Here is a 109,566-nt window from a genome sequence, read left to right as displayed (position 1 = left end):
GAGAGCCTCTCCTTCGCCCGACACAATAGCATCGCCGATGAAGTCGTTGAAGTAACGGCCGGCATAGGCGCTGGCCGGCCCGGCCGGACTTGCCGGAGAGGGCGGCGCGGCATAGGTGGCCTTGGCCGCCGCAATCGCAGGGCCGAACATGCCTGCATAGATATCATCCCATGCCTTTACCTTGTCCTTCCCCAGCGTTCCGTCGAAGACGAGATCGGCGAAGCTGTCGGACAGTCCCTCCGGCACGCCTGTCGGAAAGGCGTTGGCGATGACGACGATGCCAAGCTTCTCCTCGGGAAAGAGCATCACCAGACTGCGTGCGCCGGCGCTGAAGGCGCCCGCATGACCCCAGATCGGCCCGTGCCGGCCGAATTCGACATTCCAGCCGAGGCCATAGAATGCCTCGCCTCCGGAGACGGGGTTCTTGCCGCGAACCATCAAGGGAATATGTGTCTGGTCCAGCGCATCCGCGGTAATGAGTCTCTTGCCGGCATAGACCCCGTTGCCGAGCACAAGGCGCATCCATTGCGAGAGATCGCGTGCGGTGGAACTGACGCCGCCTGCTGGCGCCTGCGCATCCGGATAGCGCTGGACCTTCGCTGCCCAGGCGCCATCGATTTTGACGTGGAGTTCGGCACGATTGGCGTGCTTGATGAAGTCCGAATGACGCGAAGTGGTCGAGGCCATTCCAAGCGGGCGGTAGAGCTTCTCTTCGGCGACCTCTTCCCATGATTTGCCTGTCGGCTTCGCGGCCGCGACGGCACCCTCGGTCAGTCCGAAATTACTGTAGGAATAGCCGGCACGAAAGCTCGATGACGGCGACACGAACCGCAGGCGGCGCAGGATCTCCGCGCGGTCATAGCCGATGTCCTCGAGGTCGTCGCCGGCGGTGCCGGGAAGCCCGCTGCGGTGCGCAAACAGGTCGCGGACCGTGAGTTCGCTGGTCGGATAGGGCTGTGCGAGCCGGAAAGCCGGATCGAGGTCGGCGATCTTGGAATCCCACGAAGCAATCCCGTCGCTGACCAGCGCCGCCACGACGGTGGCGGAGACCGGTTTGGAGAGCGAGGCTATCTGGAAGACCGTGTCCGCATCGACGATCTCTGGTTTTCCGGCTTCGCGATGGCCGAACCCCCTGAGGAAGATCACCTCGTCGCCATGCACGACGCCGATGGCCAGACCGGGCACGCTACCATCCGCGACGACGCCTTCGGCGAGTAACTTGAGCTTCGCAAGGGCCGCGGCGATCCTGTCGGGTGGGATGGTATCGGCCGACGCCGCTTTCGGCAAAAGCACCATGATTGCGATGAAGGCCAACATCCTCCAACGGAGGTGGTTCCGGTTTGTGAATACCCGCATGCTCGGCCCCCTCCGCTTCACCGGCGTGCACTATCGCAGGCCGACGCAGGGAAGGCCAGCCTCACGCTCGACCCGCAATCCATTGACGGATGTCCGCTTCACACCAGTCGAAATTCAGACAGCCGCGCCTGAGCTAGGATGCAGCGCGCAGGCGGAGGCGCCGCCTGCTGACGCGGGCCTTCTCCGCCACCGCGGCGGTGATCTCGACCACGCCGTCTTCACGCGGTCTGGCGTTGGTGACCTTGTGGAGCCGCTCGTAGGGCAACAGTTCCTTGACCCGGGCTTGAAGCGACGCGACTTCGGCTCGCAGATCCTCGCATTCCTGCCTCTGGACGTCGAACTGTATCTGTTCGGAAGCCTGCTGCAGGGAAAGCTGCGAAAAATTCGCGCTGACCGCGGAAAGGTTCATCTTGTCGTTTTCGCTCTCCTTCATGAGAGCGGACAATTTTTGCTCGACAATTTGCTTTTCCGCCACCGCGTCGCTCGCTTGAGCCTTGAGCCTGGCGATCTCGCTGGCGGCTTCGCTGCTCTGGTTGGAGGCGGCCTCCAGTCGCGATCGGAGATCCTCGATTTCAGAGCGCAAGCCGGTCATCTCCGCGACACCGCGTGCAAGCTCAGCTTGCCTGTCACCGTCCCTGATGCGGGCCGCTTCCGTCATTTCCGATAGCTTCGCCTGCGCCATATCGAGCGATTTCTGCAGCCGCATCTCCTCTTTCTCGCTCTTGCCAAGCGCGGCCAGCAGTTCCGAAACCTGGGCGGCGTCATTGGCATGGACAGTCGAGAGTTCGTCCAGCCTGTGCCGGGCCTCGGCCTCCCGTTTCAGCGCCTTATCGAGGTCGATTGACAGGCTGACATGTTTCTCCCGCAGCGTCTCGTTCTCGCGCGAGCGTCTGTTGGCCTCGACGGCTCTGGCCGAGAGCGTTTTGACAAGCTCGCCGAACTCGGCCTCGCGTTTTGCGCTCGCATTGCCTGCCACGACGAGTTCCAGCCTTGCCGCAGCCAGCGCGCCGCGAAGTGCTTCCTTGTCCTCGACCAGGCTCGCCTCGTGCTGCTGCAGGGCCTCGATAGCGCTGTCGCGCTCGCGCTGCTTTCTGGTTGCTTCGTGGAGCTGTTCGGACAGCACTCTTTGTTGCGCGGTCAGGCCGGTATTTGCCAGCTCCAATTCGTTGGCGCGAAGAATGTCGCCGTGGAGGAGTTTCAGGAATTCGCCCGTCAGATGATGCGAGGTCGCGATCTCCGACAGTTTCGCGTTGATTTCCCCCAGATACTCCTGCGCGTCGTGAAAAAGCCCATCGACCGCACTTAAGGCAGCCAGCCGGGTTTGCGTATGGGGGGTCAGCCGTCGTGCGGTCTCGAAGGCATCCGCATTGGCCTCAAGTTGCGAGCTGTCATCCGTTGCCGCGAGATTCTCATCCGACACCGTCTCATCCGGCACGGTGACGTCGTTCAACGGCGACTGATCGTCCACGTTGAGACATTCGCTAAACGCATCCGCCAAATCGGTTTCGAGCTCCTTGAACGCCCTCTCCACAGTCTCGGCACGCTTGATCAAACCTTTGAAATTCATGACCGAATATCCCTCTCGTGCAGCGCCGTTACGGAGCGGACTTTCAACACTTGACCCTCGCCTCCCCCGGATGCGGGTTCATCTCCTGACATGCGCTCTGGCCGACGCACGCTAGGGACAGGCTTGGCCACTGTCCTCGTGTGTTTGAATGACGCAAAGCCGTGTTCTGCCGCGCACCATACCCGAGCCGTTGGCGCCGCTCGCAAAATGCCCACTCATTTCACCCGAAACGGATATGAAGCGGCGCAAGCATGAGGATCGCCTGGTGACTGTTGTAAGGATCGGGCGAGCGCCTCGGTGCTCTGCAGCAGCTACAAGTCACACTCGGACGAGGCGCGTTACGGCCGGGAGGCCTGACCTAATAAATGATTGTGTTGAATACGTTTCGCTGATTAGCTGCTGTGCATTGACCAGGGACAAGACCGATAAATGTTGTCCCGGGAGGACCGCGATGCCGGTGCTTGAGGTTCGCCACGTCTCCAAGAATTTCGGGGCTATCCAGGCCCTGACTGACGTCAGCTTCCAGGTGGAGCGAGGCGAAGTCGTTGGTCTGATGGGGGACAACGGGGCCGGCAAATCGACGATAGTCAAGACCGTGGCCGGGAATTTTCCTCCGAGCGACGGCGAAATTGTAGTCGAGGGCGAGGTTTGCCACTTCCACCAACCCATCCAGGCCCGCGCCAAGGGGATCGAAGTCGTTTATCAGGACCTGGCGCTCGCCGATAATTTGACAGCCGCGCAGAACGTCTTTCTGGGCCGCGAGATCAAGAAAGGCTTCTGGCCGATCAGGATTCTTGACAAGCAGGCAATGATCGACCGCTCGGCAGCGCTGTTCAAGGAACTCAAATCGGAAACCCGGCCGCGCGACCTTGTCAGGAAGATGTCGGGTGGGCAGCGCCAAGCGGTCGCCATCGCGCGGACCCGGCTTTCGAACGCCAAGCTGGTGTTGATGGATGAACCGACGGCCGCCATTTCCGTACGCCAGGTGGCGGAAGTGCTTGAATTGATCCGACGCCTCAAAGCGCAAGGGGTAGGCGTCATGTTGATCAGCCACCGCATGCCTGACGTTTTCGCTGTCGCAGATCGAATCATCGTGCTCAGGCGAGGCTCGAAGGTTGCTGACAAGGACGCCGGCAACACCTCGCCCGAGGAAATCACCGGACTGATAACGGGGGCCATCCGTGGCGAATAGTGCTCGGGAGTCAGTTAGTGTTAGGGAGTCAGTCGGGGAAACCGGCCGGCCGGCCATGTCGGACTTCGTCTCGACCAACGAAAAAACGGCTCTCCAACGTGTGCTTTCGAGTCAGCCCTTCTGGGTGATGATCGCGCTCATCGCTCTCGTCATTTTGATGACAGCCATGGAACCGAGCTTCGGCACCTCCGAAAACGTCGCCAATGTGACGCGCAACTTCGCACCTTTCGGCATCATGGCCCTCGGCATGACGATCGTGATCATCACCGGTGGCATCGATCTGTCGGTCGGCTCGATCATGGGCCTCGTGGTCATCGTCGCCGGTCTGTTCCTCACTTGGCATTATCCCTGGTACGTCGCCTTCGCCATGGGCCTTTTCTCCGGTCTAGCCTGCGGCGCGGTCAACGGATTCTTTGTCGCCTATGTCGGGATGCCGTCCTTTGTGGTCACCCTCGGCATGCTGTCCGTCGCGCGCTCGCTGGCGGTCGTATTCTCGGCCAACCAGATGTTCTACCAGTTCGGGCCCGATGCTCCGATCGTGAAGGCGATCGGTCAGGCGAAATGGCCGCGGCATGGACCCGAGGATTGGGCACCGCACTGGATACCAGAACTGTCATCGCAGTTCTGGACCATGGTGATCCTGGCCCTGATTGTCGGATTCGTGTTCAATTTTACTGCCTGGGCGCGGCATCTCTTCGCCATCGGCGGAAATGAGGAGGCGGCACGGCTCACCGGCGTTCCGGTCAATTGGATTAAATTCCAGGCCTATCTTTTCTCGGCTTTCACTGCCTCGCTCGCCTCGCTCCTGCTCCTCGGCTACAACGGCTCGGCCATCAATGCCATGGGCCAAGGCTATGAGCTGCGCGTTATCGCTGCGACAGTCATTGGCGGCGCCAGCCTCATGGGCGGCGCCGGCACGGCCTTCGGTGCGATCATCGGTTCGGCCTTTCTCGAGGTGATCAGGAATGCGCTGCTGATGGCCGGCATCGATTCAAACTGGCAGGGTGCCTTCGTCGGCGCCTTCATCGTTCTTGCGGTTCTCTTGGGCATGCAAACCGGCGGCAAATCGATTCTCGCCGCGTCGCTGGCAGTCTTGATGCCCAAAAAACGCCGCTAGAAACCCGCCGGCGGGAGGCCCGCGGGATCACACCAAGGAGGAGAACGTCACATGAAAAAACATCTGCTCACGGCCGCCGTCGCGCTTGGCGCAATGGTGCTCGCCGTTTCCGGCGCCCAGGCGAAATACACCTTCGCCCTCGTGCCGAAGAACATGAACAATCCTTTCTTCGACCAGGCACGCGACGGCTGCAAGAAGGCCGAAGCCGAATCCAATGGCGCTGTGGAGTGCATGTATATCGGTCCCGGCGAACATGGCGGTGGCGACGAGCAGGTGCAGATCGTGCAGGACCTCGTGGCCAAGAAGGTGGACGGCATCGCCGTGTCGCCATCGAACGCCGCGGCGATGGCGGTTGCGCTGCAGGCCGCCAAGGAAGCCGGCATCCCGGTCCTCACCTGGGACTCCGATCTCCTGCCCGAAAACAAGGATCTGCGCGTTGCCTATATCGGCACGCACAATTATGAGATCGGCGAGAACCTCGCCAAGCTTGTCATGCAGATCAAGCCTAAAGGCGGCACGATCTGCATCCAGTCCGGCGGCGCCGCGGCGGCCAACCACAACGAGCGCATGCAAGGCATTCGCGATACGCTTTCGGGCACCAAATCGGCGGCCTCGCCCGGGGATCGGCTGACGGGCCAGAACGGCTGGACCGAAATCGAAGGCTGTCCGCTCTACACCAACGATGATTTCCCGCTTTCGGTGCAACAGTTCGAGGATATCATGGCGAAAAACCCGAACCTCGACGCATTCGTCCCAACCGGTGGCTTCCCGCAGTTCATCCCTGATGCCAACCGCGCCGCGGTCGGACCGTACAAGGACAAGATCGCCTCGAAGGCCCTGGCCCTTGTCGTTGCCGACACGCTTCCGGTACAGATCGACCAGATGAAGGAAGGTTTCTCCCTTGGCCAGGTCGGCCAGCGGCCGTTCGAGATGGGCTACAAGACGATGATGGCGCTGAAGGACATGAAGGAAGGCAAGGCTCCGCCGGCCGACCCGACCTACACGGGCCTCGATGTCTGCACTCCGGAGACAGCCGACACCTGCGTCGCCAAATAGTGCTTTTGGGCGGGAGGAAACTCCCGCCCTTTTCATAGGGGATCTCAATGCCGGAATTGTTCTCGCTCAAGGGCCGTGTCGCGTTGGTCACGGGTGCCTCGCGTGGTCTTGGTTTTGCCATGGCCAAGGCACTTGCGGAAAACGGCGCGACGGTGATCGTCAATGCCCGCGACATGGCCGCCCTTTCCGTAGCGGCCGAAAGGATCGGTGCAGAAGCCCTGCCGTTCGACGTCACCGACGCGGCGATCTCAAGGGCGTCGCTCGAAGGAATCGTCGAACGCCACGGCCGCCTCGACATTCTGGTCAACAACGCCGGCATCCAGCATCGTAAACCGCTGGTCGAATGGGAGGACGAGGATTTCGACCATGTGGTTGCCGTCAATCTGTCGGCTTGCTTCCGCATGATGCGCGACGCGGTGCGCCTGATGCTGCCAAACAAGTTCGGGCGCATAATAAACACCGGATCGGTCGCAGCGATCCTTGGCCGTCCCACCATTCACGCCTATGTGGCGGCAAAGGCGGGCCTGCACGGGCTGACACGCTCCACTGCTGCTGAGCTGGGCCGTCACGGCATCACCGTCAACGCGATCGCCCCCGGCTATTTCGCCACCGAGCTCAACACCGCACTTATGCGCGACGAGGCCTTCACCAAATGGGTCGAGGCACGAACCCCCGCGGGCCGCTGGGCCCAGCCTGAGGAGCTCGGCGGAGCCGTGGTGTTTCTCGCCTCCGACGCTGCCGGTTACGTCAACGGGCACGTGCTGGCGGTTGACGGCGGGCTATCGGTTTCCCTGTAACCGGCAAACTGCGTTGAGGAATTTCAACCGGGCGACACTGTGCCGGCAGGGTGTGTCTGCTAGCTAGCCGCTTGAAATGACGAGTTGCTGCATCTGCTGCTGGCCCGGGTCCTCTACGCGGACGCCCACGCCAGACGATTGGATGACGCGCCGTATTGCAGCCGCCGACTTTCGATTCGCAACGGGTTATTTCGACGTCTGGCGGCATCGGTGCTTGATGCCGCCAATATTTCATTCCACACACCGGTCACGATGACGGACGAGATACGGGATCAGCGCCAGGTATTCAGGTGGGCCTTGCCTGCCTCCGCGGTCCTGCATTTGCTCGCCGCCGCGCTTCTTTTGTCCGCACTGCCGGTGTCGCCCCCGCAACCGCAGAAGGAGCAGGCCATCGGGGTGGATCTGGTGCCACCGCCCAAACCATCGGAGAAAGCCAAACCTCCGCCTCCCGCGAAACCGGCCAAGCCCGAAAAGCCGCCGGAAGCAAAGATCGAGACGCCGGCGCATCCGGAAGCCGACCCTCAGAGGCCCGTCTTCCAATTCGGCGAGAAGGACGCTGGTCCTCGCAAGTCTCTGGACGGCAACAGTGCGGAGGATGGTTCGCAGTCACCGGCGGCGCCGCAAGATCCGGATAAACAGGAGCTTGCGCAGCCAACTGCCGTGACAGCGGCCGAAGGGAAGGACCAGGCTGCGCAGCCGGCCGCGGCCCAGCCGCCGAACCCAAACTCGACCGGTGTCGCCAAAGCCCAAAGGCCCTTGAAGCTTCAGGAAGCGAAGAGATTGTTCTCGAAAACAGCAACCGGTGATCCGGTAGCGACAACCGCCATGAGAAATGTGCCGCGCGCCGTGCGGATCGGTCAGCTCTGCAACACGGAGCTCGCACAGCAATTGGTGCACGCGTCGCCCCCCTATTTCCCAGACAGCTTGCTTGAGTATCGACTGAAGGCCGGCACGGTCATGAACGTCGCCAGTGCGCCGTTCCCTGCAAACGGGCAGTGGTACGATCTGAGTTTTCGCTGCGAGGTCGATCCGGACGCGACGAAAGTCGTGTCGTTTGCCTTTCGTGTTGGAAATCCGGTGCCGCGCAGCGAATGGAAGCGCCGCGGGTTGCCCGCCGAATAGGGGGTCGAGGCCACGGAGGCTGGCTGTCCGGCGCCATCAAATCCGGCCGGCGATGTCTTCGCGCGCCCCGGGTGACCGAACCAACACACGCCAAAAGTGGCTTTCGTCAGCGGCCGCCGAAGTCTAGCATACGGCTTTGGGAGGAGGGTTCGATGACTTCAAGTTTCAACGTTCACCATGCTGCCGGCTATGAGCAGCTCATGGGCCGCTGGAGCCAAAGGCTCGCGCCGCTGTTCATCGGCTTCGCGGGCCTTAAGGACGGCGAAACGATCCTCGACGTCGGTTGCGGCACCGGCAGCCTGACCTTCGCGCTCGTCAAGGCCGCTGACCTCAGTGAGGTGGCCGCGATCGACTTTTCGGCCGTTTTCGTCGAGGAGGCAATCCGGCGCAACACCGATCCGCGGATAAAAATCCGCCAGGCGGATGCCTGTGCCCTGCCTCTTGAGGACGGCGCGTTCGACCGTGCCTTGGCGCTGCTCGTGCTCCATTTCGTGCCCGAAGCCGGCAAGGCAGTCGCCGAGATGCGTCGCGTCGTGCGGCCGGGCGGTGTGGTCGCGGCGACGGTATGGGACCATCTCGGCGGCATGCCGGGGATGCGCATGATGATCGACACGGTGGCGGTGCTCAGCGAAGGCGGACGCCAGCTGCGCGCCCGCTATTGCACCCAGCCGATGATGCAGCCGGGTGAAATGAAACGGACCTTTGTCGAGCAGGGTCTCCGCGACGTTACGGAGACCGAGTTGATGATCCGCATGGACTATCAAAACTTCGACGATTACTGGGCGCCGATAGCCGCCGGCGAAGGGCCGCTCGGCAAGTATGTAGCCACGCTCGACGCGGAAGAGCGGGCGCGCACCGACGCCGCCATGCGCGACGCCTACGAGGCCGGCCGGCCCGACGGCCCGAGGTCCTTTGCCAATGTCGCCTGGGCCTGCCGCGGCGTCGTTGCCTGACATTGGCGCTAATGCATGCCGCGCAAAAGTGGGCAGCGGTTTTGCGGTAACGACATGCATAACAAAGAACCTAAAGCGCGTCGCATGAGGCCGATCGAACGCGATGCGCTTTAGCCGATCCCGTAGACCAGCCCGACGCGGCCGTCCGACAGCTGTTCGACCTTGCGCAGTTCGAGCCCACGACGATTTTTCGCCGTCCCAAACAGCGGCTTTCCTTCACCGGCGAGCAGGGGATAGACGATCAGCCTGAGTTCATCGACCAGCCCGGCATCGATAAGGCTCGCGGTAATTCGGGCGCCGCCCATAAGGTAGATGTCCTTGCCGGGCTGCTGCTTGAGGGCAGCAATGTCCTCAAAATTCCGTACGAAGCGCGTCTTTGGCCAGGCCGCCGAAGTCATTGTGTTCGACAGCACATAATGCGGGGTCTGCGCGGCGAAACGGGCCCATTCGAGCTCGGCCGGCTTCGGCAATTTGCCGGTCATCGGCAGCGGCTTGTCGGGCTCGTTCTGGATGGCGCTCCAGTAGCGCTCGTAGCCGGCATACATGACGCTGCCAAGCAGGCAGGCGTCGATTTGCGGCGTCAGGCCGTATTCGTCCGACCACGCGTCGACCCAATCGGCGTAACCCTCTGGGCCCTCCATTTTGCCGTCGACGGAAATTTTCATTCCAGTGATCAATTTACGCATGACTTCCTCCATCAGGCTTGCGGGATGCAAGCACGTTTCATCAGTTCATCGTTGCTTCGTGTGACTGGCGGCGACCTCAGGGATGGCCGCCGCGAGTTACATCAGGCCGGCAGGCGGCGGTCGTATTCTTCCCGCAGGCGGCTCCAGCCGTCCCAGAACGAGGTCGGTGTCTTGCCCGCCAGGCGGGCGGCCAGCAGGTCGAGGTGTATGTGCCAGCCGGCAGTGATGTTGAGCTGGATTGCACGTTCCGGCAGGCGCCGATGGACGACGGTGAGCAGCACATCGCTACCCTTCGCCTCCAGCAGGAAGGAGACGCCGCCGGTATTTCCCCAGGTGATGGAAAGCTTGCGCGGCGGATCGAGTTCGGTGATCCGGCCCTCCATCCGGTGCTCTTCGGGAAAGCCCGCGGGGCGCTGGCCAGGCGGGTCGGTCAGCTCGTCGTTACGCCAGACGAACTCGAACGAGCTGCCCGCCTTCATTTCCATCTGGCCCGCGGCCATCCATTGCCGGCGCAGGTCACTCTCGGTGAGATAGGCCCAGATGCGCTCGATGGGGCCGGGCAAAAGGCGCTGGATGGTGAACGTGGCGGGCTCGCTCAGCTCGCCATAGGCATCGATGGTTCTCATCTGATTCATTGCTCGTCTCCTTCTTTCGGGTTGGGCGATTTCCTGGGCTCATTCTGGGCTTTGCGTGCGTCCTCTTCGCGAAGAAGGCGTTCGAGAACATCGAGACGCCCCGTCCAGAAGCGCTCGTAGAAGCTGAGCCACTGATGGGCGCTGGCCAGCGGTCCGGGGGCTAGTCGGCACAGATGCGTGCGGCCCCTCACCTCTCGACGAATAAGTCCTGCATTCTCCAGCGCCTTGATGTGCTTGGAGGCGGCCGCGAGCGACATCGCGAAGGGTTCCGCCAGCTGGCTGACCGTTTTCTCGCCATCGGCGAGATCGCGAAGCATGTGCCGCCGGGTGGCGTCACCAAGGGCGTGAAAAACCGCGTCCATCTGGGGTGTCTCTAATTCAACCATGTAGTTGAATATAGACGCACGCTTTGAGATAGTCAACCGTTCGGTTGAATAATTGGGGGAAAACCCTGCTATGGCAGATTCAGCAGAATTTCAGAAATCTTCCGGTACGCGCCCGTTCTTTGGCTTCATTGTTCTCAAGAAAGAACCGGATGAGGTCGACCATGTCACTGAATGAGAACACGCGCCAAGCCGCCCGGCAAGAACTCCTGGAATTTGCATCCACCGTCATGGCTGCGTCGCCTTGTGCGCCCATGCCTGGAACAATGTTCGAAATGCTGGAGATCATGGCCATGGAGAGGCGGATGACTTCCAGCCAAAGTAAAGGCGAACCAAATTCTTCTGATCCCTTGACGTCCGCGCCGATTGAGACCCCAATCAGGCTGCGTTTGGTCGAGCTGGTCAGATCGGCATTCAATGTCGCGAGAAAACCCAGGGAACGTACCACTGGCACTTGGCAGTTGCGAGCTTGATCTTGCCCGCGGGCTGCTGCTGCGCGACGGGAAACCTGTTGCACTGCGTTCCAAGGCGTTTGATCTGTTGACCTATCTCAGCAGGAATGTCGGGCGTGTCGCGACCAAGTCGGAACTGATGTCCGCGGTGTGGCCCGATGTCTTCGTAACCGAGGACTCACTGACGCAGGCGGTCAGGGAGTTGCGAAAGGCGCTGAACGACGAAAGCCAAACCATTATCCGCACGGTCGCCAAACGCGGCTACATCCTCTCTCGTCTCGAAGCGCCAAAGCAAGAGCGCGCTGGACAGCCGAGCGTTGCGGTGCTGCGTTTCACCAATGAAGGTGCGCCGGAAGACACCCCTCTGGTGGACGGCTTTGCCGAAGACATCGTCAACGCGTTGGCTCGCTTCGGAACGGTCGTCGTGCTGGCGCGCAATTCCGGCTTTGCATTCGTCTCGGATTCGGCTTCCGATTGGCGTGCCGTTGGCGCCAGCCTTGGCGCAACCTATCTGGTCCGCGGCAGGGCGACTACTCGCGCAGACGGGATGCGGGTCACTGTCAGTCTCACTGCCGCCTCGACGGGTGGAGTCTTGTGGAGCGATACCTTTTCTGCGTCTGGCGGCCAGATCTTCGACATGCAGGAAGAAATCGCTCGCCGTGTGGTGAACCGGCTGGTCGCTCGGCTCGACGACGCAGGTGTCAAGCAGGCAACCCCAAAGCCTCCCGACAGTTTGGCTGCATACGAGCTTCTGCTGCGCGGACTGGCCCGTCTGCGCGGTTATAATGATGATGACAACGAGGCTGCGCGCGGTCTTTTCCAGGCTGCGGTCGACAAAGACCCGGCCTATGCACTGGCGCATTCCTACGTCGCGCTCGCCGATCTCATTATCGGTGGCTATGCCGAGGCATCCCCGGCATTGCTTGGTTCGGTGATCCACCGCGCGGAGTGTGCGGCGACCTTGGCGCCGGAAGAGCCACGCTGCCATCGCGTACTCGCCCAGGCTTTCATCTCGGCCCGTCAGTTCGATGCGGCTGAACATCACCTTCAACGCGCGCTCGACCTCAATCCATATGACGCCGATACGATTGCGCAAATGGGGTTCTTGCTGACGATGAGAGGCAGGCCTCTTGAAGCACTCGCGGCGGTTGACAATGCGATACGGATCAACCCGATCCATCCAGACTGGTACCACTACGATCGCGCCATCGCGCTATACTCAGTCGGAGATTACAAGGCCGCGATTGTCAGCATGTCCAAGGTCCCCTCGAAGACGCCCTGGCGACTTACAAGGCTGGCGGGGTGCCACGCGCAACTCGGCGACCTGGAGGAAGCTCAGCGCATCATGGCAGAGGTCAAGCGGATAGCGCCTGACTATTCGCCACTGGAGTTTGCGCAAACCGGGATTGCCTTCGAACATGCGAGCGACGTTGAACACCTCGTTGCCGGCGTCGCCAAAGCACTTGCGGCTTATGAGGCCGGCCTGGTCGGCGGCCTGCCCGGACATCGTGAGTAGCACCGCACTTATCGCGAAGGGCTGACGAGCCTTCCGGATTGGAGGATTACCTGCTTCTCGTCAGGTAACCACAAATGGCAACTGCAACCGGGAAGCGGAAGCTTCACTTGCCTTCGAAGAAAGTATGAATCGAGACTTCCAGCTTTTCGATAAGCTGAGGGTTGTGGCAACTGCCAGCCCAGATCAGGGCGTTTAGCCTCATCTCTTTGTTGATAAAGCTCACTTTCCCAGAATCCAGCAGGTATTCCGCGATCTCGTAGTGCCGCCCCTTGATAGCCTCGATGAGCGCGTTGTTTCTCCCCGTCTTGTCGGTCAGTTTTATTTCCGCGCCATTCTCCACGAGCAACTTGACGACTTCGAGATGCCCGTTCTTCGCCGCCTCGATAAGAGCCGTTCTGCCGTAGTAGTCAGCTCGCGCGTTGATCTCTATTTGGGGGTGTCTCACGAGGACTGAGATACACGCGTAATGTCCCTTGGCGGACGCAAGGCTCAAGGGCGTGCTCTTCCACTTGTTTCTGGAATTCACGTCGATTTCCGGGTCTTCGATCAGCACCTCGACCACCGCTGTGCGGTCATTGAGGGCTGAAAGGTGAAGTGCAGACCAGCCGCCGTCGTCCGACTGATTGATGTCGGCGCCAGCCGCCAATTCCGATCGAACCGCCTCCGCATCGCCTTTTTCTGCCGCGACCAGCAGGGGAGACCAGTCTCTTGCCCCTTCGGCTTCCAAGCTGTTGGTCAACGCAGTCGCCTCCTCGGATAGTCGGCAGAATACCACAGAATCCGCGATAGTGGGGTCGTCCTGTGTAGGGTTCTCTGGCGCCCGTGGGTCACAGAGCGCTGTCGGCCCGAAACGGAGGATCAGCGCTTCACGTCCGTCTCCTCACATTCTCCTGATATCGACTGGCTTTCGCGGCCATCCAGACTAGATAGAGCCTGCGCCGGGCGGAACGATGCAGAAGGACCTGAACATGCCTGAACAGATTACCCTGAATAGACCTGAACAAATCAGATTGAACGACGGCTCCGCCATTCCGCAAATCGGCCTCGGCGTGTGGCAGGTCGATCCAGCCATCACCGCCAAGGTGGTGCGCTGCGGAATCGAGGCCGGCTACAGACTGATCGATACCGCCGAAGGCTATCGGAACGAAGAAGGTGTCGGGCAGGCAATCCGCTCGGCCGGCGTGCCGAGAAGCGAGTTGTTCATCACCTCGAAACTGCGCAACGGCGCGCATCAGCGCGACGCCGCCTTGCGCGCCTTCGACGAGACGATGAGCAAGCTCGGCATCGAGCAGATCGACCTGTTCCTGATCCATTGGCCGGTGCCCAGCCAGGACAGATATGTCGAGGCCTGGAAGACGCTTATCGAACTCAGGCAATCAGGCCGGATCAAGTCGATCGGCGTTTCGAACTTCAACCACGACCATCTCGAACGGATCATCGGCGAGACCGGCGTCACGCCGACCGTCAACCAGATCGAGCTCCACCCCCGCTTCCAGCAGCGTGACAGACGCGAATTCCATGACAGGCACAACATCCGCATCGAGAGCTGGAGCCCGCTGGGCAGCGGCCGGCTGTTGAGCGATCCGACGCTTGAAGGCATTGCCAGGAAACACGGCAAGTCGGTGGCGCAGACGATCGTCAGGTGGCACCTTCAGGAAGGGCTGATTGTCATTCCAAAGTCGATCCACCAGGATCGGATCGCCGCCAATTTCGATGTCTTCGATTTCGAGTTGGAAGCGAAGGACCTCGAGCTTATCCGGTGCATGGATTCGCCCGACGGCCGCACCGGCCCGAACCCCGCCACGGCCGCATTCCTGTTCTGAGGGCCGACCGGGACGTTGGCATTCCTTCACACCCCCCTCTGTCCTGCCGGACATCTCCCCCTCAAGGGGGGAGATCGGCAGCTTCAATAGCCGCGCCCTTCTTGCAGCGTCGGAGATTAGCGAAGGCCGCGATGCGGGCCAATTTCCCCCCTTGAGGGGGAGATGTCCGGCAGGACAGAGGGGGGAGATGTCCGGCAGGACAGAGGGGGGTGCTGTCCCGCCAGCGATCAAGACTACCCTTCTCGCTAGCCTCATATCCCCGAGCCATCCACCAGCGGCACATCTTCCCCTTCCCAGGGGCTCGGCATCGATCCCTTGCTGAGATTGGCCGACGGCAGCGGCATCCAGCACTTCAGTTCGGGTTCGGCATATTCGACGATGCGTCCTGGCGACGAATCGGAAGCGCGCCAGCCTTCGCTGCCGAACTGATCGGCGCGGGCCCAGTAAGCCATGTCGACCTCGGCCGGCCCCTGCTCGGATGGCCGAACCGTGACAAGGATTCTGCTGCCGTCCCTTGGCGCGCTCGACATGTGGCGCCACTGAGCGGGCTCGTCCATTGCATTTCCTCCTGCGATCTTCGCCTCGCACGGATAGTCGCTTCGCGTTCGGAAGCGGTCAACCCGAACTTTTTTGCCTGAGACAAAACCCCTGCCCCGTCGTCGCGGAACAAGTCATGGCGCGCCGGGTTTGGGCAAGTTGTTGAAGGAAGCAAAATGAGACCAGCGCCGCGACCGATCCTTATCATTGTTGCATGGCAGCCCGCGCCTTTCGTTCGCAACCCGGTCCGGTCGCAATGAGGCAGGCCGGTTCCGATCGTTCCATCCCACCTGAGGAGAGGAAAGGCGGCATAGGCCGAGCGCTCGGCCTCGGCCTGATAACAGGGGCGGCCGACGACGATTGCTCCGCGATAGGCACCTACGCCAGTGCCGGCGCCCGATTCGGACCCGACCTGCTTTGGACGGCTCCGGTGACGTTGCCGATGATGTATGTGGTCGTCTACCTGTCGTCGAAGCTCGGCCAGGTATCCGGGCGGGGATTGTTCCACGTCATCAAGGACTTCTATCCACGGTGGCTGCTTTGGTCCGTGCTTTTGGGGGTGCTCATTGGAAACACCATTGAGGCCGCGGCGGATCTTGGTGGAATGGCGGCCGCGATCAACATGTTCGTACCGCTTCCCATTCCGCTGATCGTGCTGTTCGTGGCCGCCCTCATCTTCGCCCTCCAAGTCTTCGGCTCCTATACTTTGATCCGTAACATCTTTCGCTGGCTGGCGCTGGCGCTGCTCGCTTATGTCGGTGCCGCCATTCTGGCCAAGCCGGACGCCGCGGCGGTGCTGCGCGGAACGCTGCTTCCCAAGATCGAATTCAACCGTGAGTTCCTGTCGATCCTGGTCGCCATCATCGGCACTACGCTGTCCGCCTATCTCTACACGTGGCAGTCCAATGAGGAGGTCGAGGAGGAGATTGCCCAGGGGCGAACGACGCTCAGCCAAAGGAAGGGCGCCACCGACAGCGAACTCCGTCGCTCTCGCCGGGACATCCTCATCGGCATGATGTTTTCAAATCTCATCATGTATTTCATCATCCTGTCGACGGGTGCTACGCTCTACAAGGCGGGCCACCACGATATCGACACGGCTGCACAAGCCGCGGAGGCGCTGCGCCCGCTCGCTGGCCAGGCCGCAAGCGTTCTGTTCGCCGCAGGCGTGATCGGCGTCGGTTTCCTCGCGGTTCCTGTCATGACCACCGGCGCTGCCTATGATGTTGCACAAGCCATCGGCTGGAAAAACAGCCTGCACGCCCGGGCTCGAGAGGCACCCAAATTTTATCTCGCCATCGGCTTTTTTACGGCGATCGCCGCTGGCCTTAACTTCCTCGGCTTCAATCCGATGAAGGCGCTGGTCTGGTCCGGCATTGTTCAGGGCTTCTCGACGCCGCCTTTGCTGCTGCTCATCATGCTGATGACGAACAGCCGCAGGATCATGGGCGACCAGGTGAACAGCCGGAGCACCAACATACTCGGTTGGACAACGACCGCCGCCATCTTCTCGGCGACGATCGGCCTGGTTGCAACCTGGTTCATGTGATCGGGCGGAAGCAAAGGGACGCCGCCGGTTGGATTACCCGTTCCCGCTTACGGACTGTCCCAGCTTTGCCGATCTTGGAAACTCCACAACGTCTCCGCGTGGCCGCTTGTATTGCGCTGCGACAATTGCATCGATCAAGAGATCCAGAGCCGCACGAGCCGTGCGGCTCGTCTCGTCGTCGCCGCTCAAATAATGGCAGGCTCGTTCAAGATGGAGGTGTGCGGCGGCAAAGTCGCTTGTCATCGGCTTCTCCCTGTTGTCCGCCGGCAGGCAAGATGACCGCCCCGATTTACCCAAAAGCAAATATCCACAGCCGGATTTGAATCAAATTGGACTGACTCGCTGCATGCCCGCGGGACAAGGTGCTGGCAGGCCTTTGCATCGCTGGTCGATGCGCTGCGCCGGTGCAGTACGCCGCGTTGAATGAACCAATTGCGGGCGATGTGCCGCAAACTCAGTTCGCTCATCGCCCTGCTTTTGAAATTTTCTCGCTCTTTTAATTCTACAAACTCTCTAGACTTAAAGTAGATCGCTAGACCCAAGATCTTAAAACAGAGCGCTTGAGAGGGAGCCAGGAATGTCGAAGAAGCTCGTTGTGGGGCTGTCGGGCAACTTGACCCGGCCATCGAAGACCAAGGCGTTCGTCGGCCACATTGTCGGGCAGGCCGCCGAAAGCATCGGCGCGGCCTCGGCCGTCTTCGACATCGAGGATCTTGGCGCGTCCCTGCCGCGGGCAAGGCGCCTCGGCGACCTCGACCCGGCGGCGCGCAATATCGTCGAACGGCTGCTGGGCGCCGATATCCTGGTGGCCGGCTCGCCGACTTTCAAAGGCAGCTATACCGGGCTTTTCAAGCATTTCTTCGACCTGCTCGATCCGTCATCGCTGAGGGGCAAGCCCGTCATCCTCGCCGCGACCGGCGGCGGCGAGCGCCATTCGCTGATCGTCGAGCACCAGCTGCGGCCGCTGTTCGGCTTCTTCGAGGCGCTGACCGTGCCGACCGCGATCTACGCCTCCGACAAGGATTTTGCCAATGGCGTGCTGGTATCGGAAGCCATCCACGCCCGCGCCCGGCAAGCGGTCGCCGAGGCATGCCGGGTAACCGGAGTGCCCTACGGCGTCGGCCTTGCCGCCTGAACGCACCACTGACCCGAGATCCCCTTTCCGATCCATCCAGGAGCACGCCGCGATGACAAGATCCACCAAATCCAGGCAAATCAAACTGGGCGCTTTCCTGCCCGGCGGCGGACAGCATATCGCCGCCTGGCGTCACCCCGAGGCGCCGGTCGATGGCGCCACCAATTTCGAGTTCCACAAGCAGCTTGCCCTGACCGCCGAACGCGGCCTGTTCGACGCCTATTTCCTCGCCGACAATCTGACGGTCGGGCTCGGCGCCCGCGAAGGCGGCAATGCCAAGATCGCCGGCTTCGAGCCGGTGACGCTGTTTGCAGCGCTGGCGCCGCTCACCACGCATCTCGGTTTCATCGCCACCGCCTCGACCACCTATGAGGAGCCCTATACGCTCGCCCGCAAGTTCGCCTCGCTCGACCTTCTGTCGAATGGCCGCGCCGGCTGGAACGTCGTCACCTCGGCCGGCGACGAAACCGCGCGCAATTTCAATCGTGAGACGCAGCCTGCCCACGCCGAGCGCTATGCCCGAGCGCATGAGCATGTCGAGACGGTCAAGGCGCTGTGGGACAGCTGGGAGGACGATGCCTTCGTCCGCGACAAGAAATCGGGGCGCTTCTACGATAAGGACAAGCTCCACGACATCGACCACAAGGGCGCGCATTTCAGCGTCAAAGGGCCGCTCAACGTGCCGCGCCCGGTGCAGGGGCACCCGGTGGTGGTGCAGGCGGGGCAATCGGAGGACGGCCGCAAGCTCGCCGCCCACTCGGCGGAAGTCATCTTCACCGCCCATCAGAACCTAGCGTCGGCGCAGGAATTCTATCGCGATATCAAGGCCCGCGTGACGGCCGTCGGCCGCGATCCCGAGCAGGTGCTGATCATGCCGGGCGTAGCACCCTTCGTCGGCCGCACCGAAGAAGAAGCGCGCGCCAAATACCAGCAGCTGAACGATCTCATCTTGCCGGAGGACGGCGTCGCCCTGCTCAACGGGCTGGCCGGCCAGACGCTCGACATCAGGGGCTATCCGCTCGACGGACCGCTACCGCCGAGCAAGGAAACCGAAGGCATGAAGAGCCGCCAGGCGCTGATCCGCCAGATTGCCGACGAGCACAACTTTACCATCCGCCAGCTCTATCAATGGGTGGCGACGGCGCGCGGCCATTACACCGTCATCGGCAGTGCAGTGCAGGTCGCCGACCAGCTGGAGGAATGGTTCGGCAACGAAGCCGCCGACGGCTTCAACATCCTGCCGCCCTGGCTGCCCGGCGGGCTCGACGACTTCGTCGAGCTGGTTATCCCCGAACTGCAGCGCCGCGGCCTTTTCCGCACGGCCTATGAAGGCAGGACGCTGCGCGAGAACCTCGGCCTCAGGCGGCCTGAAAACCCGTGGACCGCCGCTCGCTCGGCCGTGCTGGCTGCCGAATAGTCCCGAGAAGCCCGATACTTTCCAAGCAAGAGGCAAGACGATGACTTTGCAGCACATCGAACAGGCCGCCAGCCTCGGCACGCGTGACAGCACGACAAGCCTCGGCTCGGACTTCCTGCGCCTCGGCGGCCGGGCGGGAATTCGCTTCCTGTCGCGCTACGGCGTCCTCATTGCTTTCCTCGCAATCTGGCAAGTGTCGAGCAGCGCCGGCTGGGTCAACACGGCCGTGCTGCCGCCGATCGACATGATTGTCGCGGCACTTTGGAAGGGGCTGGCCGGCGGCACTCTGCTCGGCGACATCGCCATCAGCCTGCAGCGCGCCGGTCTCGCCTTCGCGGCCGCCGTGCTGGTCGCCATCCCGCTTGGCCTGTTCATGGGCCAGGTGCGCGCCGTCGAAACCGCCCTCGATCCGATCCTGCAGGTTTTCCGCCAGACCTCGGCGCTGGCGCTCTATCCGGTGTTCATCCTGCTGCTTGGGCTCGGCGAAGCCTCCAAGGTGTTCGTCATCTTCTGGGCGACGCTGTTCCCGCTGCTGCTCAACACCATCGGCGGCGTCAAGCAAGTCGATCCGAAACTGCTGGAGATGGCCCGCGTCTATGGTGCCAGGCAGCTCACCGTGTTCCGCCGCGTTGTGCTGCCCGGCGCCGTGCCCTCGATCTTCGTTGGGCTGAGGCTCAGCGCCACCACGGCGCTGCTGCTTTTGATCGCCTCCGAAATGATCGGCGCCAACAAGGGCATCGGCTTTCAGGTGATGAACGCGCAGTACAACTTCCAGATTCCGCTGATGTTTGCCGCAATCGTCATCCTCGCCGGCCTCGGCCTGATCGCCAACCAGGCGCTCGTCAGCCTGCAGCGGCGACTCTGCCGCTGGAGCAATGCCGTCGACTGACCTCCCCTTTCGCCATCGACCAGACCCAAGCCAACCAGGAAAGACCCGCACCATGAAAATCACCCGCCGTTCCCTGCTTGCCGGCGCGCCGTTCGCCGCCGGCCTTCTCGCCGCCGGCCTGCCGCGCTTCGCTTTTGCCGAAGCGGCACCCGTCAAGTTCCGCTCCCTCGCCAGCCGTGGCAGCATCTCTCCGCATGAGCTGGCCGGCGAGCTCGGCTATTTCAAAGGCCTCGGTATCGAGGTCGAGAATGTCGGCTACTCCGGCGGCGGCCCGGAATCATTGTTTGCGCTCGCCTCCGGCAGCGTCGATATTGGCTCGGCTGCAACCGCCGCCGTGATCAACTCGATCTCCGGCGGCAACGACTTCGTCGCCGTCTATCCGAGCAACGGCATCAACAGCAAGGTGCGAAGCGTCTTCTACGTGCTGGACGACAGCCCGATCAAATCGATCGCCGACATCGCCGGCAAGACCATCGCCGTCAACACGCTCGGGGCCCATCTCGACTACACCGTGCGCGAGGCGCTGCACAGCGTCGGCCTGTCGCCGGATGCCGCCAATCTCGTCGTCGTGCCCGGACCGCAGCTCGAGCAGACCTTGCGCTCCCGCCAGGTCGACATCGCGGCGCTGGGCTACTGGCAGGCGACGTTTGCCGGCGCGCTGGTCGACAATGGCGGCGTGCGTGGCGTGTTCAACGACACGGACGTGCTGGGCGAGCTGGCCGGCGGCTTCGTCGTGCTCAGGCGCGACTTCATCGCCGCCCATCCCGACGCCGCCCGCAATTTCGTCGAGCAATCGGCGCGCGCCTCCGACTGGTCGCTGCAGAACCCCGACGAAGCGCGCAAGGTGCTGGCAAACATCCTCGACAAGCGCGGCGAAAACGGCGAGCTGGCGCGCTACTGGACCGGCTTCGGGCTGCGCCAGGGGGCCAAGGCGACGGACCGCGACATCGACTTCTGGGTCAGCGTGCTCGAGCGCGACGGCCGGCTGCCAAAGGGTAAGCTGAAGGCAGCGGACATCCTCTACCGGCCCGGCGAAACCAAGACCAACTGACAAGGCCAACCGGCAAGGCAATCAGCTGGGAGACGAGCCCGATGAGCAGCACAAGCGGCGGTGAGGTCAGCATACGCGACCTGTCCAAATCGTTCAGCATCGGCGGGCGATCGCTTGCAGTGCTGAGGACCCTCAATCTCGACATCCGCTCGGGCGAATGCCTGGTCATCGTCGGCGCCAGCGGATCGGGCAAGACTACGCTGCTGCGCATCCTGGCCGGACTGGAGGCGGCCGACAGCGGCGGCGTCGCCATCGACGGCAAGCCGGTGCACGGCGTCGGTGCCGAGCGCGCGGTGATCTTCCAGGAACCGCGCCTGCTGCCCTGGCTGACGGTGCTCGGCAATGTCGCCTTCGGCCTCGAAGTGCGCGGCATGCCGAAGGCCGAGGCCGAGGAACGGGCGCGCTTCTATATCGCGCTCGTCGGCCTCGCCGAATTCAGTGATGCTTACCCAAGGCAGCTGTCGGGCGGCATGGCGCAGCGCGTCGGCATCGCCCGCGCCTTGACCGTGCAGCCCGAAATCCTGCTGCTCGACGAGCCGCTGGGCGCGCTCGACGCGATGACCAAGATCGGCATGCAGGAGGAACTGGCGCGCATCTGGAGCGAGGAGAACGTCACCATGGTGATGGTGACCCACGACCTCGAGGAAGCGATCTACCTCGCCGACAGGGTGCTGATCCTGCCCAAGGAGAAAGGCGGCGCGGCGCGGCTGATCGACATCGACCTGCCCCGCCCGCGCGAGCGCAGCGAAAGCCGCTTCGTGCGCTACCGCGAAGAACTGCTGCGCGAATTCGGCCTGCACTGAAAGCCTAAAAGGCCTTAGGTTCCTCGCCCCGCAAAGCGGGGAGAGGTGTCTCGGCGAAGCCGAGACGGAGAGGGGCCTTCCTTTTTGAAAGCCCCTGCCCCGCGCTCCTTCCTGGAACCGGATTCCCCGCCCTGCATTTCCTTAACCGGGAGGCGAAGGAGCGCGGCATGAAAGCTTTGTTCGCAATCTTTGGCGGCTTCGTCCTGACGCTCGCCGTATTCGCCAGCGGTCTCGCCTTCGCCACCTGGCTATTGATAGCCAAGCCGGTACGGCCGGCCGTCCCCGTCTCCAGCGAACTGTGGACCAAGGACCCGCGCCCGGTAAACCAGGCCTCGCAACGCCTCGAGCGCCTTCCCGCTCGCGCGGTCCCCGTTCGCACCTCGGAAGTTGATCGCAGCTCGAAACCCGCCGACACCGCCGCAGCTTCGATCCCCGACACCACCGCCACCGGCTCTATCCAGCCACCAGCGGAAGAGCAGCAAGCGCTGCCCGCCGCTCATGTCGAATGGTGCGCCAGCCGCTATCGCTCCTACCGGCCGGACGACAACCGCTACACATCCTACAGCGGACAACAGCGCCCCTGCATCTCGCCCTATCTCAACGCCGGCGATGACGGCAGCTATGTCGAGGCGAGCGATACGTCGTCGGTGGAGGGCTACGCGCCATCGGATGAACCCGGCGCCGCCGAGCTCTCATCCGACCACGTGCAATACTGCTTCAGCCGCTACCGGTCATATCGACCGGAAGACAATAGCTATCAGCCGTATTCCGGCGGGCCGCGTCGGCAGTGCCAGTAGCAGGGCGCTGGGCGGCGGGCTAGCGGACCGAAGGGCATGGTGTCTTGTGCGATCCCACGCTCGAGCGGCTAACCAACGATCACGCAAATTTTTTTGGATCGTTCGGATCGGCGCGGCGTTCATCCGACAGGCAAAGGAGGAATCAAGATGGGCGACCAACGGGACGACAAGATTCGTGAGCGCGCATACCAGATCTGGGAACGCGAAGGCGGGATCCATGGCGATCCCGAGCGGCACTGGCACCGGGCCGAGGCCGAGATCGACAGGGAGGCAGCCCTGCCGTTGACGGCAGGCGATGCCCTGCCGGAAACCCGCGAGGTCGCGAGCTCCGACGTCTTGACGGTGGAGGCCCTCGCGGTTCGCACCGGCATATCGGGCGAACAGGCGCAGGAGCTGATCGACAGGCTGGGCAACGACAGGGCGGCGATCGAGCAAGCCGCGCGCAACCTCAAGGGGACGCGGCGGCCCTAGCCAAGGAGAGACAGATGATCAGAAAACTCAAAGACGGAAAATACCGCCTCTATTCGCGCAAGAAGGATGAAAAGACCGGCAAGCGCCGCAATCTCGGGACGTTTGACAGCCGCGAGGCTGCGGAAAAGCACGAACGCGAGGTGCAGTATTTCAAGAGGCATTGAGGGGCGTGCCGTCGCTTGCCAGGCAGCCGCGCCGGACGCCTGGCGGAACCTGAATTCCAGCCCTCACAAGCCGTCGCGAAGCCGCTACCGCTCCTACAGGCCAAGCGACGACCACTACACATCCTACAGCGGACAACAGCGCCCCTGCATCTCGCCCTATCTCGATGCCGGCGGTGCCCCGCAAAGGAAACGTTCGCCAATTGGGTCACGAATGCCAGCTTGCGCTCAGAATGATTGTCGTATGGTGCAGCATTGCCTGATCCTGAAAGCGGATCATCGCAGTACAATCGCTTCAAATCGGATAGCTGCTATTTGATCGCCGCGAGTGACTTCCCTCGACGCTGATAAGTTGGCAAGGTCATGATCTCGCCGCGCGAGATAATGGTTCGGGGCACTTATTGGGGGAAGATATGGCCACAAACTCTGAAGCTGCCGAGCCGCCATTTGAAACTGCGGTGCCGCTGACCAACGGGTCTTCATTGCAGCTCCCGGTTTCAACTGCTGCCCCGCTTTTCGTCGTCGGCCCCAATGGCGCCGGTAAGTCTGGTTTAATGCTTTCGCTCTATCGGAAGAATTTTGCGAGAGCTGTCCGCGTCGCCGCACATCGGCAGACTTGGATGGAAACCAACTCGGTGCCGTTTTCACCGCAAAGCAAGATCCAGACCGAGACTAACACGAAGAATCAGGATGCTCAGCCTGAAGCTCGCTGGCGCGAATACGATCCGGCCTCACGGAGTGGCTTGATTATCGCTGACCTTATCGATGCGGATAACAACCTCTCTCGGAACATCCGAGCGGCCGTCAAATCTGGTAAGAGCGCCGAAGCAGCTCAGTTGGCGGACGAATTACCTCCACTTGAGACAATCAACGAGCTTTTGGTCGGATCGGGCATTCCAATCGCCATGACGATCGAACCGAATAGCACGATCGTCGCCAGAAAACGTGAGGGCCCGCCTTATAGCATCGCGGCCCTATCTGATGGCGAACGGGCCGCGCTGCTGATCGCGGGCGTGGTACTAACGGCCAAGAAAGGCTCGCTGATCCTTGTCGACGAGCCCGAGAGGCACTTGCACGCATCAATCGTCACACCATTGCTTCTACAGCTCTTCGCAAAGCGTCCGGATTGCACGTTTGTAGTGTCTACTCATGAGTTGAGTTTGCCCGTCAGTTGCCGCACCGCCAGAACCGTGTTGGTGCGCGACTCCAAGACCGTCAATGACGATGTTGGAAATTGGGACTTGGATGTTCTTGAGCCGGGCATTGGGATCGATGATCCGACCAAAGAGGCTATCATTGGCTCACGCCGCAAGATGCTCTTCATTGAAGGAAGCGCGGACAGCTTAGACAAACCGCTTTACGAAATCCTGTTTCCCGGTGTGTCGATCTTTCCAAGAGCGACTTGCAGCGACGTTGAGCACGCCGTTACCAGTGTTCGTGACACCAGTGCAATTGCGTGGATTCAAGCTTACGGAATAGTCGATCAGGACCAGCTCACTTCAGATAAGAAAATAGCCCTTGAGGCAAAGGGCGTCTTCGCACTTGCCGTCTATTCAGTTGAAGCTCTCTACTACAACCCGACCATCGTGGAGTTGATCGCGAAGCGACAGTGCACGGTCATAGAAGGCGATCCTAGTCAGATGATCGTCAAGGCGTGGACCGATCTTCTTGCCGCGATAGCGTCCAACGCGGATCGCCTTGCTGCTCGCATGACAGAGCAAGCCGTCAAGGACCAAATTAGTCTTGAGATGCCCGACTGGAAGAAAATTCAGGCAGGACAGAACGTCAGTATCGCTGTGGATTCGCAGGCCCATTACCAAGCAGAGAAGGCGCGTTTGCAGGGCTGGATCATCTCTAAGGACGTTGACAAGATTATCGCTCGCTATCCAATCCGAGAGACGGCTGCCTTAACTGTGATCGTGAGTGCTCTGCAGTTCAAAAGCCGTAGCCAATATGAGGCGGCTGTTCGCAAGCTGGTTATAGACGATGTTGTGATAAGGAGCATGTTGGCCGAGCATTTCGGTGGGCTTCCCGCTGCTATGACGTAACTAGTCGGCAAGTCTTCTTGAGGATCGGCTCGGGCAAGATAGGGTGAAGGTCGATGCCCTCGGACTTTTTGATCGGCCGAGGAGCGGCGGCTGTCCAATCTCTCCTGAGAGCTGCCGATCCGCTTCAACCAAAATGCGATATATGGCATTTGCTCGGAAAGGTAGGCTCTTGGCGCTAAGCCGACCTTCGAACGGCACGATTGAACACGCGTCCTGCTACCGTCATCTCTGAGCGCTTAGCGCGTCGCTCGGCGTGGTGACGACAGGGCATCCAGCCGCTCCTGCAAGTGCCCGTTGAGCACGATCAGGTGGCGCCTTGCCCCAAACTCATCGACGCTACTCATTGCCGTAGTCTGGCTCATCGAGCGTGCCGACCTCGATCCCGAAGAAGTCGGCCGGATCACTGTCATCGGTCTCGACTACCTGATCAGCCAAATCCGCGAACCCCAGTTCCTTAGTTCCGTCCAAATCGAGGCCGCAGACCTTGCAGCTAAACTTTCGCGGCGACCAGATTCCATCGACGAAAATGGTATTCTCAACTATCTCAGCGGGCCGGTCAGCAATGTGCCTAAGATGGAGCAGACCTTGGCTTTCACACGCGGGGCACCCAGTCGCCTTTACTGCAGTTCCATTGGTGTAGCGTGCCCATGTCACGCCAGATTCGTCGGCCTTTCGACGATCAGACAGTTCCTCAATACGAAGTCCGGCTATAGATTTCTTGCAAGCCTGTATCCGATCAAGAACCTCCTTTCTAACTTTGGCAGACTGTTCAGCTGTAACTTCATTGGCATCTTTCGCGTGCTCCTTGCCTAATAATTCGTCCAAATCTCGACCCATAAACTCTGTCAGGATCTTCGTAACGCGGTAGAAATCGGGTACCCATTTACCCGATTTGAAATCTTGGAAAGCGTCTTCGCCGGTGTGAAGTTCCCGATTTCTCTGTTCCGCAAGGATGAGGCAAGTACGCACGTCCTCCTCTGTAAAGCCCGGCACTAACTTGCCGAGCCGCTTGAAGACGGTATTCGACATGATGGTTTTCGGATCGCTCGTGGGAACTCCGAACGCGTAGAGGATCGCTTCGCCTTCGCTGCGAGGGTCGGCTATCAGGACGGGATGGATCTGGGAAAGCGCTGCCTTTCCTAACAGTTCTAGCGCGAAAGACGCCAAGAGTGGAAATAGTGGACTCTTGCGGTCGGACTCCATTGCCTGCCTGCCATAAACTCCCGCCTTTGCCCACAACGTGTCAGTGGTCCACTCCTGCATGATGCCAAGCCTCCAATCGAACCAGCTCGCGGTTTTCACCCCCGCCTTTGGCGTATCCCCGCGAGTGCGTACAATTCCAGTTGTCAATCAATAGCGCAGATTTTGGCTTCCATTTATGTGGTGACTCGACCCTTGGAACGAGCTTCTTGATGATCTGTAGGCATGCCCATGCTTCTCCGTTTTCGGGCTCCAAGAAATCCGTATCCCACCGGTGAATGAGATGTTTTCCAACTGCAGTCATCCCGCCAACGACAAAGGCCATGCCTCTGACCCTCAGATGCCACTGGCTGCGAGCGTGTATGTCTTGCATCTTCTTTGGCAGATCGATGATTCGAGTAACGTTGGTAGGCGTCTCGTAGGATTGCTGGGTTTCGTTGATCAGAATGATTAGCCGAGGTGGAAATGGTCTAAAGGCGAAGTCACTGTGATGTGGAAAGCTGTTTACACCATGTCGCGCGGATAGTGTGTTGGCTCTTGCTTCCTCGGCGTTTTTCATGGCGAGGTCCGTGGAGGTCACTAGCCCGATACGCTGACGTAGTGCACGTTCTAATAGCGGCTTAGAACCGTCCGGAAAATCGACCGCTACGAAGCCGCCTCTAAGCGCTGCTTCTATGGCGTCCCGAAAACTTTTGACTGCGTCACTCTCAGCCATTTCAACCTATGAGATAAGTGCACTTTGGAGCCAAGAAATGCCCGCTGTTCGTGCCTTGTTATGTAGCGTACACGAAGTTGCTCGACATCTGGGCCACAGGGATTTGGGTCAGAGTGGATTCTGGAGAATTGTCCTGGTCGCAACCAGAAACCACTGTCAACGATGAAAAGTAAAGTGGTTTTCAAATTAGGTCGATTGGCAGCACTGGTCTTATTGGAACCATCAAACGACAAAAAAAGAGAGGGCGAAACGGCTTGCGCCAAGACCAGAGACGCTTCGCCAGCTGTTCCTGCATTCAGGAAATCTTTGCGCCTTTCCTGGGTGCAATCGGCTAATGATGAACGAGGTCGGCAAGTTTGTTGGCCAAGTCTGTCATATCGAGGGAGCTGAAGAGGGAGGCGAACGCTTTCGGGAGGACATGAGCAACGAGGAACGGCGTTCTGCGGCCAATCTCCTGCTGCTTTGCTATGATCACCATGTCGAGACCGACGATGTCATCGCTTATCCTGCAAAGCGGATGCGGCAGATCAAGATCGACCACGAAAAGCGCTTCGCTTCACCCGACAGGGCAATGCTGGCAGAGATGACCGATTGGACTCGCGCTGACGCCGCGACCTTCCCGGTGAATCTTCTTGCGCTTAATCGCGCCTGTGGATGGAATTTCAACCCACCGCATCCAGCCGCTCCTGCAGATACCCGTTCAGCACGATCATCTCCTTGAGCGCCTTCACCGCATCGCCCTTGTGCTGGGCAATGAACTGGTCGGCGACGGCCTGAAGGGCGGCCTCCTGGCGGCTGTCCAGTGTCACGATGTGGTCCACGGTGGGGCCTCCGAGCGTTCCTGTTGAAATTGAACAAAACGGGAACAAAAATGTCAAGAGCGAATTGACTTGGCGAGGAATGCCTTCCTATTTGTCAGTAGGCGGGGCGGTTGCTCACAAATCGAGGAGAGCCGCGATGGGCAGACGAAAAAGCCGGTTCGACAGGCTGTCGGCGAGGGATGCGGAGGCGATCATCAGGGACGCTTTGAGCCTGCGCCGGACGGTGCTGTCGTCGCAGCTGCATCTCAAGGCGCATGGCGAGCTGTTCTGGCAGCTTTGCGGGCTTGTCGAGAAATTGCACGAGGTGCTGGCCAGCGTCGCGGAGAAGGAGCCCGATTACCGGATGGCGGAGCTTGGCCTGCTTCCCCTCCCCGAGGATTACTCGACCCGGAAATGAGCCATGGCCGGGCCGATGGACAGCGTTGGACGTGCCGCCAAGGCCAACATGCTGCTTATCGTGGAGTGCGGCCACTGCTACCACGTCGGGCGCTTCAGGGCGAATGACGTGGCCCAGGTGGTGGGCTGGAACAAGCCGCTGGAAGCGATCAGGTTCAGGTGCAAGCGATGCAGCCGCAAGGACACGACGGTGAAGACGCAGTTCATCGACCAGGATCATCCGCCCAAGGGCTACATCTGGGTGCTGCAGAAATTCAAGCGCTAAAACAAGGAGCCTTGCGCCGGCGCCTGCTGCGGAAATTTGATCTGTGTCGCCGGTTTTTCGACGATCACCAGCGCGTCATCGGGCGCCGTGCGCTGCAGGTGTCTTGTCTCCGACCATGGCGCCGTCAGCCAGGTCTCGGTTTCTTCCGGCGTGGTCAGGATCACCGGCATTGCCTTTTCGTGGATCGGCGCGATCAGCGCGTTGGGCCTGGTCGTCATGAAGCCATAGACCTGGTGCTCGGCGGGGCCGTCCTTGACCTTGCGAATGCCCTGCCAGCGCGTCCACAGGCCGGCAAAGAAGAACAGCGGGCGGTCCTCGCCGAGTGCAAACCAGAAGTTGCGCTGAATGCCGGTCTCGGGGTCCTTGTCGCCGGGCGTCGGGCTGGGCTCGGCGAAGCTGGTGACGGGCACCACGCAGCGGTTCTCGATGCCGAGATATTGCTGCCAATGGCCGTATTGCGGATTGCGGATATTGGTGGTGCCGTAGTCGGCCTTGCCCTTGACCCGCTCCAGTGGCGTCGGCATGCCCCACAGCAGATTGGCCAATTCGCGTTCGCCGTCCGGCGCGTTGCGCACCACCGGGCCGGGCTGGTTGGGATAGATGTCGATGGAGGGTTCGAGATTGCCGAGGATGTCACGCAGGGCGCGGGTCCACTGGCGGATGGCCTGCTGGCTGGTCGTGATATTGTAAAGATTGCACATTTCAGGCCGTTCCCGGATGCTCAGGCATCTTGTTGGAAACGGCCCGGAATTTCCAGCGCTGTCCGTTGGGTTGCTGACACGGCAGGCCGTGTCAGCAATGGTTTTGTGAGACCTACCGCGCCGATTGTCTCATAGCTTGTGCGGCGACTGCCGCCAGAAAAGCCCTCGCCGCGGCATCGCAGGCCGCTCGAGACGGGCCTTTGGCGAAAAGAAGAAGCTCGGCGGCTCGAATGTTGAGCCCGTGCTTCCTTGCGAATGTGGCTAGATCGTAAGGCTTGTTGTCGTAAGGCTGGTCGTCATAGTCGATCGTCAGATCGTAGTTTTCTTTCATTTTCTTCCTCCCGTTAGCGATCTCCCCCTCCAGTCGCTAACGCAAAATTAACGTCGATGGCGGCGGGCGAGTCCACCAATCAGAGATTGTGTAAAAAACGTACGAGCTCGGATGCTCGCCCTCGCAACGGGGCCGCGAGCAATCGCCGCGGACCGGACCGGTCGAAAGAGCCGATTATGATGGCAACGTTGGAAAAGGCTGCCACGGCCTGGTGCCACGGGGTGTCCGCGACGCCTACCGTGCCTAATGGCAGTCATTTTCATCTTCCAGGCCCGGTCCGCAAAGCCGGCCTCGTCGGGTTCGGCTAGAGAATAAATCCGGCTAATAACACCGTAAGGAGCAGTGACAGCGGAACGGCCGCAAGACACCAGATCTCCAACGTGTTGTTTTGCAGCGGGTCCATCGTCAGCCTCACTTTTTGGTTCGTCATTGTGACACTAACGGTTGGTCGGAGGTAGGGGTTCCAAGCGACGCCGTTCATAGAGCGCTGCCTGTGCTGTATATTAGCAACAGCTTGACGACCGCTGAGCCCCTAACGCTTGGGACAGCTTCATTTGGCGCCGGATTGGATGCGTATTCCGCAGGAATGCAAGCGCCCCTCCGCAGCAGCCGTGCGGCGATCGATCGCCGCCCTTGATCAGCGCCGAGCCGATCATGCCCCGGAACCCAATGCCTGCGTCGACCTCCGGCCGAAGTTTCGCTACCACCGAGCCGATCCGATGTTCACTCACAGCCAGCGATGCCCGTTAATAGGACCTAAGTCTGACCTGCCTGCGCAATGGTCTCGTGTACAGCCGGCGCCGGGAACAACTGCGGCCGTCTTCAGTTGATGGCGTCATCTCCTCGAGGAGAAATCGGCGCAGAATCAGTCCCTTCATGCGCTGATTAGGGTCTGCCTGCCATTGCTGGATTTGGCGGGCGGACCCTTGGTTCTGTACGCTCCAGATCGAAAGCGGGTAAGCTCGGGATCACTCATCATCCCAGAAATCCTTTAGTGAGGGCGGAGGTCTTCCTTGCCCCTGAGATGCTTGACCTGGCTTGACATCCGAAAAGGACGACCTCCCAGCGGCCGCACGCAGCGGGGTCGCCCTCAGCCCTCCAGCGCCTCGTGCTGGTAAAGCTCGTCCATGCTGAGCGTCGCAAGCGCGGCGAAAGGTGCCTGCTTCTTCACGCGGCCGTTGCTCAGGATCACCACGTCGTCGCAGAACGAGATGGTGCTGCGATGATGGCTGATGACGATGGTGGTGCGGCGGCCGGCCCGCGACTTGAGCGTCTCGACGATCGCCGCTTCCGACAGCCCGTCCACTGCATTGGTGGCTTCGTCGAGGATGAGGATATCGGGATCGCGCACCAGGGCCCTGGCCAGCGCGATCCGCTGCCGCTGGCCCGCCGAGAGATTGACGCCCCGGTAGCCGACGACGGTCCTGTAGCCCTGCGGCAGCTGCTCGATGAAATCATGCGCTTCGGCCAGTTTTGCCGCGCGCTCGGCGTCGTCGGCCGAGGCCGCGTCCTGGCCGTAGATGATGTTGTCGAAAATGGTGCCGTCGACCAGCTCCAACTCCTGGCTGGCGAGCGCGATGTGCTTTCGCCATTGGCTGGGGTCGATACGGTCGAGCGGCAATCCATCGACGAGGATCCTGCCGCTGTCCGGTTCGACGAAGCGGCACAGGAGATTGACGATCGTTGTCTTACCGGCGCCCGAGCGGCCGATCAGCGCCGTCGAGCGGCCGCTGCGGAGGTCGAAACTCGCCGCATGCAGCACCACCGCGCGCTGTTCCGAACCGGAATAGGTAAAGGTGACGTCCTCGAACTTGATGCCCTGGCTGAGCCCGGGGAACGCCGCGTCACCTTGCGGCGGCGCGGGCTTGTCGGACGGGTCCAGCATCCACGTCACCTCTTCCAGCGACCCGCTCAGGCCTTGCAGCTGGCTCCAGGCCATTTGCAACGACCGCATATAGGGCTGCAGCCGGTAGAGCAGGATGACGAAGGCGACGATCAGCGGGAAGCTGACATCGGCGAACCAGGCGCCGATCACCACCGCCAGGAACAGCATGGCGTGCAGAACTTCGGTCAGCGGCGGCAATGCTCCCTGACGCGTCAAAAGCACGAACGCCGCCCGGCGCACTGCATCCGATGCACGGTCGAATGCCGCCTTCTCGCGTTGCTCCTGGCCAAAAATGCGGATCAGCCGCCCGGCATGCACCAGATGCAGCATCTGCGATGCGAGCTGGCTGTTGCGGGAGGCGACGCTGCGGCTCGGCGCCTTCAGATTTGCCGACAGCATGGCGTGCGCGACCTGCACCAGCGCCAGCCCCAGCGTGACCAGCAACGTCATCTGCCACGATAGAAGCAGCAGGAAGGTCAGGAGGATGATTGCGGCCGACGCGTTAACGATTGCCCCAAGCGTGATCTGGATGGCATCCGAGGCCCGCCAGGATTCGTTGGAGATGATGTTGAGCAGCCGTCCAGGGCTTTGCTGCAGGAAGAACGGGTAGCCTACCCTAAGCAACTGCTCCGACAGCGCGCTGCGGATCGAATGGCTGGCCTTGCCATAGATGAAGGTGGTCAGCAGCGTGTTGGCGAAGGCGAACAGATTCTTCAGAACGATCGAGCCGAGGATGGCGACCGATATGACGATCAGCCGGTCGCGCTCGCTCAGGCTCGCTCCGACATGCTGGAAGACGGCGGAAAAGCCGGCCATGCCGGTCTGCCCCTGCCCCATGATTATGTTCAGCAACGGGATGATCAGGCCGATACCAAAACCTTCGAGCGCGGCGCTGAGCAGCCCGAGCACCACCACGGCCGGAAGCAGGCGCAACTGCTTTTGCCCGAGCGCGCGGCGCAGCATCGGCAGGCTGGGCGGCATCAGTCGCATGATAGCGGATCACCTCGCCTCGGCATTTGCCTGTTGCTCCTGTCGCACTTCCGTTGTCTTTGGCGATTTCGCCAGCAAAAGCACCGCGAACTTGGCCGCGCCGAGCAGATTCATGCCGATGATCGGCCAGTGCGACAGCTTGAGTTCGCGGTCGAACAGCGGGCCTTTCCTCAGTTCGCGTAAGGCCGCCCTCATAGACCAGTAGAAATGGCGAAGCAGCCACGGCGCGTACCGGATATGTTTCAGGCAAAGCCCGCCATTGCCCATGCTGTAGTCGCGATGCAGCTTTTCGATGGCTTTGCGGTCGCGCCGGCCGTGATGGTGATAGATGGTCATGTCGGGCACATATTCGACCGGAATCCCAAGCAGCACCGCCCGCACCAGATAGTCCGTATCCTCCGCCGAGCGCAGCGGGCCGCCGGCGCCGAAGCGTTCGTCGAAACGGCCGATGCGGGCGGCAACATCGCGGTGCATCGTCATGTTGCAGCCGAGTACGAAGCCGCCGGGATGGACATCCGGCGTAAGCCGCGCGCGCACCGGCGACCGCTTGATCGTGAACGGCAGGTCGCGGAGATCGCCGATCTCGACGCGGCCGCCACGGATGACCCGTTCGCCGGCCGCATAGTGCCGCTGCAGATCGCGCAGATAATCCTTGTGGACCGCACAATCATCGTCGACGAAGACCAGCACGCGGCCCCGCGCCCGCTCCAGCCCGGCATTGCGGGCGGCCGCCAGTCCAGGTCGTGGTTCGCGAATAGCCGTGAACGGAATGTCCGAAAGTTCGGCGATGCTGGCCAGCCGTTTGGCCGTGCTGTCGGTCGAGCCGTTGTCGACAACCACCAGTTCGGCAGAGAAGGCAGGGTAGGCGCGGCACGCGGCCTGGATCGACTTTATGCAAGGCTCGAGCACGCTGACACGGTCGCGTGTGCAGACGATGAAGCTGACCGCCGGCGCCGGTCCTTGCTGCGGCTGCGGCGACATGGCCGCCGGCACCGTCGAGCGGCCGCGCTGCTGGAGCTGGTGCGATTTGACGAACATGCGTTGCTAGCTCAACTCAGGGGAAGGCAAAACCGCCGCGGCCGGCACGGACTGCAGATACCGCGACAGGGCATCCACCTGCCTGGTGACCGACATCGAGGCGAGACTGAAGCGCGGCGCGAAGGCACCGGTGCGAAACACGTACTGCTCGCGGCGCCGGATGAGCTTCCATTTCGCCGTCCGTGTCAGGAATTCGTGCATCAGCAGCGGCTGTCTTTCCCCCGATATCAACTGATAGAGGAAATAGAACAGGTTCAGCGTGCCAGCCTGGTAGCTCGGCCTCGTCTCGGCCGGCAGCCCGGCAATCCTTTCTTCCAGCGCAAGGATCCATTCGGCGGCACGGCGAACCGTGCCCATCGACAGGACCTCACCGATGTCGCGGAGGCCTTGCGTCCCTTGTGCGAGCCCTTCGCGCTCTAGGTTCTCGGCGACGATCTTCAAATGCGTCCTGCGCATTTCGCGCTTGTGCCTGTTGGTCACGCTGTCGTCATGGATACGATAGGCGATCAGACTTTCGGGGATCATGGCCGCCGGGTAGCGGTCGGTCAGCCGCCTGAACAGGTCGAAATCCTCGGCATGCTTGTAGCTCGTGTCATAATATAGAACGTCTTCTTCTATGACATTCCTGTTGTATACCACCGTGGAATGCATGAAGATCGTGAAGAACATCGACAATATCCGCAGGCTATTGTCCTGGAATATCGGATCGGGCGACCCCCTGACGACGCGGTTGCCGAGCAAGGTGTCGAAGCCTGCACCGCACAGCGCAAGGTCAGGCTGCTGGTTAAACAGCGCGACCTGTCGCGACAGGCGCCGGGGATAGGCGATGTCGTCGGCATCCATCCTGGCGACCAGATCGCCGCGGGCCACCGCCAAGCCTTCATTGAGCGTTGCGATCAGGCCACGGTTTTCGCGTGAGATGATCGAGATGCGGCTGTCGGCCTGGCGATATTTCTGCAGGATCTGCAGCGAGTTGTCCGTCGAGCCGTCATTGATGGCGATGACCTCCACACGCTCGTAATCCTGCCGCAGGACGCTGCCCAGCGCGGCGGCGAGGTAAGGTCCCGCATTGTAGATCGGCAGCAGAACTGACACCAAGGGAGCAGCCATGATCAGCTCCGATCGGTTCGTTGCAGCTTGCGTGGCAAGCGTGATGCGCCATCAAGCGGCTTGCCCAGATACGCTCCAGCCGCGAGCCATCCGGCATTGGTCGTGTCGATGCCTGCCGGGAAGCCGGCGCGGTCTCTCCGGGCAACATAGGGGAAGTGGCGTTTGAGGCTGTTGAGCGGCATCTCGAAAAGCAGCCACGAGACCGAGGCCAGCATGAGCGTCGCCGTTCCCGCCACCAGGAACCGTCCCGGCCCTTGTTCCGAGACGTTGAGCGGGATCCAGGGCTGCGACTTGACGACCAACGCCAGCACTATCGGATGGTAGAGATAGACGCCGTAGCTGATGCGGCCAAGGCCAAGCAGCGGCGGCAGTTCGAGACCTTTTCCGATATAGCCGCCAACGCCTGTCGAACAGCTTGCAACGATGACCACCAGCGGTACGAGAGGCAGGATCTGCAACAGCAGCCAGAGGCCCCATTCCTGCACCGGATTTGCCGGCGCCGGCGCAAACCACTGCAGAACGAAAAACGCCACCGCGAGCCCCGGCCAGCCAGCTCGAAGCCATTGCGGCAAGCCGGCAGCTCTTGACCGATAGGCGGCAAGCAGCGCACCGGACGCCAATGCGTCCATTGACGCCGGCGGCAGCAGGTCGCGTGCCAAACCGGGCGTTCCAGCGATCGGCCAATAAAACCGATAGGCCAGCGACAGCACGATAACGCCAATGCAGATCGATTCCAGGCGCCGGCGCGGCGCCAGCAGGACGATCAGCGGCCAGGCGATGTAGAACTGCTCCTCGATGCTCAGGCTCCAGAAATGGCAGAGCAGCCAGGGCGTCCATTCATTCTGCGCTGCGTACCAGAAATTCGACAGATAGAGCGCATGCCAGACCAGCGATCCTCTGGACTGCTCCAGGTCCACCAGCCAGACAAAACCCAGCACGGCGAAATAGGGCGGGAATATCCGCAGCGCTCGCCTGATATAGAAGGATTTCAGCGCCGGTCCGGTTTCGAATTCGGCGGCCGCTCTGGCTTCCAGCAGCAGTCGCGTGATCAGAAAGCCGCTCAGCACGAAGAACAGACGCACGCCGATATGGCCCCAGAACGAGGACCCGCCGACCGCGAAGAAGTGGGCGTACAGCACCATCGTCACGGCGATGGCCCTCAGCGCGTCCAATTGGGTGTCGCGCGCATTTCCCATTAGCGGCGTACGCCGGCGGGACGGCGAAACTGCCAATCGGTCAACATGGCGGCGTCGTTCACGGCGCATTTCCAATCGGAAGCGCCCCCCTCACGCAGAATAGGGCCACCATTGTGCAACGCAACACAAAAAGTTGACACATTTGAAACAGGAACGTGAGGCGCGGCTAATAGAGGCTCAAAAACTGCAGGAAACAGCCTGAATTGTCCATTTCTGACGGTTTTTGGCGCCCTACCTTGGCCTGCCGATATCAGTGTCGAATGTGCTGCGATGCAGCAAGCTTGCCGTCATCACGGAACGCGTGAAGCTCATCCGTTCGATCGCCGCCAGCGGCACCGGCGTCATCCTCGTCACACACGATCTCTCCACGGTGCGGGCGCTGGCCGACAGGATCGTGGTTCTCAGCCTTGGACGCGTGGCCTATGACGGATCCGCCAGGCACCTTAGCGCCGACCAGCTGTGGAGCCTCATGGCGAGCGGCGCCCCCTCGCGTCCGCCGGGCAGTAGAAGGCGTGGACCCGCTTCGCGGCACCCACTCACACGCAAGCTTCCCGCCTCTGAGCTACGCCTCCTTGCTGGCATTCGCGAGCCCCACTGTGCGACGCTCCGGGAGCCCCATTCCGACGAGTGCACCGGCGAGCGAGAACAGGGCGGAGACGTCGATTGCCGAGGTGAAACCATCGCTGAAGGCATGTGTAGACGCGAAGCTTCCGGTCCCGGCGAACACCGCACCGGCGATCGCGATCCCCGACACACCGCCCAGAAAGCGGAATGTGTTGAATGTGCCGGCAGCCTTACCGACTTCCGGCCGCGCGACCGCATTGAGAACCGCATTCTGCGCGGCAGGCATGGCCATCGATACGCCGGCACCGGTAATGATCAGCGGGGCGACTAGCTGGATATAGGGCAGATCAGGTGCTGCGATCTGCGCCAGCCAAGCCATTCCGGCTGCCTGCAGGATCAATCCGGCCACGACAAGCCAGCGCTCGCCGACGCGATTGATCAGGCTGCCGGCGATCGGTGCAACTACAAAAAGCGTGGCGGTCCAGGGCAGCAATCCCATGCCGGCGCCGAGCGGCCCACGGCTCTGGGAAAACTGCAGAAACTGCGGCAACAGGAATACGAGGCCGTACATGGCGGCGCAGAGCAGGAAGTTCGCACCTACGCCCGAGGAGAATGCGCGCGCCCGAAAGAACCGCAAAGGCAGCATGGGCTCACGGGTACGCAACTGCCAAAGGACGAATGCGATGGCGAGAAGCAGCCCGGCCGCCAGCGCCGTCAGCACTTCAGAGCTGCTCCAGCCCACGATGTTGCCGCGCATCAGACCCCAGACCACTCCAAATGCCGCCGCAGTTACCAGCACGACGCCGAGGACATCGATTGCCGTGCCCGGCCCGTGGCTCTCCGGAATCCGACGCATCACCAGCGGGATGAGAACGATGCCGACCGGAACATTGAGCCAGAAGATCCAGTGCCAGGAGAGGCCTTCGGAGATCGCACCGCCCGCCATCGGACCGATGATCAGGGCCAGGCCGGTGATGCTGCTGAATATCCCCAGCGCCTTGCCTCGTTCCTCCGGAGGAAAGGCGACGCTCAGAAGCGCCATTGCCAACGGCATGACCATTGCGGCACCCGCGCCCTGAACCGCGCGGGCGGCGATCAGCAATCCGGCATTTCCAGCGAGCGCGCAGGCAACGGACGCTGCGACGAACAGCGCCAATCCGGCGATGAAGATGCGGCGTCGGCCAAACCTGTCACCGAGCGCCGCCCCGGTCATGAGCAGGACGGCAAAGCTCAAATTATAGGCGTTCATCGTCCATTGCAGCGTCTCCAGCGAGGCATCGAGTTCGACCCGCATCGTACTCAATGCGGTCGCGACGACCATCGCGTCGAGAACGACCATCAAGGAGCCTATCGACGTGAGGGCGAGAACCCAGACCTTCGTTGATGCCGCACTTTGCTTGCTCATGATTATGGCGCCTCCGGCTCGAACAGAGAGCCCGCCAGGTTCGCGGGCCCACGCTGCAGAGACGCGGAGGCATCACCAAAGGATTCCAGCCAAAGAAAGTTTTTTCGACCGAATCCTTTTGCCATCGTCGAGCGTCTATAGGACGCTGCGCCCGATGGCGGGCGCCTCTGCCTGGGAGATATGCATGAAATCGACCCTTGTGCGATGACCGGATCCGCACCCGGCACGCCAGAAGGACGGGAGCCATTTGACCGGCTGCTCGGCGAATTGCGGCCGAAACTGCACCGTTATTGCGCCCGCATGACCGGTTCGGTGATCGATGCCGAGGATGTCGTCCAAGAAGCTACGGTCAAGGCGCTCGAGGCGTTCCCCGGGACCGGGCCGATAGCCAATGTCGAGGGCTGGCTGTTCCGCATCGCGCACAATGCAGCGCTCGACCACCTACGCCGTCGCGCCAGGGTGGATGCCGCGCATGCCATCGAGGATATCAACATGATACCTGACCCCGGCATGTCGGCCGAGGGTCGACACACTGCAGCCGCAAGCCTGCAGACCTTCATGCGCCTGCCCGCGGCGCAGCGTAGCAGCGTCATCCTCATGGATGTGCTCGGCTATACGATCGAAGAAATCGGCAACATTATCGACAGCAGCGTTCCGGCGGTGAAAGCCGCACTGCATCGCGGCCGTCTGCGCCTGCGCGAGGTCGCCGGCGAGCCTGACGATAGGCCAGTGCCGTTGTTGGCCGAGCCCGAGCGGGCGCGTCTGGCAGCCTATGTAGAGCGGTTCAACGCCCGCGACTTCGATGCGATCCGCGACATGCTGGCCGAGGACGTGCGGCTTGACCTCGTCAACCGGCTCCGGGCGAGCGGCCGCACGAAAGTGGGCCGGTACTTCCACAATTACGCGGGTATCCACGATTGGCGGCTGCTTCCAGGCGTGGTCGATCGGCGCCCAGCCATTCTGGTGATCGACCCGGACGACTCGGCCGGAGGGCCAAAATACTTTATCCTGCTGGAATGGGCGGGCGACAGATTGGCGAGAATTCGCGATTTCCGCTATGCGCGCTACACGCTTGATGGCGCCGAGGTGGTGGCCCTGCAAGCATAGCAATTCTCTTTCAGAATATCGAACCGAGCACGGGCCAGCCCGCTTCCTTGGAAACGCACCAGCTATTTTGGATCGCGGCCGCTTGTCATCCAAGCGGCCGCCCTTTTCCGCCGATCCAGCTTTAAGCCGGTTGCAACTCCCTGCGCGGCAGCGGCGGGAAGGCGATCGCAATCGCCATCGCGCCAAGCCCGACAAGAGCCGAGCCGATGAACAGCCAGGAATAGCTGGCATAGGCATCGAACACCATGCCGCCGGCGAGCGGGCCGAAAGCCATGCCGAGGCTGGACAGCATGGTTACGGCACCGAACACCGTGCCGAGGATGCGCTGGCCGAAATATTCGCGCGCCAGCACCGCATAGAGCGGCATGACACCGCCATAGGTGGCGCCGAAGATGACGGCGAGTGTGTAGAATTGACCAAGCTCACTAACCGCCAGATAGGCGGCGATGACCACGGCCTGTATGGCCAGCCCGGTGATCAGCACCGGCTTGACGCCCAGCCGATCGGCAAGCACGCCGTAAAGCAGCCGGCCACCCAGCCCTGCCAGGCCCTCGATGCTGTAGATGCTGACCGCCGCCATCGGCGCTATGCCGCACAGCATTGCATAGCTCACCATGTGGAAGATCGGCCCGGAATGCGCTGCGCAGCAGGCAAAGAAGGTCAGTCCCAACACGATGAATTGCGGCGAGCGCAGCGCCTGCGGAACCGTCATGCTGGCACCCCCGGCGGCAACGCTTGGGGCAGCGCCGTCGGCAGCGGGCTTGGGCGGCTGGCGCACCAGAAGCGCGGCCGGCAGTAGCAGCACCCACGCCGTGATGCCGATGTCGAACATTGCGGTGCGCCAGTCGTAGGCCGAAATCAGCCAGCGGGCGAAGGGCGAGATGGTCATTGGCGCCACGCCCATGCCGGCCGAGACCAGCGAGACCGCAAGGCTGCGGTTCGTGTCGAACCAGGCGGAGGTCAGCGCGATCATCGGCGCGAAGAAGGCGCTTGCCGCGAGGCCGACGAGCACGCCGTAGGCCAACTGGAAAACGAGCAGCGAACCGGTGCGGCTGGCCAGGACCAGCGCCAGGCCGAGCAGCACGGCGCCGGTCAGGACGACGATGCGGGCGCCGAAGCGGTCGTAAATGGCGCCCCAGGCGAAGCCGCCGAGGCCCATCACCAGGAAGTTCAGCGTCATCGCGCTCGATATGCCGGCGCGCGACCATTGTGTGTCGAGCGCCATCGGTTCGAGGAAGATCGCCAGCGAGAACATCGCCCCGAGGGCGACACAGGTCATCAGCGCGCCAGCCGCGACGATAACCCAACGATAGGGAAGGCTCATTTCAATTTTCTCCCATGCCGGAAGCGTTGATACGGCACGACCTTTTCGAGCTTCGCCGAGCCGCTTGCGTCCGAAGGACGTTGGACAACTTTTGAATCCGACAATCTGGTTGCATTTTTTATCCAGTCAGGAAATTGCGCCGCTCAATTGTTCCATTCCATTGACCGTGCATCGTCCTGAGCTAGATTTCCAGCCTGGCGATCAGGAGCTATCGGGCATGGAACTTCATCGCGGCCGTCTCATCGACCACATCCAGTTGGTGGTCAGGGATCTTTCGGCCAGCCGGCGCTTTTACGAGGCGGTTCTCAACGTGCTCGGCGTACCGATCGGTGGCGCCGGCAATTATTATTTCTGGGCCGACGAGCTGTTCATCTCCAGCCCCGACAGCCCGGCAGCCCAGGGAAAGCTGACCGGCCGCCATCACCTTGCCTTCCAGGCAAAGGACCGTGCGATGGTCGATGCCTTCTACAAGGCCGGGCTTGAGGCCGGCGGCACCGACAATGGTGCGCCGGGCGAGCGGCAGCACTATCACCCTGGTTACTATGCCGCCTTCCTGCTCGACCCCGACGGCAACAACATCGAGGCCGTCCATCACGGCCCGGCCAACCGCAGCGCCGAGTCAGTGAAGATCACGTTCTGATGATCGGGTGATGGGGGCAAGAATCTTGCTTGCGACGGCGTCGGATCGGGTGCGGAGGTCATTCCGCCCCGCCCTATCGCGTCAGTGCCGCCATTTGGCCCGCCAGGAAGTCGACGAACAGCCGCGCCCGGACCGGCAACTGCCGCCCGTAGGCATGGACGATGTGCACCGGCATGGTCGGCATCGCCACCTCGGGCAGGATGCGGACCAGGCGGCCCCCGTCGAGATCGTCCTGCACCGCAAACCGCATCAGATGCGCGATGCCGGCGCCGGCAAGTGCCGCATTGCGGATGGCACCGCCGTCGTCGGTATCTAACCGCCCAACCGGCACGATCACCGTACCGTCGGCAAAGGCGATGGGATAGGGCCGGCCAGCCATCTGGTAACGGATGAAGTCATGGTTCGCCAGATCCTCGACCGATGCCGGACGGCCGCGCCGCTCGACATAGGCCGGCGAGGCCACCAGCACGATCGGCAGATTGGCGATCTTGCGCGCGACGAGCCCGGTGTCTGAGAGCGGCCCCATGCGCACAGCAACGTCATAGCCTTCGCGGATCAGGTCGGCGTGGCGGTCGGTGACGCTGAGCTCGAGTTTTACTTCGCCATGCTGCGCAAGGAACGCCTGCGCCCATGCGGCGATCAGGCCGCGCCCAAGTTCGACCGGCGCTGTTACGCGCAGCAGGCCGCGCGCCGTATCGGCCATCTGGACAATGTCCTCGGCATCATCCAGTGCCCTGAGCAGCGGCGCCACCCGCTCGTAATAGGCGAGGCCTTCGCTGGTCAGCCCGAGCCGACGCGTCGAGCGCTGGATCAGCCTGACGCCGAGCCGGCGCTCGAGCCGCGCCACGCTTTTCGACACCGCCGACGGGCTGGAGCCGACCAGCTGGCTGGCGGCATGGAACGAGCCGGCATCGACGGTTCGGACGAAGGCGACGAGACCGGCGGTCTTTTCGAGGATGGTGGTCATTCCGGAATTCCAGGCACGAAAGAACGGAGCGTAGGCATCCTAATACGCTTTTTGATCACCATTAGATACCGCTCATCGTCGACAAAGGAGAGATTGATGAGCAAGCTGAACGGCAAGGTCGCCATCGTCACCGGCGCATCCAAGGGTATCGGCGCCGCCATTGCCAAGAGATTTGCCACGGCCGGCGCCGCAGTGATCGTCAACTACGCCTCGTCGCGAGAAGGCGCCGAGCGGATCGTCGCCGAGATCGAGGACCGTGGCGGCCGCGCCCTCGCCGTCCGAGGCGACGTGTCGCAAGCGGCCGACGTGTGTCGTCTTTTCGAAGTGGCAAAATCGGAGTTTGGCGGGCTCGATATACTGGTCAACAATGCCGGCGTCTTCGCATTCGAGCCGCTGGAAGCGGTGACCGAGGCCGAGTTTCACCGTGAGTTCGACACCAATGTGTTGGGCATCATTCTGACCACGCAAGAAGCAGTGAAGCATTTTGGCCCGGGCGGCGGCAGCATCATCAACATAAGCTCGGTCGCCAGCCGCAATCCGCAGCCGAATTCGCTCGTCTACGCCGCCACCAAGGGTGCGGTGGACACGATCACGCTGTCGATGTCGCGGGAGCTCGGCGCCCGCAATATCCGCGTCAACGCCATCGCGCCCGGCGGCGTCGATACCGAAGGCCTCGCACGCATCGGCATTGTCGGCAGCGAATTCGAAAAACAGATCGTCGCCATGACCCCGCTCGGCCGCTTCGGCCTGCCCGACGACGTCGCCCGCGTCGCGGTGTTCCTCGCTTCCGACGAGGCGTCATGGCTGACCGGCGAGCGCATCACCGCCTCGGGCGGCTGGCGATAGGCATGGAGGCCGCGGACCTGCTGTTTCACGGACCATGCCCCACGCCGCGCGACGTCGAGGAACACCGCAATCGATGACGACAGCGATCTAAGCCCTATGTTTCGGCGAGGGAGGAGCGCCGTGCGCCATCGATGATGGCGCAATGCCAGGGAGGTAACGGATGACGGACGACGAAAAAGCAATCCGAAAGCTGGTCGGGACGTGGATGGATGCAAGCAAGCGTGGAGACATCGCGACCGTCCTCAGTTTAATGACGGACGACGCGATCTTCATGGTTCCCGGCAGGGAACCCTTCGACAAGGAGATCTTCGCGGCGGCCGCGCAGGAGACGGCCGGCGTTCATATCGACGGCACGAGCGATATCGTGGAACTACAGCTTCTCGGCAATTGGGCTTTCATCCGCAGCCGCATCGACATGACCGCGACCCCGCCGAATGGGGAGCCGGTCCATCGATCGGGATATGCGCTGACGCTCCTGCGCAAGGAGGCCGATGGTGCGTGGCGGCTCGCGCGCGACGCAAACTTGCTGACCGCGCAAGGCTAGAGCCGGTCTCCGGCATCTCTGCACCGGAAGGCGCGCCAGGGGGAGCGATAAGGTGGCGAAGATGCGTTCAAGGTCGCCCTGAACAGCATTCTCCTCCTCCATCTGATCACACCGGCAAGAGGGCATTCGGTTTGACATCGGCGATGGAGGCGAAAGTGTGTGTTTCGCGCACGCCGGGCAGAGGCAGAATAACCCGCTGCAGGAAATCCTGGAACACCGCCATTTCAGCGATCCGCGCCTTGACCAGATAATCGAAACCGCCAACCACCATATGGCACTCCAGAACCTCCGGGGCTTTCGCCACGGCTTCGGCGAAGCGGTCAAAGACATGCGGCGCCGTGTGGTCAAGCCGGACCTCGATGAACACCAGCGTTCCCCTGCCGACCTTGCGCGGATCGAGCATAGCCCTGACCGCTGTGATGAACCCGTCGCGGAACAGGCGCTTCACCCGCTGGCTGGTTCCGGTCGGCGACAGCCCGACACGCCCGGCAAGATCAAGCGTCGTCCGGCGCCCATCCTCCTGCAGCAGCCGGAGCAGGCTGCGGTCCTATCTGGTCGAGGTCGTCCATTTCACAATCCACTCTATCTCAGGGATTTATGTGCTGATTTCACGCAGAGATGCCAAAATCAACGTATTTCATCATATAAAACCTCGCAATAGCCTGCGTTTCCGGCACCCACTCAAAGCAGATGTGGTGAGCCGATTTCGACGAACACAGGAGTGCAGGATGACCAAGGAAGCGTTCAACCCAGCCGGCAAGAGTGCGGCGGAAATCAGCAAGGGAGCGACCGAAATCCTGGTGCTGAGCGAAGCCGACGTGATGGCGTGCATCGACCTCAGCCAGCTTCTCGATGTCCTGGAAGACGGCTTCAAGGCGCTGTCACAAGGCAAGGTCGTCAATCCACCCCGACCACAGCTCGACATCCCCGGAGCCGGCTACAGTCTCACCATGCCGGCCTGGATGGAGGGCATGAACCTGACCGTCAAGATCGTCAATGTCTTCGAAGCCAACCTGGCCAAGAACCTGCCCAGCCATCTCGCCACCATCAGCCTGTTCGATCCGCTGTCCGGCCTGCCGGTCTGCATCATGGATGGCACCTTCATAACCGCGGTGCGAACCTCCGGCTCCGCCGTGCTGTCGGTGCGCGCGCTTGCCCGCCGGGATGCCAGGATAGCGACAGTGATCGGCGCCGGCGTGCAGGCCAACCAACACCTGCATCTGTTGCCGCTGGTGCGCGACTTTGCCGAAATCCGGGTCGCTTCGAAGAGCTTCGACGATGCGGCAGCACTTGCCCGGCTGCATCCGTCGGTGGTGGCGGTCGCCGACCTCGAGGCGGCGGTGCGCAGTTCCGACGTGGTGTGCCTGGCGACCCACTCCTACCAGCCGGTGATCGACGCAGGCTGGGTCCAGCCGGGCACGCATGTCTCGTCGGTCGGGGTGGCGCCGCCCGGCGGAGAAATGCCGATCGAGCTCATCGGCAAATCCAGTCTTTTTGTCGAAACCAAGGATGCGTTCAAACCGACCCCGGTCGGTTCTTGCGAGCTTGCCGGCTTCGACCCGGATTTCGGCACCGAGCTTGGCGCCATGCTGCTCGACCGCGCGCCGGGTCGCGTTTCCAATCAACAAATCACCACCTACAAGGCGATGGGCATTGCGATGGAAGATATGGTCGCCGCCGATCTCGCCTATCGTTGCGCCAAGCGCCTGCGCAAGGGAAAGCTCATCGTGCTGTAGGCGCGTGCCGCGAGCCAGGCGGGATCGACCTTCCTGACAATGGCCCCTTCGCGGAAGCGGCCGGGCTAAAGGCGGCCTCTCAGGCCGGCTCGCGTTTCAATGCCTGCGCCATGCAGTGGATGCCGCCGCCGGTCTTCGAGATCTCGCTCATGTCGATGGCCGCGACCTCGAAGCCGCGCGCCTTGAGCTGGCCGATCAGCGTCTGGCTCGAGGTTGGCGCGATCACCCTGTCCTTGCCGAGCGACATGAAGTTGCAGCCGAGCGCCATCGTGTCCTGGAACGGCACGTCGATGATCTCGTGGCCCTTGCCCTTCAGCCAGTCGACGATGCCCGGCTCCGTACAAGCAAGGCAGACGGCGGTCAACTTTTCCGCAATCGGCACCACCATCAGGTCGATATGGACGTAATATTCGTCGATGAAGGCGATGCGGGTCTCCCAGCCCTCCTTGTCGAACCAGGCCTGCACCTGGCGCGCGCCCTCCTCCTGCGTGCGGGCGCCGCCGCAGCCGATCAGCACCACGCCATCCTCGATGACATTGAAGTCGCCGCCTTCGAAGGTGCCGGCGGTGACCATGTCGTAGATCGGAATGCCGAGCTTCTCATAGGTGCGGATCGCCGCGTAGTTCTCGCCGCGCCGCCACCACTGGGCCATGGCGGTGATGATGGCGCCGTAGGGCGTCATGACGCTGGAATCGCGCGAATAGACCTGCATCGGCAGCTCCGGCGTCGGCTCGTGCCAGTGGATGTTGACGCCGAAATGCTCATAGGCGGCGGCCAGGTCCTTGTGCTGCGCCTGCGCGATCTGGACGTTGCAAGGCGCCTCGCGCAGATGTTTTCGCGACAGCGAGCTGGTCGAGAGATGGCGCAGGAAATTCGGCGAGCCGAGCAGCACGTCGGTCAGCACATCGGTCTCGTTGGCGAAGCCCCAGGCGGTCAGCGGCTTGGTGCCGCCGGCCGGGTTGCGGCGCTGCAGCGAAAACGGCTCGGCGACGATGCGGTCATGGACGGTCATGGGGTTCTCCTCGTGAAGGGGGCGGCTTGGTTAATCATGCGGCTTGGTTGCCTGGTATCCACCAATCCCGTCCGCGCGGGGTGGTGACATATTCCGGCCAGCGAAAGCCGATCGGCGGCTCGTAGTCGCAGAGCGGCGCGATCCAGTTCGAGCCGCCGATACCACCGCCGGTGCGGGCGACGAATTCGTCCATCGCCGCGTCGCGCGCGGCCTCGTCTTCCAACAGGCGAAGTGCCGCGAGCGCGATGGTCTTTGCGGCGCAGATGACCATCGGGTCGATGGTCGCAGAAATGCCGCCCAGCGCATTCATCGCCCAGGCCGGATAGGCGTGACCATTCTCCGAGCGCAGTGCCGGGCGGGCGACATAGACCCTTGCCGTCGGCGTATGCCACGACATGTCGGTGTAGTCGTCTGAAGTCGAATTGAGCTGCGATGGCGGCAGATCGAGGCGAAGCAGCGCCTCGGCCGCCTGCGGCGCAATCAGCTGCTCCAGCTCGGCGATGAACGGCTCGACGGTTGCCTCGCCGCCGGCATTGACCTGGATTTCTCGGGCGATCGCCTTGGCCGTCTCGTCCCAGCGCGGCGGCCCGACAGCCGCCAGCGCGTCGAAGGCAATGCCGGCCATGACATGATTGGCCAGCCCCGGCCGCGACTTCGACACCCAGTGCCGCTCATGGCGGCAGCCGCTCATCCTGGCGGCGGCCTCCGCATTGCGGTCGAGCATGGCGGTCACCTGCTCGGCCATCGCAACCGTCGGCACGCGGATCATATACTGGATCTCGGCCAGCCCGGCCGGCAGATTGTCGGCGGTCGCCTGCCCGGCGGTCAGGATCGCCTCGCTGATCGACCAGCCGCCCTGATGCGGCAGCATGGAATCGCGCAGCGCCTTGGACGCCATGTACATCATCATGAGCGCGTCATTGGCGCCGGGCGCCCTGACCGCCGAATGCGCCTGCGGGATGGGCGCTGCGTTGCCTGCCGCCCTCGCCCAGTGTTCCGGCTCGTCGCAGATGAAGCGGTAGATCATCGCATAGGCCGCCCCGCAATGCGTGTCCCAGCGCGCCGTGTTGCACAGCGGCAGCATGTAGAAGGGATGGAAGGAGATCATGCCCGCCTGCCCATCGTAATAGCCCTTCGCGGCATGGATCGGCTTCGATCCCCTCACCTTCTCCGCCGGCTCGCCGGTGAAGCGCAGCGTGCCTGATATGCCGTGGCGCTGCATTGCCGCCTTGGTCGCCAGCAGCCCGCCGAGGCTGGCAATGCCGAGGCCGGAATGCGGATCGGTGTGGCCGCCGGCCTGTTCGCCGAGGCCCGGACGCGGTCGCTTCACCGTCGCCGCATCCTGGCAATTGCCTGGCACCGCGTCGTACTCGGCATACATGCCGATCGTCGGGCCGGTCCCATTGGTCCAGTGGGCGCAGAAGGCGGTCGGCATGCCGCCCGAGCCTTCCTCGACCGAAAAGCCTTCGTGCTTCAACTGCTCCACATACCAGGCCGCCGACTGGTATTCGCGCCAGGCGGTCTCGCCGAAGTCGAAGATGGTCCGCGTCCACGCCGACAGCGACGGCTGGATGTCGTCCAGACAGGCAAGCGCGGTCGCTTGCGCCGAGGTCACCGGTTTCTCCATGGCGGAAAGAAAGCAGTGAAGCGCCCCGCCAAAAAGTGATATGTTTTCCCGGCTCATGCAAATTCGGTTCACCTCTTGCGAATTCCCTCCACTCAAGCGCTGCGCGCCCTCGACAGTTTTGCCCGCCATGGCAGCGTCTGGCGCGCCGCCGACGAACTGCATCTGACCCGCAGCGCAGTCAGCCATCAGCTTCGCCTGCTCGAACGCGATCTCGGCTTCGACCTGCTCGAGCGCATCGGCAAGGGCGTAGCGCTCACCCCGCGCGGCCAGCGCTATGCCAGCGATGTGCGCAAGGCGCTGACGGTGTTGGGTGACGCGGTGACGCGCCATGCCGGCACCGGCGTCGGCGGCTCGTTCAGTGTCAGTTGCACCCCTGGCTTCGCCTCGCTTTTCCTGTGCACTCACATAGGCGAATTCCGGCAGATGTATCCCGACGTCGCGCTGCGCATCCTGACGCCGCGCCGCCTCGATGACGTCAGCAATGCCGAGGCCGACGCTTTCATCGCCTTTGGCGTCGGCAACTGGCCGAACCGCGCGGTCGAGCTGTTGTGCGAAATCTCGTTCACGCCGCTGTGCAGCCCCACCCTGCTCAACAAGATCGGCGGCTTCTCCAAGCCGGCAGACGTGTTGCGCGCAAATCTCCTGCATCTCGGTGACACCGAGGACTGGGCGCGCTGGCTGGCGCTGTCCAAGGTCGAGAACCCCGACCCGGAAGGCGGCATCTTCTTTTCCGATATGAACCTGGTCTTTTCGGCGGCGATCGCCGGCCAGGGCATCGCCATGGGCGACGAGCTGACCAGCGGCCGGGCACTGAGCGAAGGCCGGCTGGTCCGCCCCTTCGACATAGCGATCAACTCCCCGCGCTCGTATTTTCTGGTTTCCGAGCACGCCAAGGCGGCGCATCCGGTGCTGGAGGCGTTTGGGAGATGGCTGAGGTCGAAGCTGTCCGAGAACCAGCGTTAATCTCCCCCCTCAGGGGGGAGATGGCCGCGAAGCGGCCAGAGGGGGTGGGTCTAACTGGGCTCGGCCTGCTGCTGCAGAGGAGGTTGGCACTTCAAGCGAAGCGACCCCCTCTGTCGCCTTCGGCGACATCTCCCCCTTGAGGGGGGAGATTGGCGCATAGATGAATCAAATTTGCCGATCAGGCGAAAACTATTCGGTTGCGGTGAGCCGCCGCCCTGCCTACGATTTCGCCTACGCTAAGGAAAGGGCAGGATGCAGCAACCCGGCCGGGCCGCAGAGATCAAGGCAATCGGGATCGGCAAGAGCTTCGGCTCGTTCCGTGCGCTGGACGATCTGACGCTCGATATCGGCCGTGGCGAGTTCCTCACCCTGCTCGGCCCCTCCGGTTCCGGCAAGACCACCTTCCTGATGATCCTTGCCGGCTTCATTCAGCCGACCGACGGTCGCCTTTACAGCGACGGCGTCGATATCACAGAGCGGCCGGCCGAGCAGCGCGCCGCCGGCACGGTGTTCCAGGGCTACGCGCTGTTCCCGCATATGAGCGTCGAGGCCAACATTGCCTTCCCACTCAAGGTGCGCAAGAAATCGGCGGCCGAGATCAAGCGCCGCGTCGGCGAAATGATCGAGCGCGTCGGGCTCAAGGGCCACGAGAAGAAACTGCCGTCGCAATTGTCCGGTGGCCAGCAGCAGCGGGTCGCGCTGGCGCGGGCGCTGGTGTTCGAGCCTGGTGTGCTTTTGCTCGACGAGCCGTTTTCGGCGCTCGACAAGGGCCTGCGCGGGCAGATGCAGGCCGAGATGAAGCGGCTGCACCAGGAGACCGGCACCACCTTCGTCTTCGTCACCCATGACCAGAGCGAGGCGCTGGCGTTGTCGTCGCGCGTCGCGATCTTCAACCATGGCAAATTGCTGCAGGTCGGCGCACCGGACGAGGTCTACGACCGGCCGGACAACCGCTTCGTCGCCGAGTTCCTCGGCGAGATCAACATGCTGCCGCTGAAGGGCGTGCGCCCGGCCGACAATGGCTCGACGGGCGTCTGCGAAGACCGCGCCATCAGCATGCGCTGCAAGGCCGAGAAGGTCCGTGGCGACGCCATCCTGGCGATCCGGCCCGAATACATGTCGATCGCGCCGGAAGCGGCAGCGGGCGAGAACGGCATTGCCGCAACTGCCGTCGCCTCGACCTATCTTGGCGCTGCGACGCGGCTTGATCTGACGACGCGCCAGGGCGCCAAGGTGACGGTGTCGGTGCCGAACGAGGTCGCCGCCTCCGCACTCAGCAAGGGCAATTCCGTCTGGCTGACATGGCCGGCGGAAAAGGGTTTCCTCCTTCCGGACGGAGGACAATGACGATCAGCGTGGCGAATTCGCCACGCTGACTTTCGGGAAATATCAACGACAAAAAAGGGGAACTGACATGACAAACCAAACCAAGAAAAATTCCATCGAGGCGCTATCCGCCAGGGCAGTGCGCGGCGAGATCTCGCGCCGGCAGTTCACGCAGCTGGCAGGGCTGGTGCTGGCCGGCACGCCGATGCTGCTGCGCTCGACCGGCGCCTTTGCCGCGGCGAAGGAACTGGTGCTGGTCAACTGGGGCGGCGACGCCATCACCGCCTATGATGCCGCTTACGGTCAGGCCTTCACCAAAGAGACCGGCATTGTCGTCAAGATGGATGGCTCCGGCCCGACCGAAGGCGCGATCGCGGCGCAGTTCAAGAGCGGCGCCCCGACCTGGGACCTGGTCGACGTCGACCCGTTCTCAGCGATCACGCTCGGCGCCCAAGGCATGCTCGAGCCGATCGACTATGCGATCGTCGACAAGAAGAAGATGCGCGAGGGCTTCGGCTGGGAATACGCCGCCTCGACCTATTTCTTCTCCTATGTCATCGCCTACGATGCCGAGAAATACGGCAGCCAGGCACCGACCGGCATGGCCGACTTCTTCGACGTGGCAAAATTCCCCGGCAAGCGCTCGCTCTACAAATGGGGCGTGTCGAGTTGGGAAGCGGCACTGCTTGCCGACGGCATCGCGCCGGCCTCGCTCTACCCGCTCGACCTCAAGCGCGCGCATGACAAGATCGCCGCCTTCAAGGAGAACGTCGTCGCCTATTGGGGTGGCGGCGCCGAAAGCCAGAGTGTGCTGCTCAATGGCGAGGCCTCGATGGCCATCGTCTGGTCGACCCGGGCTTCGCTCATCGAGCAGGATTCCGGCGGCAAGATCAAGTTCATCTGGGACCAGGGCCTGATCTCGCCCGGCGCGCTCGCCGTGCTCAAGGGCAATCCCGGCGGCAAGGACGCGGCGATGAAGTTCATCGCCAGCACGCAGGACCCGGAGAAGGAACTCATCATGTTCGAAAAGCTCGGCCAGGGTCCGGCCAATCCGGCCGCCGACGCGCTGATCCCCGCCGACAAGAAGCGCATCAACCCCGTCGATCCCGAGAACATGAAGAAGCAGATACCGCTCGACATGGATTGGTACGCCAAGAACTACGGGGCGGCACTCGACGAATACACGAAGATCATCTCCGCCTGACAAGCCGGGATAACCGGATGAGAGCATACCTCTCCGACAGGATGGGCGCGGCGCTGTTGATGACGCCGCTGCTCCTCTTTCTTGTGCTGGCTTACGCCTGGCCATTCCTCGGCGTGGTCAAATGGAGTTTTACGCTGCCCACGCCGGGGCTGGGGCAGTACAATGCGCTGCTCACGGATCAGTTGGTGCAGTCGGTCTTCATCCGCACGCTGCGTATCGCCGCGATCGTGACGATCGTTTCGGTTGCCGCCGCCTACGCCATCACCGTTGTCTGGGTGCGCGGCACGCCGGTGCAGCACGTCGTGGCCGAGTTCTGCATCCTGGTGCCGTTCTGGATCTCGGTGCTGACCCGCGCCTTCGGCTGGGTGGCGCTTTTGTCCAATCGCGGCCTGATCAACACCTGGCTGCAGGCGGTCGGCTTCATCTCGGAGCCGCTGGCGCTGGTGCGCAACGAGTTCGGCGTTATCGTCGGCATGACGCATTTCCTCATCCCCTTCGCCGTGTTTCCGCTGGCCTCTTCGATGCGCAGCCTCGATGACCGTGTGCTGCTGGCGGCGCGCGGCCTCGGCTCCAGCCGCATGCGCACCTTCTGGTCGGTGTTCGTGCCGATGACCCGCTCCGGCATCATCGGCTCGGCGCTGATCGTTTTCGTCTTTTCGCTCGGCTTCTTCGTCACGCCGGCGATCCTCGGCGGCGGCCGTAGCGTGATGATCGCCGAGCTGATCTATCTCCGCATCTTCCAGAGCCCGGACTGGGGCCTGGGCGCTGCGATCAGCGTGGTGCTGGTGCTGTTCGTCGGCGCGCTGATGGCGCTGCTGTTCCGCTATGTCAGACCAAAGCAATTGGTGTAGCGCGATGCCGACCTATCGCCCCGGTCCCGTCTCACTGGTCCTCGCCGCCCTGGTCGCGCTGTTCCTGCTGCTGCCGCTGCTCGCCGTTATTCCGGTGTCGCTGACGCCGAGCCGCATGCTGGCGATGCCGTCCGGCGAATTGTCGCTGCGCCATTACCGGGCGCTGATCGAGGATCCGCGCTGGATCAATTCGATCCTGCTCTCGATCAGGATCGGCGTCGTCAGCAGCGCCTTTTCCACGGTGCTGGCGCTGTGCTTCAGCCTCGGCGTCTGGATGTTCCAGCCGCGCTTCACCGCCGCTCTCGTCGGCTTCGTGCTGCTGCCGATGGTGGTGCCGCCGGTGGTCTCGGCAATCACGCTCTACTTCCTGCTGACCTCGATCTCGGGCTTCTCGTCGTTCTTCGGCTATGACACCTGGCTCGGTGTCGCCATGGCACATGCGGTGATGACGGTGCCCTTCGCCACGGTGCTGATCCTGGTGTCGCTCAGCCAGCTCGACCGCCGCATCGATCTTGCCGCCCGCGGCCTCGGCGCCACCGTGTGGGAACGCGCCACCCGCATCATCATGCCCAACATCAAGTTCGGCATCGTCACCGCGGCACTGCTCTCTTTCGTGCTGTCCTGGGAAGAGATCGGCGTCACCCTGTTCATCACCTCGGTTAACGCCATCACGCTGCCGCGCTTGATGTGGATGGGCCTGCGCGACAACATCGACCCGGCGATCGCCGCACTTTCGGTGATCCTGATCGTCATCACCGTGCTGGTGCTTGTGGCGCGCAGCCTCGTGGTCAGGCTGCGCGCAGCGCAGTGAGGGCCGCCTCACGCCGTGGTGACTGGCGCGAATGAAACCTTGCGCTACGATTTTCGTTATAGGTAGTTCAACACGTCGAAGGCTTCGCCATGAACCAAGGATGGTTTTCCAAGCCGGTTGCGGTTGCGGTCGGCATCGTGGGAGATATCCGCAACATTTCCAACGCACGGCAGGCTGTCGAATTGCTGGAAGCCCACTGGCGTGACGCCGGCAGCGCCAAACACGGCTTGGCACTGCGCACATGCCGCCGCGCCATGAGCGACGACCGCTGGACCGAAGCCGCTAGGGATGCGTTCGTCGAGGCCGCGCGGGAGGCGCATGTCCTGGTCGAGCGAGCCGTTGAACCGCAGGACCGGTCCAGGCAGGCGGGACCGTGATCGATTTGTGAGCCTCGGTGTTTGGCGGATTTTATTGCATCTCAGGCAGCATGGAGCCTTGGAATGGCGCTGACGTCGACCTCGCGCTCCGCGTGCCACGCATCGTAAGCGGCCTGCATCCTGAGCCAGATCGCGGCGCCGTCGCCGAACATCTTTCCAAGACGCGCCGCGACGGCCGGCGACACCGGCTTCTTTTCGCGGATAATATCGTAGAGCTGCTGGCGCGAGATTCCGAGCAGATTGGCGATTTCCACCTTGGTCTTTCCGGTTGCCGGGATAATGTCGTCGAGCAGCGCCCCAGGGTGGGATGGGCAGCGCTCCATCGGACGCATCGGCTCATACACGCTCATAATCGATTTCTCCAATCTAAGCCGTCTCAATGGTATAAATCGACGCGGGCGGCATCATTGGCGTCGAATTCGAATGTGATGCACCACGGCCCGTTGACATGCACCGTGTAGCGGGTCGGGTCGAAGCCCTTCAAAGCGTGGAAGTCGAAGCCGGGCAGGTCCATGTCATCAGGCCTTTCCGAGACTTCCAAACGGTCAAGCCGGACAAGGATGCGCTTATGCATCTTAGCGTCGATCTTCCCGGTCTTTCCGGTTTGAAAGAGGTCCGCCAGCGCCTTGTGCTTGAACGACTTGATCATACGACATGTAAGCATATTGCTTACACGGGTCAAGCAGGTGTAAGCAAATAATTTACAGAATGGTCCGAGCCCATCGGAGGCCATAACTACGCCCGCTGGACGCTGGGCCGGGCCAGCCGAATACCTGCGGACCTATGTCACGGCATCATCCGCTAACCCATGGCGTGGCGGATGGTCTTGGACAGGCGGCTCAAAAATGCCGGTCTGGACGATGCGTCAAGCTTCCACGACAGCACCGCCGTGGCCATTTTCCGCGGCAACACACCGACCGACAGGAACCAGGCGGCAAGGATGGCGCGCCGTCGCAGGGACGCGGTCATTTCGAGGCTGGCGACGGCGCCGGCCGCCCCGAGCGCCAGCCGGGAATCGTCGGCTACGGGGTGTCGGTCTCTGTCCGCGCAAAGCGACGCCAGCCGCTCTTCCAGGTGGACCGGATCGTGGCGGACGGCATCCGACGGCACGATGGTCAGGCCGATCCCGGAGGCCTGGTCGGACAGCGCCTGCATGCGGCGGAAATCGTGGGTTACCCGCCAGCGTGCCCGCTCGGCGAGCTTTTCACCGAAGACCGAATGGTTGGCGCCATGGATCCGGTAGGCGCCGAGGCATTCGTCGATCGATTGGACGTGCCCGTACATAGGCGCCAGCGTTGCAAGATAGCCGTCGGCGCCCTGGCGGAACTCCGGCTCCGGGATGGGCATGATCGATTCCAGCGTTGCGCGGTCGAACGCCAACCCGCTGGTCACGGTCGTCTGATAGCGGCCTTTGTGCAGCAATTTCGGCATCACGTCGCCGCTGTCGAAAGGCAGTTCGGGCGGCGGAAAGACATCTTTGATGCGTTGCCCCTCGTCGACAATATGCAGTCTGGACTGGACCTGAGCGGTTGCCTCGTCCCAGGTGTCGACAATGGTGGAGACGGCGGTTGGATAAAGATAATCGTCGGCGTCGAGGAACAGGACGATCTTGCCCGAGCTCGCCGCAAAGCCGGTGTTGAACGCCGCCGCGTGTCCGCCATTTTGTGCTCGCGGGCATGCGAGTATCTCGTCGCGATAGGATTCCATGATCGTCGTGGAATTGTCCTGCGATGCATCGTCGACGACGATGACCTCGACATCCGCGTAGTCCTGATCGAGGGCGCTGTCGATGCTGCGTTTGAGGAACCGCGCATAGTTGTAGTTCGGGATGATGATGGATACCGGAATCCTGTTTTGGACAGACTGCATCGCGTTTGACCTCGCATCTTGCTTTGGTTCGGCAAAGGCCCTCATGGCCTGCCCCCTCTTCAAGCGCCCTCTTGGCGCGCAACGAGTTCCCCGGGGAAAAAGCTTGCGCTTTCCACGAGGAGACGGGTCACGTTTCGCTTTGCGACTTCGTATTGAGGCCGCCATTGCCTTCGAGGCCTGCTGCCATGGTCAGGGTCGGCGGCAGCAAAAGCTCCGACGATTTCGGCAAGGATGAGTCGCAACCGAGCCCGACGGAAATGTCTCGCCTCGCGATCAGGTCGGGAGCGAAGCGGACGGGTGCCATGAAGGCATGGCGGATACTGGCCTTCAAATGCGGCTGGAACAAGCCCCGCGTCGAAAACAGGGCCACTTCAGGTTGCGTTCAGGCGGCATGCCGCGACCGCCGGTGCTTTTGCCCCGGAGCCGGCGAACCGGCTCCGGGCTTACAGTCATGTGGCCTAAACAGTCAGGCGGCCTGCAACCCCGGCATCGACAGGTCGACTTCCTCCGGCAAGTCGCCAGCCATGGCGGCGGCAAACTTCGTCTGGTCGAGTTCTCCCTCCCAGCGCGCCACCACCACCGTCGCCACCGCATTGCCGATGAAGTTGGTCAGAGCCCGGCACTCCGACATGAAGCGGTCGACGCCGAGGATCAGCGCCATGCCGGCGACCGGCACGGTGGGTACGACCGAGAGCGTCGCCGCCAGGGTGATGAAGCCGGCGCCGGTGATGCCGGCGGCACCCTTGGAGCTCAGCATGGCGACGGCGAGCAGCAAGATCTGGTCGCCGTAGGTGAGCGGCGTGTCGGTCGCCTGCGCGATGAACAGCGCCGCCAGCGTCATGTAGATGTTGGTGCCGTCGAGATTGAAGGAATAGCCGGTCGGGATGACCAGGCCGACCACCGAGCGGTTGCAGCCGGCGCGCTCCATCTTGGCCATCAGGCCCGGCAATGCCGCTTCCGAGGACGAAGTGCCGAGCACCAGCAGCAGTTCTTCCTTGATGTAGCGGATCAGCGCCAGGATCGAGAAGCCGTTGTAGCGGGCGACCGCGCCGAGCACCACCAGCACGAACAGCAGCGCGGTCAGGTAGAACGTGCCGATCAGCATGGCGAGATTGGCGATCGAGCCGATGCCGTATTTGCCGATGGTGAAGGCCATGGCGCCGAAGGCGCCGATCGGCGCGGCCTTCATCAGGATGGCGACGAGGCGGAAGATCGGCGTGGTCAGCGCCTGCAGGAAATCGACGACCGGACGGCCGCGATCGCCGACCAGCGCCAGGGCGACACCGAACAGCACCGAGAAGAACAGCACCTGCAGGATGTCGCCCTGCGCGAAGGCGCCGGTGATGGTGTCGGGGATGATGTTCATCAGGAAGCCGACGATGGTTGTGTCGTGCGCCTTCTCGGCATAGGCCGTCACCTTGGTGGTATCGAGCGTGGCCGGATTGATGTGCATGCCGGCGCCGGGCTGGACGACATTGGAGACGACCAGGCCGACGACCAGCGCCAGCGTCGAGAACACCAGGAAATAGATCATCGCCTTGCCGGCGACGCGGCCGACCTTCTGCAAGTCGGAAACGCCGGCGATACCGGTCGCCACCGTCAGGAAGATCACCGGCGCGATCACCATCTTCACCAGCTTGATGAAGGCGTCGCCGAACGGCTTCATCGCCTCGCCGGTTTCCGGATAGAAATGGCCGAGCAGCACGCCGGCGGCGATCGCCGCCAGCACCTGCACATAAAGATGCCGGTATAAGGGAAGTTTGCCGCGCGGCTCGGCGGCAGCGATTGCTGTCTGCATGACGTCCTCCATGGCGCCCCGATCGAAAGCTCGACTCCCCGGGGCAGTTGTTTGACCAGCAGCCTCGCGACTGCTGAATTCGTTTCTGCAACAGCCGTGCCAGATACGCAGAAGAGTTTTCATCATTGATTTTGTTGAGCATTCGCAAACGTCCGCACTGCTGGACACCTGGCCAAGTGCGACTCTCCGCATAGGTCGAATTGTGTTTTGTGCGAGTTCATGCACAAATGGGCGATGCTGCAACGCCCCGCCGGTGCCTTGTCTTCGACGCCCGAGCAACTCGCCAGGCGCGCGCGCCGAGCCTGGTTGCTGTTTGCGGCCGTCGCCCTGCTGATGGTCACGGCAGCGCTCCACGGCGCCGGCCTTTACGGCCGCACCGCCGAGGTCGGAACCCTGGCGGCGCAGGGGCGTACCGACGCCAATCTGAAGGTCGCGCTGCTGCGCGCCGTGCTCGAAAGCCCGCGCGCCCTACCCCTGCTTTTGTCCGCAGACCAGCAAGTGCGTGACGCGCTGTCGCAGGAAAATGCCGCGGCAATCGATGTGCTGAACCGCAAGCTCGAGGGGCTGGTCTCCGGCACCAAGGCGTCGGTGCTCTATGTCATCGGCACCGACGGACTGGCGATCGCCTCCAGCAACTGGCGCGAGCCGATCAGCTTCGTCGGCAATGACTACCGTTTTCGCGATTATTTCTCCGGCGCAATGCAGGCCGGAACCGCCGAATATTTTGCACTCGGCAATGTCAGCAAGCGTCCCGGCCTCTACATTTCGCGGCGCGTCGGCGACACAGGCGCACCGCTCGGCGTCGTCGTCGTCAAGATGGAGTTCGACCAGCTCGAAGCCGACTGGCGCGAGGCGAACCGCCCGGCTTATGTCAGCGACGAGAATGGTGTCGTGCTGATCACCAGCGTGCCGTCCTGGCGCTTCATGACAACCGCACAGCTGGCCGCTCCCAAGCAGGCCGCAATTCGCGACAGCCAACAGTTCGGCGACGCGCCGCTTGTGCCGTTGCCGATCATGCACCCGCGGGCGCTCAGCCCGGATGTGTCGATCGTTCACGCGATGACGCCCGGCGGCAGCGACGCGGAGTATCTCAGCCTTTCCACGCCGGTTCCTTCGACCCCCTGGCGGCTCGACTATCTGATTCCGGCTGAAGCGCCGATCGCCGCTGCCGTCCGCGAAATGCGGCTTCTTGCGCTCGGCGTCGTCGTCCCGCTGCTCGGTCTGGCCGCGTACCTCTTGTGGCGCCGGCAGTCGGCGCAGATGCGGATTGCCGCCGAACAGGCGGCCCGCACCGAGCTCGAACGCCGCGTCGTCGAACGGACCGAGGATTTGAGCCGCGCCCGCGACCGGCTGCAGGCCGAGATATCAGACCACCGCAGCACGGAAGCCAAGCTCCAAATCGTGCAGCAGGATCTGGTCCAGGCCAACCGCCTCGCCATCCTCGGCCAGGTCGCCGCCGGCGTCGCCCATGAGATCAACCAGCCGGTCGCCACCATCCGCGCCTATGCCGACAATGCCCGCACTTTCCTCGACCGTAAGCAGACCGGGCCGGCCGAGGAAAACCTCGGCGCCATCGCAGCCCTTACCGAACGCATCGGCTCAATCACCGAGGAGTTGAAGGCATTTGCCCGCAAGGGCCGCACCGCCGCCGAGCCTATCGAATTGCGGGGTGTCATCGAGGGCGCGGTCGTGCTCTTGAGAAGCCGCTTTGCCGGCCGGCTCGACGCATTGGCCATCGACCTGCCGCCGCCGAGCCTCAAGGTCATGGGCAATCGGGTGCGGCTCGAACAGGTGCTGATCAACCTCTTCCAGAACGCGCTAGAGGCGCTCGACGGCCGCGACGACGCTCATGTGCAGGTATCGGTCGAAGAGACCGCCGACGGCGTGACGGTCGCCGTGTCCGACAACGGACCGGGCATTCCGCCAGGGATCCTCAAATCGCTGTTCACGCCGTTCAACACTTCCAAGGAAAAAGGCCTTGGCCTTGGCCTCGTCATCTCGAAGGACATCGTCGCCGATTATGGCGGCCGCATCGACGTTTCGAGCGACGACAGCGGCACCCGCTTCACCATTCATCTCCAGACAGCAGCGTAAGCCATCATGACGAACGACAATGCCGCGCCGGTAATCCTGATCGACGACGACCGCGATCTCCTCAAGGCCACCGCGCAGACGCTGGAGCTTGCCGGCTTCTCGGTCTCGGCCTTTGCGGTGGCGGCCGAGGCGCTGGCCGGGCTCGACGCCGATTTTGCCGGCGTCGTGGTGTCCGATATCCGCATGCCTCAGATCGACGGCTTGCAGCTTTTCAACCGTGTCCTGCGGCTGGATGCGGACATTCCGGTCATCCTCGTCACCGGCCACGGCGACATCGCCATGGCCGTCAAGGCGATCAAGGACGGCGCCTACGACTTCATCACAAAGCCCTTCGCCGCCGACCGGCTGGTGCAGAGCGTGCGTCGCGCGGCGGAAAAGCGCCGCCTGGTGATGGAGAACCGGGCCCTGCGCGAGGCGGCCGGAGAGGCGCAGGACGGCCTGCCGCTGATCGGCCAGACACCGGCGATGGAAAGGTTGCGCCGCACGCTACGCCAGATCGCCGACACCGATGTCGATGTGCTGGTGACTGGTGAGACCGGCTCCGGCAAGGAGGTGGTAGCCAGTCTTCTGCATCGCTGGAGCCGCCGCGCCAGGGGCAATTTCGTTGCGCTGAATTGCGGTACGCTGCCGGAGACGGTCATCGAGAGCGAGTTGTTCGGCCATGAGGCCGGCGCCTTCACCGGCGCACAGAAGAAACGGATCGGCCGCATCGAGCACGCCAGCGGCGGCACGCTGTTCCTCGACGAGATCGAAAGCATGCCGGTCTCGACACAGGTGCAGATGCTGCGCGTCTTGGAAATGCGCGAGGTCACTCCGCTCGGCACCAACGAGGTGCGGCCAGTCGACCTGCGCGTCGTCGCCGCCGCCAAGGTCGATCTCGGCGATCCGCGCCAGCGCGGCGCTTTCCGCGAGGACCTCTATTACCGGCTCAACGTGGTGACGATCTCGATCCCGCCGCTGCGCGAGCGCCGCGAAGATGTCGCCCTGCTGTTCTTCTATTTCGCCGAGCGCGCCGCCGCCCGCTTCCATCGTCCGGTGCCGGCAGTGCCGGCGACGGTGCATCGCCATCTGAGCGACCATGACTGGCCGGGCAATGTGCGCGAACTGGCGCATTTCGCCGAGCGGTTTGTGCTTGGATTGGAGGAAGGCGCCGAAGCACAACCCCCTGCCCCGACCCAACCGAACACCGCAATGAAGCTGCCGGAGCGGCTGGAGCGCTACGAGGCCGACATCATCCGCGAGACGCTTGGCCGCAACGACGGCGACGTCAGGCGCACGATCGAAGCGTTGGGAATTCCGCGCAAGACCTTCTACGACAAGCTCCAGCGCCACGGCATCGTGCGCAGCGATTTTTCCAGGTAATCGCCGCCGGGCCTTGACCGGACGGCTCGGCTATTTGGCGTCGTGGAAGATGATGCCGACGGTGTGGCGCATGCCGGAGCGAAGCCGGCTGACGCCGTGCCTGAGATTGACGCGGTAATTGCCCTTGCTGCCCTGGACCGGTCGATTGTGGACCGCGAAGGCGACCGCATCGCCCTGGCGCAGCGGCACCACCTCGGCGCGGCTTTGCATGCGCGGACGTTGCTCGGTCAGCACGAACTCGCCGCCGGTGAAATCCTTGCCGGGTTCGGACAACAGGATCGCCACCTGCAGCGGGAACGCCAGATCGCCATAGAGATCCTGATGCAGGCAATTGAAGTCGCCGGGAATGTATTGCAGCAGGAGCGGCGTCGGCCGCGTCTGGCCCTGCTCGTGGCATTGCTTGAGGAACGCGGCGTGTTCGTCGGGGTAGCGCTGCGCGATACCCATGCGCGCGTTCCAGTCGTTGGCGACCGCGGCCAGGCGCGGATAGAGCGCGGTGCGCAAGCCGCCGATCAAGTCGGGCAAGGGATAGCGGAAATAGCGGTACTCGCCCTTCCGAAGCCGTGCCGCGCCATGTGCACATGGCTGCGGAAATGGCTCTCGTCCGAATAAAGTCCGGCAATCTGCCGGCACTCCTGCGGCGTCAGCAGCTTTTCCATCACCGCGCAGCCATAGCCGCTCAGCTCATCGGCCAGCTTCCGCCAGTCATATCCGGCAACGCGCGCCTCCGCGGATTTCACCGCCGCTTTCGAACCGATCGAGTGGATGGTCATGGCTTCGCCTCCTGTGGCTTCTCTGTCATTTGAGATGGGTGAAACGGCGCGCGCGGACCACCCGTTTCTTGCCGGGTGAACTTCGCGGGATGGGACATCATCCAATTTCCGATTTCGTTGTCGTGCGCTAAACTTGTTCCACTTCAACGGGGCCGCCACCTCCATGATCGTCCAGACCTGCATCAATGGCGCGCGCAGCGCCGATTTCCACCCGCAACTGCCGCTTGATCCCGAAGCCATGGCGCGCGACGGCGCGACCTGCGTCGCCGCCGGTGCCGCCGAACTGCATGTTCATGCCCGCGGGCTGGACGGCCGCGAAAGTCTTGCGCCGGCGACGATGGACCAGACTGTGCTAGCGCTCCGCCGCGCGTGCCCGGGGACGCTGATCGGCGTGTCGACGGGTGCCTGGATCGAGAACGACGACGAGCGGACGCTGGCCGCGATCGCCGGCTGGAGCGAGCTGCCCGACTACGCCTCGGTCAATCTCAGCGAAGACGCCGCGCCCGTCGTGATGGACCGTCTGCGCCAGCGCGGCATTGGCATCGAGGCCGGGCTCGCCTCGGTCGCCGATGCCGAGCGCCTGGTGAGCCTCGACCACGGCAACCGCGTGCTGCGCATCCTGATCGAAATCTCCGAGCAGGAGCCGGACGCTGCGCTGGAGATCAGCGACGATATCGCCGCCGTGCTCGACGGCGCCGGAATGCGCCGGGCGATCCTGCTGCACGGCGCCGACGCCACGGTCTGGCCGTTCGTGCACCGGGCGGCGGCGCGTGGTTGGTCGACGCGTGTCGGACTGGAAGACGGCAAGGAGCTTCCTGATGGAACGGTAGCATCCGGCAACGCTGCGCTGACAGCGGCAGCCGTCGCCATCTTCGAGGCCAGCCGTTAGCGCGGGGAAGCGTTGATGACGGCCAATCTCCTCTTCACGGGGAGATGCCAAGTTTTTGGCAACGAGGCAGGACAAAGTCGGGCGAGCCCAAGTGTGGCCGCGCGCTAATTTCAGTAAAACTTATCTAAAACTTTATGTATTAATTAAACCAGCAGTTAATCAGCACACCAACGATCACGTGTGTTAAAGCTCTCCCGCACCGGGGACCATTTTTGATGAACATCATTCCACAGAATGATCACGCTGCGCCGCGTCGGGTTCAACAATATACATCGATACAGGTCCTGCGCGGGCTAGCAGCCCTCATGGTTGTTATCTATCATCTTCCGGCCGCACTGGGCATGCTCGATCTGCGTATTCCCGTTCTAAACAGTGGCGTCGACCTGTTTTTCGTCATCAGTGGTTTTGTCATGATTCTCTCGACGGAGAACAGACGTCGCGACCACCGAGCATTTTTGATGCAGCGGTTCACGCGCGTCGTTCCGTTCTATTGGGTCATGACCTTCCTCATGGTCGCCGCACTTTGGTTGTTTGCCGGTCATGCAGTGTCTCTTGAGCAGATCAGCAATAGCCTGCTTTTCATACCCTATCTCGATACGGTCACAGGCTATGTCCAACCGGTGCTTGGGGTGGGTTGGACGCTCAATCTGGAAATCCTGTTTTACATTCTGTTCGCGGCGACTATGCGTTTTGGCAGGTTGACGCAAATGGCCGCGGTCGGCGTTGTCTTTGCAATCGCCGTGGCGGCGCGCATCATCTTCAAACCCGCCGCCGACACTGTGCTGTTTTTCTATACCACGCCAATCCTGTTTGAGTTCCTAGCCGGCATGGCTCTCGGCCACCTGGTCGGCAGACTGGCGCGTTTGCCTGCCGTCCCGGGTGTCTCGGCAATCGTGTTCGCCATCGTGTCCATGCTGGTGATGGTACTTGGCTTCAACTTGCCGCGAACCCTTGCTCAGGGAATCCCGGCGTTGATCCTTGTCGCGGGTTGCATCAGCCTGGAAAGCTACTTCCGGCTTTTTGCTCCTCGCGTGCTGGCAAGGTTAGGTGATGCTTCCTACTCTCTCTATCTGACCCATCCTATCGTGCTGCTTGCGACCGCTCCTGTTGTTGCAAGCGTCAGCGTATTACCATGGCTTGCAGGCATGGTTATTGTCGCAACCTGCATTGCCGTCTCCCTGGCCAGCTACGTTCTTGTTGAAAAGCCGCTTTTGGCCATTTCGCGGATGAGCCTTTCCGCCCGTCACGTGAAGGCATGAGTTGCGGCTGCGCCCCGCAGAACGACGCTGTCCCGCCAACCTTAAACCGGCGGCGCTGAACCTTCAAAAGATCCGGAAACAAAAACCCGCCTCGGGAGGACGGGTCGTTGGAGCCAATTGGCACCATACCTAAATTAGTAGCATAGCTGCCGGCACAAAGCAAGAACAAAATGTGGCGTCATCGACGAAACTGCCGACAGGCACAGGGGCACCGCGGATGACATGGCTCTTGCCGTTGTTAAAAATTCCTCATAAGGTAATTTTCATATCCGAAATAAAATCCCATCGTTTCTTTCCCTTTATGAAAGCCTGAGCGTTTGCGGGAACATCTCGATCAGACCGACCGGCGACTGGTCAAGCTGCTGTCGCAGGACGCGCAGCTTGGCGTCAACCGCCTCGCCGAGAAGATGGCGATCTCGGTGCCGACGGTGCGCATGCGGCTGCGTAACCTGCTCGACCGCAACCTGCTCAAGATCGTCGGGCTGCTCAACCTGACCGAACGCCCCGAGCTGATCTCGGCGATCGTCGGTATCAACGCGCAAGGGCGCGGCCGGGCGCGAGAACTGGCGCAGCGCATCTCGGAATTGCCTTTCGTGAATTCGGCCGCCGTCGTCACCGGGCGCTTCGACATCATCGTCGACGTAACCGTGGCCGGCGATGTCGCCGATCTCTACCGCGTCACCAGCGAGCTGATCCCCGGCGCCGGCGAGCCGGGCGAAGTCGTGCGCAGCGAGACCTTCGTCGTCATGGCGTCCTGCAACAAATGGGTCAGCCTGCCGGAAGGCTGCTGGTCGGACGATACGCGGAAGGAAATGGCATGAAGATCGCGGTTCTCGGCGGCCTCGGCCTGCAAGGCCGGGCGGCGATCGCTGACCTCGTTGCCAGCGACGGCGTCGAGCAAGTGGTCTGCGTCGACACTGCAACCGACGGCGCTGCGCGGCTTGGCGGCCTTACCGACCTTGCCCGGGTGCGTTTTGTCGTGCCGGAGGGCGCGATCGGTCCGGTGCTGGCCGATGTGATGAAGGACATCGACGCGGTCATCGACCTGTTGCCGCAGCCGCTGATGCGCGAGGCGGTGCAGGCGGCGATCGCGACGCGCACGCCGCTGGTCACCACCAATTACGGCAAGACCATCGCCGATCTGGCGCTAGAGGCCGAAAAGGCTGGCGTGTCGATCGTGACCGAATGCGGGCTCGACCCCGGCATCGACCTTGTGCTCTACGCGCGCGCCGCAAGCCAGTTCGACACCATCACCGCGATCGATTCCTACTGCGGCGGCATTCCCGAACCGAGGGCGGTGGTCGAGCCGCTGCACTATAAGGTGAGCTGGAATTTCGACATGGTTCTGGTCAGCCAGAACCGCGACAGCGTGCTGGTCGAGGACGGCAAACGGGTCGATGTGCCGGCCGCCCGCCAGCACGACAATCGCTTCATCCACGAGATCGAGGTGGCGGGGCTGGGCAGGCTGGAAGCCTTCCCCAATGGCGACGCGCCGCATTATGCCGGCATGCTCGCCGCCGCCAAGGGGCTGCAGCGCTCCGGCCGCTATTCGCTGCGCTGGCCGGGCTGGTCGGCGTTCTGGGCGCCGCTGAAGCAGCTCGGCTTCCTGTCCGAGGACAAGGTGCCCGGCACCGGCGTCAGCCCACGCGAATTTCTCGGCCGGCTGCTTGGCCCGCAACTGCAATATGGCGCCGATGAGAAGGACCTTTGCGTCATGCGCAACGTCTTTGTCGGCAGCGAAGGCGGCCGCCGCAAGACGGTGACCTCGGAGCTGGTCATCGAACGCGACCTCGCCTCCGGCCTGTTCGGCATGAGCCTCGGCGTCGGCTATCCCGCCAGCATCGTGGCGCAGATGCTGGCACGGCGCGAGATCGCCGCGCCCGGCCTGCTCAATCCGCTGCTGCATGTGCCCGATGGCCGCTTCCTCGATGAACTGGCAAGGCGCGGCATCAAGGTCGCCGAAACGGTGAGCTGGGACTGAAGGATTTTCGAACGGTGGTCGCCGCCGGCAACGGCGCTGCCGCTCAAAAAGCACCTCGATGGGGTGAAACAACAAGTGGAACAACAAACGACAACAAGGAGGAATGCCCAAATGAAGATTGCCAAGCTTTTCATCGCCGGACTTGCGCTCGCCGGCCTCACCGCCGCCGCCAGTGCCGGAACCCTCGACGAGATCACCAAGCGCGGCGAGTTGCGCGTTGCGGTGCAGACGCAAGGACCGCCCTTCTCGCTGGTCGGCGCCGCCGGCGAGCGCACCGGCAGTTCGGTCGAACTCGCCGAACTGATGGCCAAGGAAATGGGCGTCAAGATCACCTTCCTCGACTTCGACTGGGATGGCCTGATCCCGGCGCTGCTGTCGGGCAAGGCCGATCTTCTGGTCGCCGACATGACGCCGACGCTGGCGCGTGGCATGAAGGTCGCCTTCACCAAGCCTTACATGTACACGGGCAGCACCGTCTTCACCAAGGCTGGGACCGCCTTCAAATCCACCGAGGACTGCAAGGCCAAGGGCACCAAGATCGCGGTGCTGCTCGGCGCCACCGGCGAGAAGGAAGCCAAGGCCGCCTTCCCCGATGCCGACATCAAGAGCTACAAGGGCGGCGGCCCGCTGCTGCTCGACGCAGTCAACAACGGCCAGGCCGATTGCGGCGTCAACGACGTCTCGGCGGTCAAGGGCCAGTCGACCGCTTATCCGGCCGGCAGCTTCATCATCATGCCGGACATGCTGTCGAAGGAGCCGCTGGCCTTCGCCACGCGCTATGACGAGCAGGACCTGCTGACCTGGATGAACCTGTTCCTCGACCAGGTCAGCCTAGACGGCCGCCTGCAGAAGAACCTCGACTACTGGGTCAATTCCGACGCCTGGAAGAAGGATCACTGAGTAGAGGGAATAGTGAATAGTGAATAGTGAGTAGGGATCAGTAAGCGCTATTCGCTATTCGCTACTCACTACTCACTACTCACCATTCACCATTCACCATTCACCGCCCCACCCATGCTCGAAAACTTCAGCTTCCGCACCATCGTCGAATATCTGCCCCTGTTCGGGCAGGGCCTCGTCACGACGGTGTGGCTGTCTGTCCTCTCCTTTGCCGGCGCGCTCGCCGTCGGCATCGTGCTCGCCGCAATGAACCTGCAGCGCGGCCGGCTGTTCCGCGTCCCGGCCAAGGCCTATATCGACGCGGTGCGCGCCACGCCGCTGCTGGCGCAGCTTTATTTCCTCTATTTCGGCCTGCCGCGGCTCGGCTTCGTCCTGCCCGAGTTCGTCGTCGGCATCCTGGCCCTGTCGCTGAACAGCGGCGCCTATGTCGCCGAGATCATCCGCGCCGGCATCCTGTCGATCCCGCGCGGCCAGGTCGAGGCCGGCGTCGCTTCGGGCATGACCTATGTCCAGCGCATGCGCCTAGTCATCCTGCCGCAGGCGTTCAAGGTGACGATCCCGCCGCTGCTCGGCCAGGCGATCGTGCTGGTCAAGGATTCCGCGCTGTTGTCGCTGATCTCGGTCGCCGAACTGACGCGCGCCGGACAATTGCTCGCCTCCGACCGCTTCATGCCGGCCGAAGGTTTCATCACCATCGCCGCCTTCTACCTGCTGCTCTATTACGGGCTGAAGGGGCTGGCGGCGCTCTCCGGGCGCTGGCTCGGCCTGGCGGGGGCACGGACATGATCTGGCAACAGCTGCAAAGCATCGCCGGCAGCTATCCCCTCGCGCTGCGCGGCCTCGGCATGACCGTGGTGCTGTCGCTGATCAGCCTGGTGCTAGGCACGCTGCTCGGCTTCGGCCTCGGCATCCTGCGCACCGGCGGCAACCGGCTGATCAGCGGCGCGATCGGCGCCTGGGTCGACCTGATCCGCGGTACGCCGTTCCTGGTGCAGATCTTCCTGATCTTCTTCATCCTGCCGGAGCTCGGCATCGAGCTCGACGCCTTCACCGCCGGCATCATCGCGCTGACCAATCTGGCCGCCTGCTTCATCTGCGAGATCGTCGTCGCCGGCATCCGCTCGGTGCCGCATGGCCAGGTCGAGGCGGCGCTGGCGTCGGGCCTGTCGCGCTGGCAGCGCATGCGCCAGGTGGTGCTGCCGCAGGCGATGCGCATCGTGCTGCCGCCGCTGGTCGGGCAATATGTGCTGCTGATCAAGGATTCCTCGGTGGTCTCGGCGATCGGGCTCACCGACCTCACCCGCGTCGGCTGGCTGGTGGTGCAGCGTGTGCCGAACGGCCTGCTGGTCTTCTTCCTCGTCGGCCTCGGTTATTTCATCGTCTGCTACCCCCTGATCATGCTGGCCCGCCGGCTGGAGCAACGCATGGGCGCGGCCCATGGCGAGGTGCAGTTGTGACATCGAACCCCAAGGGTCCGGCAATATGACCAAAACCGGCATGATCGAATTTCGCGGCGTCAACAAATGGTTCGGCCAGCTCAACGTGCTCAGGGATATCACGCTGAGCGTCGAGCCGCGCGAAGTGGTCGTCGTCTGCGGCCCGAGCGGTTCGGGCAAGAGCACCTTGATCCGCTGCATCAACGGGCTGGAGACGATCCGCGACGGCGACCTTATGGTCGACGGCCAGCGCCTCGGCGACCCCGCCACCAACATGACGCGGCTGCGCACCGAGATCGGCTTCGTCTTCCAGTCGTTCAACCTCTACCCGCACAAGACGGCGCTCGAGAACGTCACCCTGGCGCCGATCCATGTCCGCAAGATCCCACGCACCGAGGCCGAAAAGGCCGGGCGCGAGCTGCTCGCCAAGGTCGGCCTCGCCGACAAGGTCGATGCCTATCCGGCGCAACTCTCAGGCGGCCAACAGCAGCGCGTGGCGATCGCGCGCTGCCTCGGCATGCGCCCCAAGATCATGCTGTTCGACGAGCCGACCTCGGCGCTCGATCCCGAGATGATCTCGGAAGTCCTCGACGTCATGGTCGCGGTGGCCGAGGAAGGCATGACCATGATGGTGGTGACGCACGAGATGGGCTTTGCCCGCAAGGTCGCCCAGCGCGTCGTGTTCATGGACGCCGGCGCCATCGTCGAAAGCGGCACCCCGGACGAGTTCTTCTCCAACCCCAAGACCGATCGCAGCCGCGCCTTTCTGAGCAAGATCCTGCGGCATTAGGGCTCAAACTCAATCAGTTGGCTGCCGCCGATGGCCCGAGATGGGTGGAAAGCGGCCCTTCGCTGGACGTTCCCTAATACGACAGATGCGCGCCGGGCTTCCTCTTAGGGCGGCCATTGCCGCACTTCCACCAGCCGCTTCCCTTATGCTGGCATCAAATCGATGACCCGCATGATCGCGACCGCACTGCTCGTGTTCTGGGTGCCTTCTGTCGTAGCGCCATTAGCGCAGGCCCAAACATCGCCCTTCTTGACTGTGAACTTTTGTTTGTTGTGAACGACCGAAAGTTCTCCCTCAGTCATGTGGCAGAGCATGTCGTTCTTCATCATGTTGTCAGTCGTCTTCGCTCCGGGCTGAATGACAACATCGCGCAGCTTCACCGTTGCATAGGCTGGTATGACCGACTTGCGCTCACCAAGCGCTACAACTCTGACGCCGGGTGAGACCTCCTTGCCCTCATCGGGGCCGTAAGTCTGGGCGGCTGCTGGTGTCCCCCAAGCGATCAGAGGCGTTGCGGCCAGTGTAAGGCCGAGTGCAATTGTGGATCTACGATTGACGGCTTCCATTGTTTCCTCCCTGTTCAAAAGTTGGTCGGAAAGGTAGGCCAACAATCAACGATGGGCCGTTGCGGCGAAGAGTCAACTGACCTTCCGAGTTAGTTCAGTCTCGCTCGCGGCTAGCGAGTTTCACAAACCACTCGGGTCGCCGAGACGGAGAGGGGGAATTGCGCTGACCATGTCATTGCGTGCGACCTTGTCCCGACATCAAAGACATTTCGTTCTTGCGAAGGCCCTCGCTGCCAAAGACCCCTCTCCGGCCGCTTTGCGGCCACCTCTCCCTCGCCCCGCCGCGAGGAACCCAGGCCTATTGCGCATCCGCGTGCGTGCTCAATTCGGCCCGCTTCTCATCCGAGACGACGGCGAGGTCGAGGACCTTCTGCAATTCGGCCGCGTGGCGAAATGACGGTTCGGCCTGGACGCCGTTGCGCACTGCATCGACGAAGCGCCGGTAGTTGGTCGCCACCGTTCCGGCATCCAGAACCTGCCATTTGGCGTTCTCGACGTCTTCGCCGATGCAGGTTTTCAGCTCCGAGCCGGTCAGATTGTGCACGACTTCGATGCCGCCCTTGTCGCCGTAGATGCGCAGGCGGAGTTCGTTCAAATGGCCGGTCGCCCAGCGGCTGGCATGGACGACGCCGAAGGCGCCATTGCTGAAATCCAGCGACATGGTGAAACTGTCATTGGCGTCGAGCCCGTACTCGCCGATCCGGTTGCCGGGCGCCTTGTCGAAGGATCTCAGCCGGCAGAACACATGGTCGATGTCGAGCGCCGCGCCATAGCTGGCGAAATCGAGGATATGGATGCCGACGTCGCCCAGCACGCCATTGGAGCCGTGGCCGCGCGACAGCCGCCACAGCCATTTCGGATCGGTGCGCCAGTCGCCCCAGAACTTGGACACCAGCCAGCTCTGCAGATAGGACGCCTCGACATGCCTGACCGTGCCGATCTCGCCGGCCAGCACCATGGCGCGCGCTCTCTGCAGCGGCGCGACATTGCGATAGGTCAGGTTGACCATGTTGATGATGCCGGCCCGCTCGGCGGCATCGGCCATTTCACTGGCCCTCTGGTAATTTTCGGCCAGCGGTTTCTCGCACAGCACCGGCTTGCCCGCCGCGATCAGCATCATGGTGGTCGGATGGTGGATGCGATCGGGCGTCACGTTCGCCACCGCGTCGAACTTGCCCCATGCCAGCGCCTCGTCCAGCGACGCGAACCGGTTGGGGATACCGTAGATGTCCGAAAACTTGTCGACACGCGTACGGTCGAGATCGACGGCGCCGATCAGTTCGACGCCCTCGATCTTGCCGAACTGCCTGGCATGCTCCTCCGCCATCCAGCCGGTACCGAGTATCAACAGACGCATGATTCTTTATCCTTAGGACAGGGCTTTATCTTCTTGTTTGATCATGGATTTCCCGAACCAACCGTTCGGGATCGTAGCCTAGCGAAAGCCGGCTTCGCCCGCGGAATGAAGTTTTCCGCCGCGCTCGACGATCGGCTCGAGCGCCTTTTCCACCGGCACGTTCGGCGCATCGAGAATGGCCGGATTGGAGCCTTGCGGGTTATGCGCCCATTTCACCGCATTGCGCAGCACCTTCTGGACATTGGCGTCGTGATAGGTCGGATAGGTCTCGTGGCCGGGCCTGAAATAGAAGATGTTGCCGGCGCCGCGGCGATAGGTCAGCCCCGACCGGAACACTTCGCCGCCCTGGAACCAGGAGATGAAGACGGTTTCGAGCGGTTCCGGCACGGCGAACTGCTCGCCATACATCTCCTCGTTCTCGAGCTCGAAATACTCGCCGATCCCGGCAGCAATCGGATGGTTGGGACTGGTCACCCAGAGCCGTTCGCGCTCGCCCGCCTCGCGCCATTTCAGCGTGCAGGGCGTGCCCATCAGCTTCTTGAAAATCTTCGAGAAATGGCCGGAATGGAGAACGATCAGCCCCATGCCCTCCCAGACGCGGCGCGCCACGCGCTCGACCACTTCGTCGGCGACGGTGCCATGGTCCTTGTGCCCCCACCACAGCAAGACATCGGTCTCGGCCAGACGGTCGGCCGGCAGCCCATGCTCCTTCTGCTCCAGCGTCGCCCACGACACCGAAATCTCCGGGTCGAGCTTCAGCGCATTGGCGATCGTCGCATGCATGCCCTCGGGATAGATGCCCGCGACCACCTCGTTGGTCCGCTCATGAATATTCTCGCCCCAGACGACAGCGCGTATTGTCATGATGTCCTCTTGATTGTTTGAAGCTGGAGCCGCCCCTACGGGTCAGTCATAATATCCTCGGCCGGGAATGAAAACCGTCTCGCGGCCGGCTGCTGACAATCTGTTGGAAATCGGGCGGGAAAGTCCACGCGGCAAAACCAGCGATGCCGGCGGGACAGCGCCCCCCTCTGTCCTGCCGGACATCTCCCCCACTTGTGGGGAGATTGGCTGTTATCCGCGATTTCGCCAATCGCCAGCGTTGCAGGATGACGGCAGACAAACGCGAAGTCCGATCTCCCCCCTTTTGGGGGAGATGTCCGGCAGGACAGAGGGGGGCGCGAAGGATCGCGACAAAACGGCTTTCGTAGTGCGTCGCCGCAACCGTCTAAGCGCCGCGGCCCTCTTGGGCGACGCGTGTCAGCGGCTTCGACAGCCGCGGCACCACGACGAGGCGCTTGATCTTGCCCTTCTTGTAGGCGGCGAGGAAGCGGGCATAGTCCTTGAAGACGACACAGCCATTGGATTCGGCGCGGCCGCCGCGCAGCATGTAGGTGTGGGCGAGCAGGCCGTCGCGGCCATATTTGTTGCTGCCGCTGGTAGGGGTGAGACGCAGTGCCTCGACGCCATGGAAGCGCGATTCCCGCAGCGTCAGATTGTAGGTGTCGGGCGGCGTCGGACCGACATTCTTCTTGTGAACGTAGCGCGGCTGGTCGACCATCGAACCGTATCCCGAATGTGCCTCCAGCCGCGAACCGTCGGGCATATAGACAGTCTTGGCCGAGATGTCGTAGACGGCGACGCCGCTGCCCATGCCGGGCGTGGTGAACAGGTTCCTGAAGGCCCCGCCGAGACTGCCGGAAGGCATGTCGGGCTTGGCATAGGCCAGCATGTCGCCGCCCTGCGTCTTCGACCGTTTGCCCGGCTTGCCCGACACCGCCGGCACTGCCGCTTGTGACGAATTGCGAGGCGACAGGCTGCCGGGTTGCGTCTCGGCCGGCGGAGCGTCGGCCGTCTGCACCTTGTTCGCCCTGGCTGCCTGGGTCTTGGATGCCTGGGCCTTGGATGCCTGGGGCGGCTCCGTTTTTGCTGCCTGGGCCTTTGAGGCCTGATCCTTGGGCGCCCGGTCTTTCGGCGCTTGGGCCTGCGGCGCCTCGGCCGGCTGATCGATGACCGCCCGCGGACGCAGCGTCGGCAGCGGAATGCTGTCGGGCATGTCGTCTTGCGGCGGCAGCGAGGCCAACTGGACCTCAGGTTCTTGCGGCTCTTGTGAAACTGCGGGCTCGCTTGCCGCGACGGCTGCCGGGAGCACGTCGATCATCTGCTCCGGCAATGTATTGGCCAACGCCAGCGCCAGGCGCGACGAACGTTCGATCTCCGCCACCGCCGGCCCGAAGCGCACCGATGCCGGGCCGTTCGGGTCGGGAATGCGTACCGGCTCGGCGAACCGGGCGCCGGCCGGCAGGCTTGCGAGCATGACGGGTGAGCCGGAGGAGGCACGGGCAAAGGCGGCGGCAAGCTTTTGCGGCGACAGCGCGGCTTTGGCCACCACGTCGTCGAAGCTTGGTTGCCGCGACGCATTGGCGACAAGCGGCACGCTATTGCGCTTGAGACGCGCCGATTTTCCCCGGTGAACGAAGTTCGATGCCGACCGCAGGCAGTTCGCATCGCATCCATGCTGCAGCAGCTGGGCCGACAGCGCTGCGTTTGCCGCGGCCCATGTCGGGGCCTGCGCCTTTGCAAGGCTGCGGCGAGGATCGGCGAGCGCGATGGTGCGCGGCGCGAGCAGGCTTTGCGGAAGACCGTTGGAAGCGGCGGTGAGCGAGGTTCCCATCGAATAGAGGCCGGCCAAGGTCGCCACCGACCATAAAGCAATGGCTGCGCCGACGGCCGGAACCGCGACCCAGCGCAGGCCGGGCCTCATCGAAGTCAATCCAGTTGCAGGACTGTCACCCCGGGTTTTCGCACTTACAAACGCCATTCAACCACTCTCAATCGGCCGATGCCGGCTAGCGGATTTCGCAGCCGTGACATTCACAGTTCGCCTGGTGCCCCCAGCACACTTCGCGTCTGTTGCCGATTGATTCAAAAGATGGACAAAGTTGGTTAACCAATCCCTCTACCGACCGCCGATTGGGCGACGGTCACACCGAAAAACGCCCTCCAAAACCTGCATAGTTGGCAAAACTGCCCTCCAATGACGACTTTGCTGCCCGTTTTTGTCGGCCGAGTCAAGAAAGCGAAATGACTAGACCTTGCTGGGCGGAGTCGGCCATGGCTGCGAAAGTGAAGCCACGCCGCCCAGAATCGCGCGGCCGGCAGCCGCCGCCATCAGGCCCCGGCGATCGGTCAAACTGGCGATTGTCGACTTGGCATTTGTCGACCTGCCACTCGGGCGAACGAACGGTCATCATCTCGGAGTTCGCGATAGCGGCAAGACGTTTGCTGCATGGCAGCTGAATGTCGCGAAGTGCCGGAACGGGATATCCAACACCTAGACCACAGCCACCACTATGTGAGCCTGGATTTTGGCAGCAACCTCGCCGCTGCCATGCCTGTCTGCAATCGCGGCTGCGGCGTAGTCGGTTGCAGCGTCCAGTTTTCCCGCCTCTCTGGCCTCGATTTCGTTGCGAAGGAGAGTGCCCTGGCAATAAGCAACGGCCGGAAGGCGCGGCGAGGAGGCACGGCTTTGTTCGGCCCTCGTCTCGATCACCACACCGGAAAACCCTGCGTCCTCCAGCTCGCTACGGATCAGTGCCGTATCGTGGTAGCCATGCGGCGTGCGTGCCAGAAAGCGCGGCGGATCGTTCGGAAAAATCCTCGCCAGAGCATTCGTCACATCGTCCGCGAATACATTCTCTTCGATGCGATCCCATACGCTGAATAGAAAATGTCCTCCGGGTTTCAGGACTCGCCGGGCTTCGCGGTAGGCAGATGAGCGGTTGGGAAAGAACATCGCGCCGAACTGACAACAAACGAGATCGAAGGCCGCATTTTCGAACGGTAGCGCCAGAGCATCAGCCTGACGCCATTTGATGCGATCGTCGGGAGCTTGCCGCGAAGCGGCGTAGTCGAGCATCGGCTGGTTGAGGTCGGTTACGACATAGCTTGCATCGGGGGACAGCTTTGGCGCCAATGCGCGGGTGACAACCCCGGTGCCCGCGGCGGTTTCCAGAACGGCGCTTGGCGACAAGGACGCTGCTCGTTGTGCAAGATCAGCGGCGAACGGCTCGAAAATCAACGGCACCATATAGCGGTCGTAGTTTTCCGGAATCGAGCCAGCGAACACCTTGTCCGTTTCCAACATTGCTATCCCCCGTCGCCCGTTTGATGGCTCGCCAGCATAGCATGGAATTGTTCGGCCGCATTCGACCGGGAGGCGGTTCCCTCCCGGAAGCTCCCAAACGCCGTGCTGCAATTATCTGCATATGTGCTAATATATTGCAACCATGCGCATTGGTGCGTGGCCAATATAATGGGAGGATGCGATGAAAACCATAAATCGCAGGTCTGCAATCGCGCTCGGCGTGACGGCGGCCGCGGTAACGCCTTTGTTCACGCTGGCGGCAGCTGCAAAGGTCAAGAAATACGGCCCGAAGGAAGGCAAGGAAATAGCCCCCGGCGTCAGGGTGGTTGAGGTCGGCACCGGCAATTCCGATATCCCCGCCTACAAGAGCATCTCAATTGTCGATGTGGTCTTTCAGCCGGGAGCAGCTGCTCCTGCAATGGTGATGGACAACGACATGGTGTGCACCATTACCGCCGGTGAATTCACGATCAAGAAAGCCGACAAGCAATTCAAGCTCAAGGAAGGTGATATGTATACCTGCTCCAAGGGCAAGACCGACGAGGCAGCCAACACCAGCAAGGTGGTCGGCATCCACCGCATCGCCGTCTTGATACCTGCCTAGCACGTGCCAACGAAAACCGGCCCGCGTCCTCGTCCGGGACGCGGGCCTTTTGATGAGGTGCGTGCTTGTGGGCTGCTTCTCCCTCGGTCCGCTTTGCAAGTGTGCGTTTATATTAGAGATCACGCAAGTTTCTGGATGACTGCCGGCCGGTATGGGGGCCTACATTGGCGCTCTGCATTGGCAGATTGGCAATCCGGCAGCGCGCTGAGCGTTTGGATTCACGAAACGGCTCGGTGCTCCTCCCGAGCTGCCTCCCAGACCTCGCGCGCCGCGTCTGCATTCAGTGCCGCAATTCCCAGGCCAACGATCAGATCCGGCCATGCCGAGCGCCATAGGAAGGCGGTCACCAACCCGGCCAGTATGATCGCAATGTTGGCGACCGCATCGTTGCGGGCCGAGAGGAATGCCGCCCTGGTAAGACTGCCGCTGTGATGGCGGTAGCGCGCCAGCATGTAGGCGCATGACAGGTTGACCGCCAAGGCGCCCAACCCCGCCAGCGTCAGGGCCGTTGGCTGCGGCGGCACCGGCATGTTGAACTTTTCCCACGCGGTCCACAGCGTCGCCAGGCCCGGCACCAGCAGGATAAGCGCCAGCGCCATGCCAACGCGCGAGCGAGCACGCAGCGACCATCCCATGGCGAGCAGTATGAGGAGATTGACCGAGGCATCTTCCAGAAAATCGACGCTGTCGGCGAACAGCGATACCGAGCCGATCGCCAGCGCCACGGCGAATTCAATGCCGAAATAACCGAGGTTCAGCAGTGCGACGACAAGCACCACCCGGCGAAGGCCGTCCGACGTAATAGCTTGCTGCATTGCCTGTCCTGATGTGATGCCGTTGATGCTCTTACCAGCTGCTCTTCCAGCGCAACAGCCGCATGGCATTGGCTGTCACCAGGACCGTCGCCCCGGTGTCGGCGAGGATGGCGGGCCACAGGCCGGTGATGCCGGCGATCGTCGTCACCAGGAACACTGCCTTCAGCCCCAATGCCATGGTGATGTTCTGTTTGATGTTGGCCATGGTTGCTTGGGACAGCCTGATCATGGCGGCGACGTCGCCGACGCGTCCATGCAGCACTGCTGCGTCAGCCGTTTCAAGAGCCACATCGGTGCCGCCACCCATGGCGATGCCGAGATCGGCCGCCGCAAGTGCCGGCGCGTCGTTGATGCCATCTCCGACCTTGGCGACCCTGAGCCCCTGCCCGTTCAACTCGACAACGATGCGCTGCTTGTCCTCCGGCAACAATCCGGCGAGCACCTCGATGCCGAGTTGCTTGCCGATGGCTGCGGCGGTGCGCTTGTTGTCACCGGTCAACATGACTGTTTTGATACCAGCGTCACTCAGCGCCTTCAGCCCGGCGAACGCGTCCGGCCGGGGTTCGTCGCGCATGGCGATGAAGCCGGCAAGAGCGTCGTCGATGAGCAGCACCGACACCGATTTTCCTTCATCGTTCAGTGCCGTGATGCGTGCGGCCAGGTCGGCTGGCAGCGGCGCCTTTTCGCCGGCAGCGGCCGGCGAGCCCAGAAACAGGCTCTTGCCGCCGACGCGACCGACGACGCCCTTGCCGCCAATCGCCCTGGCCTCGGCAGCAGGTGGCACCGGAACCTTGTCAGCATTGGCCCTTTGCAGAATGGCCAGGGCCATCGGATGGCTGGAGCCGGTCTCGAGCGCTGCCGCCAGGGAAAGTACCTCGCGTTCACTGGCGCCGACTGCAACCACGTCGGTTACCTGCGGCTTGCCGAGCGTCAGCGTGCCGGTCTTGTCGAGCGCCACGGCAGTGATGGTGCCGAGCCCTTCCAGCACCGCGCCGCCCTTCATCAGCAGGCCGCGCCGGGCGCCCGCCGAAAGCGACGCCGCAATTGCCGCCGGCACAGAAATGACCAGCGCGCACGGACAGCCGATGAGCAGCAGCGCCAGACCTTTGTAAATCCATTCGTTCCAATCGCCGCCAACGAGCAGCGGTGGCGTGATCGCCACGAGCGCCGCGACGGCGACCACGCCGGGCATGTACCAGCGCGAGAAACGGTCGATGAAGCGCTCGGTGGGCGCCTTGCTTTCCTGCGCCTCCTCGACCAGCTTGACGACCCGTGCAATCGTGTTGTCGGCGGCGGCCGCCGTCACCTTGACGCGCAGCACGCCGTCGCCGTTGATAGTGCCGGCAAAAACCGTGTCGCCAACTACTTTACGAACCGGGACGCTTTCACCCGACACAGGCGATTCATCAATGGCGCTGTCACCCTCGGTGATCTCGCCATCAGCCGGAATCCGATCACCGGGCCGCACCAGAATGATGTCCCCTACGGACAGACTTTCGGCCGGCACCTCGCGGCTCGTCCCATCCACTTCGACTAGCGCCGTCTTGGGAACCAGTGTGGTGAGCGCCTGGATGCTAGAACGTGCCTTCCCAGCGGCCACCCCTTCCAGTAATTCGCCGATTAGGAACAGGAGGACCACCGTCGCCGCTTCCTCGCCGGCGCCGATGATTACGGCGCCGGCGGCCGCCACGGTCATCAGCATTTCGATTGTGAACGGAATGCCGGCGACTGCGGCCATGACCGCTCGGCGCGCGATCGGCACCAGGCCGAGCAGCATGGCGGCGATGAAGGCCCATGGGCCGGTCGCGGGCCAGGCGTCATGAACCGCGAAAGCCACCGCCAGTGCGACGCCGCTGGCGATGGTCAGGCGGCCCTTGGCGCTGTTCCACCATGGCCCCGACATCGGCGCATCATTGTTGCCATGCAATCCCGCTAATTTCTTGTCGTGACTGTGCGTTCTGTGGTCATGGTCGGCCAATTGATCGGAGGCCGGCGCTCCAGACTTGGCGGTCAGCGGAGCAACAGCGTAGCCGAGGCCGGTGACTTTCCTCGCGATCGCGTCAAGATTGCTTTCGGGAGTATGAATGACCGTCAGAGTGCCTACCGAAACGGATACGCTAACATCCTGCACACCAGGCATCCGCCGCACGAGGGTATCGATTTTGCTGGCACAGCTGGCGCAATCCATGCCTTCCACGCGGTAGCGGGTCTGTTGTTTGGTCGCAGCCATGGTGAACCTCTTGCGTCTTCGATCGCGACGCTACATCCTCTAGTGACTAGAGGAGCAAGCGAAAAAATGTCAGCAGGTGTGACCATCGGTGAAGCAGCCCGACGCAGCGGCGTGAAGGTTCCAACCATCCGCTACTATGAGCAGATCGATTTGCTTCCAGCGCCTGCCCGCAGCGAAGCCAATCGCCGGCATTATGAAGCGGCCGACTTGCGCCGGCTCGCCTTCATCAGGCACGCGCGCGAGCTTGGGTTCGAGATCGAGGCTATCAGGACGCTGCTGACGTTGCAGGATAATCCCAATCAGCCATGTGGAACCGCCGACGCCATCGCCCAAGCCCGTCTGGCCGAGGTCGTCCAGCGAATACGCAGCCTTACCGCATTGAAGATTGAGCTGGAGCTGATGGTTGAGGGCTGCCGGCAAGGGAAAGTCTGCGAATGCCGTGTTATCGAGGTGCTGTCAGACCACGATCAATGGGAGGGTCCTCACCATTGATTTGCCGGACCAGAACTCGCACCAGCGCCGATGTCGCGGCATGCGGAGCTTGCAAAAGCCGCACTTTGCAGTCAACCTGAGCGGATGATGGCACGCCTGTCGCCAAAACGCCTCCTGGTCATGCTGCTCGCGTTCCTCGTGACCGCCGGGTTCAGCCTGTCCGCCGCTCAGGCTGCCGTCATGTCGGCGAGGATGGCGATCGACAGCCGCATGATCATGGCCACAGATACCGGCACCACCGACGCCGATATGGCCAAGATGGCCGATGCCAAGGGCGGCGACTGCAACGCGTGCCTCAAGAACTCGGCCGACAATGACAAATCGATGCAATGTGCGCCGACCTGCGTCGCACCGGTTCTGGCGGTGCTGCCGGAAGCTCTCCCCATGACGGGACTGCTGCGGGCCGAGCTGCCGCCGGCGCTTCCCGCCGCGTTCCTGCACGGGCGAAGTCTACTGCCCGAGCCATTCCCTCCAAGACCCAGCGCTCTCGTCTGACGCCGTTTCTGCCGTTCCGCGGCTGATTGGCGGCGTTTGATCGCCCGGTTGCGCGTACTGCGCAACGGGCGCGGCAGCAATGCAATCGATGTCGCGATGTTCGCCGTCGGTTACCGCAAGGGTCACAAGGGTGAATTCCGTTTCAAGTCCGTTCATAACGCGCCGCAAATTCCTGTTTGCGGCGGCGAGCATTGCCGCCTCCGCAGCGATCCGCCCTGCACTGGCGCTGGCTACCGGCGAACACCGGATCAGGGTGGCGCCAGGCCAGGCACGGCTCACCGGCCCCGATGGTCCGCGCACTCCGGTATGGGCCTATGATGGCACGGTCCCAGGCCCGACACTGCGCTTGCGCCAGGGGCAGCCCGCTCGCATCATCGTCGAGAACGGACTGGACGAGGACACCACGGTTCACTGGCATGGCATCCGCTTGGCAAACGCCATGGATGGCGTGCCGGGATTGACCCAACCGCCGATCAGGCCGGGCGAAAATTTCGTGTACGAGTTCACCCCGCCCGATGCCGGCACCTTCTGGTACCATCCGCATGCCGACAGCCTCGTGCAGCTCGGCCGCGGGCTGGCCGGCGTACTCATCGTCGAGGAAGCCGAACCGGTCGCGGTCGACCGCGAGCTTCTATGGCTGCTGCAGGACTGGCGGCTCACCAAGGATGGGCAAATCGCTGCCGGCTTCGGCAACATGATGGATGCGGCGATGTCGGGCCGTGTCGGCAATGTCGTCACCGTCAACGGTGCACCGCCGGCCGACCTGACCGTGAAGGCCGGCGAGCGCGTCAGGTTGCGGCTGGCCAATGCGTCACTCGCTCGCATGATGGCTTTGCGTTTCGAAGGCCACCGTCCGATCATCGTCGCCATCGACGGCCAGCCCTGCGACCCGCATGAGCCGGAGGGCGGACGCTTGGTGCTTGCGCCCGCCATGCGCATTGATGTCGTACTCGACCTGCAGGGCGACCCAGGCAGCCGGCATGCGGTGATCGACGATTACTACGATGGCCTCGCCTACACCCTGACCACGCTCGCCTATGACGCCGGAGCGCTGCGCGACCATCCTCTCGATGCGCCGCTTCGCCTGCCGGCCAATCCGCTGCCGGCCCCCGACCTGGCCAAGGCCGAACGGCATGAAATCGTCCTGCAGGGTGGCATGATGGGCGGCGGCAAGCTGGCCGGCGTCGGCGGCATGATGGGCATGGCGATGCCCGGCATGAACGGCGCCGCCTGGGCAATCAACGGCATGTCGATGACCGGCGACGGCCACGCTGGAATGGCGCCGCAGTTCACGCTGTCGCGCGGCGCCACCTGCCGTCTCACCATCCGCAACGAAACCGCCTGGTGGCATCCCATGCACGTCCACGGCTTCAGCCTGTCGGTGCTTTCGCGCAACGGCTCGCCGGTACCGCACCGGCAATGGCAGGACACGGTGCTGCTCGCCCCCAAGGACACGATCGAATGCGCCTTCGTTGCCGACAATCCCGGTGACTGGATGCTGCACTGCCATGTCGCCGATCACCAGATCGCCGGCCTGATGACAGTGTTCCGCGTGACCTGAAAGCTTTATCCAACCAAGGAGAACTGCAATGAAACTGACCTACCGCCTAGCCGCACAGTCCCTGCTGATCGCAACGCCGCTGCCCGCCTTCGCCGCCACGATCAACGCCGTGATGTACAAGAACCCGCAATGCAGCTGCTGCGAATCCTATGCCAACTATCTCGAGCACAACGGCTTCAAGGTCGACATCAAGCCGGTCAACAATCTCTCTCAGATCAGCAGCGATGCCGGCGTGCCGGCCGACCTCGAAGGCTGCCACACGCTGATGGTCGACGGCTATGTCGTCGATGGCCTGGTGCCGGTCGAGATCGTCAAGAAGCTTTTGACCGAACGCCCGGCCATCACCGGCATAACGCTGGCCGGCATGCCGACGGGCGCTCCAGGCATGGGTGGTGAGAAGCAAGGCCCCTTTGTCGTCTACGCCTTCACCAAGGACGGCAAGGCACCCACCGTCTACGCGACCGAGTGAGGCTGTTGTGAGCAAACTGGCCATGGTCCTGATTGGCATGCTGCTGGCATTTTCGCTGCCGGTATCAGCCGCTGAGCCGCCGCAGAACTTTGTCGTTCACGAGGCGCCTGTCCCCGTGCCGGAAATCAGCTTCAAGGACGGCAATGGCAAGCCGAAAACGCTTGCGGATTTCCACGGCAAGGTCGTGCTGCTCAACGTCTGGGCGACATGGTGCGCGCCCTGCCGCAAGGAGATGCCGACGCTCGATCGGCTGCAGGCCAAACTCGGCGGTCCGGATTTCGAGGTCGTCGCGCTGTCCATGGACCGTGCCGGTCCTGAGATTGTGAAGAAGTTCTTTGCCGAGATCGGCATCAAGCACCTCGCCCTCAACATCGATGCCTCGGGCAAGGCCATGTTCGCCATCGGCTCCGTCGGTCTTCCGGCAACCCTGCTGATCAATCGCGATGGCAAGGAGATCGGCCGGCTGATTGGGCCGGCCGAATGGGACGCGCCCGACATGGTCGACTTCATCCGCAGCCGCATCGCCGCCGAGTGAGAAAGGAACAGATATGTCCGGGTTGAAGGCTCGCTGCGTCGCAACGGCTTTGAACGAGTGGAGGTGTTTGCTGCTGGGCGTAATTGCCATTGCGGCGCTGGCCGTGGGCTTTTCGTATCAGGCCCAAGCCCACTCACTCGACGAAATCGACGCCATGCTTGAGGGCGACGAGAAATATTTCCAGACGATCGACAAGCCGGCACCTGATTTCACGCTGCGCACCGCCGATGGGCGTGTCGTGCGAACGGCAGACCTGCGCGGCAAGGTGGTCGTCCTCCACTTCATCTACACATCGTGCCCGGATGTGTGCCCCCTGCACGCCGAGAAGATCGCCGAAGTCCAGAAAATGGTGAACGGCACGCCGATGAAGGGCCAGGTCACCTTTGTGACCATCACCACCGACCCTGCCAGGGACACGCCGGACGTGCTCAGCAAATACGGGCCGGCGCACGGGCTCGACCCCGTCAATTGGCTGTTCCTGACCACGACGGCGGATCAGCCGGAAGATGCGACCCGCAGACTGGCGGAGGCCTTCGGCCACAAGTTCACGCTGACGGATGATGGTTATCAGATGCACGGCACCGTCACCCATGTGATCGACAAGGAGGGCCGCTGGCGGGCGAATTTCCATGGCCTGAATTTCGCTGCGGTCAATCTCGTCACCTTCGTCAATGCGCTCACCAACAATGTCGAGCGCCCGCACCATGAGCCGGAAACGGGATGGTGGGCGAAGATCAAGGGCATATTCTGAGGCACCATTCACATGCCGGCGGTCCGGCGAAACAGAGGGAAGGAGAACCCTGTGATCCACAAGTCCAATCCATTGCCCGGAGCCATCGGCAAAATGGCCCGTGCCTTCGTCCTGGCCGGTGCGACGGTCTGGCTCGCGCTCGGTCTCCACGACCAGGCGATCGCCGCCGTCGAGATGTCCCAGGACCAGTTCGACCAGCGCATCCACGACTATATCCTCGCGCATCCCGAGGTCGTCATGGAGGCGCTGCAGAGCCTCGATGCCCGCCAGCGCGAGGCTGCGGCAAAAGAGGCGAAAGCCGCCCTGGTGGCGAAGGCCGACGATATCTTCCGGGACCCGGCGAGCCCAGTCGGCGGCAACGCCGAAGGCGACGTCACCATGGTCGAGTTCTTTGACTACAACTGCCCCTATTGCCGGCAGGTTGCGCCGATCATGGCGCAAGCCGTGGCCGACGATCCGCAGCTCAAGATCGTCTACAAGGAATTCCCGATCCTCAGCACGGATTCCGTATTTGCTTCCAAGGCGGCTCTCGCCGCAATGCGCCAGGGCAAATACATGGCATTCCACAAGGCCTTGTATGCGGTGAAGACGCGGGTGACCGAAGCGGTCGTGCTGAAGGTGGCTGCCGACGTCGGGCTCGACGTGGCTAAACTGAAGACCGACATGCAGCGGCCCGATATCCAGGCGTCGATCGACCGGAATACGCAACTGGCCCAGGCGCTGAAGATCAGCGGAACGCCAAGCTTCGTCGTTGGCGAGCAGATTTTCCCCGGCGCGACCGACCTCGCAACGATGAAGAAACTGATCGAGCAGGCGAGGAAAAGCAAATGAGCCGGATATGCTATCCAACCCGCCGGACGGTTGTTCTGGGCAGCGCCTTTGGCGTCGCTGCGGTCGTCGGCTTGCTCAAGGGGCCGGATTTGGCGATCGCCGCGGAGGATTCCGATCTGGTGCGCCGTTTCAAATATCTCAGCCAGAACGGCAACAGCACGTGTTCGGCCAAGTTCACGGAGTCGATTGCGACCATGCCGGCGATGTCGCGGATCACGGGCTCGTGCTGCAGCCCTATGGAGACGAAGCGCTATGCCGAGCAGGTGAGCGGCCTGGCCAGGTACCGCGAGATCGCGATGATTCCAAGCGATCCGTACGATATTCCGGCCGGCATCGCACAGAAGATGATGCCCTACTACGATGTGAAACTCTCCGGCGACGAGCAGCAGGCCTATGACTATGCGATGGCTAATTCCAACGAGAAAGGCCCTTGCTGCTGCCAATGCTGGCGCTGGAAAGTGTATGGCGGATTGGCGAAGTTCCTGATCCGCGAGCACGGTTTCACCGGCAAGCAGGTCGTCGACGTCTGGGATCTCTCGGACGGCTGCGGCGGAGGTATGTGAGACGGCAAGGACAGGACACTTCCGGTTAGCGGGACAAGGCGACGGGCGGCCGATCGGTTTCCTGGTCGTCTTGACCGAATTCCACGGCGAGCTAATTGCCTTCGCAGTCGCCGATGCTTACCGACGAAGGCGGGCCTTCACTGACCGTAAAGGTGATTGCAATGATGAATGGTCCAATGGGTACGTGGATGATGGGCGGCATGGCGCTCGTCTGGGTCCTGGTGTTCGTCGCCCTCTTGCTCGCGATTGCAGCGCTGGTCAAATACCTGCGAACCTGAAGCCCGTAGGGCGCCTACGACCATACGGTAGCAAATTCCCAACAGAAGGGCCCATGTTGCCGCCGGTTGCCGCCGTGGCATGTAAGGCGACCAGGGCAGCACGACGCCCCACCCCTCGTCAGGCAAAGCCGGGAACCGGCTTGGTCTTGCCGCTCAGTTGCGCGCCCAGTGTCAGTGCCTGCGGGAAATTCCGGACGATCGCCGCCATCACGGTAGCGCTGCCCGGGCGAAGGGCAATTCCGGCGAGGGCCGCGGCAGCGTAGACCCGTGTCGAGAACAGTCTTTTCCAGGCCGCCTCATAGCGTCTGGCGGCGGCCTCGCGCCCTGCCCGGCCACTTGGCGCGGATGCGAGTTCGCAGGCCAGCAGCCAGCCGGACTGCAGCGCCATCGAGATGCCCTCGGCGATGACAGGATGAGACTCTCCGGCTGCGTTGCCGACGCGGAAGATGTCCCCTTCGTAGCAGGAGCGAATTCCCGGCCGGATCGGACCTGCGGCAAGCCACGGACCGTCGAGAAGCGCCGGTTCCAGGGCGTCTCTCACGCCCCGGCATGAGTCCACGAGATGGCGGGAGACCGCATCGGCGGCCGACACATGGCTCCGGTGTTTGGGGCCATGTTGTTTGCGTAACCGCGCGAGCATATCGCGGCGGATGCAGCACGAGATCGACAACCGGCCATGATCCGCCGAGACCATGCCGCCATAGCCGCCGGGGAAGGCCAGCAGAGGCATTAAATCCGGCACGAGCGACGACCCGGTGAAATGCGCCTTGAAGCCGAGCAGGTCCGACGGGCGATTGGCCTTTGCGGGCTGGCTGGGCAGTGGTCCCGGGTCCCAGGAGCCGTGTGCGGCGACAATCACCGGCGCACGCAACATCGCCGTTTCGTCCCCGGCTTGAATTCGCACCCTTTGCATCTCGCCATCCCGCTCGATAGCGACGGCGCGGCAGGGCTGAAAGATTTCGACACCCGCCGAGCGTGCCGCCAGCAAAAGCAGGGAATCGAGAATGTCCCGGCCGAGCGCCCGGCCGAAGCCATCTTTTGCACGTGGCCCAGCTCCTGCACGTGGCATTGCCGCCTCGACGCAGGTCTCGCCGGAAAACAAGCCGACGCGGCGGATTTCGGGGCCGGCATTGGCACGCCAGGCGTCGCCGATCTCCAGCCGGTCGAGAAGCGCAAGATTGCTTGCCGAGATATATTCGCCGCAGACCTTGCGGCGCGGGAACTCGGTCTTTTCCACAATTGCCACCGCCCATCCGCGCCGGGCCAGCGTGAGCGCGACGGAGGTGCCCGCCGGGCCGGCACCGATGACGATCGCGTCATGAGTCGACAATCGCGTCATGAGTCGCTGCCGGCACTGGCGCCGACGAAGATATGGGAGAAGAGGCCGGCGCGCCGCTCCTCGACCGGCTTGCCGCTGGCCGCAAGCCAGAGGCCGGAAAGCTCGCTACCGCGAAAGCCGGCACGCACGCTTTGCGCCGCGTCGTTCCGTGTGACGTCGTTGGCGCCGATTGCCGGGAGAAGATGGGTCGCGGTCAGCGCCAGTTTCGCCCGCAACGGCTCTGTCGCCAGGAGCAACGGGGCTTTCGGCCTAATCAGCGAAAACAGATGCATGAGCTGTGCATCATCGAGGTGATGCAGGAACAGATTGACGGTGACGGCGTCGAACCGTGCGCCCTCGATCTTTTCTGCCCAGTCGAAGACATCGGCGGTGACGCCTTCGGCCTTCCATCCCAACCTGTCAAAATCACCGCGCAATTGCGCAGTGACGAGGTCGACGCGGTCGAGCATTACCAGTTCGACCCCAGGCCAATGCCTGGCCATGCGCCGCGCCACCGCGAGCATGAAGGAGCCATCGCCGGCGCCGATCTCCAGGATGCGGCGTGGCGATTTTGGCACAAACCTCTTCAGCAACGACGTCATGATCGGCACCTGAAACATCAGCATGTTGATGCGCCGAAGGTCGCGACGCGCGGTCAGCGCTCGCGGATCGTCGGCCGCAAGTCCGTCGAGGATTTCCGGCGCAAGCTGCCGATGCTCCAGGCCGCTCATGACACCGTTCGAAAGAGCATGGTTTCGGCCGTCAATCCCGGCCCGAACGACATGCCGCAGCCGAGCAGGCCGGGTGGCGCCTTCAGCATCTCTTTCATCACGAACATGACGGTCGCAGACGACATGTTCCCATACCGGCGCAACACCTCGCGCGATGGTTCCAGCGCGGTGGGTTCCAGTTTCAAGGCCCTTTCGACGGCGTCGAGAACCGAACGTCCACCCGGGTGCACGGCCCATAGGTCGATCGCCTCGGTCGGCCGGCTGCCGAGGATGGCGGCCTGGTTGTTCCGCAACGCTTCATGAATCGCCGCCGGCACCTGGCCGGAAAGAACCATTTCGAAGCCGTGGTCGCGAATATTCCAGCGCATCAGATCCCGCCGCTCCCTCGCCACTAGACAGTGAAAGCTGTCGAGCTCGATGCCGGCTGGCTCGGCGGTGACGAGCGTGGCCGCACAGCCATCGCCCCAGAGGCAGAACGACAGCAGCTTTTCCAACTCGGTGGTTTGGCGCAGATGCATCGTGCAGAGTTCGATATTGACCAGCAGGACCTTGGCTTGCGGGTCCGAGCGGACGATGTGGTGCGCCAGCTTGAGACCGTTGATCGCCGCGTAGCAACCCATGAAGCCGATCATCGTGCGTTCAACCGTATCCGGCAGCCCGCAACGCGCAACCAGCTCGAGGTCGATGCCCGGCGCCGAAAAACCGGTGCAGGTGGTGACGATGAGATGGGTGATGCGGGAAGCGTCGTCGCCAAGCTGCAATCCGTCGATGCCCTTTTGCGCCAGAACAGGTGCGGCATCGTCGAACATAGCCATTCTCATGGCGGTTCCGGGAAAGGCGCCCCGGATGAAGGTCCCGGCCAGGTCGGCAGACGGTCCTTCAGGGTCGGACGCCGGCGCAAAGCAGGAATAGCGGTGCTCGATGCCGGCAAGATCGGCCATGCGTTCGAAGAGTCTCCGGCGATTGGCCGCGAGCATGGAGGCCGCGAAACGCAGGTAGAATTGATGAACCTCGTGCTCCGGCACCGCCGTCGCGATCCGGTTGATATACGCTTTGACCGGCATATTCTGTCTCCTCGGCGTATGCACGGTGTAGCGTGCCGCCGGAGGGTCCTTGCTCATCGGCACCCGGTGTCGGACGCCGGGTTTTGAGCGCTGTTCGATAAACGTTTTCGAAAACTGATTTCTTCCCGAAGGTTCAGTATGGCTGTTGGCAGGCAAACGGTTGGAGCCGACGGGCGGTTGCATCGGGCATCCAAAATCGCCACATCATGTTGACCTTCCATCTACTGGAAGGTCTATTTCCCCCACAAAGGAGATTTTCCACCATGAACATCGGCGTCGCATCCGAGAAATCCGGCCTGCCGGCCAAGACGATCCGTTACTATGAGGATATTGGGCTCTTGCATCCGGCCCGGACAGACAATGGCTATCGCGATTACTCGACGGCCGATATTCACCGGCTGCGGTTCCTGCAGCGCTCGCGAAGCCTGGGGTTTTCGGTCGACGAATGCCGCCAGCTGCTGTCGCTGTACCAAGACAGGGAACGTGACAGCGCCGACGTGAAGGCGATCGCGAAAGCCAAACTGGTGGAGATCGACAGGAAGATCGCCGAACTGGTCGGATTGCGCGGCTTGCTCCACCATCTGGTCAGTCACTGCCACGGTGACGAGCGGCCGGATTGCCCGATCATCGACGAGTTGGCGGGACAAGGCGTGGCCCAGTGAGGCTCGCAGCCGCTGTAACGGTGCTGTCGCTTGCCTGCGTCTCTGTCGTGCTCGCTGCCGCCCATTCGAGCCGTGATGCGGTCATCGAGGCTCGCCAGGCCTCGATGAAGGAAATGGCCGCGGCGGCAAAGGCGATCGCCGGGATGTTCGACGGCAAGCAGGCCTATGACGCCGCGGCTTTCAAGGCGGCGGCCGAGACAATCCGCGCCCGCACCGGCCCTGCCTTGATTGCCGAATTCCCCAGTGCGACGTTGGGTGCACCTTCAGGCGCCAAGCCGGATATCGACCCCGCCCGCGCGGAGTTCGAAGGGCTGGCTCGCCACATCGGAACGCTGGCCGGCGCCCTGGCTTCCGACGCCGAGCGGGCACCACCGCATATCACCGACGACATGAGAATGGGTTCCGGCCTGGCGATGGGCGGCGGCAGCCTGCTTGGCAAGCGGCCAGGGCTCGCGGAAGCCGATCCTGCCAAATTGCCGGCGGAGCACCTCCTGCATCTCATCTTGCAGGATTGCTCGAGCTGCCACTCGAAGTTCCGGCAAAAGGTCGAGTGATAGCGTCAGCTCCGCTGCAGCTGAGCCGAAATAAAATTGCGCCAGCCGCCGAAATGCGAAATCTCCTCTGCATTGGTAAGGCCGGCACTTTCGACGAGGAAGCCTTTCGGCGAAGTTCCGTCGTCGAGCAGAAGCGTCCCGATGCCGAGCGGCGGCGGGATCGCGGCAACAAAGCGGCCGAAGGCTTGCGGCGACAGCCGCCAGACTTCAACCTCGATCGCTGCCCCCTTGCCATTGCAGATCCGCTCGAGCCCCGGCCGCGGCACCGACTGGCCGGCGAGCGCGTAAAGCCGATAGAGCGGCGCCGTTCTCGCAGCCCGGGCGAAAATCGCGCCGAGCTGCTGCAACTGGCCGTTCAGCGCCATCCCCGATAGATGCGCGCCGACCACGGCCAGTTCGATCGTGCCTTCGTCCACGTCCACGCGAGGATCGCCACGCTGCGGCAGCGGCCAGCCTGTAGCGCCCAGCGCAAGGCCGCTTGCCGCATGGATATCGCGAGCAAGCGAGGCCGTCAGGTGGTCCTTGCCCGCCGCGGCAAGCAAGGTGACGCTCATCGGCAGACCGTCGCTGCGGGTTCCGCTCGGCACGGCGATGCCGCACATGTCGAGCAGGTTGACGAAATTGGTGTAGGTGCCGAGCCGGCTGTTGGTGACGATGGGGTTAGCCAACACCGCTTCAACCGTGTAATGCGTCGGCGCGGTCGGCACACAGAATAGGTCGACCGAGGCGATGACCGGCGCAAGCCTGGCCTTGTAGGCCTGCAAGGCATAGAGCCCGTTGAAGGCGTCCGCTGCGGAAAGCTTTCGCGCGCCGCCGATGATCTGCCGCGTCACCGGATGCATGGCGGCCTCGTTGGCTTCCATGAAGTCCCTGATCGCGGCATAACGCTCGGCCACCCAGGCGCCTTCGTAAAGCAGGTTGGCGGTGGCGTAGAAATCGTCGAAGGGGATTTCGACCAGCCTGCAGCCCAGCCTCTCCAGCGAGGCAAGGGCGGCCTCGAAACCCGCCTGCATCGCCTCGTCGCCGAAGAAGGTCCAGTCGGCCCTGGCCGGCACGCCGACCGTCAGCACCGGCGGGCACGCGGTAAGCGGTTGGATGCCGAGGTCACGCGAATAGGGATCGGCGCCGTCCTTTGCCGCCGCGACCTTGAACACGTGGTAGGCGTCGTCGACGGTGAGCGCGAAGACCGAGACGCAATCGAGCGTGCGGCAGGCCGGCACGACGCCGGCGGCTGATAGCGAGCCGACGCTCGGCTTCAGCCCGACGATGTTGTTGAGGCCGGCGGGTATGCGCCCCGAACCGGCGGTGTCGGTGCCGAGCGCGAACGAGACGATGCCGCGCGCCGTCGCCACGGCCGAGCCGCACGAGGAACCGCCCGGAACCAGTTTCGGGTCGATCGCATTCCTCGGGATCGGATAGGGCGTGCGCACACCGACCAGGCCGGTAGCAAACTGGTCGAGATTGGTCTTGCCGACGACCAGCGCGCCAGCGGCCTTGAGCCGCGCCACGACGGTGGCGTCTTTCGCCGGCAAGTAGGCATATTCCGCGCAAGCCGCCGTCGTCGGCATGCCGGCAACATCGATGTTGTCCTTGACCGCGAATGGCACGCCCCACAGCGGCTTTGCCACCGGATCGAATGGGCCGAGCCTTTCCGCTTCGGCAAGCATCTCCGCTCTGCTCGCCAGATGGATGAAGATGCCCGGGTCGTCGGCCGCCGCGAGCCGCGCATGGACCGCATCGATCATCTCGCCGATGCTGACGCCGGCCCGATAGGCAGCGTGCAGGCTCGCTATGTCGAAACGTATGTCGCTCATTTGGCCTCGTCCAGAATGACTACCGGCAGGTTCCACTGGATAAGCACGACGCAGCCATCCTTCGTCCACACCGAATGCTCGGTTCCGACTAGGTTTAGGATCACGCTGCCTGAGGCATGATCGCCATTCTCGTCGCTCTGGGTGCCTTCCAGCACGACGATCGTTTCCAGTCCGGCATGGCGGTGACGCGGCACCGCGGCGCCGGGCCGGTAGTTCAGGATCGCGACCGACGGTTCCATCGGCCTACCCTTGAGCAGCCAATGCACCGTGATGCCTTCGCGGAAATGCTCGAATGGGAGATCACGCCATCCACCATTGAGGAGGCCGGCAAAGGCAAGGTTAGGCATTGGAAATTCCCTCGAGCACCTGGTCCGTCGTCGCCGTCCAGCCGACGATGGCGCCCTGAGCCCTGATCATGGCAAGGGTAGCCGCCTTGAACTCGGCGAAGTAGCTCTCAGTGGCATCCTCCGCCAGCAGGCATTCATATCCGCGGTCGTTGGCCTCGCGCATCGTGGTCTGCACGCAGACCTCCGTCGTTACCCCGGCAAAGACGAGTTGCTGTGCGCCAAGCCGCTTCAGGTCGTCGCCGAAGCTGGTGGCATAGAACGCGCCCTTGCCCGGCTTTTCGATGACGATTTCGCCTGGCAATGGGGCAAGTTCATCGAGGATCGCCGTTCCCGGCTCGCCGACGATCAGCACGCGACCCATTGGACCGACATCGCCGATCCGGATCGACGGATTGCCGCGATTGCGCTTGGCCGGCGGCAGATCCGAAAGATCTGCCTTGTGGCACTCCATCGTGTGGATCACCGGCAGGCCGGCCGCGCGAAATCCGTCGATCAGCCTTTTCACTGTCGGCACGATCGCCGTGACCCGGCTGACGTCGTTGCCGAGGCTGGCGCCGAAGCCGCCGGGTTCGGCGAAATCACGCTGCATGTCGATGACGACCAGCGCCATCGCCTCAGGCCTGAAGGCAAACGGAAACGGCAGCGCCTCGATCTCCGCCATCAGTGATGTCCCGCCATGTGCTCGCCGATCGTCTGCACGCTCGCCTGCGCGATCGGCGTCTCGTAGACCAGCGCGCCGTCGGACATGACAAAGATGCGGTCGGAGAGCTCGAGCAGCTCATCGAGGTCCTCCGACATCAGAAGCACCGCCGCCCCGGCATTGCGTGCCTTCATGATGCGGGCGCGGATTTCGGCGACGGCGGAGAAGTCGAGGCCGAAGCAGGGATTCGACACGATGAGCAAGTCGACGTCGCCGGTCAGTTCCCGCGCCAGCACCGCGCGCTGCACATTGCCGCCCGACAGCGACGAAATCGGCGAAGCGAGCGAGGCCGTCTTGACCTTGAACTGTTCGACCAGATGGGCCGCATAGTCCCTGATCGCGCTCGTCCTGATCCAGTTGATCGGCTTGCCGGCCTCGTTGAGGTCGAAGGTCCGGAAGGCCATGTTTTCCGCCACCGTCATCTTCGGCGCGCAGGCATTGCGCAACGGCTCCTCCGGAATGAAGCGGACATTGAGCGTGCGCGCCTCGCTGCGGCTGGCGCCATAGGGCGAGCCTTTCACCAGAACGTCGCCGCCATTGCGCGCCCGCTGTCCGGCAAGGACTTCGAGAAACTCCTTCTGGCCGTTGCCGGAGATGCCGGCGACGCCGACGATCTCACCGGACTTCACATCGAGCTCGCCGATGTCGATGGTTTTCAAGCCGGTGCGGTCGGGCGCCTTCAGCGACTTTACCGTCAGCACCTGCTTGGCGCCGGCCGGCACCGGAGCGCGGCTGTCGAGTGCTGCAATCGGTTGGTCGCCGATCATCATCGCCGCCATCTTTTTGTGCGAAAGCTCCGAGACTTTGCCGGTTCCGGTCAGCCTGCCCTTGCGCAGCACGGTGATGTCGTCAGCAAAGGCCGTCACCTCGTGGAATTTATGCGAGATCATCAGCACGGTTAGGTCGCCGGTCCTGGTCATGTCGCGCACCAGGCCAAGCACTTCCTGCGCCTCGCCGGGAGTGAGCACCGAAGTCGGCTCGTCGAGCACCAGGAAACTGCGGCCGAGATAGAGCTGCTTGATGATTTCGAGCTTCTGCTTCTCGCCGGCCGCAAGTTCCGCCACCTTGACGTCGAGCGGCAGCTTGAACGGCATACGCTGCATGAATTGCGCAAGTGCGGCGCGCTCCTTGCGCCAGTCGATGACGCCGGGCACCTTCTCGCGCGAAATGACCAGGTTTTCCGCGCCGGTCAGCGACGGGACGAGCGTGAAATGCTGGTAGACCATGCCGAGCCCCAATGCCGAGGCATCCTTCGGACTGGCGATCGCGACCTCGCGGCTATCAACCAGCATGTCGCCGGCGGTCGGATGGTAAAAACCCATCATGCATTTGACCAGCGTCGACTTGCCGGCGCCGTTTTCGCCGAGCAGCGCATGGAACGATCCCGCCGGCACCTTGATCGAGACGTCGTCCAGCGCGATGAAGGCGCCGAAGCGCATGGTCATGCCGATGGTCTCGACGCCGACGGCTTTCTTGGCTCCGCTCAAGATCGCCCCCTCACGGCAGTTGCGCGACGAAGGATGCCGAGTTCGACACCGCGCCGAACACGCCGCCCTGCATCTTGATCATCTTGATCGCGGCAAGATGGTTGCCGTAGTCGGTTGCGCCGCAGCAATCCTCCAGCATGACGCATTCGAAGCCGCGATCATTGGCCTCGCGCATCGTCGTGTGGACGCAGACATCGGTGGTGATGCCGGTCAGCACGATGTTTTCGATGCCGCGCTGGCGCAGGATCAGTTCCAGGTCGGTGGCGCAGAACGAGCCCTTGCCCGGCTTGTCGATGATCGGTTCGCCCGCCGCCGGATAGAGGTCGGGGATGATGTCCCAGCCGGGTTCGCCGCGCACCAGGATGCGACCGCAAGGTCCGGGGTCGCCGATGCCGGCATTGATGCGGCGCGAGCGCCAGCGCTTGTTGGCCGGCAGGTCGGCGAGATCGGGCCGGTGGCCCTCGCGCGTGTGGATGATGGTGTAGCCCTTGGCACGCATGGCTGCGAGCACCGACTTGATCGGCCCGATCGGCGCCCGCATCAGCGAAAGATCGTAGCCCATATGATCGACATAGCCGCCCGGCCCACAGAAATCGGTCTGCATGTCGATGATGATCAGCGCCGTATTGTCGGGCCGTAGCTCGCCATTATAGGGCCATGGATAGGGATCGGCATCGATGTAGCGCTGGGTGATCTCGGCTCTGGCGTTCATCGGGAAAACTCCAGTCATTTGGTAATCGACAATTCGCCCGGCGCGCCGGCAAGCGAGCGGCTCGGGGACGAGGTGGCGATCATGATGATGAGCGTGAGGATGTAAGGTGCGGCGTAAAAGAGATAGTAGCCCTGCGTCACCCCGACCGATTGCAGTGCCGGGCCTAGCGCGCCGGCACCGCCGAACAACAGAGCCGCGGCAAAGCAGCCGAGCGGGTTCCAGCGCGCGAAGATGACCAGCGCCACCGCCATGAGCCCCTGCCCCGATGAGATGCGTTCGGTCCAGCTGCCGGGATAATAGAGCGACAGATAGGCGCCGCCGATGCCGGCGAGCGCACCGCCGACGCCTGTCGCAAGCAGGCGCACGGTGTTCGGATTGAGGCCCATGGCGCGCGCCGCATCGGAGCTGTCGCCGACGACGCGCACGATCAGCCCGGCGCGGGTGTTGCGGAAAGCCCACCACAGGAACACGGCAAGTGCCGCCCCGATGAGGAACAGCACATTGACGTTGAGCGCTGCCTGCACCTGCGGAATGTTCGACCAGCCACCGAAGGCGATGGCCGGCAGGTCTGGCGCCGAGGGCTGGATGAACGGCTTGCCGAAGAAGAAGGCGAGACCCGAGCCGAACAGCATCAGCGCGATACCGATGGCGATGTCGTTAACGCCACGGAATTTGCAGATCCAGCCATGGAACAGGCCGAAGCAAAGACCGGCACCGGCGGCGGCCAGCAGGCCGAGCCATGGCGAGCCGGTCATCACAGCGACGGCATAGGCGGTCATTGCGCCGAAGACCAGCGTGCCTTCGAGGCCGAGATTGATGCGGCCGGAACGTTCGGTAATGGCTTCGCCGAGCGAGACGAAGATGAACGGCGTCGAAACGCGGATGGCGCCGCCGAGAATGGCGAGCGGCACGCCCCACAGGCCGATCTCGGTCGCGTCCATCAGGAGCCCCTCTTCCACAGATCGGGATTGAAGACCTTGAAGCGGCCGTAAAAGGTTTCGCTGAACAGGATGACCACGAAGAGCATGCCTTGCAGCACCAGCACTGTGGCGTCGGGCAGATCCATGCGGCGCTGGATCAGCCCGCCCGAAGCGCCGATGCCGCCGAGCAGGAAAGCGACCGGGATGATGGCGAGCGGATTGTGGCGGGCGAGGAAGGCGACGAGGATGCCGGTATAGCCGTAACCGGCGGCGAGCGAGGCGTTGGCGCTGCCTTGCACGGCGCCGACCTCCAGCATGCCGGCCAGCCCGGCAAAGCCGCCGGCCAGCCCGGTGAAGCCGACGATCAGCGGCCCGACGGCAAGCCCTTGCACCTGGGCCGCCCTGACATTGCCGCCGGCGATGCGGGCGGCAAACCCCCAACGCGTCTTTTCGATCAGCAGCCAGGACAGGACGCAGGCGAGAATACCGACGACGAGGCCCCAGTGCACGTCCATGCCGGGAATGTTGCCGATTCGGTAGGCATCCGCCAGCGGCTCGGTCGAGGGTTTGTTGAGCGAGGCCGGATCGCGCAGCGGCCCTTCGACAAGATGGTTCATCAGCGCGATGGCGATATAGGCCATCAGCAGGCTGGAGATGGTTTCGTTGACGGCGCGGTAGTGGCGGAGTGCGCCGACGGCACCGATCCAGATGCCGCCGGCGACCACGCCCGCCGCGCCCATCAGCAGGATGACCAGAAAAGCCGGCGCGCCATTCGCCGCGACGCCGATGGCGGCGGCGGCAACGCCGCCCAGCACGATGGCGCCTTCGCCGCCGATCACGACGAGCCCGAGCCGTGCCGGCAGCGCCACGCAGAGCGCTGCCAGTAAAAGCGGTGCTGCCCGCGACAGCGAGTTCTGGATCGAGAACCACGAGCCGAAGCCGCCGCGCCACATCGTCTCGTAGAGTTGCACCGGCGATTTGCCGACCAGCGCGATGAACACGCTGAACAGCGCCATGCCGACGATCAGCGCCGCGAGCGGTATGACGAAGGCTTCCGCGCGCCGCGCCGCCCATTCGAGCGCCGCCGGATAATTCCTGGCGCCAAACAGCGCCGGTGCGCCCGCAGTGCTGACCGTGTCTGCCATGGCCCCGTCTCCGATCCGGTTCAGGCGGTCGAACCGACGACGCCCTCGACCAGGTAGTCCATGCTTTCGAGTTCGAGCGCGGTCTCGACGAAGGCCTGGCCCTCGGTCGCGACGACGACGCCCTTGTTGCTCTTCAGCGGACCCTTGATGACCGAAAATCCGCCTTTCATCATTTCGGCCAGCGTGCCGTCGAACTGCTTGCGGGCGGCCTCGCCGACGGCGGGGCCGAGCGGGCTCATCTTGACGAAGCCGTCGGCCAGGCCGCCGCGCGTGAAATTGGGCAGCGGCGTGCCGGCCACCAGATCGTCGACGAACATCTTGTAGACCTTGGCCCAGTTCCATTCCGCGCCGGTCAGGTATTTTTCCGGCGCCAGCGGGCTCTGGTTGGCATGATAGCCGCAGACGAAGGCGCCACGCCCGGCCGCCGTCTCGACCACCACCTTGGGGCTGTCGACATGGCAGGTGATGACGTCGGCACCCTGGTCGACCAGCGCATTGGTGGCCTCCGCCTCCTTGACCGCCAGCGACCACTCGCCGGTGAAGATCACCTGGCAGGTGATGGTCGGGTCTACCGAGCGCGCGCCGAGCAGGAAGGAATTGATGTTGAGCAACACCTGCGGGATCGGCTTTGCCGCGACGAAGCCAAGCTTCTTGGTCTTGCTGGTGTGGCCGGCGACGACGCCGTTCAGATACTGGCCCATGCCGATATAGCCGAAATAGGAACCGGCATTCATCGGATGCTTGTCCTTGTTCCACATGCCGCCGCAATGGCGGAACTGCACGTCGGGGAATTTCGCGCACATGGCCAGCATGTGCGGATCGAAATAGCCGAACGAGGTCGGGAAGATCAGCGACGCACCGTCGAGATTGATCATCGATTCCATCGTCTTTTGGACGTCGACCGTCTCCGGCACGTTCTCCTCCTCGACGACGGAGATGCCTTCCATGCCCTTCAGCGTGGCGGCGCCTTCGGCGTGCGCCTGGTTGTAGCCGTAATCGTCCTTTGGCCCGACATAGATGAAGCCGACGGTGGCCGTCGCGGCGAAGGCCCTGCTGATCGGAAACGATGCGGACGCAAGGCCGAGCGCCGCTCCGGCGGCGGAGGTCTTGAGCAGGTCGCGGCGGCTAAGCATGAATCTCTCGGACATTGAATGCTCCCTCTGTGGGGCCTTTGGGGCCGGTTAACACCTCAATGAAAGAAGTGTATGCAATCAGCGTGCCAGTTCTAGAAATGGAATTTATTCCGCAATATCAATGAATGTGCCGATGTGACCTGCACAAAGCCGGAGCAATTGCATACACTTTTTGCCTCCAAAATCGTCAATTTGACATTAAGGCTAAAACATAGGCATACAGAGCTGCGGAGGAATCGAGGCCGGTGCGTGGCTTACGGCTCTAGCGAAAAGACTGGACGGAGGAGACGTGTCGGGAAAGCGCAATTTGATCAGGTCGGGCACGACCGTCGATCAGATGGTGAGGGCGATCAGTGATCGGATCGTCACCGGCTTCCTGCGCCCAGGCGAAAAGCTCGACGAGGCCTCGCTCGCCGCCCGCTTCGACGTCTCACGCACGCCGATCAGGGAAGCGCTCAGCCGGCTCAGCGCCATGGGACTGGTCGAAAGACGGCCCAACCGCGGCGCCACCGTCGCCGTGGTGACGCAGGAGCACCTCGCCTCGATGTTCGAGAGCATGGCCGAGCTTGAAGCGATCTGCGCGCGCTTCTCGGCCGAGCGCATGACGGCCGGCGAGCGCCGCACGCTGGAGGCCGAGCATCAGGCATCGGCGCGCTTGGTGCAGCTCGGGGCCGAAGAAGAGTATGAGCTTTTCAACACCGAGTTCCACACCCGGCTCTATCGCGGCGCCCACAGCAAGCACATTTATGAGTTGACCGTCATGACCCGCGGCCGCCTCGCGCCGTTCCGGCGCGCGCAATTCATGCTGCCCGGGCGGCTGGCCCAGTCCTGGCAGGAGCATGACGCCATCGTCACCGCAATCATGCGCGGCGACAGTGCGGCGGCCGGAACAGCCGCCAAGGATCATGTCTCGATCGTCAGCGAGGCGAGCGCCGTCTTTGCCATCGGCGATCGCCCCAAAGGCAAGGCCGAGCCGTTCCCGACATCGGTTTCCTGACCCTCAATCGACCAACACGGCGACCACGGCGGCACAGTCGCCGGCCTTGACCAGCCCCGGAAAATGCCGCGCCGCCAACAGACCGGACATTTTGGCCCGTATCTCCTGCGGTGCGCCGCCGGTGCGGCCGACGGAATGGACGCGTGCCAGCACCTGGTTTTCTGCCACCGGCTCGCCGAGATCGATCATGGTTTCGATCATCCCGTCGTCCTCGGCGAACGAGAAGCAATCGCCCGATGGCATGTCGAGCCAGCGGGTCGGCTGCATCGCGACCGCGCCGGCGACGATGCCGGCATGGCGCAGCACGTTGAGCACGCCGCGACGCGCGATCCGCACCGTTTCCGCGCGCGAAGTCCCACCGCCGCCGAGCTCGGTGGTGATGAACAGCTTGCCCATCTCCTCAGCGGCGGTGTCGAACATGCCGACCGCGTCGATCTCCAGCATCTTCATCGACCATGGTGCGGAGAACGCTTCGACCGCAGCGAATCCTTTCTCCTCCAATACTTTGTCGGGCCGGATGTGGGCGGCGCAGAACGGCACGAAGTCGAGCGTCTTGCCGCCGGAGTGGAAATCGAGCGCGATGTCTGTACGGGGCAGAAGTTCGCGCTGGAAATAGTCGGCGATCTTCTCGGTCACCGTGCCGTCGGGCCGGCCGGGAAAGCTGCGGTTGAGATTGCCCTTGTCGATGGGCGAGGTGCGGGTGCCGGCGCGGAACGCCGGATAGTTCATCGCCGGCACGATGATGACCGTGCCGCTGACCTGCTTTGGATCGAGCGTGCGGGCGAGATCGTACAGCGCCAGTGGCCCCTCATATTCGTCGCCATGATTGCCGCCTGTGAGCAACGCGGTCGATCCCTTGCCGTTGCGGATCACGCAAATCGGGATCATCACCGATCCCCAGGCCGAATCATCACGGCTGTAAGGCAGCCGCAGGAAACCGTGCTGCACGCCGTCGCGCTCGAAATCGACGGTCGGCGTGATCGGTGATGGGCGAAGGCTGGACATCGGGCTCAACTCTTCACCACCAGCTTGCGCGGCACATTGGCCAGGCACTCGACGCCCGTCTCGGTGATCAGGATGGACTCCGTGATTTCGAGCCCCATCGTCTCCAGCCACAGGCCGGTCATGAAATGGAAGGTCATGCCGGGCTTCAGCTCGGTGCGGTCGCCGGGGCGCAGGCTCATCGTGCGTTCGCCCCAGTCCGGCGGATAGGAAAGCCCGATCGGATAGCCGGTGCGGTTGTCCTTGACGATGCCATATCTCTTCAGGACGGCGAAGAAGGCGTTGGCGATGTCCTCGCATGTGTTGCCGGGCTTGGCGGTGGCAAGTCCCGCCTCCATGCCTTCCAGCGTCGCCTTTTCGGCATCGAGGAATTCCTGCGTCGGCTTGCCGAGGAAAACGGTGCGCGACAGCGGGCAGTGATAGCGGTTGTAGCAGCCGGCGATCTCGAAGAAGGTGCCCTCGCCCGACTTCATCGGCCGGTCGTCCCAGGTCAGATGCGGCGCCGATGCGTCGGCGCCCGACGGCAGCAGCGGCACGATCGCCGGATAGTCGCCGCCGATGCCGTCGACGCCGCGCGTGCCGGCATCATAGATCTCGGCGACCAGGTCGCATTTGCGCATGCCGACTTCGATCTTGTCGACGACGCGCTGGTGCATTGCCTCGACGATGCGGGCGGCTTTGCGCATGTAATCGATTTCGGTCGGGCTCTTCACCGCGCGCTGCCAGTTGACCAGTGCGGTGGCATCGACGAAGCGGGCATTGGGCAGGTGTTTCTGCAGCGACGCGAAGGCAGCGGCCGAGAACCAGTAATTGTCCATCTCGACGCCGATGCTGAGCTTCCCCCAGCCGCGATCGGAGAGCACGCTGGACAGAAAATCCATCGGATGGCGCTCGGTCGACTGCACATAATGGTCGGCATAGCCGACGATGTTGTCGTGCGCGAGATAGGCGGTGCGCTTGGCGCCGTTGGCGTCCTGGCCGCGGCCGTACCACACCGGCTCGCCCGACGGCGGCACGATGACAGCCTGATGCACATAGAACGACCAGCCGTCATAGCCGGTCAGCCAGGCCATGTTGGACGGATCGCTGACGACGAGCAGATCGACGCCCTTGGCCTCCATCGCCTTCCGCGTCTTGGCGAGGCGCTCCGCAAATTCGCCGCGCGAGAATTTCAAATTGGGCTGCATTGTTCTTGGTCCTCGTATGTTGGGCCTTGCGGCCGGTATCAGCTTTCGAAAATCGTACCGGTCTTGGCTGCACGCGCGCGGTCGCGGGCGAGCGTGGCGATCGCCGTGTCCTGCACGCCGGTGCCGGTCAGATCGGCAATGGTGATGTCGCTGGCCGAACGCCGGCCATGCCTTTCGCCGGCGATGATGTGGCCAAGCTCGGTGATCTCGGCATCGGCCGCCATCACGCCCGCCGCGATGGCATGGTGCAGTTCGCCCAGCCGCCGCGTCTGCTTGGCGCTATCGGCGACGTAGAGATCGGCCATGCGCAGGATCGCCGGCGCGATCTCGTTCTTGTGCTCGGCATCCGAGCCCATCGCGGTGATGTGCTGGCCGGCGGAGACGAAGCCGGCCTTGATCAGCGGTTCGGTCGCGGGTGTCGTGGTGACGATAATGTCGGCATCGGCGGCTGCTTTTGCCGCGTCTGGCTCGGCGTGAACGGCGATGCCCAGTCTTTCGGACAATGCGTCCGCCGCGGCTTCGGCCTTGGCGGCATCCCTTGCCCAGATGCGGGCTTCTGTGATTGGCCGCACCAGCATCAGCGCCTCGAGCTGCAGTCCGGCCTGAACACCGGCGCCGAAGATCGCGGCAACGGAGGAGCCCGGACGCGACAGATGTTTGGCGGCGACCGCGCCGGCGGCGGCCGTGCGGATGTCGGTGAGATAGCCATTGTCGAGCAGCAGCGCCTCGACCAGCCCGGTTTTGGACGACAGCAGCACCATCATGCCGTTGACGCTGGGCAGGCCGAGCTTGGGATTGTCGAAGAAACCTGGGCTGATTTTGATCGCAAAACCGTCGATGCCCGGCACATAGGCGGTCTTGACGTCGACCTCGCCGCGATGCTCCGGGATATCGAGCCGCAGGATTGGCGGCATTGCCACCGGCAAGGTAGCGAGCGCGCGAAACGCGTTCTCGACGCAGGCGACGGCATCGAGATCGAGCTTCACGATCTTGCGCAATTCACTTTCGGTGAGGATCGTCATCCGGCTCATGCTGCGCTCTCCGCAATTGCTTCGCCGCAGATGATCTTGCGGTGCAGTGTCATTTCGATGTTGCGACCGGACAGAACGAGCACCGTCGGGCCATTCGCTTTGACCTTGCCGGCAAGCACGGCCGCGATGCCGACCGCGCCGGCGCCTTCGACGATCTCGCGCTCCTGCTCATAGGCATGGCGGATGCCGGTGGCGATCTCGTCCTCGCTGAGCAGGATCACATCGTCGAGCAGGTCGCGGCACATGGAAAAGGTCAGCCGGTTGTCGAGGCCTATGCCGCCGCCAAGCGAGTCGGCCAGCGTCGGCAGTTCCTCGACCAGCACCGGGTGCCCGGCATCAAGGCTTGCCTTCATCGCGGCACCGCGCGCCATCGAAACGCCCACCACCTTCGTCGCCGGGCTGACGCCCTTCACGGCAGCAGCGACGCCAGCCGCCAGCCCACCGCCGGAAAGCGGCACCAGCACAAGGGCGGCATCAGGAACCTGTTCGATGATCTCCAGCCCGAGCGTGCCTTGCCCGGCGACAATGGCGGGATGGTCGAAAGGCGGCAGCATGATCAGCCCGTCTTCGGCGACCAGCCGCTCGACCTCCTGCTGCGCATCGTCCTGGCTGTTGCCGACGATGCGGATCTCGGCGCCAAGCCGGCGGATCTCTTCGAGCTTGTTCTCAGGCACCAGCCGCGACATGCAGATCGTTGCGCGAATACCCTGTAGTTGTGCGGCATAGGCAAGCGCCCGGCCGTGGTTGCCGGTCGAGGCAGCGACGACGCCACGCGCCCTCTCCTCTTCTGTCAGCGAGGCGATGGCGTTCGAGGCACCACGCAGCTTGAAGGCGCCGGTGGTCTGCCGATGTTCGAGCTTGAGATAAACAGCAGCGCCCAAGTGCTGGGAAAGACTCCGGGACGTGACGGTCGGCGTACGCTCGACCTTGCCTGCGATGCGCTGGCGCGCGGCGCGGATATCGGCGAGGCTTATCCTGGACGTGGTCATGGCTCATTAATCAGTTCAGCGGCAGCGTCATGAGACGGCCGAATTCAGGGCGCGGCTCGTCGTCGTCGCAAAGCCGCAGGCAATTCCAGGCCGTCCCCTGGTTGCTGGTGACCACGGGACGGCCGATGGCTTCTTCCATACCGACAACTGCCGCCGCGGACCGCAGCGCCGTGCAGGAGACGAACAGCGCGTCGGCTTGCGGGGCTGTCATCTCGCGGGCCAGATCGACCAAGGATTTCGGCGCAATCCGTGCCATCTCGCGGTCGTCCTCGAAGCCGAGGCAAGTGAAGCTGGCGATCTCGAAGCCATGCTCGGTGAAATAGGCCGCCATCGGCCGGCTGGTCTCGACCGTATAGGGAGTGAGGATGCTGATCGCCCTGGCGCCTAGCGCCTTCAGGCCGCGCACCCCGGCCATCGGCGGCGTGACCACCGGCACGCCGGGCTTGGCGGCCTGCACCGCGGCCTCGATTTCGGCATCGCCGATCACGACGGAAGCCGAGGTGCAGGAATAGCAGATCGCATCGAGCGGCTCGTCGGGGAGGATCAGGGCCGCACCCGCCGTCAGTGACGGCTGCATCTTGCGCAAATTCTCCGGCGTCGTCGGGTTAGCGTAGGGAATACGCGCGACATAGATGCCGATACGATCGCTTGCCACCATGCGGTGAAAATCCGGTTCGCTCGTATGGTCGGTGGCAAGGATGATCAGGCCGACCCGCTTTTCCAGCGGACGCGCATCGAGCGGCGGCCGGGCCGAGTGCAGGCGGATATCGGGTGCAGCGCTCATCGTTCGATCCGCCCATAACGGTGTTCCAGCCAGCGCAGCAGCACCACCGAGAACAGGCTGATGGCGAGGAAGAAGGCGCCGACCAAGGTGATCGGTTCGATATACCGGTAATAGGTATTGGCGACGCTCTTGGCCTGGTTCATCAGTTCCAGCACGGTGATCGCCGACAGCAACGGCGTCTCTTTGAACATGGCGATGAAATAATTGGCAAGCGCCGGGATCATCGGCGGAATTGCCTGCGGAATGATGATGTGCGTCCAGGTCTGCGTGGCGTTCAGGTTGCAGGCCTTGGCCGCTTCCCATTGGCCGCGCGGCACATTGTCGATGCCGGCGCGGTAGACCTCGGCTGTGTAGGTGCCGTAGTGCAGCCCGAGACCGATGACGCCCGCCACCAGCGGCGGCAACAGGACGCCGAAATCCGGCAGCACGTAGAAGATGAAATAGAGCTGCACCAACAGTGGCGTGCCACGGATGAACTCTGCAAGAAAGCCGACCGTGCGCGACAACGCCCTGTTCGGTGACCGGCGCGCCAACGCGATGCCTAGCCCAACGATGGCCGCCAGCACCGAGCCGAGCAGCGTCGCCAGGATGGTGATCTTCACCCCCTCGATCAGCGTCGGCAGGATCTGCCGGACAAAATCCCAATCCCATTCCATTATCAGGCCCGATCCATCATACGCGCACCCCGTCCAGGCCACGCGCCATGCGGCGTTCCAGCGACCGCACGCCCCATGAGATGAGCAGCGCCAGTGCGAAATAGATGACGAGGATGGTGCTGAACGGCACCAGCGTGTTGCCGGTCTGCGAACGCACCACCTGCGCCTGGAAGGTCAGGTCGGCGAGCGAAATCAGCGAAACGACGGCGGTGGCCTTGAGCAGCTCGATGGCGTTGTTGCCGAAGGTCGGCAGCATCACCAGAAGCGCCTGCGGCAGGATGATGTGGCGCATGGCTTGCCAGCGGCCGAGATTGAGCGCGGTGCAGGCCTCATATTGTTCGCGGCCGATAGACTTGATGGCGCCGCGCACCACTTCCGCTGCATAGGCGCCGACATTGAGGCCCAGCGCCAGCACGCCGGCCTGCAGCGGCGTCAGAGAAATGCCGGCAAAAGGCAGCACGAAATAGGCCCAGAACAGCTGCACGAAGATCGAGGTGCCGCGGAAGAACTCGATATAGGCGGTGGCCAGCGCGCGTAGCACGAAAAACCGCGACAGCCGCCCCAGCCCGGCGAGAAAGGCCATGACCAAGGCCAGCACCGACCCCATCAACGTCAATTCGATGGTGACAAGCGCTCCTTGCAAAATCAAGCCGAAATAGCCGGACCATTGGGTCATTGGTCGAAAGGGCTCCGCATTGAATATTTGGCGAGGCGATCACTTCAGCGTCCTTCTCCCCGTTCACGGGGAGAAGATGCCGGCAGGCAGATGAGGGGCAGAGCCAATCTGTCAGAAGCTGGCGTCGCCCCTCATCCGGCCCTTTGGGCCACCTTCTCCCCATCAACGGGGAGAAGGAAGAACGCGCCTACTTCGCCGAGCAGAGCTTGTCGCGGCTCGTCGACATCGCCGCCGCCGCCGAGAAGCCGTAAGGCTCGATGATCTTGGCGAACTCGCCGGACTTCTTCAGTTTCGCCAATTCGACATCATAGGCGTCGCGCAGCGCTTCGTCGCCCTTCTTGAAGGCCGCGCCGTCGCAATAGACCGGCGCACCGACCACCGGCGCGATGACTTCGAGGTTCGGATCATTGGCCTTCTTGACCAGGTCGTTGATCGACAGCACGGGCAGCGAATAGGCATCGATGCGGCCGTCCTGCAGCATCTTCAGGCCGCTCTGGCCGTCCGGCACGACGATGACGCGCTCGCGCGGCACACCTGCGGTGAGCGCCAGCTTTTCCTCTGTGCCGCCACCCGGTGCGCCGATCGTCGCGCTGGTGTCCTTGGCGACATCCTCGTAGCTCTTGAAGCCCTTCGGGTTGCCCTTCTTCACCAGCATCGCCTCGGCGTCGCACAGCACCGGTTCCGAATAGGCGACCGCAGCACAACGTTCCGGCTTCATGAACAGGCCGGCGGTGACGACGTCGAAACGGCCGGCCTGCAAGCCGGGGATCATGGCGCCATATTCCGAGATCGAGGCGACGATATCGTTGACGCCAAGGCGCTTGAAGATCTCACGGGCAACGTCAGGCGCCGCACCCGAAACCTTGCCGTCGGCAGCGACCGCCGTATAGGGCGGCTCGTTGGCGATGGCGACGCGGGCAAAGCCTTGCGCCTTGAGCTCTTCGAGCTTGCTGTCATCGGCCGAGCCGGCCGTCGAGGCAGCCAGCACCGCCGTCAGGGCAATACCGGCGACGCCGGCCAAAATGGCAAATTTCTTCATTGTTCCCAACTCCTTGTTTGTCTGTCTTCTTGGCTTGCTTGAGGCGTCGCCGCCTCGCATGGCAGTCAGACCCGATGTCCGGCCGCAATGATCTTCTTCAGGAAACCTTGCGTGCGCTCCTGTTTGGGATGGCGGAAAATCTCGTCGGGCTTGCCCTCCTCGACTATTCTGCCGCGATCGAAGAACAGCACCCGGTCGGCGAAGTCATGGGCGAAACCCATCTCGTGGGTGACCAGCAGCATGGTCATGTCGGTCTCGGCGGCGAGCTTGCGCATGACGTTGAGCACCTCGTCGACGAGTTCCGGGTCGAGCGCCGAGGTGACCTCGTCGAACAGCATGATCTTCGGCGACAGCGCCAGCGCCCGGGCAATCGCGACGCGCTGCTTCTGTCCGCCGGAAAGCTGCGCCGGCATCGCTTTGGCCTTGTCGACCATGCCGACCATGTCGAGCAGCTCCATCGCCCGCTTCTCGGCGGCGGCCCGCGGCACGCCTTTGGTCAGCATCGGTGCCAGCGTCACATTGTCGATGACGCATTTGTGCGGAAACAGATTGAACAATTGGAAGACCATGCCGATCTTCTGGCGCATTTTTGCCAAGTGCCGTTCATCGGCCGTCAGCAGCCGGCCGTTACGCTCCATGTGGTACAGCTGTTCGCCGTCGACTTGGATGTGGCCGCTGTCGATGCGCTCTAGCGTCATCAGGATGCGCAGGATCGTCGTCTTGCCCGAACCCGATGGGCCGATCAGCGCCAGCTTCTCGCCGGGCATGACCTGCATCGAGAGGCCATCCAGCACCTTGAAGGTGCCGAAGCTTTTCGAAATGCCGTCGATCTTGATGATGGGCGCCGACAATGAATTTCCCGTGCTGGAGAAGCTGTGCCTTTAACGATGCGGATCGCGGCAAATCATGTCAATCAAGAAAATAATATCATGACAATATTTCGGACTCCGCACAATTCCCCGCCAATTGTTGCCTAGATCGCAAGCAGGAGATGCTCGGGATCGCCGAGCAGAAGCTTGGTGACAACGCCGAGACCGGCACGCAGTTCCCCCTCCGTGGTCGAGCCAAGCGAAATCCGCACAGCTGGATGCCAAGGCGTCTGCGAAATGCGAAACGACGTGCCGGGCGCGATCGCCACGCCCTGCAGGCGGGCCTGGGAAACAAAGCTTTCCTCGCCGCGATCATCGGGCAGCCGCAGCCAGACATGCAGCCCGTCGCGATGAGCCCGATAGTCCACTCCGGCGAGCACCTCGGCGGCGATGTCCAGACGCCGCCGCAAAGCCACGCGCTGCCATCGAACGAGTTCCATCGCGGTGCCGTCGGTCACCCATTTGGTGGCGATCTCGGCCACCAGCGGCGTCGCCATCCAGTTCGAGACGAGGTGGCGGTTGGCAACCGCGGCGACATAACGATCGGGCGCCGCGAGATAGCCGATGCGCAGGCCCGGCACCACGATCTTGGTGAAGGAGGTGACGTAGAGCGTGCGCTCGGGTGCAAGCGCCGCGACCGGCGGCGGCCGGTCCTCGACCAACGGGCCGAGGACGTCGTTTTCGATAATGGCGATATCATGCCTGCGCGCAACGGCGGCAATCTGTTCGCGCCGGGCGGCGTCCATCAGCGTCGCCGTAGGGTTGATCACCGAGGGCTGCACGAACACGGCGCGGATGTCCGACAGCCGGCAGGCCTCGTCCAGCGCTTCCGGGATCAGCCCATTGTCGTCGATCGGCAAACCCTCGAGGTTGAAACCGAGATAACGCGCCAGCGGGATCAGTGTGTGATGGCCGATCGCCTCGGTGGCGACGGTCGAACCGGGCGGCGCCACGCTCATCAGCGCCACTGTCATCCCTGCGGTGGCGCCGTTGGTCAGGCTGATGTTCTGCGGCGACGCGTCGAGGCCGCAGAGGCGTAGCCACTCGACACCCACCGCGCGGTGGCGCGGGAACACCATGTTCGGCCTGAACGACAGCGCCGAGCTCGACGGCAGGTTTTCGGCGAGCCAGCCCAGCGCCTGCCTCAGCCGCTCCAGATGCATCGGTTCGCAGACCGGCTTCAGGATGGAGAGGTCGATGACCTCGCCCAGCCGCTCCGGCAGATAGGGCGGCTCCGGCTCGCGGCGCTGTGTCTGCACGAAGCTGCCGCGGCCGACCTCGCCGGACACCAGCCCGCGGCGGATCAGCTCCTCATAGGCGCGGCTGACCGTCTGCACTGAAAGTTTCAGATCGTCGGCCAGTTGCCGGTGCGTCGGCAACCGAGCGCCATTCGCCAGGCGCCCGTCATGGATGGCGCGCGCGAACTGGTCGGCGAGCGATTGATAGGCCGGCCGTCGGATAAGAGCGGGATCTGGTCGCCAAAATGTCATGACTTATTAGAGATCGAAATCAGTGCAATTGACAATCGAAATAATGCGCCATCATGGTGTCCGGCACTGGAAGTGGACGATCATGGCTGCAGCGAAACTCGATCCGATCGACCTGAAAATCCTCGACGCCATCCAGCGCGACGGGCGCATCACCAAGCTGGCGCTGGCCGAGAAGGTCGGCCTGTCGCCGACGCCTTGCTGGATGCGGCTGCGCAAGCTGGAAAAGGCCGGCATCGTCTCGGGCTACCATGCCAGGATCGCCATGCGCGCCATCGCGCCGGTCGCCACCGTGCTGATGGAGGTGACGCTTGCCAGCCACCGCCAGGCCGATTTCGACCGTTTCGAGCGCGTCATCCGCGACATCCGCGAGATCGTCGCCTGCTGGTCTGTCGGCGGCGGCGTCGATTACCTGCTGAAAGTCATGGCGCGCGACATCGACGCCTATCAGCGGCTGGTCGACACTCTGCTCGAGCGCGAGATCGGCATCGACCGCTATTTCACCTATATCGTCACCAAGACGGTGAAGGAGGAGAGTGTGCTGCCAGTGGCGGATCTGTTGCCGGCATCTTCCTGATACCGGAGAGATCGTCTGGCTGGGCAGGGCAATAGAGACAATCTCTCTACGTGCAGGCACGCAAACAGCCTCTCTGTTTGCGCGGCAGAGATAGTCTTGCGGCATCACCCGAACCGGGAGCCCGATGATGTCCGCACATTTTGCCCGCTCGCACCGCCATGAAGCGCTTGATCGCCTTGCCGACCGACGGCTGCTGCGCGAGCTCGCCTATGTCGACGGCCACTGGACGGCAAGCGAGACCGCGGAGAGTTTCGAGGTGACCGATCCGGCCACCGGATCCACCGTCGCTTTTGTTGCCGCGCTCGATGCCCGGCAGACGACATTGGCGATCGATGCGGCATCGCGCGCCTTTCCTGCCTGGCGCGCATTGCTGCCGCAGGAACGGTCGAAAATCTTGCGCAAATGGTTCGATCTGATCGTCGCCGCCAAAAATGACCTGGCTCTGCTGATGACGCTCGAACAAGGCAAGCCGCTGAAGGAATCGCTCGGCGAGATCGACTATGCCGCCTCTTTTGTCGAATGGTATGCCGAGGAGGCCAAACGCCTCAACGCCGAAAGCGTCACCAGTCATCTGCCAAACGCTGAGATGATGGTGCGGCGCGAACCGCTTGGTGTCGTCGGCGTCGTCACGCCGTGGAATTTTCCAGCTGCGATGCTGACCCGCAAGGCGGCGGCCGCCCTCGCCGCCGGCTGCACCATCGTCGCGCACCCCTCGTCGGAAACGCCGCTGTCGGCACTGGCCCTAGCCGAGCTTGGCGAGCGCGCTGGCGTGCCGGCTGGCGTCTTCAACGTTCTCACCGGCAAGGCTTCGACCATCGTTGGGCGGATGTGCGAAGATCCGCGCGTCCGCGCCATGAGCTTCACCGGCTCGACCGAGATCGGCAGGTTGATCGCCGCGCAGAGTGCGCCGACGATGAAGCGTCTGGTGATGGAACTCGGCGGTCATGCGCCGCTGATCGTCTTCGCCGACGCAGATCTCGACAAGGCTGTGGCCATTGCGGTCGACGCCAAATTCGCCACCTCCGGCCAGGACTGCCTCGCCGCCAACCGCATCTATGTCCAGCGTCCGATATACGATCGGTTCTGCGCTGCTTTCGCCAGACGCGTCGAGGCATTGCGGGCCGGCAATGGCCTCGCTGACGGCACTGAAATCGGACCCTTGATGCACGAACGCGCGGTCAAGAAGGTCGAGGAGCAGGTGGCCGATGCGCTCGCCAAAGGCGCGCGTTGCCTGACCGGCGGCAAGCGTCATCCGGCCGGGCCGCTGTTTTACCAGCCGACCCTGCTCGCCGATGTTGGAGACGACGCTTTGATCATGCGCGAGGAGACCTTCGGTCCGGTTGCGGCAGTGACGCCTTTCGACCGCGAAGAGGAA

Annotated in this window: 114 protein-coding genes and 2 pseudogenes (2 of these 116 running past the window's edge); 57 read left to right on the top strand and 59 right to left on the bottom strand. The window is 62.9% G+C overall.

What is annotated here, in order from left to right:
* Both NKH23_RS12460 and NKH23_RS12455 read right to left on the bottom strand, forming a co-directional pair.
* A protein-coding gene (locus NKH23_RS12460) for a serine hydrolase (protein WP_502908342.1) crosses the window boundary here: on the bottom strand, positions 1-1,317 show its 5' portion. 207 nt of this gene lie to the left of the window's left edge; the window shows 1,317 of its 1,524 coding nt (coding positions 1-1,317); it begins with the start codon at positions 1,315-1,317; its stop codon lies beyond the left edge, outside the window.
* A 172-nt stretch (positions 1,318-1,489) separates the two neighbouring features.
* Complete coding sequence (locus NKH23_RS12455) at positions 1,490-2,923, bottom strand: coiled-coil domain-containing protein (protein ID WP_352915577.1); 1,434 nt, start codon at positions 2,921-2,923, stop codon at positions 1,490-1,492.
* Between the two features lie 451 nt (positions 2,924-3,374).
* Between NKH23_RS12455 and NKH23_RS12450 the strand changes: the two genes are divergently transcribed.
* From NKH23_RS12450 to NKH23_RS12425, 6 genes are all read left to right on the top strand, one after another.
* Positions 3,375-4,115 carry an ATP-binding cassette domain-containing protein gene (locus NKH23_RS12450; protein ID WP_352915575.1) on the top strand — a complete coding sequence of 247 codons (741 nt, stop codon included), beginning with the start codon at positions 3,375-3,377 and terminating at the stop codon, positions 4,113-4,115.
* A 55-nt stretch (positions 4,116-4,170) separates the two neighbouring features.
* Positions 4,171-5,232 carry an ABC transporter permease gene (locus NKH23_RS12445; protein ID WP_352915572.1) on the top strand — a complete coding sequence of 354 codons (1,062 nt, stop codon included), beginning with the start codon at positions 4,171-4,173 and terminating at the stop codon, positions 5,230-5,232.
* Between the two features lie 51 nt (positions 5,233-5,283).
* Positions 5,284-6,288 carry a sugar-binding protein gene (locus NKH23_RS12440; protein ID WP_352915570.1) on the top strand — a complete coding sequence of 335 codons (1,005 nt, stop codon included), beginning with the start codon at positions 5,284-5,286 and terminating at the stop codon, positions 6,286-6,288.
* Between the two features lie 47 nt (positions 6,289-6,335).
* The gene (locus tag NKH23_RS12435) at positions 6,336-7,085 is read left to right on the top strand and encodes a glucose 1-dehydrogenase (protein ID WP_352721107.1); all 750 of its coding nucleotides are present in this window, start codon (positions 6,336-6,338) and stop codon (positions 7,083-7,085) included.
* An 84-nt stretch (positions 7,086-7,169) separates the two neighbouring features.
* Positions 7,170-8,207, top strand: a complete 1,038-nt coding sequence (locus tag NKH23_RS12430; RefSeq protein ID WP_352721105.1) for a DUF930 domain-containing protein — start codon at positions 7,170-7,172, stop codon at positions 8,205-8,207.
* 152 nt (positions 8,208-8,359) lie between these two features.
* The gene (locus NKH23_RS12425) at positions 8,360-9,160 is read left to right on the top strand and encodes a class I SAM-dependent methyltransferase (RefSeq protein ID WP_352721104.1); all 801 of its coding nucleotides are present in this window, start codon (positions 8,360-8,362) and stop codon (positions 9,158-9,160) included.
* Positions 9,161-9,270: 110 nt separating this feature from the next.
* On the opposite strand, the gene NKH23_RS12420 is transcribed toward NKH23_RS12425, so the two are convergent.
* From NKH23_RS12420 to NKH23_RS12405, 4 genes are all read right to left on the bottom strand, one after another.
* Positions 9,271-9,846 (bottom strand): dihydrofolate reductase family protein, encoded by a 576-nt coding sequence (locus NKH23_RS12420; protein WP_352721102.1) that lies wholly within the window; start codon positions 9,844-9,846, stop codon positions 9,271-9,273.
* Positions 9,847-9,947: 101 nt separating this feature from the next.
* Positions 9,948-10,481: an SRPBCC family protein gene (locus NKH23_RS12415; RefSeq protein WP_352721100.1), complete on the bottom strand. Its 534-nt coding sequence runs from the start codon at positions 10,479-10,481 to the stop codon at positions 9,948-9,950.
* Positions 10,478-10,867 carry an ArsR/SmtB family transcription factor gene (locus NKH23_RS12410; protein WP_352721098.1) on the bottom strand — a complete coding sequence of 130 codons (390 nt, stop codon included), beginning with the start codon at positions 10,865-10,867 and terminating at the stop codon, positions 10,478-10,480. Before NKH23_RS12410 ends, NKH23_RS12415 begins: the two co-directional genes overlap by 4 nt.
* A gap of 79 nt (positions 10,868-10,946) precedes the next feature.
* Positions 10,947-11,381 carry a hypothetical protein gene (locus NKH23_RS12405; RefSeq protein WP_352977351.1) on the bottom strand — a complete coding sequence of 145 codons (435 nt, stop codon included), beginning with the start codon at positions 11,379-11,381 and terminating at the stop codon, positions 10,947-10,949.
* 23 nt (positions 11,382-11,404) lie between these two features.
* Here NKH23_RS12405 and NKH23_RS12400 point away from each other — a divergent pair, with 23 nt between their 5' ends.
* Positions 11,405-12,832: a winged helix-turn-helix domain-containing tetratricopeptide repeat protein gene (locus NKH23_RS12400; RefSeq protein WP_352977350.1), complete on the top strand. Its 1,428-nt coding sequence runs from the start codon at positions 11,405-11,407 to the stop codon at positions 12,830-12,832.
* A gap of 103 nt (positions 12,833-12,935) precedes the next feature.
* Here NKH23_RS12400 and NKH23_RS12395 read toward each other — a convergent pair whose 3' ends face one another.
* Entirely contained in the window at positions 12,936-13,571 is a 636-nt protein-coding gene (locus NKH23_RS12395) for an ankyrin repeat domain-containing protein (RefSeq protein WP_352915562.1), read from the bottom strand.
* A gap of 229 nt (positions 13,572-13,800) precedes the next feature.
* Between NKH23_RS12395 and NKH23_RS12390 the strand changes: the two genes are divergently transcribed.
* Positions 13,801-14,655 (top strand): aldo/keto reductase, encoded by an 855-nt coding sequence (locus NKH23_RS12390; protein ID WP_352721094.1) that lies wholly within the window; start codon positions 13,801-13,803, stop codon positions 14,653-14,655.
* 251 nt (positions 14,656-14,906) lie between these two features.
* On the opposite strand, the gene NKH23_RS12385 is transcribed toward NKH23_RS12390, so the two are convergent.
* Positions 14,907-15,212, bottom strand: coding sequence for a hypothetical protein (locus NKH23_RS12385; protein ID WP_352718268.1), 306 nt, complete (start codon positions 15,210-15,212; stop codon positions 14,907-14,909).
* A gap of 236 nt (positions 15,213-15,448) precedes the next feature.
* Between NKH23_RS12385 and NKH23_RS12380 the strand changes: the two genes are divergently transcribed.
* From NKH23_RS12380 to NKH23_RS12325, 11 genes are all read left to right on the top strand, one after another.
* Entirely contained in the window at positions 15,449-16,741 is a 1,293-nt protein-coding gene (locus NKH23_RS12380) for an Nramp family divalent metal transporter (protein ID WP_353015641.1), read from the top strand.
* 577 nt (positions 16,742-17,318) lie between these two features.
* Complete coding sequence (gene msuE / locus NKH23_RS12370; protein WP_352915554.1) at positions 17,319-17,876, top strand: FMN reductase; 558 nt, start codon at positions 17,319-17,321, stop codon at positions 17,874-17,876.
* A gap of 52 nt (positions 17,877-17,928) precedes the next feature.
* Positions 17,929-19,293 carry an LLM class flavin-dependent oxidoreductase gene (locus NKH23_RS12365; RefSeq protein WP_352915551.1) on the top strand — a complete coding sequence of 455 codons (1,365 nt, stop codon included), beginning with the start codon at positions 17,929-17,931 and terminating at the stop codon, positions 19,291-19,293.
* A 40-nt stretch (positions 19,294-19,333) separates the two neighbouring features.
* The gene (locus NKH23_RS12360) at positions 19,334-20,182 is read left to right on the top strand and encodes an ABC transporter permease (protein ID WP_352718260.1); all 849 of its coding nucleotides are present in this window, start codon (positions 19,334-19,336) and stop codon (positions 20,180-20,182) included.
* Positions 20,183-20,234: 52 nt separating this feature from the next.
* Positions 20,235-21,233: an ABC transporter substrate-binding protein gene (locus NKH23_RS12355; RefSeq protein ID WP_352915549.1), complete on the top strand. Its 999-nt coding sequence runs from the start codon at positions 20,235-20,237 to the stop codon at positions 21,231-21,233.
* A gap of 41 nt (positions 21,234-21,274) precedes the next feature.
* Positions 21,275-22,036, top strand: coding sequence for an ABC transporter ATP-binding protein (locus NKH23_RS12350; protein ID WP_352915546.1), 762 nt, complete (start codon positions 21,275-21,277; stop codon positions 22,034-22,036).
* A 167-nt stretch (positions 22,037-22,203) separates the two neighbouring features.
* Positions 22,204-22,833 carry a BA14K family protein gene (locus tag NKH23_RS12345; RefSeq protein ID WP_353034708.1) on the top strand — a complete coding sequence of 210 codons (630 nt, stop codon included), beginning with the start codon at positions 22,204-22,206 and terminating at the stop codon, positions 22,831-22,833.
* Positions 22,834-22,980: 147 nt separating this feature from the next.
* Positions 22,981-23,304: a DUF2934 domain-containing protein gene (locus NKH23_RS12340; RefSeq protein WP_353015638.1), complete on the top strand. Its 324-nt coding sequence runs from the start codon at positions 22,981-22,983 to the stop codon at positions 23,302-23,304.
* A 14-nt stretch (positions 23,305-23,318) separates the two neighbouring features.
* Entirely contained in the window at positions 23,319-23,468 is a 150-nt protein-coding gene (locus NKH23_RS12335) for a hypothetical protein (protein ID WP_127204769.1), read from the top strand.
* On the top strand, positions 23,407-23,784 hold the full coding sequence (locus NKH23_RS12330; RefSeq protein ID WP_352915539.1) for a BA14K family protein: 378 nt from the start codon (positions 23,407-23,409) through the stop codon (positions 23,782-23,784). The genes NKH23_RS12335 and NKH23_RS12330 overlap by 62 nt, the downstream gene beginning before the upstream one ends.
* 94 nt (positions 23,785-23,878) lie before the next feature.
* Positions 23,879-25,513, top strand: a complete 1,635-nt coding sequence (locus NKH23_RS12325) for an AAA family ATPase (RefSeq protein WP_353034706.1) — start codon at positions 23,879-23,881, stop codon at positions 25,511-25,513.
* Positions 25,514-25,849: 336 nt separating this feature from the next.
* Here the strand turns inward: NKH23_RS12325 and NKH23_RS12320 are convergent, their stop codons facing one another.
* The 4 genes from NKH23_RS12320 to NKH23_RS12305 form a co-directional block, all read right to left on the bottom strand.
* Entirely contained in the window at positions 25,850-26,776 is a 927-nt protein-coding gene (locus NKH23_RS12320) for a S1 domain-containing protein (RefSeq protein WP_352915534.1), read from the bottom strand.
* Positions 26,757-27,272: a hypothetical protein gene (locus tag NKH23_RS12315; protein WP_352915531.1), complete on the bottom strand. Its 516-nt coding sequence runs from the start codon at positions 27,270-27,272 to the stop codon at positions 26,757-26,759. The genes NKH23_RS12320 and NKH23_RS12315 overlap by 20 nt, the downstream gene beginning before the upstream one ends.
* A gap of 487 nt (positions 27,273-27,759) precedes the next feature.
* Positions 27,760-27,969, bottom strand: a complete 210-nt coding sequence (locus tag NKH23_RS12310; protein WP_352915528.1) for a hypothetical protein — start codon at positions 27,967-27,969, stop codon at positions 27,760-27,762.
* Positions 27,970-28,090: 121 nt separating this feature from the next.
* Complete coding sequence (locus tag NKH23_RS12305; protein WP_352915526.1) at positions 28,091-28,249, bottom strand: hypothetical protein; 159 nt, start codon at positions 28,247-28,249, stop codon at positions 28,091-28,093.
* Positions 28,250-28,385: 136 nt separating this feature from the next.
* On the opposite strand from NKH23_RS12305, the gene NKH23_RS12300 reads away from it, so the two are divergent.
* Positions 28,386-28,646: a hypothetical protein gene (locus NKH23_RS12300; protein ID WP_254819421.1), complete on the top strand. Its 261-nt coding sequence runs from the start codon at positions 28,386-28,388 to the stop codon at positions 28,644-28,646.
* A 3-nt stretch (positions 28,647-28,649) separates the two neighbouring features.
* Complete coding sequence (locus NKH23_RS12295) at positions 28,650-28,910, top strand: hypothetical protein (protein ID WP_023677293.1); 261 nt, start codon at positions 28,650-28,652, stop codon at positions 28,908-28,910.
* Here NKH23_RS12295 and NKH23_RS12290 read toward each other — a convergent pair.
* From NKH23_RS12290 to NKH23_RS12255, 8 genes are all read right to left on the bottom strand, one after another.
* Complete coding sequence (locus NKH23_RS12290; protein ID WP_353015635.1) at positions 28,907-29,611, bottom strand: SOS response-associated peptidase; 705 nt, start codon at positions 29,609-29,611, stop codon at positions 28,907-28,909. The two genes, NKH23_RS12295 and NKH23_RS12290, sit on opposite strands and share 4 nt — an antisense overlap.
* Positions 29,612-29,723: 112 nt before the next feature.
* The gene (locus NKH23_RS12285) at positions 29,724-29,942 is read right to left on the bottom strand and encodes a hypothetical protein (protein ID WP_352718238.1); all 219 of its coding nucleotides are present in this window, start codon (positions 29,940-29,942) and stop codon (positions 29,724-29,726) included.
* 1,090 nt (positions 29,943-31,032) lie between these two features.
* A complete protein-coding gene (locus NKH23_RS12280) occupies positions 31,033-32,817 on the bottom strand; it encodes an ABC transporter ATP-binding protein (protein ID WP_502908341.1) in 1,785 nt (594 codons plus the stop codon).
* Positions 32,818-32,826: 9 nt separating this feature from the next.
* Positions 32,827-33,855, bottom strand: coding sequence for a glycosyltransferase family 2 protein (locus NKH23_RS12275; RefSeq protein WP_502908340.1), 1,029 nt, complete (start codon positions 33,853-33,855; stop codon positions 32,827-32,829).
* A 6-nt stretch (positions 33,856-33,861) separates the two neighbouring features.
* Positions 33,862-34,965 carry a glycosyltransferase family 2 protein gene (locus NKH23_RS12270; RefSeq protein WP_352977339.1) on the bottom strand — a complete coding sequence of 368 codons (1,104 nt, stop codon included), beginning with the start codon at positions 34,963-34,965 and terminating at the stop codon, positions 33,862-33,864.
* A 2-nt stretch (positions 34,966-34,967) separates the two neighbouring features.
* A complete protein-coding gene (locus NKH23_RS12265; RefSeq protein ID WP_352913957.1) occupies positions 34,968-36,161 on the bottom strand; it encodes an acyltransferase family protein in 1,194 nt (397 codons plus the stop codon).
* A gap of 231 nt (positions 36,162-36,392) precedes the next feature.
* Positions 36,393-36,515, bottom strand: coding sequence for a hypothetical protein (locus NKH23_RS12260; protein ID WP_353034703.1), 123 nt, complete (start codon positions 36,513-36,515; stop codon positions 36,393-36,395).
* Positions 36,516-36,723: 208 nt separating this feature from the next.
* Positions 36,724-38,130, bottom strand: a complete 1,407-nt coding sequence (locus NKH23_RS12255; RefSeq protein WP_352718230.1) for an MFS transporter — start codon at positions 38,128-38,130, stop codon at positions 36,724-36,726.
* 204 nt (positions 38,131-38,334) lie between these two features.
* On the opposite strand from NKH23_RS12255, the gene NKH23_RS12250 reads away from it, so the two are divergent.
* The gene (locus tag NKH23_RS12250; protein ID WP_352913954.1) at positions 38,335-39,237 is read left to right on the top strand and encodes a sigma-70 family RNA polymerase sigma factor; all 903 of its coding nucleotides are present in this window, start codon (positions 38,335-38,337) and stop codon (positions 39,235-39,237) included.
* Positions 39,238-39,358: 121 nt separating this feature from the next.
* On the opposite strand, the gene NKH23_RS12245 is transcribed toward NKH23_RS12250, so the two are convergent.
* Positions 39,359-40,561 carry an MFS transporter gene (locus NKH23_RS12245; RefSeq protein ID WP_353034701.1) on the bottom strand — a complete coding sequence of 401 codons (1,203 nt, stop codon included), beginning with the start codon at positions 40,559-40,561 and terminating at the stop codon, positions 39,359-39,361.
* Positions 40,562-40,778: 217 nt separating this feature from the next.
* Here NKH23_RS12245 and NKH23_RS12240 point away from each other — a divergent pair, with 217 nt between their 5' ends.
* On the top strand, positions 40,779-41,201 hold the full coding sequence (locus tag NKH23_RS12240; protein WP_352977338.1) for a VOC family protein: 423 nt from the start codon (positions 40,779-40,781) through the stop codon (positions 41,199-41,201).
* A gap of 73 nt (positions 41,202-41,274) precedes the next feature.
* Here the strand turns inward: NKH23_RS12240 and NKH23_RS12235 are convergent, their stop codons facing one another.
* Entirely contained in the window at positions 41,275-42,168 is an 894-nt protein-coding gene (locus tag NKH23_RS12235; RefSeq protein ID WP_352913945.1) for a LysR family transcriptional regulator, read from the bottom strand.
* A gap of 96 nt (positions 42,169-42,264) precedes the next feature.
* Here NKH23_RS12235 and NKH23_RS12230 point away from each other — a divergent pair, with 96 nt between their 5' ends.
* Both NKH23_RS12230 and NKH23_RS12225 read left to right on the top strand, forming a co-directional pair.
* Positions 42,265-43,014: an SDR family NAD(P)-dependent oxidoreductase gene (locus NKH23_RS12230; RefSeq protein WP_352913943.1), complete on the top strand. Its 750-nt coding sequence runs from the start codon at positions 42,265-42,267 to the stop codon at positions 43,012-43,014.
* Positions 43,015-43,174: 160 nt separating this feature from the next.
* Positions 43,175-43,558, top strand: coding sequence for a YybH family protein (locus NKH23_RS12225; protein WP_352636015.1), 384 nt, complete (start codon positions 43,175-43,177; stop codon positions 43,556-43,558).
* Between the two features lie 106 nt (positions 43,559-43,664).
* Here NKH23_RS12225 and NKH23_RS12220 read toward each other — a convergent pair.
* A pseudogene (locus tag NKH23_RS12220) lies at positions 43,665-44,127 on the bottom strand (Lrp/AsnC family transcriptional regulator).
* A 159-nt stretch (positions 44,128-44,286) separates the two neighbouring features.
* Here NKH23_RS12220 and NKH23_RS12210 point away from each other — a divergent pair.
* Positions 44,287-45,294, top strand: coding sequence for an ornithine cyclodeaminase family protein (locus NKH23_RS12210; RefSeq protein WP_352913940.1), 1,008 nt, complete (start codon positions 44,287-44,289; stop codon positions 45,292-45,294).
* A 79-nt stretch (positions 45,295-45,373) separates the two neighbouring features.
* Here the strand turns inward: NKH23_RS12210 and NKH23_RS12205 are convergent, their stop codons facing one another.
* Together NKH23_RS12205 and NKH23_RS12200 are read right to left on the bottom strand one after the other, a co-directional pair.
* Complete coding sequence (locus tag NKH23_RS12205) at positions 45,374-46,306, bottom strand: dimethylarginine dimethylaminohydrolase family protein (RefSeq protein ID WP_292659762.1); 933 nt, start codon at positions 46,304-46,306, stop codon at positions 45,374-45,376.
* A gap of 34 nt (positions 46,307-46,340) precedes the next feature.
* Complete coding sequence (locus NKH23_RS12200; protein ID WP_352977365.1) at positions 46,341-47,933, bottom strand: zinc-binding metallopeptidase family protein; 1,593 nt, start codon at positions 47,931-47,933, stop codon at positions 46,341-46,343.
* A 75-nt stretch (positions 47,934-48,008) separates the two neighbouring features.
* On the opposite strand from NKH23_RS12200, the gene NKH23_RS12195 reads away from it, so the two are divergent.
* From NKH23_RS12195 to NKH23_RS12170, 6 genes are all read left to right on the top strand, one after another.
* Positions 48,009-48,896 carry a LysR substrate-binding domain-containing protein gene (locus tag NKH23_RS12195; protein ID WP_254819437.1) on the top strand — a complete coding sequence of 296 codons (888 nt, stop codon included), beginning with the start codon at positions 48,009-48,011 and terminating at the stop codon, positions 48,894-48,896.
* A 252-nt stretch (positions 48,897-49,148) separates the two neighbouring features.
* The gene (locus NKH23_RS12190) at positions 49,149-50,243 is read left to right on the top strand and encodes an ABC transporter ATP-binding protein (protein WP_353034696.1); all 1,095 of its coding nucleotides are present in this window, start codon (positions 49,149-49,151) and stop codon (positions 50,241-50,243) included.
* A gap of 67 nt (positions 50,244-50,310) precedes the next feature.
* Positions 50,311-51,426 (top strand): ABC transporter substrate-binding protein, encoded by a 1,116-nt coding sequence (locus tag NKH23_RS12185; protein WP_352913934.1) that lies wholly within the window; start codon positions 50,311-50,313, stop codon positions 51,424-51,426.
* A 17-nt stretch (positions 51,427-51,443) separates the two neighbouring features.
* Complete coding sequence (locus NKH23_RS12180) at positions 51,444-52,277, top strand: ABC transporter permease (protein WP_352977336.1); 834 nt, start codon at positions 51,444-51,446, stop codon at positions 52,275-52,277.
* 4 nt (positions 52,278-52,281) lie between these two features.
* Positions 52,282-53,088, top strand: a complete 807-nt coding sequence (locus tag NKH23_RS12175) for an ABC transporter permease (RefSeq protein WP_352977335.1) — start codon at positions 52,282-52,284, stop codon at positions 53,086-53,088.
* Positions 53,089-53,177: 89 nt separating this feature from the next.
* Positions 53,178-53,465 carry a DUF982 domain-containing protein gene (locus tag NKH23_RS12170; RefSeq protein ID WP_352977334.1) on the top strand — a complete coding sequence of 96 codons (288 nt, stop codon included), beginning with the start codon at positions 53,178-53,180 and terminating at the stop codon, positions 53,463-53,465.
* 41 nt (positions 53,466-53,506) lie between these two features.
* Here NKH23_RS12170 and NKH23_RS12165 read toward each other — a convergent pair whose 3' ends face one another.
* The 5 genes from NKH23_RS12165 to NKH23_RS12145 form a co-directional block, all read right to left on the bottom strand.
* On the bottom strand, positions 53,507-53,815 hold the full coding sequence (locus NKH23_RS12165) for a HigA family addiction module antitoxin (RefSeq protein WP_352455430.1): 309 nt from the start codon (positions 53,813-53,815) through the stop codon (positions 53,507-53,509).
* Positions 53,816-53,841: 26 nt separating this feature from the next.
* Positions 53,842-54,114 carry a type II toxin-antitoxin system RelE/ParE family toxin gene (locus NKH23_RS12160; RefSeq protein ID WP_352977364.1) on the bottom strand — a complete coding sequence of 91 codons (273 nt, stop codon included), beginning with the start codon at positions 54,112-54,114 and terminating at the stop codon, positions 53,842-53,844.
* 152 nt (positions 54,115-54,266) lie between these two features.
* The gene (locus tag NKH23_RS12155) at positions 54,267-55,334 is read right to left on the bottom strand and encodes a glycosyltransferase family 2 protein (protein ID WP_352977333.1); all 1,068 of its coding nucleotides are present in this window, start codon (positions 55,332-55,334) and stop codon (positions 54,267-54,269) included.
* A gap of 127 nt (positions 55,335-55,461) precedes the next feature.
* Positions 55,462-55,704, bottom strand: coding sequence for a hypothetical protein (locus NKH23_RS12150; protein ID WP_352718195.1), 243 nt, complete (start codon positions 55,702-55,704; stop codon positions 55,462-55,464).
* 96 nt (positions 55,705-55,800) lie between these two features.
* On the bottom strand, positions 55,801-57,132 hold the full coding sequence (locus NKH23_RS12145) for a dicarboxylate/amino acid:cation symporter (protein ID WP_352977332.1): 1,332 nt from the start codon (positions 57,130-57,132) through the stop codon (positions 55,801-55,803).
* Positions 57,133-57,366: 234 nt separating this feature from the next.
* Between NKH23_RS12145 and NKH23_RS12140 the strand changes: the two genes are divergently transcribed.
* Together NKH23_RS12140 and NKH23_RS12135 are read left to right on the top strand one after the other, a co-directional pair.
* A complete protein-coding gene (locus tag NKH23_RS12140) occupies positions 57,367-59,226 on the top strand; it encodes a sensor histidine kinase (RefSeq protein ID WP_352977331.1) in 1,860 nt (619 codons plus the stop codon).
* 6 nt (positions 59,227-59,232) lie between these two features.
* On the top strand, positions 59,233-60,588 hold the full coding sequence (locus NKH23_RS12135; RefSeq protein ID WP_352977330.1) for a sigma-54-dependent transcriptional regulator: 1,356 nt from the start codon (positions 59,233-59,235) through the stop codon (positions 60,586-60,588).
* 30 nt (positions 60,589-60,618) lie between these two features.
* Here the strand turns inward: NKH23_RS12135 and NKH23_RS12130 are convergent.
* Positions 60,619-61,361, bottom strand: a pseudogene (locus NKH23_RS12130) (2OG-Fe(II) oxygenase).
* A gap of 163 nt (positions 61,362-61,524) precedes the next feature.
* On the opposite strand from NKH23_RS12130, the gene NKH23_RS12125 reads away from it, so the two are divergent.
* The 8 genes from NKH23_RS12125 to NKH23_RS12090 all read left to right on the top strand — a co-directional run bounded on the left by NKH23_RS12125 (position 61,525) and on the right by NKH23_RS12090 (position 68,616).
* The gene (locus tag NKH23_RS12125; protein WP_352977328.1) at positions 61,525-62,250 is read left to right on the top strand and encodes a 3-keto-5-aminohexanoate cleavage protein; all 726 of its coding nucleotides are present in this window, start codon (positions 61,525-61,527) and stop codon (positions 62,248-62,250) included.
* A 215-nt stretch (positions 62,251-62,465) separates the two neighbouring features.
* Positions 62,466-63,509, top strand: coding sequence for an acyltransferase family protein (locus tag NKH23_RS12120; protein ID WP_352977327.1), 1,044 nt, complete (start codon positions 62,466-62,468; stop codon positions 63,507-63,509).
* A gap of 317 nt (positions 63,510-63,826) precedes the next feature.
* Entirely contained in the window at positions 63,827-64,330 is a 504-nt protein-coding gene (locus NKH23_RS12115) for an Lrp/AsnC family transcriptional regulator (RefSeq protein ID WP_352467630.1), read from the top strand.
* Positions 64,327-65,490, top strand: a complete 1,164-nt coding sequence (locus NKH23_RS12110) for a saccharopine dehydrogenase family protein (RefSeq protein WP_352977326.1) — start codon at positions 64,327-64,329, stop codon at positions 65,488-65,490. The genes NKH23_RS12115 and NKH23_RS12110 overlap by 4 nt, the downstream gene beginning before the upstream one ends.
* 111 nt (positions 65,491-65,601) lie before the next feature.
* Entirely contained in the window at positions 65,602-66,390 is a 789-nt protein-coding gene (locus tag NKH23_RS12105; protein ID WP_023720608.1) for an ABC transporter substrate-binding protein, read from the top strand.
* Between the two features lie 114 nt (positions 66,391-66,504).
* Positions 66,505-67,176: an amino acid ABC transporter permease gene (locus NKH23_RS12100; protein WP_352451492.1), complete on the top strand. Its 672-nt coding sequence runs from the start codon at positions 66,505-66,507 to the stop codon at positions 67,174-67,176.
* Positions 67,173-67,847, top strand: a complete 675-nt coding sequence (locus NKH23_RS12095; RefSeq protein ID WP_352913901.1) for an amino acid ABC transporter permease — start codon at positions 67,173-67,175, stop codon at positions 67,845-67,847. Before NKH23_RS12100 ends, NKH23_RS12095 begins: the two co-directional genes overlap by 4 nt.
* A gap of 25 nt (positions 67,848-67,872) precedes the next feature.
* Complete coding sequence (locus NKH23_RS12090) at positions 67,873-68,616, top strand: amino acid ABC transporter ATP-binding protein (protein ID WP_352913899.1); 744 nt, start codon at positions 67,873-67,875, stop codon at positions 68,614-68,616.
* Positions 68,617-68,759: 143 nt separating this feature from the next.
* On the opposite strand, the gene NKH23_RS12085 is transcribed toward NKH23_RS12090, so the two are convergent.
* The 5 genes from NKH23_RS12085 to NKH23_RS12065 all read right to left on the bottom strand — a co-directional run bounded on the left by NKH23_RS12085 (position 68,760) and on the right by NKH23_RS12065 (position 74,686).
* On the bottom strand, positions 68,760-69,182 hold the full coding sequence (locus NKH23_RS12085) for a hypothetical protein (protein WP_352475654.1): 423 nt from the start codon (positions 69,180-69,182) through the stop codon (positions 68,760-68,762).
* Between the two features lie 298 nt (positions 69,183-69,480).
* A complete protein-coding gene (locus NKH23_RS12080; RefSeq protein ID WP_352977325.1) occupies positions 69,481-70,539 on the bottom strand; it encodes a Gfo/Idh/MocA family protein in 1,059 nt (352 codons plus the stop codon).
* 78 nt (positions 70,540-70,617) lie between these two features.
* Positions 70,618-71,403, bottom strand: coding sequence for a ThuA domain-containing protein (locus NKH23_RS12075; RefSeq protein ID WP_352913894.1), 786 nt, complete (start codon positions 71,401-71,403; stop codon positions 70,618-70,620).
* A gap of 364 nt (positions 71,404-71,767) precedes the next feature.
* Positions 71,768-72,100 (bottom strand): DUF2778 domain-containing protein, encoded by a 333-nt coding sequence (locus NKH23_RS34565; protein ID WP_502912347.1) that lies wholly within the window; start codon positions 72,098-72,100, stop codon positions 71,768-71,770.
* A 1,773-nt stretch (positions 72,101-73,873) separates the two neighbouring features.
* Positions 73,874-74,686, bottom strand: coding sequence for a class I SAM-dependent methyltransferase (locus NKH23_RS12065; protein WP_352718167.1), 813 nt, complete (start codon positions 74,684-74,686; stop codon positions 73,874-73,876).
* A 181-nt stretch (positions 74,687-74,867) separates the two neighbouring features.
* Here NKH23_RS12065 and NKH23_RS12060 point away from each other — a divergent pair, with 181 nt between their 5' ends.
* Positions 74,868-75,290, top strand: coding sequence for a hypothetical protein (locus NKH23_RS12060; RefSeq protein WP_292658873.1), 423 nt, complete (start codon positions 74,868-74,870; stop codon positions 75,288-75,290).
* A 218-nt stretch (positions 75,291-75,508) separates the two neighbouring features.
* Here NKH23_RS12060 and NKH23_RS12055 read toward each other — a convergent pair whose 3' ends face one another.
* Both NKH23_RS12055 and NKH23_RS12050 read right to left on the bottom strand, forming a co-directional pair.
* On the bottom strand, positions 75,509-76,105 hold the full coding sequence (locus tag NKH23_RS12055) for a cation efflux transmembrane domain-containing protein (RefSeq protein WP_023720625.1): 597 nt from the start codon (positions 76,103-76,105) through the stop codon (positions 75,509-75,511).
* Between the two features lie 31 nt (positions 76,106-76,136).
* Positions 76,137-78,335: a heavy metal translocating P-type ATPase gene (locus NKH23_RS12050; RefSeq protein ID WP_352977323.1), complete on the bottom strand. Its 2,199-nt coding sequence runs from the start codon at positions 78,333-78,335 to the stop codon at positions 76,137-76,139.
* Between the two features lie 66 nt (positions 78,336-78,401).
* Between NKH23_RS12050 and NKH23_RS12045 the strand changes: the two genes are divergently transcribed.
* The 9 genes from NKH23_RS12045 (at position 78,402) to NKH23_RS12005 (ending at position 84,310) form a co-directional block, all read left to right on the top strand.
* Entirely contained in the window at positions 78,402-78,827 is a 426-nt protein-coding gene (locus tag NKH23_RS12045; protein ID WP_352718284.1) for a MerR family transcriptional regulator, read from the top strand.
* 87 nt (positions 78,828-78,914) lie between these two features.
* A complete protein-coding gene (locus NKH23_RS12040; protein WP_352718161.1) occupies positions 78,915-79,322 on the top strand; it encodes a hypothetical protein in 408 nt (135 codons plus the stop codon).
* Positions 79,323-79,452: 130 nt separating this feature from the next.
* The gene (locus tag NKH23_RS12035; protein WP_352977321.1) at positions 79,453-80,883 is read left to right on the top strand and encodes a multicopper oxidase family protein; all 1,431 of its coding nucleotides are present in this window, start codon (positions 79,453-79,455) and stop codon (positions 80,881-80,883) included.
* Positions 80,884-80,911: 28 nt separating this feature from the next.
* Complete coding sequence (locus tag NKH23_RS12030) at positions 80,912-81,352, top strand: DUF411 domain-containing protein (RefSeq protein WP_353034690.1); 441 nt, start codon at positions 80,912-80,914, stop codon at positions 81,350-81,352.
* Between the two features lie 7 nt (positions 81,353-81,359).
* Entirely contained in the window at positions 81,360-81,887 is a 528-nt protein-coding gene (locus NKH23_RS12025) for a TlpA family protein disulfide reductase (protein ID WP_352718156.1), read from the top strand.
* Between the two features lie 67 nt (positions 81,888-81,954).
* Positions 81,955-82,638 carry an SCO family protein gene (locus NKH23_RS12020; RefSeq protein WP_352913873.1) on the top strand — a complete coding sequence of 228 codons (684 nt, stop codon included), beginning with the start codon at positions 81,955-81,957 and terminating at the stop codon, positions 82,636-82,638.
* A gap of 51 nt (positions 82,639-82,689) precedes the next feature.
* Positions 82,690-83,469 (top strand): DsbA family protein, encoded by a 780-nt coding sequence (locus NKH23_RS12015; RefSeq protein ID WP_352913870.1) that lies wholly within the window; start codon positions 82,690-82,692, stop codon positions 83,467-83,469.
* Complete coding sequence (locus NKH23_RS12010) at positions 83,466-84,032, top strand: hypothetical protein (protein ID WP_352718150.1); 567 nt, start codon at positions 83,466-83,468, stop codon at positions 84,030-84,032. Before NKH23_RS12015 ends, NKH23_RS12010 begins: the two co-directional genes overlap by 4 nt.
* A gap of 113 nt (positions 84,033-84,145) precedes the next feature.
* The gene (locus tag NKH23_RS12005; protein WP_023720633.1) at positions 84,146-84,310 is read left to right on the top strand and encodes a hypothetical protein; all 165 of its coding nucleotides are present in this window, start codon (positions 84,146-84,148) and stop codon (positions 84,308-84,310) included.
* 118 nt (positions 84,311-84,428) lie between these two features.
* Here NKH23_RS12005 and NKH23_RS12000 read toward each other — a convergent pair whose 3' ends face one another.
* Genes NKH23_RS12000 through NKH23_RS11990 form a run of 3 tightly spaced genes read right to left on the bottom strand, consistent with a single transcriptional unit; the run spans position 84,429 to position 87,423 of the window.
* A complete protein-coding gene (locus NKH23_RS12000) occupies positions 84,429-85,649 on the bottom strand; it encodes an NAD(P)/FAD-dependent oxidoreductase (protein WP_352913866.1) in 1,221 nt (406 codons plus the stop codon).
* Positions 85,646-86,359, bottom strand: coding sequence for a methyltransferase domain-containing protein (locus NKH23_RS11995; RefSeq protein WP_352913863.1), 714 nt, complete (start codon positions 86,357-86,359; stop codon positions 85,646-85,648). The genes NKH23_RS12000 and NKH23_RS11995 overlap by 4 nt, the downstream gene beginning before the upstream one ends.
* Complete coding sequence (locus NKH23_RS11990; protein WP_352913860.1) at positions 86,356-87,423, bottom strand: type III polyketide synthase; 1,068 nt, start codon at positions 87,421-87,423, stop codon at positions 86,356-86,358. Before NKH23_RS11990 ends, NKH23_RS11995 begins: the two co-directional genes overlap by 4 nt.
* 263 nt (positions 87,424-87,686) lie before the next feature.
* Between NKH23_RS11990 and cueR the strand changes: the two genes are divergently transcribed.
* Together cueR and NKH23_RS11980 are read left to right on the top strand one after the other, a co-directional pair.
* A complete protein-coding gene (cueR, locus tag NKH23_RS11985; protein ID WP_254819466.1) occupies positions 87,687-88,085 on the top strand; it encodes a Cu(I)-responsive transcriptional regulator in 399 nt (132 codons plus the stop codon).
* Positions 88,082-88,639, top strand: a complete 558-nt coding sequence (locus tag NKH23_RS11980) for a cytochrome c (protein WP_352913858.1) — start codon at positions 88,082-88,084, stop codon at positions 88,637-88,639. Before cueR ends, NKH23_RS11980 begins: the two co-directional genes overlap by 4 nt.
* A gap of 5 nt (positions 88,640-88,644) precedes the next feature.
* On the opposite strand, the gene atzF is transcribed toward NKH23_RS11980, so the two are convergent.
* Genes atzF through NKH23_RS11940 form a run of 8 tightly spaced genes read right to left on the bottom strand, consistent with a single transcriptional unit; the run spans position 88,645 to position 96,912 of the window.
* Complete coding sequence (atzF, locus tag NKH23_RS11975) at positions 88,645-90,453, bottom strand: allophanate hydrolase (protein WP_352977320.1); 1,809 nt, start codon at positions 90,451-90,453, stop codon at positions 88,645-88,647.
* A complete protein-coding gene (locus NKH23_RS11970; protein WP_352977319.1) occupies positions 90,450-90,800 on the bottom strand; it encodes a cupin domain-containing protein in 351 nt (116 codons plus the stop codon). The genes atzF and NKH23_RS11970 overlap by 4 nt, the downstream gene beginning before the upstream one ends.
* Entirely contained in the window at positions 90,793-91,461 is a 669-nt protein-coding gene (locus NKH23_RS11965; RefSeq protein WP_352977318.1) for a cysteine hydrolase family protein, read from the bottom strand. The genes NKH23_RS11970 and NKH23_RS11965 overlap by 8 nt, the downstream gene beginning before the upstream one ends.
* A complete protein-coding gene (locus NKH23_RS11960; RefSeq protein ID WP_352977363.1) occupies positions 91,461-92,945 on the bottom strand; it encodes an ABC transporter ATP-binding protein in 1,485 nt (494 codons plus the stop codon). The genes NKH23_RS11965 and NKH23_RS11960 overlap by 1 nt, the downstream gene beginning before the upstream one ends.
* Before the next feature lie 52 nt (positions 92,946-92,997).
* A complete protein-coding gene (biuH, locus tag NKH23_RS11955) occupies positions 92,998-93,699 on the bottom strand; it encodes a biuret amidohydrolase (protein WP_352977317.1) in 702 nt (233 codons plus the stop codon).
* Between the two features lie 14 nt (positions 93,700-93,713).
* Entirely contained in the window at positions 93,714-94,640 is a 927-nt protein-coding gene (locus NKH23_RS11950; RefSeq protein WP_352977316.1) for an ABC transporter permease, read from the bottom strand.
* The gene (locus NKH23_RS11945) at positions 94,640-95,764 is read right to left on the bottom strand and encodes an ABC transporter permease (protein WP_352718128.1); all 1,125 of its coding nucleotides are present in this window, start codon (positions 95,762-95,764) and stop codon (positions 94,640-94,642) included. Before NKH23_RS11945 ends, NKH23_RS11950 begins: the two co-directional genes overlap by 1 nt.
* A gap of 20 nt (positions 95,765-95,784) precedes the next feature.
* Entirely contained in the window at positions 95,785-96,912 is a 1,128-nt protein-coding gene (locus tag NKH23_RS11940; protein ID WP_352718126.1) for a BMP family ABC transporter substrate-binding protein, read from the bottom strand.
* 322 nt (positions 96,913-97,234) lie between these two features.
* Between NKH23_RS11940 and NKH23_RS11935 the strand changes: the two genes are divergently transcribed.
* The gene (locus tag NKH23_RS11935) at positions 97,235-97,894 is read left to right on the top strand and encodes a GntR family transcriptional regulator (RefSeq protein WP_352977362.1); all 660 of its coding nucleotides are present in this window, start codon (positions 97,235-97,237) and stop codon (positions 97,892-97,894) included.
* A gap of 3 nt (positions 97,895-97,897) precedes the next feature.
* Here the strand turns inward: NKH23_RS11935 and doeB are convergent, their stop codons facing one another.
* From doeB to ehuR, 10 genes are all read right to left on the bottom strand, one after another.
* Complete coding sequence (gene doeB, locus NKH23_RS11930; RefSeq protein ID WP_352977315.1) at positions 97,898-98,899, bottom strand: N(2)-acetyl-L-2,4-diaminobutanoate deacetylase DoeB; 1,002 nt, start codon at positions 98,897-98,899, stop codon at positions 97,898-97,900.
* Positions 98,900-98,904: 5 nt separating this feature from the next.
* The gene (gene doeA, locus NKH23_RS11925; protein ID WP_352977314.1) at positions 98,905-100,083 is read right to left on the bottom strand and encodes an ectoine hydrolase DoeA; all 1,179 of its coding nucleotides are present in this window, start codon (positions 100,081-100,083) and stop codon (positions 98,905-98,907) included.
* 38 nt (positions 100,084-100,121) lie between these two features.
* The gene (locus tag NKH23_RS11920) at positions 100,122-101,114 is read right to left on the bottom strand and encodes a cyclodeaminase (protein ID WP_352913835.1); all 993 of its coding nucleotides are present in this window, start codon (positions 101,112-101,114) and stop codon (positions 100,122-100,124) included.
* Complete coding sequence (gene eutB, locus NKH23_RS11915) at positions 101,111-102,103, bottom strand: hydroxyectoine utilization dehydratase EutB (RefSeq protein WP_352977313.1); 993 nt, start codon at positions 102,101-102,103, stop codon at positions 101,111-101,113. Before eutB ends, NKH23_RS11920 begins: the two co-directional genes overlap by 4 nt.
* Before the next feature lie 10 nt (positions 102,104-102,113).
* Positions 102,114-102,887: an ectoine utilization protein EutA gene (gene eutA, locus NKH23_RS11910; RefSeq protein ID WP_352977312.1), complete on the bottom strand. Its 774-nt coding sequence runs from the start codon at positions 102,885-102,887 to the stop codon at positions 102,114-102,116.
* Positions 102,884-103,543: an ectoine/hydroxyectoine ABC transporter permease subunit EhuD gene (gene ehuD, locus NKH23_RS11905; protein ID WP_352467665.1), complete on the bottom strand. Its 660-nt coding sequence runs from the start codon at positions 103,541-103,543 to the stop codon at positions 102,884-102,886. The genes eutA and ehuD overlap by 4 nt, the downstream gene beginning before the upstream one ends.
* Positions 103,544-103,559: 16 nt before the next feature.
* Complete coding sequence (gene ehuC, locus NKH23_RS11900; RefSeq protein WP_292659914.1) at positions 103,560-104,219, bottom strand: ectoine/hydroxyectoine ABC transporter permease subunit EhuC; 660 nt, start codon at positions 104,217-104,219, stop codon at positions 103,560-103,562.
* Between the two features lie 187 nt (positions 104,220-104,406).
* A complete protein-coding gene (gene ehuB / locus NKH23_RS11895; RefSeq protein WP_352587308.1) occupies positions 104,407-105,258 on the bottom strand; it encodes an ectoine/hydroxyectoine ABC transporter substrate-binding protein EhuB in 852 nt (283 codons plus the stop codon).
* A gap of 65 nt (positions 105,259-105,323) precedes the next feature.
* Complete coding sequence (gene ehuA / locus NKH23_RS11890; RefSeq protein WP_023677199.1) at positions 105,324-106,109, bottom strand: ectoine/hydroxyectoine ABC transporter ATP-binding protein EhuA; 786 nt, start codon at positions 106,107-106,109, stop codon at positions 105,324-105,326.
* A 122-nt stretch (positions 106,110-106,231) separates the two neighbouring features.
* Positions 106,232-107,617 (bottom strand): MocR-like ectoine utilization transcription factor EhuR, encoded by a 1,386-nt coding sequence (gene ehuR / locus NKH23_RS11885; RefSeq protein WP_352977311.1) that lies wholly within the window; start codon positions 107,615-107,617, stop codon positions 106,232-106,234.
* Between the two features lie 82 nt (positions 107,618-107,699).
* Between ehuR and NKH23_RS11880 the strand changes: the two genes are divergently transcribed.
* Entirely contained in the window at positions 107,700-108,191 is a 492-nt protein-coding gene (locus NKH23_RS11880) for an Lrp/AsnC family transcriptional regulator (RefSeq protein WP_352467670.1), read from the top strand.
* Between the two features lie 127 nt (positions 108,192-108,318).
* A protein-coding gene (locus tag NKH23_RS11875; protein WP_352977361.1) for an NAD-dependent succinate-semialdehyde dehydrogenase crosses the window boundary here: on the top strand, positions 108,319-109,566 show its 5' portion. Its footprint extends 246 nt past the window's final position; 1,248 of the gene's 1,494 nt are visible here — the first part of the coding sequence; it begins with the start codon at positions 108,319-108,321; its stop codon lies off the right edge, out of view.

The sequence above is a fragment of the Mesorhizobium sp. M1328 genome (assembly GCF_040318075.1).
Lineage (GTDB): Bacteria > Pseudomonadota > Alphaproteobacteria > Rhizobiales > Rhizobiaceae > Mesorhizobium.
This window is presented reverse-complemented; position numbering and strand designations above follow the sequence as displayed.

What these genes read in the sequence shown, in the direction of transcription:
- NKH23_RS12235 (WP_352913945.1), bottom strand. Translation starts at nt 42,168, where the DNA reads ATGACCACCATCCTCGAAAAGACCGCCGGTCTCGTCGCCTTCGTCCGA.
- NKH23_RS12385 (WP_352718268.1), bottom strand. Translation starts at nt 15,212, where the DNA reads ATGGACGAGCCCGCTCAGTGGCGCCACATGTCGAGCGCGCCAAGGGAC.
- NKH23_RS12060 (WP_292658873.1), top strand. Translation starts at nt 74,868, where the DNA reads ATGAAAACCATAAATCGCAGGTCTGCAATCGCGCTCGGCGTGACGGCG.
- NKH23_RS11960 (WP_352977363.1), bottom strand. Translation starts at nt 92,945, where the DNA reads ATGACCATGCGCTTCGGCGCCTTCATCGCGCTGGACGACGTCTCGATC.
- NKH23_RS11950 (WP_352977316.1), bottom strand. Translation starts at nt 94,640, where the DNA reads ATGGACGCGACCGAGATCGGCCTGTGGGGCGTGCCGCTCGCCATTCTC.
- NKH23_RS12380 (WP_353015641.1), top strand. Translation starts at nt 15,449, where the DNA reads ATGAGGCAGGCCGGTTCCGATCGTTCCATCCCACCTGAGGAGAGGAAA.
- NKH23_RS12135 (WP_352977330.1), top strand. Translation starts at nt 59,233, where the DNA reads ATGACGAACGACAATGCCGCGCCGGTAATCCTGATCGACGACGACCGC.
- NKH23_RS12080 (WP_352977325.1), bottom strand. Translation starts at nt 70,539, where the DNA reads ATGCGTCTGTTGATACTCGGTACCGGCTGGATGGCGGAGGAGCATGCC.
- NKH23_RS11880 (WP_352467670.1), top strand. Translation starts at nt 107,700, where the DNA reads ATGGCTGCAGCGAAACTCGATCCGATCGACCTGAAAATCCTCGACGCC.
- NKH23_RS12085 (WP_352475654.1), bottom strand. Translation starts at nt 69,182, where the DNA reads ATGGAAGCCGTCAATCGTAGATCCACAATTGCACTCGGCCTTACACTG.
- NKH23_RS11965 (WP_352977318.1), bottom strand. Translation starts at nt 91,461, where the DNA reads ATGGCGGAGATCGAGGCGCTGCCGTTTCCGTTTGCCTTCAGGCCTGAG.
- NKH23_RS11935 (WP_352977362.1), top strand. Translation starts at nt 97,235, where the DNA reads ATGGTGAGGGCGATCAGTGATCGGATCGTCACCGGCTTCCTGCGCCCA.
- NKH23_RS12360 (WP_352718260.1), top strand. Translation starts at nt 19,334, where the DNA reads ATGACTTTGCAGCACATCGAACAGGCCGCCAGCCTCGGCACGCGTGAC.
- ehuB (WP_352587308.1), bottom strand. Translation starts at nt 105,258, where the DNA reads ATGAAGAAATTTGCCATTTTGGCCGGCGTCGCCGGTATTGCCCTGACG.
- NKH23_RS12045 (WP_352718284.1), top strand. Translation starts at nt 78,402, where the DNA reads ATGTCAGCAGGTGTGACCATCGGTGAAGCAGCCCGACGCAGCGGCGTG.
- NKH23_RS11970 (WP_352977319.1), bottom strand. Translation starts at nt 90,800, where the DNA reads ATGCCTAACCTTGCCTTTGCCGGCCTCCTCAATGGTGGATGGCGTGAT.
- eutB (WP_352977313.1), bottom strand. Translation starts at nt 102,103, where the DNA reads ATGACCACGTCCAGGATAAGCCTCGCCGATATCCGCGCCGCGCGCCAG.
- NKH23_RS12120 (WP_352977327.1), top strand. Translation starts at nt 62,466, where the DNA reads ATGAACATCATTCCACAGAATGATCACGCTGCGCCGCGTCGGGTTCAA.
- NKH23_RS12005 (WP_023720633.1), top strand. Translation starts at nt 84,146, where the DNA reads ATGCTTACCGACGAAGGCGGGCCTTCACTGACCGTAAAGGTGATTGCA.
- NKH23_RS12095 (WP_352913901.1), top strand. Translation starts at nt 67,173, where the DNA reads ATGATCTGGCAACAGCTGCAAAGCATCGCCGGCAGCTATCCCCTCGCG.
- NKH23_RS12390 (WP_352721094.1), top strand. Translation starts at nt 13,801, where the DNA reads ATGCCTGAACAGATTACCCTGAATAGACCTGAACAAATCAGATTGAAC.
- msuE (WP_352915554.1), top strand. Translation starts at nt 17,319, where the DNA reads ATGTCGAAGAAGCTCGTTGTGGGGCTGTCGGGCAACTTGACCCGGCCA.
- NKH23_RS12285 (WP_352718238.1), bottom strand. Translation starts at nt 29,942, where the DNA reads ATGAAAGAAAACTACGATCTGACGATCGACTATGACGACCAGCCTTAC.
- NKH23_RS12125 (WP_352977328.1), top strand. Translation starts at nt 61,525, where the DNA reads ATGATCGTCCAGACCTGCATCAATGGCGCGCGCAGCGCCGATTTCCAC.
- NKH23_RS12365 (WP_352915551.1), top strand. Translation starts at nt 17,929, where the DNA reads ATGACAAGATCCACCAAATCCAGGCAAATCAAACTGGGCGCTTTCCTG.
- doeB (WP_352977315.1), bottom strand. Translation starts at nt 98,899, where the DNA reads ATGTCCAGCCTTCGCCCATCACCGATCACGCCGACCGTCGATTTCGAG.
- NKH23_RS34565 (WP_502912347.1), bottom strand. Translation starts at nt 72,100, where the DNA reads ATGGTCGACCAGCCGCGCTACGTTCACAAGAAGAATGTCGGTCCGACG.
- NKH23_RS12105 (WP_023720608.1), top strand. Translation starts at nt 65,602, where the DNA reads ATGAAGATTGCCAAGCTTTTCATCGCCGGACTTGCGCTCGCCGGCCTC.
- NKH23_RS12255 (WP_352718230.1), bottom strand. Translation starts at nt 38,130, where the DNA reads ATGAGCAAGCAAAGTGCGGCATCAACGAAGGTCTGGGTTCTCGCCCTC.
- NKH23_RS12225 (WP_352636015.1), top strand. Translation starts at nt 43,175, where the DNA reads ATGACGGACGACGAAAAAGCAATCCGAAAGCTGGTCGGGACGTGGATG.
- NKH23_RS12050 (WP_352977323.1), bottom strand. Translation starts at nt 78,335, where the DNA reads ATGGCTGCGACCAAACAACAGACCCGCTACCGCGTGGAAGGCATGGAT.
- NKH23_RS12455 (WP_352915577.1), bottom strand. Translation starts at nt 2,923, where the DNA reads ATGAATTTCAAAGGTTTGATCAAGCGTGCCGAGACTGTGGAGAGGGCG.
- NKH23_RS12415 (WP_352721100.1), bottom strand. Translation starts at nt 10,481, where the DNA reads ATGAATCAGATGAGAACCATCGATGCCTATGGCGAGCTGAGCGAGCCC.
- atzF (WP_352977320.1), bottom strand. Translation starts at nt 90,453, where the DNA reads ATGAGCGACATACGTTTCGACATAGCGAGCCTGCACGCTGCCTATCGG.
- NKH23_RS12175 (WP_352977335.1), top strand. Translation starts at nt 52,282, where the DNA reads ATGCCGACCTATCGCCCCGGTCCCGTCTCACTGGTCCTCGCCGCCCTG.
- NKH23_RS12155 (WP_352977333.1), bottom strand. Translation starts at nt 55,334, where the DNA reads ATGCAGTCTGTCCAAAACAGGATTCCGGTATCCATCATCATCCCGAAC.
- NKH23_RS12420 (WP_352721102.1), bottom strand. Translation starts at nt 9,846, where the DNA reads ATGCGTAAATTGATCACTGGAATGAAAATTTCCGTCGACGGCAAAATG.
- NKH23_RS12140 (WP_352977331.1), top strand. Translation starts at nt 57,367, where the DNA reads ATGCTGCAACGCCCCGCCGGTGCCTTGTCTTCGACGCCCGAGCAACTC.
- NKH23_RS12265 (WP_352913957.1), bottom strand. Translation starts at nt 36,161, where the DNA reads ATGGGAAATGCGCGCGACACCCAATTGGACGCGCTGAGGGCCATCGCC.
- NKH23_RS12190 (WP_353034696.1), top strand. Translation starts at nt 49,149, where the DNA reads ATGCAGCAACCCGGCCGGGCCGCAGAGATCAAGGCAATCGGGATCGGC.
- NKH23_RS12230 (WP_352913943.1), top strand. Translation starts at nt 42,265, where the DNA reads ATGAGCAAGCTGAACGGCAAGGTCGCCATCGTCACCGGCGCATCCAAG.
- NKH23_RS12065 (WP_352718167.1), bottom strand. Translation starts at nt 74,686, where the DNA reads ATGTTGGAAACGGACAAGGTGTTCGCTGGCTCGATTCCGGAAAACTAC.
- NKH23_RS12355 (WP_352915549.1), top strand. Translation starts at nt 20,235, where the DNA reads ATGAAAATCACCCGCCGTTCCCTGCTTGCCGGCGCGCCGTTCGCCGCC.
- eutA (WP_352977312.1), bottom strand. Translation starts at nt 102,887, where the DNA reads ATGAGCGCTGCACCCGATATCCGCCTGCACTCGGCCCGGCCGCCGCTC.
- NKH23_RS12440 (WP_352915570.1), top strand. Translation starts at nt 5,284, where the DNA reads ATGAAAAAACATCTGCTCACGGCCGCCGTCGCGCTTGGCGCAATGGTG.
- NKH23_RS12435 (WP_352721107.1), top strand. Translation starts at nt 6,336, where the DNA reads ATGCCGGAATTGTTCTCGCTCAAGGGCCGTGTCGCGTTGGTCACGGGT.
- NKH23_RS12030 (WP_353034690.1), top strand. Translation starts at nt 80,912, where the DNA reads ATGAAACTGACCTACCGCCTAGCCGCACAGTCCCTGCTGATCGCAACG.
- NKH23_RS11940 (WP_352718126.1), bottom strand. Translation starts at nt 96,912, where the DNA reads ATGTCCGAGAGATTCATGCTTAGCCGCCGCGACCTGCTCAAGACCTCC.
- ehuC (WP_292659914.1), bottom strand. Translation starts at nt 104,219, where the DNA reads ATGACCCAATGGTCCGGCTATTTCGGCTTGATTTTGCAAGGAGCGCTT.
- cueR (WP_254819466.1), top strand. Translation starts at nt 87,687, where the DNA reads ATGAACATCGGCGTCGCATCCGAGAAATCCGGCCTGCCGGCCAAGACG.
- NKH23_RS12245 (WP_353034701.1), bottom strand. Translation starts at nt 40,561, where the DNA reads ATGAGCCTTCCCTATCGTTGGGTTATCGTCGCGGCTGGCGCGCTGATG.
- NKH23_RS11945 (WP_352718128.1), bottom strand. Translation starts at nt 95,764, where the DNA reads ATGGCAGACACGGTCAGCACTGCGGGCGCACCGGCGCTGTTTGGCGCC.
- NKH23_RS12170 (WP_352977334.1), top strand. Translation starts at nt 53,178, where the DNA reads ATGAACCAAGGATGGTTTTCCAAGCCGGTTGCGGTTGCGGTCGGCATC.
- NKH23_RS12325 (WP_353034706.1), top strand. Translation starts at nt 23,879, where the DNA reads ATGGCCACAAACTCTGAAGCTGCCGAGCCGCCATTTGAAACTGCGGTG.
- NKH23_RS12090 (WP_352913899.1), top strand. Translation starts at nt 67,873, where the DNA reads ATGACCAAAACCGGCATGATCGAATTTCGCGGCGTCAACAAATGGTTC.
- NKH23_RS12010 (WP_352718150.1), top strand. Translation starts at nt 83,466, where the DNA reads ATGAGCCGGATATGCTATCCAACCCGCCGGACGGTTGTTCTGGGCAGC.
- NKH23_RS12445 (WP_352915572.1), top strand. Translation starts at nt 4,171, where the DNA reads ATGTCGGACTTCGTCTCGACCAACGAAAAAACGGCTCTCCAACGTGTG.
- NKH23_RS12270 (WP_352977339.1), bottom strand. Translation starts at nt 34,965, where the DNA reads ATGGCTGCTCCCTTGGTGTCAGTTCTGCTGCCGATCTACAATGCGGGA.
- NKH23_RS12240 (WP_352977338.1), top strand. Translation starts at nt 40,779, where the DNA reads ATGGAACTTCATCGCGGCCGTCTCATCGACCACATCCAGTTGGTGGTC.
- NKH23_RS12295 (WP_023677293.1), top strand. Translation starts at nt 28,650, where the DNA reads ATGGCCGGGCCGATGGACAGCGTTGGACGTGCCGCCAAGGCCAACATG.
- NKH23_RS12275 (WP_502908340.1), bottom strand. Translation starts at nt 33,855, where the DNA reads ATGTTCGTCAAATCGCACCAGCTCCAGCAGCGCGGCCGCTCGACGGTG.
- NKH23_RS12000 (WP_352913866.1), bottom strand. Translation starts at nt 85,649, where the DNA reads ATGACGCGATTGTCGACTCATGACGCGATCGTCATCGGTGCCGGCCCG.
- NKH23_RS11920 (WP_352913835.1), bottom strand. Translation starts at nt 101,114, where the DNA reads ATGAGCCGGATGACGATCCTCACCGAAAGTGAATTGCGCAAGATCGTG.
- NKH23_RS12040 (WP_352718161.1), top strand. Translation starts at nt 78,915, where the DNA reads ATGGCACGCCTGTCGCCAAAACGCCTCCTGGTCATGCTGCTCGCGTTC.
- NKH23_RS12145 (WP_352977332.1), bottom strand. Translation starts at nt 57,132, where the DNA reads ATGCAGACAGCAATCGCTGCCGCCGAGCCGCGCGGCAAACTTCCCTTA.
- NKH23_RS12450 (WP_352915575.1), top strand. Translation starts at nt 3,375, where the DNA reads ATGCCGGTGCTTGAGGTTCGCCACGTCTCCAAGAATTTCGGGGCTATC.
- NKH23_RS12165 (WP_352455430.1), bottom strand. Translation starts at nt 53,815, where the DNA reads ATGAGCGTGTATGAGCCGATGCGTCCGATGGAGCGCTGCCCATCCCAC.
- NKH23_RS12075 (WP_352913894.1), bottom strand. Translation starts at nt 71,403, where the DNA reads ATGACAATACGCGCTGTCGTCTGGGGCGAGAATATTCATGAGCGGACC.
- NKH23_RS12110 (WP_352977326.1), top strand. Translation starts at nt 64,327, where the DNA reads ATGAAGATCGCGGTTCTCGGCGGCCTCGGCCTGCAAGGCCGGGCGGCG.
- NKH23_RS12340 (WP_353015638.1), top strand. Translation starts at nt 22,981, where the DNA reads ATGGGCGACCAACGGGACGACAAGATTCGTGAGCGCGCATACCAGATC.
- NKH23_RS12300 (WP_254819421.1), top strand. Translation starts at nt 28,386, where the DNA reads ATGGGCAGACGAAAAAGCCGGTTCGACAGGCTGTCGGCGAGGGATGCG.
- NKH23_RS12205 (WP_292659762.1), bottom strand. Translation starts at nt 46,306, where the DNA reads ATGACCGTCCATGACCGCATCGTCGCCGAGCCGTTTTCGCTGCAGCGC.
- NKH23_RS12320 (WP_352915534.1), bottom strand. Translation starts at nt 26,776, where the DNA reads ATGCAGGAGTGGACCACTGACACGTTGTGGGCAAAGGCGGGAGTTTAT.
- NKH23_RS12425 (WP_352721104.1), top strand. Translation starts at nt 8,360, where the DNA reads ATGACTTCAAGTTTCAACGTTCACCATGCTGCCGGCTATGAGCAGCTC.
- doeA (WP_352977314.1), bottom strand. Translation starts at nt 100,083, where the DNA reads ATGCAGCCCAATTTGAAATTCTCGCGCGGCGAATTTGCGGAGCGCCTC.
- NKH23_RS12345 (WP_353034708.1), top strand. Translation starts at nt 22,204, where the DNA reads ATGAAAGCTTTGTTCGCAATCTTTGGCGGCTTCGTCCTGACGCTCGCC.
- NKH23_RS12335 (WP_127204769.1), top strand. Translation starts at nt 23,319, where the DNA reads ATGATCAGAAAACTCAAAGACGGAAAATACCGCCTCTATTCGCGCAAG.
- NKH23_RS12350 (WP_352915546.1), top strand. Translation starts at nt 21,275, where the DNA reads ATGAGCAGCACAAGCGGCGGTGAGGTCAGCATACGCGACCTGTCCAAA.
- NKH23_RS11990 (WP_352913860.1), bottom strand. Translation starts at nt 87,423, where the DNA reads ATGCCGGTCAAAGCGTATATCAACCGGATCGCGACGGCGGTGCCGGAG.
- ehuD (WP_352467665.1), bottom strand. Translation starts at nt 103,543, where the DNA reads ATGGAATGGGATTGGGATTTTGTCCGGCAGATCCTGCCGACGCTGATC.
- NKH23_RS12200 (WP_352977365.1), bottom strand. Translation starts at nt 47,933, where the DNA reads ATGGAGAAACCGGTGACCTCGGCGCAAGCGACCGCGCTTGCCTGTCTG.
- ehuR (WP_352977311.1), bottom strand. Translation starts at nt 107,617, where the DNA reads ATGACATTTTGGCGACCAGATCCCGCTCTTATCCGACGGCCGGCCTAT.
- NKH23_RS12410 (WP_352721098.1), bottom strand. Translation starts at nt 10,867, where the DNA reads ATGGTTGAATTAGAGACACCCCAGATGGACGCGGTTTTTCACGCCCTT.
- NKH23_RS12210 (WP_352913940.1), top strand. Translation starts at nt 44,287, where the DNA reads ATGACCAAGGAAGCGTTCAACCCAGCCGGCAAGAGTGCGGCGGAAATC.
- NKH23_RS12250 (WP_352913954.1), top strand. Translation starts at nt 38,335, where the DNA reads ATGACCGGATCCGCACCCGGCACGCCAGAAGGACGGGAGCCATTTGAC.
- NKH23_RS12315 (WP_352915531.1), bottom strand. Translation starts at nt 27,272, where the DNA reads ATGAAAAACGCCGAGGAAGCAAGAGCCAACACACTATCCGCGCGACAT.
- NKH23_RS12160 (WP_352977364.1), bottom strand. Translation starts at nt 54,114, where the DNA reads ATGATCAAGTCGTTCAAGCACAAGGCGCTGGCGGACCTCTTTCAAACC.
- biuH (WP_352977317.1), bottom strand. Translation starts at nt 93,699, where the DNA reads ATGAACGCCAGAGCCGAGATCACCCAGCGCTACATCGATGCCGATCCC.
- NKH23_RS12055 (WP_023720625.1), bottom strand. Translation starts at nt 76,105, where the DNA reads ATGCAGCAAGCTATTACGTCGGACGGCCTTCGCCGGGTGGTGCTTGTC.
- NKH23_RS11995 (WP_352913863.1), bottom strand. Translation starts at nt 86,359, where the DNA reads ATGAGCGGCCTGGAGCATCGGCAGCTTGCGCCGGAAATCCTCGACGGA.
- NKH23_RS12280 (WP_502908341.1), bottom strand. Translation starts at nt 32,817, where the DNA reads ATGCGACTGATGCCGCCCAGCCTGCCGATGCTGCGCCGCGCGCTCGGG.
- NKH23_RS12290 (WP_353015635.1), bottom strand. Translation starts at nt 29,611, where the DNA reads ATGTGCAATCTTTACAATATCACGACCAGCCAGCAGGCCATCCGCCAG.
- NKH23_RS12100 (WP_352451492.1), top strand. Translation starts at nt 66,505, where the DNA reads ATGCTCGAAAACTTCAGCTTCCGCACCATCGTCGAATATCTGCCCCTG.
- NKH23_RS12185 (WP_352913934.1), top strand. Translation starts at nt 50,311, where the DNA reads ATGACAAACCAAACCAAGAAAAATTCCATCGAGGCGCTATCCGCCAGG.
- NKH23_RS12180 (WP_352977336.1), top strand. Translation starts at nt 51,444, where the DNA reads ATGAGAGCATACCTCTCCGACAGGATGGGCGCGGCGCTGTTGATGACG.